A 115,343-nucleotide genomic window follows, 5' to 3' on the forward strand; every position below is an offset into this window, starting at 1 on the left:
TTTTAGCTAAAAGCCCAAAGCCGATTGCAATTAAAAAGGCTACAACAATGTTAGGTAACAGCGTGATTGCTTGTTCTAACCAGCTTTCAAGTTTGTCGCTAAGTAAGGTGTACACGTCATCAATGTTTGGAAATTCCATACTTTCACTTTGTTGATTCACAATATTGTATTCACCATCAAAAAGTATTCCGCGATTGCGTGAACTGTAAATATCTGAATTAATTGATTTTATTTTGGTTTCGGTTTTACTCTCAAATCAAGAGTAAGAAATATCTACCTGAGTATCGAAAAATTTACTGGGTAGGATTTATTCACACCGATGCGTCTAAGCTTTGGCGCATTCCCTTGGGAACCGCCCAAGATGCTGATTAGACTTTAGTCTATGTGGTCAGACCATGTGTAAAATTAATGTAAACATATTATTCACAATAAATTTACAAAATGAGTTGGCAGGCATACCATTCATCAGGTAGGTCAAATTTTATTCATGGCCTTACACCATAACAATGAGAAATCGATCAGCTTGTTGCTAACGGAATGTGTGGGTTAAGCCGCTAGTAATGCGCTCAGATTTGGAATCACACTATGAATTTAAAAACGCGTAAAACTGCGGTAGCTGCACTTGTTAGCGCTGCATTGCTGTGCTCACCTTTAAGCGCTTTAGCGCAAGAGTCACAGGACAGCGAAAAAAAAGAAGCAAAAGACGTTGAACTTATTTTAGTGACAGGGAGTTTTGTTCGTCGCAGTGAGAACTTTGAATCACCCTCTCCATTGGCCGTTGTCGACAGTGTAGCGATTGATGCAATTGGTGCAAAAAACATTGCCGATATTACTCAAACCTTAACCATTAATACCGGAGCAGAGAATAACCCTGATGCGTTTACGCAAAATGCAACGGCGGGCACCTCAAATATTAACCTACGGGGCTTAGGCGTAGCGTCTACCCTCATATTACTCAATAACAAGCGTCAGGTAGTTAATGCTCAACCAACGAACGAAGGGTTAAACTTTGTTGATACCAGCTCGCTGGTCCCCATGATTGCTATTGATAGAATGGAAGTCGTAAAAGACGGTGCTTCTGCGCTATACGGTTCCGATGCGGTCGCCGGCGTTGTTAACTTCATAACCAAGCGAAATTATGACGGCGTTATGGTGAGTGCGGACTATCAAGATGGTGCGCATGGCAACAATAAAGAATATATACTTCAAGGGCTGTGGGGGGCATCTGGCGACAATGGTAATGTGATGGCCGCCATTAGTTACACTAATCGTTCACCGCTATTTCTTAGCGATAGACGCTTGAGTCGCCCAGAAGATGATACTAGTTCACTAGGTAATCCCGCGTCTTATTTTCTCAATATTCCTGGCATGGGTGCGCTACCCATCATTGATCCCTATGGCTGTGAAGAGTACGGCGGTTCACCTAATTTGTTGGCACCTAGCGGCACAATACCGGGTCTTGATATTGGATTCTGTGGCTTTGACTTTGGTAAGTTCTATTCCTATGTGGCAGATGAAAGTCGCGTAAATACTTATGTTAGTGCCAATTATGAATTTGAAAATGACATTACGTGGACAGCAGAATTCGGTATGGCAAGAAATCGGGCTCAACGGGGCGGTGCGCCAAGTTTCCCTATTTTAACCTCGCCAATTGTGCCTGATTATCACCCGCAAAATCCCTTTGGACAGCCTGTCGCGTTTTTTGGTCGCGCGGAAGGTAATGGTTTTGAAGGTGACCCAGCCAACACAGAATCAGATACGTTTAGATTTAGTACCAACCTACAGGGGGTGACAGACAGTGGGTTTTGGGAAATAAGCTATACCCGAGCGGTAAATGACTTTGTTTTCAGTGTGCCAGATGTGCTTAATACTGAATTCCAATTGGCACTATACGGTTTAGGCGGCTCGAACTGTGATCCCGTGGCAGGAACGCCAGGGGAAGGAAATTGTGAGTTTTATAATCCGTTTGCCACTTCTTATACGTCTTCGCCTAACTCCGACTATGTGGTTGATTCATTCACCGGCAAGCAAGTCATCGACTCTAAGGCTGATCTTGAGGTCATAGAGGCCTTCACATCATTTGATGTATTTGAAGTTGGTGGTGGTTATGCAGCCCTAGCATTAGGGGTGCAATATCGAGAGAATCAACTATCGCAGGATTACGATGAGCTATCGAATCAAGACAGTTTTACCTTCGTCATTGGTAACCCAGATATCGACGGTAGTCAGGACGTGTGGGCCGCATTCGGTGAATTAGCGCTGCCGCTAACTGATGATTTAGATGTACAAGTGGCGTTAAGGTATGAGGATTACGGCGGTAATATAGGTAGCACGGTAGATCCAAAACTTGCAGTTTCATACCGCGCCAATGACACCTTGTCGTTTAGAGGCTCCATTTCTACCTCGTTCAGAGCGCCTACGGTGTTTTTAGCACAAGGTGGAGCAACGTCTTTGCAGCAGATACTCGACCCCGTGCAAGGTGCCGTGGCTTTTGTTGCCGTGCGAACCTCGGGTAACGAAGAGCTGAAACCAGAAGAGTCGACAGCGTACAACCTTGGGGTTTCGTTTGAACCATTTAGAGATTTATCACTGGAATTGGATTATTGGAACTTCGCATTTGAAGACCTAATTATTCAGGAAAACGCACAGGCGGTATTAAATGCCGATCCTACTGACCCTGACCGAATTGTCCGCGCTGGCGACCCACTCACCGGGCCATTGCTTCAAATTAACAACACCTATGTTAATGCAAGCGAGCTAGAAACGTCTGGTCTGGACTTTGTTGCCAGCTATAAACTGGAAACGGAGGCGGGGAGTTTTACGCCCTCACTGAACGCTACCTATATTACTAAGTACGACCTAAAGGATCCCCAAGCCGGTAATATTGATGGCGCGGGTAGACGTAACTTCAACAATATAGGTGTTTCTTCTCCAGAGTTGCGTATGAACCTAGGTTTAGCATGGCAGCATGACATTCATGCCGCGAACCTATTTGTACGCTATATCTCGTCTTACGATGATGACCAAAATTGTTCAGATGGCACCGCTAACTTAACGGGGTGTGCCGACGGCTTTTATGAAATTGACAGTCATGTCACGGTAGACGCGCAGTACAATATAGACTTAGGGGCGTTATTTGAAACCTCGCAAAGTTACGTGTTGTCGCTAGGTGGAATCAACCTGTTTGACGAAGATCCTCCACAATTGTTTACCAACAGTGGTTTCGACTCCAAAGTTCATGATCCTAGAGGTCGTCAAATATATGCGCGCCTTGCAATAGAGTTTTAATCATAACAAGCAAGATACCTAACACAGAAAGTATAGATACCGGCACCCTGTGCCGGTATTTTTTTTGTAAACAATTCGCCCCAAGCAAGGAAGTCGAATCTTTTTCTCGTCTACTGAATTTTACCTAAGGCTGGTTTACAGTGTTTATTGGCTTAAAACGGAGATTGAAGGAATCACCCATGGCGAACAAATTAACCTCATCAGAAGTTCAACACGCGTTATCGACATTAAATAACACGTTGGAGGAAGGTCAAACTTGGCAACTTGAAAACAATGCCATTGTAAAAACCTTTACCTTTAAAAGTTTTATTCGTGCATTTGGTTGGATGTCTCAAATTGCTATTTGGGCAGAAAAGCTTAATCACCACCCCGAATGGTTTAACGTTTATAACCGTGTAGAGGTTAAATTATCAACACACGACCTTAATGGGCTTAGCGATTTAGACTTTAAACTTGCAGATAAAATGGAAAAGTTATGTGATTAATGTCGGGGATGGCGAACAAAACCGCGCTGAATCGTACGTTCACTGCACATAATGCTGATTAATTGCGCATACAGTCAGAAAAATGAAATATTTCCTCTTGTGGCTCTTGTGTTAGTAAAGTCCCTATGTATAATACGCACCACGTTGAAGGGAGGCAGCAAGAAACGCTGACACCAACAACGAATTTTCTGGCGCGGGATGGAGCAGTCTGGTAGCTCGTCGGGCTCATAACCCGAAGGTCGTAGGTTCAAATCCTGCTCCCGCAACCACAGAAAATGAACGATATATCTACTTAGTTGCCTAATAGATAATAGCAGGTCAAGTAAGTAAAAGTACAGACGCGGGATGGAGCAGTCTGGTAGCTCGTCGGGCTCATAACCCGAAGGTCGTAGGTTCAAATCCTGCTCCCGCAACCACATTTAAGCCCTGGCATTTGCCGGGGCTTTTTTGTCTCTCTTTCTTTTTATTTTATGACTTTTTTGCTGCATGTTATCTCTACGTGACAGCTTGTCTTCAGTGGCTTTCATGCCAGTATCTCGTTATAAAGTAAGTCCTATTTTTATCAAATGATGCGTACCGAGTTTGACTCGTTGTCTATACTTTTTTCTTCTCGCACTTTGAATAATCATTTATTACATGGTAAAAGTCTGTTTTATTATACTAAAGAATAATGCGGTGCCTGCTATTTGCTTCGTCAACAAACCACTTAGTGGAAGCAAAATTCAGAGTTAACAGCGTGTCCCTAAAAAAGAAGTAACAAAAATAATTGCTATGATATTTAACTATTTTGATGTTGGGCCTGAAGTTACACTCTTAAGCGGGCATTACGATTACGCCTTAGTAGGGCTGTCCTTGTTCGTTGCTATTTTTGCTGCTTTCATGGCGTTTAATGTCGCCACCCAAGCCTCTGAAACCACAGATCGCATTCGACGATATTCGCTGTTGTGCGCTGGGAGTATTGCTTTAGGCGGCGGCATTTGGGCCATGCACTTTCTTGGCATGCTGGCGTTCGAGCTTTGTACGCCGGTGAACTACGATGTCACCATTACCTCTCTCTCTGCGATCCCTGCTATTGCTGCAGCATGGGTGGCGCTGCGCTTATTAACTCAATCGCATATTACCTTTTTACAAATTCTTTATGGTGGCGTATTGGTCGGTGCTGGTATCGGTACCATGCATTACAGTGGCATGGCGGCGATGGAACTTGCACCTTTATTAAGGTACGACCTTGGTTTATTTGCCCTGTCCATTGTGGTTGCTGTTATTTTGGCAATGATCTCTTTAGCCATAAAGTTCGGAGTAAGTAAAAACAAGAACAATAGCCGCAATTTTTCAGGTGTATTGTTAGCCTCTGTGGTAATGGGGTTAGCCATTGCAGGTATGCACTATACTGGTATGGCAGCCGCGCGGTTTGTTCTACCTCCGGGGATGGAGCTAAGCACGCAGAGCGCGAGTATATCGGTTTATTTGGCTCTCTCTGTAGCCATGGTGACTGTTACCTTAATCGCGATTGTGCTTGGTTTAACGTTATTGTTTAAATATAAAGATGTCACTTTACGGGCCATTGCAAGTGAGAGAGTGCAGCGAGCAATAACAGATACCGCAGTTGATGCCATTCTTACCCTGAATGACAAAGGCCTCGTGCAAACTGCTAATCCAGCGGTTGAGAGTTTATTAGGTTACACACCGGAAGAACTCATAGGTCGCCCCGCCGAACTGCTTATTCCTGAAGATCGCAAGCATATTTATAATGACGACTTTTTTGCACAAAGAAGTGTGCCAATGCAGCAAATTATTGGCACCAGTAGAGAAGCAAAAGTGGTTCATAAAAGCGGTGAACACATTCCGGTTCAAATAGGGATTGGTTACACGAAAATTGATAATAAAGCGATTTTTGTTGGCTTCCTGTCAGATTTGCGCAAACGCAAAGAAATAGAAAATGCCTTACGAGAAAGTGAGACAAAGTTTCGCAGTTTTATTTCGAATATTCCGGGTATTGCCTATCGGTGCTTAAATGAAAACGGTTGGCCCATGCTATTTATTAGCGATGCTGTTGCCGATATAACCGGATACAGCGCACAGGATTTCTTGTTGCCCTCACCAATGATGTCTTTTAACGAGCTCTATCATCCTGATGATCTTGATAAGGTTGCTGGTGGCAACGAAGAAGACGGCGAGTTCAGCTTAGAATACCGAATTATTACTAAACAGGGTGATGTAAGGTGGGTCATTGAGCATGGCGTTCACGTGAAAGATGAGCAGGGTAAGGTTCTGCATATAGACGGTTTTATCTCAGATATTACGGCCCGAAAAGAAATGGAAGAAGAACTTCGGGTAGCCAAAGAAAATGCAGAACAAGCGGCCGCGGCCCGCACCACCTTCTTAGCGAATATGAGCCATGAAATTCGTACTCCCATGAATGCTATCATTGGCTTTAGCGATTTAATGTTAGCGGAGGATATGCCGGTGGAGCAGCACGGGCATTTAACGACCATTAATCGCTCTGCACGCTCCCTGTTGCATCTACTCAACGACATTTTAGACAGCGCCAAGCTAGACAAAGGTAAGCTTGAACTTGAATACCGTGATTTTGTGCTAAGGGAAGAAGTGGATACGGTGGTGTCTACATTCTGGCTTGAGGCAAAGCGTAAAAACATCTCATTACAAGTGACGGTAGATGATGACGTCAGCGAAGCTTACTCGGGCGTGCCAGAGCGATTACGCCAGGTATTGAACAACCTTATCGGAAACGCAGTGAAGTTTACGGCTAAAGGGGCGGTGGAATTAAACGTTAAGACGGATACGGAGTTTGTCTATTTTAGTGTTAAGGACTCAGGAATTGGCATGTCCAAGGAGCAAGTCCAACGTGTGTTTGAAGCCTTCTCACAGGCCGATGCTTCCATGAGTAGAAAGTATGGCGGCACCGGCTTAGGTACCACTATTTCAAAGCAATTGGTTGAACTGATGGGCGGCACTATTTGCGCTGAGAGTGAATTAGGTGAGGGCAGTAAATTCACCTTTAGATTGCCGTTAACTCCCGCCACTGCGCCGAAAGCAGAAGTAGAAGGGAAACCACTACCGTTGCCCGCTATGCATATGCTTATTGTGGACGATATTGCACAAAATATTGATTTACTGTCTCTGCTCTTAACCCGATCAGGCCACCAGGTAACTATAGCCAGAGATGGGCAAGAAGCCTTGTCTAAAATGCAAGACGACAGCATTGATATTGTACTAATGGATTTACAAATGCCCATTCTCGACGGGTTAGAGGCGGCCAAACGTAGACGGGAGTACGAAAGGGATAATAAGCTTTCTCCCTTACCTATTGTCGCCCTTACTGCCAGCGTATTGGTGCAAGACCGCCATGCTGCTACAGAGGCGGGAATGGAAGGTTTTGCAAATAAGCCTATTGATTATCCTGTGCTTACCAGAGAAATTGCGCGGGTTATGGGGCTAAAAGAAAATGAGTTGGCTGCTAGCCCTATTGAAGCCCCCGCTCAGAAGCCAAAGAAAACCTCACGCTCCACCGTGAAGGTCGTCGACATGGATAAAGCGCTACAATTGTGGACAGATAAAGATATTTATCTGCGAGAGGTAAATCGGTTTATAACCTCAAGCGAAGAGAAAATAAAAGCCATTATCACCGCCATCATAGAAGGAAACGTGGATGATACCTCTATGCTAGCCCATGGCATGAAAGGGGTGGCCGGTAACTTAAGCATGACCACCTTGTTTTCCATATGCCGAGATATTGAGCAAAGCGCGAAATCAAAAGAACTCGATATCGGCTTAGTGGAACCCTTACGTCATGCTTTCGCGGATTTAAAAGCCTGGGTGGTCACTCAAGAAGCTGACAAAACACAAGATACGAATGCACAGATTAATACCAATGAGTTGGTCAGTCATCTTAAACAACTAAGTGACAGTGTTAAGCAAAATATGCTTGATGAGGAAGAACTTAGTACACTTGCAGCTATGACTGTTGGTTCGTATAAAGAAGAAGTGTCCGCTATATTATTAGATATAGATGAGTTCGAATTTGAAAACGCAGAAGTAAGAATTCAAGCGTTGATTAATTTAATAGACAAGAGTTAGCCCCGCCCTATGTTACGACAATTATCGGAACCCACGCTTTTATTAGTCGATGATGAGCCAGTAAACCTTCGTGTGCTAAAGCAACTGTTAGCTTCAGATTATCAACTTATTTTCGCTAAAAATGGCGAGGAAGCTATTCGCTTAGCGGCTGCACGACAGCCGAACCTAATTCTTCTTGATATTATGATGCCTGGTATCACGGGCTATGAAGTGTGTAAAACCCTAAAAGCGAACAAAGAAACTCAGCATATCCCAATTATTTTTGTCACCGCGCTAAACGATGAACACGATGAGGCTGAAGGCTTTGAGGTAGGAGCGGTAGATTACATAACGAAGCCAATCTCACCGTCTGTGGTTAAAGCTCGTGTGAAAACCCATTTGTCGTTAGTCCAGTCTGAAGAGCTTATGCGCACTAGGCTACAAGTTGTGCAACGGTTAGGGCGCGCCGCAGAATACAAAGACAATGAAACCGGTATGCACGTGATGCGAATGAGTCATTATTCAAAAATTCTAGCCACGGCTTATGGTTTCAATGAAGAGAAAGCCGAAATATTGCTTCATGCTGCGCCCATGCATGACATCGGTAAAATTGGTATCGCCGACAGCATTATGCTTAAACCCGGTAAACTGACTGATGAAGAATTTGCCGAAATGAAAAAGCACCCAGAGATAGGCGCGGAAATACTCGGCGAATGCGATTCAGACTTACTTAAAGTGGCAAAGTCCGTGTCTTTAACTCACCATGAAAAGTGGGATGGGACAGGTTACCCCAATGGTCTTAAAGGTGAAGATATTCCTATTGAGGGGCGTATTTGTGCGGTGGCGGATGTGTTTGATGCGCTGACAAGTAAACGCCCTTATAAGGAGGCATGGAGTGTAGAGAAAACCTTAGACTTTATGGACAGTCAGAAAGGCAAGCACTTCGATCCTGCGTTGATAACCTTGCTGCACCAAAACTTAGACGCCATCCTCGAGATTAAAAATAAGTGGGTTGATGAAGACTAATCCGATGTGCGTGTTGCTTAATGTACTTACGATCAGTATAATGCCCCCATTACGCGATGGTAGCGGGCTCCCTCAGTGTTAAGGAAAGTAACGCTTCCATTCTTAGCAAACTATCGCCTAACGGTGTTTTTACCCATAAGTTTGCAACTGCCAGCGCGGCAGGTATGGGTTCAGTATTTTAATAAAAGCCCCGCTAGTCCGGGGCTTTTTGTTGTATTAAAACCTGGAGTCAGCCTCGCTGAACTGGGTGATGACAGGTGGGCGTAAGCCCTTTTTTTGTTTTTGGAGGTTTGCATTGGCGAAACTTGAAGAAAAACTAACCGAAATGCTAGAGCCGGGTGTTGAAGCACTGGGTTTTGAGTTGGTTGGCATCGAGTTTGTACGAGCGGGGAAACATTCGATTCTTCGTGTTTTTATTGATCATGAAAACGGTATTACCGTAGATGATTGTGCAGATGTTAGTCATCAAGTAAGCGCAATTTTGGATGTTGAAGATCCAATTAGCACCGAATACAACTTAGAAGTGTCTTCACCTGGTATGGACAGACCGCTTTTTAAAGAAAAGCATTATGTTGATTCAATTGGTGAAATCGTTCAGGTTCGATTATCAATGCCGATGGATGATAGACGTAATTTTAAGGGCAAAGTGCTGGCATGCGAAAATGGCATAGTCAGTATCGAAGTGGATGGCCAGCAGTTCCAGTTAGCTGTGGCTAATATCGAAAAAGGTAACGTTGTTCCCACTTTCGATTAATGGAACAGCAATGCTTTCATCGACGAAAGCTTTAGTGAGGCGAAAATGAATAAAGAAATTTTGTTAGTGGCAGAAGCCGTTTCAAATGAAAAACAAGTGCCTAGAGAAAAGATTTTTGAAGCGCTGGAATTTGCTATTGCCAGTGCGACCAAAAAGAAAAACGAAGGCGAAATTGAAGTTCGTGTAAGTATCGACAGAACATCAGGTGATTTTGACACCTTCCGTCGTTGGATGGTTATTCCTGACGACCAAGAACAAGAGAATCCGTTTGCAGAAATTACAATATCTGCAGCACAAATTGATGAGCCTGATATTCAATTAGGCGATTATGTGGAAGAACAGATTGAATCTATTAAATTCGACCGCATAACTACGCAGACTGCGAAGCAAGTTATCGTGCAAAAAGTACGTGAAGCTGAGCGTGCGCAAATGATTGCTGAGTACGAAGATAAAGTTGGTGAACTTGTAACTGGTACGGTTAAGAAAGTTAACCGCGACAACATCATCATCGACCTAGGTAACAATGCTGAAGGCGTTATTTATCGCGACGACATGTTACCCCGTGAAACATTCCGTCCAGGCGATCGCGTACGCGGTTTACTGTACGTAATTCGTCCAGAAGCGCGTGGTGCACAACTTTTTGTTAGCCGTACGCATCCAGACATGCTAGTGGAACTATTCCGCCTAGAAGTCCCAGAGATTGCAGAAGAAACGCTTGAAATTAAATCTGCGGCTCGTGATCCAGGTTCAAGAGCGAAAATTGCCGTTAAAACTAACGACAAACGCTTAGACCCTGTGGGTGCATGCGTAGGTATGCGTGGTTCACGTGTGCAAGCGGTATCCGGTGAACTTGGCGGTGAGCGTGTTGATATCGTGCTTTGGGACGAAAACGCAGCTCAGTTTGTGATTAACGCCATGGCGCCGGCAGAAGTTGCCTCTATCGTGGTTGATGAAGACAGTCACACCATGGACGTTGCTGTGGAAGCCGATAATTTAGCACAAGCTATTGGCCGTAGTGGTCAAAACGTGCGTTTAGCAAGTCAGCTTACCGGCTGGGAGCTAAACGTAATGACAGTGGACGACTTAAACAAAAAACACGAAGAAGAAAATGCCAAAGTGCTTAACCTATTTACCACTGGGTTAGACATTGATGAAGATTTTGCCTCTGTGTTGGTTGATGAAGGTTTTACCACGTTAGAAGAAGTGGCTTACGTGCCAGCAAGCGAACTTCTTGCTGTTGACGGTTTAGATGAAGATACCGTTGAAGAATTGCGTAACCGTGCACGTGCTTTCCTAACAACCCGTGCATTAGCAACAGAAGAATCGCTAGAAGGCGCAGAGCCTACCGAAGCCTTACTAGGCCTTGAAGGAATGAGTAAACACGTGGCCTATGTGTTGGCCAGCCGCGGCATTACCGACCTTGAAGAACTGGCCGAGCAAGGCACAGATGAGATAAGTGATATTGATGAACTCGACGAAGAAAAAGCGGGCAAGCTAATTATGGCGGCACGTAATATCGTTTGGTTCAATGAAGAATAAGGTCAACAGGGGGAAAAATACGTAATGGCAGATGTATCTATTGAAAAGCTCGCCAGCGACATTGGTACGACCGTTGACCGATTGGTTGGCCAGTTTAAAGACGCGGGTATTACAAAGAATGCCGGCGATCAGGTAAATGAAGATGAGAAAAAGAAACTGTTGGATCATTTAAGTAAGCAACACGGTAGCGCGTCCGAACCAAAGCGCATGACACTTCAACGTAAGACAACCAGCACGTTAAGTGTAGGTAAGTCGAAAGAAGTGAAAGTAGAAGTACGTAAAAAGCGTACTTATGTGAAGCGTACTGATGTTGAAGAACAACAGCGTCTAGCGGAAGAAGAAGCAAAACGCGCTGAAGAAGAGCGTTTACAGCGTGAAGCCGAAGAAAAAGCGGCTGCTGAAGCGAAGAAAGCCGCTGAAGAAAAAGCACGTCAAGCAGAAGCAGCGAAAAAAGCAGCGGATGAAGAACGTGCTCGCCGAGCAGAACAAGCAAAGAAAGAAGCTGAAGCCCGTAAACAAGACGAGCCTGAACTCACTGAAGCAGAAAAAGCGGAAGCAGAGGCAGCACGTCAGGAAGAAGAGCGTCTTCGCAAAGCGCAAGAAGAAGAAGCGCAGAAGAAACTAGAAGAAGAAGCGAAAAAGGCTGCTGACGAAGCGCGCAAACTTGCTGAAGAAAACGAACGTCGCTGGAAAGAAGAAGAAGAGCGTCGTAAGAAAGCTGAAGCCGAAGAAGTGCACTTGCACTCTAACCGTTATGCGCAAGAAGCAGAAGACGAGCAAGACATGCAAGTGGAGCGTTCTTCACGTCGCCGTCGTAAATCTAAAAAGCATGCGGGTGAGCATCTTAAACAAGGCTTTAACAAGCCTGCACAGCCTGTAGAGCGTGTGGTTAAGTTAGGCGAAACCATTACTGTTGGCGAACTGGCCAGCAAGTTGGCAATTAAGTCTAACGAAGTTATCAAGACCATGATGAAAATGGGCGAAATGGCCACTATCAATCAGGTTCTTGACCAAGATACCGCGGTACTTGTTGTTGAAGAAATGGGCCATAAATTTGAACTGGTCAATGACAACGCGCTAGAAGATGAATTATTAGCGGAAGGGTCTGGTGGTGAAAAAGCAGGTCGCGCACCTGTGGTGACTATCATGGGTCACGTCGACCACGGTAAAACGTCACTTCTTGACTACATTCGTCGCGCTAAAGTTGCCGATGGTGAAGCCGGTGGTATTACCCAGCATATCGGTGCTTATAAAGTTGAAACTGATAATGGTGAAATTACCTTCTTAGACACACCTGGACACGCTGCATTTACAGCAATGCGTGCTCGTGGCGCAACGGCAACAGATATTGTTATCTTGGTCGTCGCTGCAGACGACGGTGTGATGCCGCAAACAAAAGAAGCGGTACAACATGCTCGTGCAGCTGGCGTACCTCTTATTGTTGCGGTTAACAAGATGGATAAAGAAACTGCTGACCCAGACCGCGTTAAAACAGAACTATCTCAGTTAGAGGTTATTTCTGAAGAGTGGGGCGGTGAGCATCAATTCTGTAACGTATCTGCAAAAACAGGTATGGGTGTCGATGAGCTTCTTGAAGCCATTGTACTTCAAGCAGAACTACTTGATTTACAAGCTGTTGCTGATGGTCCAGGCCGCGGCATCGTGATTGAATCTCGCCTTGATAAAGGCCGTGGTCCAGTGGCGTCTGTGCTTGTTCAAGAAGGTCAACTACGTTCTGGCGACATTCTATTGTGTGGCGAAGAATATGGCCGCGTACGTGCTATGCGCGATGAAAACGGCAAAGAAATGAAAGTCGCGGGTCCTTCTACACCTGTAGAAGTATTAGGCCTTTCAGGTGTTCCTGTTGCCGGTGAAGATGCGGCCGTTGTTAAAGACGAACGCAAAGCCCGTGAAGTTGCGGCTAAACGCCACCAGAAGAAGCGTGAATTGAAACTGGCGCGTCAGCAAAAAGCGAAGCTTGAAAACATGTTTGCTAACATGGAATCAGGTGACGTGAGCGAATTGAACATTGTACTTAAAGCTGATGTACAAGGTTCCGTTGAAGCTATTGCCGAGTCGTTAGTCAAACTTTCTACTGATGAAGTGAAAGTGAACATCGTAGGTAGTGGTGTAGGCGGTATCACTGAAACAGATGCCACCCTTGCAGCGGCTTCTGGCGCCATCGTGCTTGGCTTCAACGTTCGTGCTGATGCTTCTGCCCGTCGAGTACTAGAAGCTGAAGAAATTGACTTACGCTACTACAGTGTTATCTACAGCCTGATAGACGAAGTAAAAGCGGCGATGAGTGGTATGCTTGCGCCAGAATTTAAGCAAGAAATCATAGGTCTTGCAGAAGTTCGTGACGTATTTAAGTCACCTAAACTGGGCGCTATCGCCGGTTGTATGGTCACTGAAGGCGTGGTTAAGCGCAGCAACCCAATCCGTGTACTGCGTGAAAACGTGGTTATCTACGAAGGTGAGCTAGAATCACTACGTCGCTTTAAAGACGACGTTCAAGATGTCCGTAATGGCATGGAATGTGGTATCGGCGTTAAGAACTATAACGACGTAAAAGTAGGAGACCAAATTGAGGTCTTCGAAGTCGTCGAAGTCAAAAGAGAAATCTAATTTGCCAAACATATCGGCATAGTAAAGCGGGGGCCGATGCCCCCGTTTTTGTCTGCGTAACTTGCAGATTAGCATGCCGGTGTAGGAAAGGAGTGTATTATGGCCCGTGAATTTTCACGTACCGATAGGGTAGCGCAACAGGTTCATAAAGAAGTTGCCAGCATCCTACAAAATGAATATAAGCACCGTGTTGGTGAAATGCCACTGATTACTGTGTCTGATGTAGATGTATCGAGAGATTTAGCGCACGCTAAAATTTTCGTCACCATTTACAACAGTACAGAAGAAGAGGGTAAAGCGCAGATTAAACAACTTGCCGAATATAAGAAATTTATTCGCAGTATTTTAGCCAAGCGTATCCGTATGCGCTCAGTGCCCGATCTTCATTTCTTTGAAGACAAATCTATTATAGAGGGTATGCGTATTTCTAACCTTGTGTCTCAGACTATCGCTAAAGATGAGTCTAAACGCGATACAGACGAGTCAGAAGAGCAGGAGTAAATGGCGAGAAGACGCAAAGGCCGCAGTATTAATGGCATTGTACTTTTAGATAAGCCACTCGGTGGTTCATCAAATCAACTATTGCAGAAAGTACGATGGTTGTATAAAGCGCAAAAGGCTGGGCATACCGGGGCACTAGATCCATTGGCAAGCGGTATGCTTCCGCTTTGTTTAGGTGAAGCTACGAAATTTTCTCAGTTTTTGTTAGATGCTGAAAAAACCTATGAAGTCACTGCTAAGTTAGGGGTAAGAACCACCACCTCTGACGCAGACGGTGAGGTGGTTGAAGAAAAGCCCGTTGAGGTGAATGAGGCGCAAGTCAACGCGGCGTGTTTGGCCTTTCTCGGTAAGAGTAAGCAAATCCCGTCTATGTTTTCTGCGCTAAAGCATCAGGGGAAGCCGCTGTATTTCTATGCACGTCAAGGTATTGTTATCGAGCGTGAACCCAGAGATATAGAAGTGTATGAGTTAGAGGTCACGCGCCTTGCCTTGCCTTATGTCGATATGCGTATTAAGTGTAGTAAAGGGACTTATATCCGTTCCATCGTTGACGACTTAGGGCAGAACTTAGGCTGTGGCGCCTATGTCACCCGATTACATCGTACAGAAGTGGCCGATTATCCTACGGATAAAATGGTGTCATTAGACACACTGATAGAGACGCAAGAAGCGTTATCTGAGGGAGAGTTTGAAGCCCTTGATGCCTATCTAATTCCCATGGATACGGCCGTGAGTCGGTTGCCATATATCCTCATTAACGATGCTGAACGCGCTCGATTCGATAACGGCCAAAGTGTCATAGGAACTTCCGTTACCCCTCTTGTTCAAGGGAAGTCTTACCGTGTTTATCACGGTGAAGATACACAAGGGCTTTTTTTGGGCGTGGGGGAGGCGGTATTAGACCCTAAAGACCAAGGCGTGGCGAAAAACGCGCTGTACGTCAACCCTAAACGACGCGTGGTTTATGGCGACGAAGGTTAGCCTTCACTGTTTTCTTTAGGTCACAAATTGTATTGATGACGTAACGACGGCAAATTCGTTAAGAAATAACGGCCTTGCACTTGCTAAGTAGGTAAAGGTCATTATAATACGCGCTTCATTCCGTTCTGCTGAATTAGTGATCGGCGGGACTTAACTTAGGAGAATGACATGTCACTAACTAAAGAAGAAACCGCAAAAATTATTGCTGACTACGGCGTAAAAGAAGGCGACACAGGCTCACCTGAAGTTCAAGTTGCTTTGCTAACTCACAACATCAACAAGCTTCAAGGTCACTTTGCTGATCATAAGAAAGATCACCACTCACGTCGTGGTCTTCTACGCATGGTTAGCCAGCGTCGTAAGCTTCTAGATTACCTTAAAGGCAAGAACGCTGAGCGTTATCTTGACCTTATCAAGCGTCTAGGCCTACGTCGATAAGACGAGGTTTCATGAAAAAAGCGCCTTTAAGGCGCTTTTTTTATATCTTTTTTTTAATGTGACGTATTCGGCAATAGCCCTACACTGTCGTTGCGTTATAGCTTGGCTATGCGAAACAACACACGGGCAGTAAAAGCAGGCTAATGCTTAAGAGAGGGACGGCTGGTGTTGCTTAAATTCAGCGAAGCAAGTTTGATTTCTACCTGCATCTTTTGCGCGATAAAGGGCGTTGTCGGCGTGCTTGATTAAGGTGTCTTTCTGCTCAAGCAAGGCTTGGTTCTCTTCCCTTATTTGCATTACGCCAATACTCACAGTCAGTGTTTGATTATCGTTATGCTCAAGGGCGTGGATACTCTCATGAAGACGCTGGCAGTAATCCGAAGTACTTTGAAAATCAGAGTTATACAGTACGATAAGAAATTCTTCTCCCCCCCATCTAGCGACAATATCGGAACAGCGAGTCGCGTTTTTCAATATAGATGCTAGCGCTACGAGAATGTCATCCCCCGCGTCATGGCCATAGGTGTCGTTGATATGTTTAAAATGGTCTATATCAATCAGTAAGAAGGCTACGGGGCAAAACTGCCTTTGTAACCGAGTAACCAGAATTTGTATGTCGTTATTGGCGGCACGTCGGTTTAGCAAGTTGGTTAGAGGATCTACCCTCGCTAAAAGAGAAAGCTGTTCTGCTTGTCGCTCTAAATTGTCCCGGGCTTCGATTAATTCTTGGTACAGCTTATCCCGCTTATCAGCAAAATGTATGCTCCAGTAAAGCATGCCCTCATTTACCGCGATATTGGCGACACAAGGGATACGGCGATTATCATGGGTTTTCAATGTGATTAAGGCTTCTTCGAAAAAGGGCGTACTCACTAATATTGGCCGCATATAGCTTTCAAAGAATACCTCTGTGGCGTGGGTAACAATGGATGATAACTTACTCCCCACAATAGCATTTAATGGCCGACCAATCTTTTCCACCGTATAGTTATTGCAAAAGACTATCTCACTGCTGTCTTGTCTCGTGACAAACAATAACGAGGGAAACCGCTCTAAATCAGCGTCTTTCATATAAACAGAGCGGTAATTTTTGCGGCAACCTCGCGAGGGTTGGTCATATGTAAACAGTGACCGTGGGAATCAATGACGTGAAGCGTGGCATTGGGAATTTCGCTTTGCATATACTCGCCAATAGACACAGCGGCTAAAGCATCTTGCTGACTTTGCAGAATGAGCACGGGTTTATCGATACGAGGAAGCAACTGGCGGTAATCTGAAAAGAATGTTGCCTTAGCAAAGGGTTTGGCAAATTTCGGGTCTGTAGAGCAGAAGCTTTCTTCTAATTCAATTTTGAAGTTTGTGTCATGGCCATCACCCATCACAAGTGGTGCAAGATAACTTGCCCAGCCTAAGTAATTTTTGTCCATCAAATTGATTAATTCTTCCAAATCCGCTTTGTCGAACCCCCCATAATAGTCAGGAGGAAGATTGAGAAAGCAGGGTGAAGGGCATACCATAACCAGTTGTTTAAAATACTCGGGTTGCTGAAGTGATGCAATCATTCCGATAACACTGCTTACCGAATGCCCTACAAAGGTAATATCGCTAAGAGACAGTGCATCACAGATATCCAAAACATCTTGCGCATAGCCGTCTAGTGTCTCATATCGACTTTTTTGATAACCATTAACATCGGACTGACCAGAGCCCACATAATCGAATAAAACAAAGGTAAAGCGTGTTTCTGCACTGCTTTCTAGGTAGGGAATCAGGTATTGCCACATGGTTTGGTCGCAACCAAACCCGTGGGCTAGCATAAGAACTTGAGGGCCACTACCAATAACTTTGACGTTATTACGGGTAAGAACAGGATGTTGCTCGCCACTATTTGTATGGGCGCTAGCGTGATTAAACATGACAATATTCCCCTTATTATTAGCGGTTTACATCCGTCAGTATCGCACTAGATGTACGGGTAAGAGTATTCAACTTTTGGCGAAGTTTATTCAGTTAAAATAAAAGGGCTTTTCATCGCCCCTTTATTTTCATGTTGTCGCACTCACGTTGCGATTAGGGCGTAACTGAGGACGATGAAGAGGAGGGCGTACTCGCGCTGCGGCCACTTGAAACCACCTTTGTAGCGATTTCTCTGATTTCACTCTCTAAGCCTGTTATGCGACCTGATAGTGTATTGTTTCGCTTTTCAAGCACGGAGATTTTATCGTTAAGGTTTTTAATGGTTCGTTCATTGGCCTGTTTGTCACTTGATGCCTGCTCAAGTTGAACATTTAAGGCGAGTAATTCGTCTGCTAGCGAAGCGAGTTGATTTTTTAATGCGCCAAGCTGGCTGGCTTGAGATTTAACATCCGCGTCAACACTGCTAATGTCTTCATTAATGCCTTTCTGCACATTTGAGACTCTATCCCCAAGGTCAGCGATTTCTTTTTGATTACGACGCCATGCGGAGGCCCATAACTTATCCATTTGCTCCCACAGTTCTGCAGATTTGTTTGAAAGCTCGGTCACTTTAACTTGCAGCGCCACAGTAGACTCACCAATTTCTTCACCCGTGGCGGATAGCTTGTTTTCTAATTGCGCAATCCGTTCTTCGGCTTTTTCAGCCTGTACTTTTTGCATTTCCACCAAGGTATACAAATAGTAGCAGCCGCCAATACCGGCAAGGGCAACAAGCGCTACCAGAAAGATCCACAAACCGTTTCCACCTGAAGATGGCGCTTTGGGCGCTGAGGGCGGCTTTGGTTGATTTGAAGAAGACGTCGGTCTTTGCTTTACAGGTTGACGCTTTTGCTGGTAATCACGACGATCTTCATCATCCAAACGAATGGTGGGAAAATCATCACTTTTCGAATTATCTGCCATAGTAACTCAGTTTCTCTTTTATCAATTATGAAGCGTTGAAGCTTGCTTAATACTCACGTGCGCACAGCATGATGTTATCTTGATTTTCATCACAATACCAATACTGTGCGGCGCTACAGTGGGTTAATCGTCGCCAATCCATTCAACACGATAGAGATCACGACGGCGGTCTAAGTAGTTTCTTACCGAGCCCTCATTTTGGAGTTTGGTAAGCTTATCAAGATCCAAGTCCACAATCAGTGTCATTTCGGTGTTCGGTGTGGTCTCAGATACAATAGCATCGTGAGGAAACGCGAAGTCACTTGGCGAAAATACCGCTGTTTGGCCATATTGAATATCCACGTTATCCACTTTAGGTAGGTTGCCCACACTTCCTGCGATGGCCACGTAGCATTCATTTTCAATGGCGCGGGCTTGCGCACAGCGGCGTACTCGTAGGTAGCCATTCTTTGTATCTGTCCAAAACGGCACAAACAAAATTTGCATTTCCTGTTCAGATAAAATACGCGCCAATTCTGGAAACTCAACATCGTAGCAAATGAGTACCCCAATTTTACCGAAATCGGTATCAAACACTTTTAAACTATTTCCACCCTTCATGATCCAATCTTTTTTCTCATGCGGCGTCGGATGCAACTTGTATTGGCTTTCTATTGTGCCATCGCGTTTACAAATGTAACTCACGTTGTACAGTTCTTCCTCTTCAACCACCGGCATAGACCCAGCAATGATGGTAATGTTGTACGACACCGCCAAATGCGACATCGCAGTCAGCAATTCATCAGTATATGTGGCGAGGTGCCAAATGGCATCTATAGAGGAATCAGAAGGGCTTAATCCCATTAAGGGGGCATTAAAAAACTCGGGAAACAAGGCTACGTCACAAGAATAGTCTGACAGGGCATCAACAAAGTACTCTACCTGTTGCAGTAACTCTTCAACATTGTTGAAGTAGCGCATTTGCCATTGAATACAGCCTATCCGAGCATTAGATTTTCGACTGGCAATGAGAGAAGGGTTCCCTGGCTCATAATAGATGTTGTGCCACTGCAATAAGGTGGCGTAGCCCTTAGAGGCTTCGTCTTCAGGCAAATAAGCACTCATCACCTGCTTAACTTCAAAGCCGTTTGACAACTGAAACGTTAAGATAGGGTCGTAAATATCCTTCGATTTTACCTGCTCAATGTATTCATATGGCGACAACTCTTTTGCATGGTTTTTATAATTTGGAATTCGCCCGCCAGCCATGATTGACTTAAGGTTTAAATTACGGCAAAGCTCTTTACGCGCTTCATATAGACGACGACCTAACCGTAATCCTCGGTATTCAGGGCATACAATGACTTCTACGCCGTAGAGTACGTCGCCGTTAGGATCGTGAGTGGTTAAATACGCATCGCCTGTAATTTCATCGTAGCTGTGTTTATCACCGAACTGGTCGTAGTCCACGATAACTGAAATGGCAAAAGCAACGACTTTGCCTTTGTCCTCAATACAAATTTGCCCTTCGGGGAAGGTAGTCACTTGCGCTTTATAGTTGGTGTAAGGCCAAGCTCCCCCCACGTTGGCGTACACGGTATCCATTAATGCTTTAATGTCATTGTAATCATCTAAGCGTAAGTTTCTTAGGGCTAAATGGTGTTCTGTTTCTTCAATAACAGTTTGATCTTGACTCATTACAATATCATCCAATGGTTGTGATGAAAGGCAATACGTATATAACCATGGTTTTAGTGCTTTTTATACCAAAAAAATCAGTGGGTTCTATAGGTTTTGCTTAGATACAGGCTGCCAAAGTAGGGCGAATTAGTCGCAGCGGTTAGGGATTGCGAACACCATGAGGAAAGGTCATGATTTAGGCCTTCTGACCTATCCCTTGCTTAACGATTCCTTATCAAAATAAATGCACTATAAGTGCCAATGGCGAAGATACTTTAGTGCTTACAAAATTCGCTTTCACAAACTATTGCCAAGGCCAGAAAACAGGCGTATAACGCGCTACCTTAGTTAACTTTAGTGTTACGTAGACATCAGTAGCATGGATAATTTTTCTTTAAATAATGGCGGTATAGGCCATATTTTTGACCAATCCCTTTTCGACAACATTGTTGATGACCTCGTAGAGCATGGCATTAGCGTAAGAGAAAATGGTGTCCCGGATTTTGTTGTAAATGCGCTATGCCAGGGCGTGAAGGCATTACCTGCTAGACAATTTAAAAAAGCAGGAATTGGGCGAGCACAAGACTACCAAACGAAACACGCCATTCGTGGTGATAGCATCTGTTGGATTGAAGGTACCAGTGAAGAAGGGGCGACATGGCTCGCGTGGTGTGAAGCCTTGCGGGTTCACATTAACCGTACTTTGTTCATGGGGCTTTTTTCTTTTGAAAGCCACTATGCCACGTATCCTCCGGGCACGTTTTACAAGCGCCATCTAGATGCGTTTAAAGGGCAAAGCAACCGTAAACTATCCATTATTGTGTATCTCAATGATGACTGGTGTTCAGATGATGGGGGAGAGTTAGTGATCTATTCACCGAATCAACGCTTGCCACTTTCCCGTGTTGCCCCTAAGCGGGGCACAATAGTCACTTTTTTAAGTGATGTTTTCCCCCACGAGGTGTTAACCGCAAAGAAAACGCGCCACTCAGTGGCGGGCTGGTTCAGCGTGAATACGTCTATAAATGACAATATTGACCCACCCGAATGAGGATTCATTGGTATTTTCGTATCGACTAATGCTAATATCGGAAAGTTAGGTCGAAAGTATAATAGAAAACACAATTAATAAAATGTAAACCAATAACCGGTCACGTGTCGGCTTATACCATTATTGATGTTATCCGTTCCCCCCAATTTTTTTATGGATTGTCAGTGATGTGTTCTAGGGATTAGCTGTTATAAGTGGTACAAAAATGCTGGAAAAGATTCCACCACCTCCTTCCGTTGAAGAACTTCGCTTTTTGGTGATTGATAACCAAGGGTTAGTTCATGATGTTGTTTCTTCAACGTTGCACGACATGGGCATTAAGCATGTTCACAGTGCGTTTAATGCCTACCATGCTAAACGCATGTGCGAGAAAACGCAGTTCGATTTTGTGTTGCTTGCGTTTAATGTCAGTCACGACAAAGATGGCTTTCATTTATTCGAAGAATTTAAACACCTTAACTATATTACTGAAACCACAACCGTGGTCTTTTTAAGTGCTGAGACGTCACCGGAATTGGTTAACTGTATTGTAGAATTGCAACCCGACGATTTCTGGGTGAAGCCACTACAACGTCAACGTATAGATAGCCGGCTTAATTACTTACTCCAAGTACGTTACAAGCTTCACAAAATGCAATATTGCATGCAGAAAGGTGAGTACGCAACTGCCATGTACTATGCTGAGCGCCAATTAAGCGATAGCGCTTTAGTGGAATATCATCCACGGATAAAGCGTTTAATTGGCCAGTGTCTTATGCAGTTACGTGATTATGAAACCGCTGAAAATTACTACAGAGAATTGCTGCAAAGCATGGATCATGCGTGGGTGCACATTGGGCTTACTCGTGCACTACTTCGTCAAGACGAGTTAGAAGAAGCACAGCTTATTATTGATGATTTGCTCAAGCGTGCGGATACGCGCTTTCTTACCTACGACCTGCTGGCGCAGTATTTTATCGAAAAAGAGCAATTTGACGTTGCTTACGAGCAGATGAAAGAAGCCAGTAAACTAGCGCCAAGAAATATAGAGCGGAATAAGAAATTATGGGATTTAGCGCGGCTAAATCATGATAAAGCGGGGCAATTATCGGCAGTGCAGAAAATGGCAAAGTTTGCTAAGAACTCTATCCATGATTCGCCACAGCTTTCATTCAATGTGATTCGTGCCACCATAGATTTAGCAACCAGCCTAGGTGACATCGAAGCCGATAAACACCTGGCAAAAGCGGAAATAGAACTGGAAGAACTCAAAAAGCAAAAAGGGGTTCAAGCACAGATGGACGTGCCCATCGACGTTCTAAACACCAGGTTGCTGTGCTTAAAAGGGAATAAAAAAGAAGCTGAGAAAGTCATAAATTCACTGCCTTCCATGCCTGATAACCTTTCTATGGAAGACAATCTAGATATGATGAAAGCGTATCATGAACTAGGTATGAAAGAGCAGTGCGTGAATATACTCGATAAGTTACGTAAACAAATTGAAGGCGATACGTTTTCTTCGCAGGTGGTAGATGAGTATCTTAAGCAGGAGTCTATTGAGCGTGCAGAAATTAAGTTTACGACTAAGGAACTTAAGAGTATGGCGACGGCTAACTACAAAGAAAACCGCTTAGTTCCAGCCTATAATAATTTACGCCAAGCGTTAGTCATATCACCAAAAGATAAACAAATTGCATTGAGCCTGCTGAAAGTAATTGTACAGTTGCAGTTACAAAACAACTTAAGCAACGACCAACTTAAAAACGCTAAAGGTGCCGCTAAGGTGCTGTTGACCACTACATTATCGCCAACGCAATGCCAAAAGCGAGACCAGTACATTAAGCAGTTGGGGCTAGACCCTGACTCGCTAGAAGAACAAACCATGGCTGGTGTTATTAAAAAACTCGCGTAGCGCCCTGCTTTTTGAGGTTGCAGGGATAACCGTGTCTCACTAACATTTTGGCAGTAAAAAAGGCCTGTAGCGTTAAGCGACAGGCCTTTTTGTTATTAACGTCTCACGTACTTACTTAGCAGTAGTACGGCGACGAAAGCCAAGCATTGCTGCCATAAACGCTAATATCACGCCCATAGAGCCGCCAGAATCATTGTCATCATCTTCTTCTTCAACTTCTTCCACGTCTGCTTCAAGGCTAAATGTAGCAATGAATGGGTCATGGTCAGAGCTTTTGTATGGCCCTACATCAGTAAACGCATAACCATCTTCATCAGGGTAGTAAGTTAACGCTTGATCGTAGGTTAACTGATACACTTCTGGAGAGTTGATATTCCAGTGAGCACCGTCAACGGCGTCAGCTAAGAATGCTTCTGATGCAAGAACATGATCTAAACTACCTACTTGTTCAGTCCCGTAGTACCAGTATGAGTAGCCGTCAGCGTCAAATTCTTCAGCAAGGTTGTGGTAACCATAGCTTGTTTCTACTTCAACAGACTCACCTTCATCCATATCCGTATTAATGGCTGTCTTAATGGTGTAGCCACGATCTTCAGGTGTGTAATCGGTTAATAGCGCAACCGGATCTTCTGCACTATACGCGTTGAGGTCACCTAAGATAAGCACGCGCTCAGGCATGCTTTCATCAGCAAGAGCTTCAGCGAGTGTTATAGCAGCAGACACGCGTAGCGCATTACAGCTACCTTGAATAACGTCTGTATCTGAAACGTCTTCCGCTAAGTCTTCAGCACACTCTGAACCTTTAGATTTAAAGTGGTTAACCGCTACAGCAAACGTTTTTTCACTTTCAACATGGGTAAAGGTTTGTACAAGCGCCGCACGCATTTGCGCAACACTGTCTTCGTCAATTTGTTGAATAGGCATATCAACAATTTGTGCGTCGCCGGCAGGCACGACGACAGAGGCACGGTAAAGCAAACCAACGGTAATTGCATCAGTACCAATTATTGAACTATCAGCTGTACTAACGAACGTATATTGTTCTTCTTCTGCAAGCTCAGCGTTAATGGCGGTTACCAAGGCTTGAATAGCACTATCGTCACCGAAACCATCGTTCTCGATTTCCATAAGGCCAACTACATCAGCATTTAGGCCTACGATGGCTTCAACGATACGACCTTCTTGTAATGCAAATTCAGTTTCATCTTCTGCACCGCGGTTAGCGTCGTAATCAAAGGTCACTTCACCACTGTCCGTGACTTCGCCATTGAAATAGTTTAGTACGTTGAAAGTCGCAATAGACAAGTTGCCTTCGGTAACTACCGGGTTAGCTTCACGGCCTGAAGTCACCGTAATCACGTCAGTTGGGTTAATACGGTAAGTGCCGAAGCTATAGTTTAGTGGACCAGCAGCCGTTACCGTATCACCTACGCGAATTGCGTTTGCGTAGCTAAAGGTTGGGAAGTAACTGATATCGTCTGGGTATGAGTTGCTGTTGTCATCTTCAATCGTCAGTAGGCTGGCTTCAGCAGCTTCCACAGCGTCTTCATACGCTTCGCTTAACGGTGCTGCTACATCACTTGGCTGACGCTTTATGCTATCACTAACGACAAGCTCGCCGTAACGCCATAAATTGTTCTGGCTCGTCACGGTTGCATCGGTAACCGATACAAGCATGCCTTCCAATGTTTCAAGGTCTACGTCATAAGGCATAGCCAATTCAGTGGTTAATACGTCGTCTGAAGCACCACAGTCAGCCGGTGTGACATCAGCATCCATTGTTAAGGTTGTTAGCCCGTAGTTTTCACCCACTTCACCGTAAAGACGAATAACATGACCAGCTTCAATGTCAGTACTACCATCTACAAATAGGCCTTCTGATGTCGTTGCATCATCATCGCTTTGTACAGTTTCTTCCTGAATAAAGAAGCCGTCTGCACGGAAACCTGTAATCACCGCTTCTACAATATGGCTATTGCCTACTTCAGCAGAAGCATCATCGCTTCCCTGAATAGCGCTAATTAGCGTTGCATCAGTGCTACATTCACCGAGTTCCACTGTAGGTACTTCAGGCTCAACCACCACTTCACCACCACCTTCAGTGCTAAAGGTGCCAGCTGGGAACGCGGTGGTGGCAGCTGTATTGGTGCCTTCACCATCTAATGCGTCTGTGCCGCTGAACGTCCAGTTAGCCGCATCAAATGTTCCACTGTTTGCGGTTTCACCATCTTTACGATATGCCCAGCCGTCGGTGTACTCCCAGGTTTCACCAGAACCGTCTACATCGATAGCACCAAAGGTGTCTACAACAGCATCATTTTGGAACAGTTCAATGGCATCGTCACCATTAATGCCCATTGCACTTGAATCATAATCTGGGGCGCTACCAAAAAAAGTGGTAAAACCGTCGATTTCCGAAGCGACATAGATATAGCTACCCGCTGAAGCGCTATCGGCCGGGAAGGTAAATTCTACGCCGTCGGTGCCGCCGCCATTGTTGGCGGTACCAATTCCGTATACAGATAAATCGGCGATATCGTTAACAACATACAGCTCCACAGCTTTTGGTATACCGCCAGTCAATGGGCCATCGATAACGCCGCTGATCACAAGGTCAGATGCGTTCGCTGAAAACGCAGACAGTATGCCTGCAGTTAGTAGTGACAATGATGTCTTCATTGTTGTTTCCCTTTAATCGTCTTATTGTTTTGAGCCTGTTTTAACAAGCTATGTTTTATTGCTACGAACTAGCCTATAAGAGTAGGGATGGCGGAGGAATGATTTGATAACATTCAAGCTGATTTTAAGAATGCGTAATAAATTCAGGTGGTTACTTTGTATGAGTAAATTTACTCATGACTTTATGTTGTCATAAATTGATATTTAATTGCTTTAAATAACACTATGTTTAATTTCGTGGGTGAATGAGTGAATGCTAGCGCCGTTAATATTTACTTAACGGCGGTTGAAGAATTCGTGTTTCTCAGGTCGCCGACAAACGCTCGATGATCGTCGATGACTTGCAGGGCATATTGATTTGCGCTTTCTATTAACGCATTAGAAACGGTATTAAAATGTGTCGCCGCTTGGCTAGCGAAGCGTGTGCTTCTTCTGTCTCCCCGACAATGTGCCAACGCCAATGTATAACCACACAGTGCACCAAAATCCGCAAACCCGCCTTCAGTGGCTTTTTTTCCCATAGCAATATCTTCTGGGTTTAATCCTACCTTCGCGTGATGACGAGAACGAACCAGCCAGTGGCTGTTATCCCAGTGCACCTCATCTAAAAGAAGGTCTGGTCGCCGTTGCATGCGTCGCTGACTGCGCGCTGTTAAATGCGCGGGGTTAAGTCTGTTTACAGGGCACAGATCAGTAAAGTAGTGCAAAGGCGCCGCTGTACGTTGCTGTTTGACTTCAACAATATGGCAGTAAGAGAAACTTTGTTCATTGTGGGGTTTCTCGGGGCCTACTAAAAAATAATAGCGACGCAGATTAACCGATCCGGTACCTGCGTTGTGTCGCGAGGTAATATCTACAACATTGTCATCCATATAAGGAGAAAATGCCTGATGAAGGTTTTTATAGTCTTCTTTAGAGACAGGCGTGAATTTATCAGGAATGTGTTTAAAGGCCAGCCCGTCATCATGCATCTTTACGGCTTTAGCTAATGCACTTTTCGACGTAAAGTCGTCCCCTGTGGATGAGCGCTTTAATGCCTTTAGATACAGCTTACTTAATTTACCACCGGGGTTTGTGTCCATGGCTTCGTTTAGCACCTTGTTATCTTCAATGACCCGTTGGCATGTTTCAACATAGCGCTTTAGGCAAGCCGATTGGGCGTCGATGACATCATTTAAATCAACTATCGGCTTTTGAGGGTCTATATCTAACAGTTGATAGTCACCTGATTGGCCACCTTCTACGTGTCGCTGCATTAAATGGAAGGAGGTGAGTAAGCGAAGGATGTCCCAATGCGCATATCCCACACAGGCATCGTCAAAGTCATTCGGTGCAAAAATGACCGTATCGCCATGAGAGCCTTCCTCGGTTAAAAAACCGAAATTGGCGCTGTGACAATCTCCCATAACGCTGGTTAAGGGCACGCTAAAGCACTGCTCTGGCACCGCAATGGTGTGACTTTGTAAATCAGCATAAAAAAGTTGCGCACTGCCTCGATAAAAAACAAAAGGACTTTGTGCCATTTTCAAGTGTTTCGACAATAAGGGGGTAGGGCGCTTCCCATCTACTCGGGCGATTTCTCGTTGTATATACTGGTATCTATTCATGAATGACATGTGCTTGTAACAATAATAGCCGTAACATTAACGAGATTGACGAAGGAATGCGAGGCTTGTAGTGAACGACGAATTATGCGATATTTCGCCTCGTTCAGAAAAGCGGCTAAATTGGTTGGTTTTAATTGATAAAACTGATTTAACCATTCAGATTTACCAATTGGTGTTTCTGAACTTCTCGCGCTATTCTTGTCAACAGTTAAGCGCAAGGGTGTTGGCGCAAGTAAGTGAACATCTTAGCATTAAATTACGTAATCTTGTTTTAGCGCACATGTTGCAGCTTTAAACAAAAACTCAATAAATGGAGAATTAAACATGGCATTGATCAATACTGCTATTAAGCCTTTCAAAGCAACGGCATTTAAAGACGGTGAATTCATCGACGTAAGCAGCGAAGACATCAAAGGTAAGTGGGCAGTATTCGTATTTTACCCAGCAGATTTCACGTTTGTATGTCCAACTGAGCTTGGCGACATTGCTGACAAATACGAAGAGCTTCAATCTCGTGGCGTAGAAGTGTTCTCTGTATCTACAGACACTCACTTTACACACAAAGCGTGGCACGATTCTTCAGACACTATCAACAAGATCAAGTTTGCTATGATTGGCGACCCTACGGGCGAAATCACACGTAACTTCGATTGTATGCGTGAAACGATGGGTCTTGCTGACCGTGCTACATTCGTTGTAGACCCAGAAGGTATTGTGCAAGCAATGGAAATCACGTCTGAAGGCATTGGCCGTGACGCTGACGACCTAGTTCGTAAAATCAAAGCTGCTCAGTACGTTGCAAACAACCCAGGTGAAGTTTGCCCAGCAAAATGGAAAGAAGGCGAAGCAACCCTTGCTCCATCTCTTGACCTAGTAGGCAAAATCTAAGCAACGGCTTAGCACCTAGCTATATAAGGGAGTGATTCTCCACTCCCTTTCTTTATAAACCCTAATTTCGCTATTCAGTTAGCCATCAAAATGGTTGACAGGGATCGGCGTGTCGAAAATAAGGCAGAACAACCGTGTTAACTAAAGAAATTTTGCAAGCATTGAAAGGCTACACCGAGTCAATGCAAAAAAACGTAACCTTTGTCGTACAGACTGGTGAACACAGCAAGCGTGCTGAGCTTGTGTCGTTTCTGTCCGACATTGCAGGTGTAAGCGATAAATTAAATGTTGAAGAACGTGATACGCAAGGTCAATTGCGTAGCGCAATCAGTTTCCTACTTGAAGCCGATGGCCAAGATACGGGGATTCGCTTCTCAGGCATTCCAGGCGGGCATGAGTTCAACTCACTGATCCTTGCTATTCTTCACGCCTCAGGAACTGAACTGAAAGTAGACGACAGCGTTAAATCTATAGTTAAAGCTGTAAAAGACGAACTTAACTTTGAAGTGTTCATCAGCCTTAGCTGTCACAACTGCCCAGAAGTTGTGCAGGCGCTTAATCAATTCGCGCTATTGAACGACAATATTACGTCTGAAATGATTGACGGTGGATTATATCAAAACCTGATCAGTGAGCGAGACATTCAAGGCGTTCCAAGCGTTTACCTAAACGGCGAGTTATTTGCCAACGGTAAAGTTGACGCAGCCTCACTTATCGACAAGCTTATTGAGCGCGATCCGTCGTTAAAAGAAGCGAATACAGGCGTACAATTACCACTTCAAGATGTCACCGTAATTGGTGGTGGTCCTGCAGGCGTAGCGTCTGCTATATACAGTGCTCGTAAAGGCCTGAAAGTTACCGTCGTGGCTGAAAGCTTTGGTGGCCAAGTAAAAGATACTATGGGTATTGAGAATCTTATCTCTGTACCAAAAACCACAGGCCCAGAGCTTGTTGGTAATTTGATGGAACACGTTAACGATTACGACATTACGCTTAAAGAGCATGTGCGTGTTGAGAATATCGAAAAAGGTAATGTGAAGACCATCACACTGTCTTCGGGTGAACAAATTCGTACCCGTTCACTGGTGGTTGCCACTGGTGCTCGCTGGAGAGAGTTGGGCGTGCCCGGTGAGAGAGAGAATGTTGGTAATGGTGTTGCGTATTGTCCGCACTGTGATGGTCCATTCTTTAAAGGTAAAGATGTGGCTGTTATTGGCGGCGGTAACTCAGGTATTGAAGCTGCACTAGATTTGGCAGGCATTGTAAAATCGGTAACCGTATTTGAATTTATGCCTACGCTTAAGGCCGATCAGGTACTGATTGACCAAGCTGAAAAGCGTGACAATATTACGATTATTAAGAATGCCGCTACCCGTCAGATTTTGGCTGAAAACGGTAAAGTCAATGCCATTGAATATCAAGATAGAAGTACTAATGAAGTGCATACTCTTGACTTAGCAGGTGTATTCGTCCAAATCGGGTTGGTTCCTAATAGCCAATTCATGAAAGATGTGGTGGAAATGACACCGTATGGCGAGATTGTTGTAGATACTAAGTGTCAAACTTCTGAAGCAGGCATTTTTGCTGCGGGTGACGTGACAACTGTACCCTACAAGCAAATCGTTATTTCAATGGGCGAGGGCGCAAAAGCTTCTCTTGCAGCATTTGAATACTTACTCAGTCACGAAGTTATTGAGTCTGAAGACGAAAGTGCTGCTGCATAACAACAAAATACGCCTTCATTGAACAGGCAACACTAAAAAGCAGACGCGTTATCGCGTCTGCTTTTTTTATACCTATTTTTTCATCGTGTCGAGCCTACCTTGTTTAGCGAGTCATTGGGATAAAACTCGCTACTACAAATGATAAGTCTTATCATTTGCAGTTTGGTTTGTTAGTATTGTTCTAGACGTCATGTACAGTGCCTAAATGGGCTGCAAATAATCATAACTAACACACAGATAACAACCCTAAAACTATGAAAACACATAGCATCACACTCACCGCCCTATCCATCGCAATATCGTCAAGTATCGCATTGAATGTTAATGCTCAATCGACTACAGACGCCAATCAAGAAACAGATGAAGCCATTGAAAAGGTAGCCGTTGTTGGAACACGAAGCGCCTTCGGGGCCACAAAGACCAATACGCCTATTATGGAATTGTCTCGAACAATTTCTATCGAAACCGCGTTGGATCTCAAGCAAAAGGGGGCACTTAACTTGTCCCAAACTGCAACCTATATGGCGGGCGTCACGGGAGAGACGTATGGCTATGCTACCCGTGTAGATTCGGTTTCTTCTCGAGGTTTAAGTATTCCCCGCTATCGAGATTCTATTCAAGAGCTGTTTGGAAGCTATAACTCTACTCGCGCAGAAGTGTATACCATGGAGCAAGTCGAGTTACTAAAAGGCCCCGCGTCAGTGCTTTACGGTCAAGGCTCACCGGGGGGAATTGTTAACTATGTTTCCAAAACGCCCACGCTAGGCAAGGACAGTGAAGTGACTCTGTCTTATGGCTCATTTTCTCGCGCTCAACTCGGCGTAGACATTAACGAAAGCTTGTCCGATGACGATAAATGGGTAGGCCGCTTTGTTGGTCTGTATCGCGACTCAGAGTCGCAAGTTGACTATGTTACTGACGATACTCAAGTGCTCATGCCTTCTGTGTCATATATGCCATCCGATAATACAACACTCACGGTCATTGGGATGTTCCAAGACACCAACAGTGATACCGCCGCGCAGTTTATTCCTGTTGAAGGTACCTTATTACCGTTGGCTGATGGCACGTATTTACCGGATCAGGATGTCTATGTTGGCGAACCTGATTTTAATAAATTTGATACGAAATCCAGTCAGGTTACTTTGCTTGGTGAGCATATATTTAACGACACTACGTCGGTTTCATTTACTGCACTATGGCGAGACGGTGAAGCGGATTACCATCAAGCGTGGGCGACCTTCACGGGCGGCACACGTTATCTTAATGCCTTTGTTGGCGCGCCGGTTGCGCCTACTGATACTTACGTCCCCCGCACCTTCTATCAAGCTGACAACACGTTTAACCAACATGCGTTGGATGTCCGCGTGACAAAGCGTTTTGCTACAGGTTATTTAGAACATGAATTACTGGCGGGCGTGCAATACCAGAACGTTGAGACCGATACGAATTCTGCATACTACGCCGGTGGCGGCGCATTAGCAGGCGATTTTAGCTACATTTTAGATTTAGCTAATCCCGTTTATACTGGCGCACCAGAACAAGCTATCTTCGATGCCATATATTATGACGCTCCTGAGCAAACCGTGTCTGATTCTGGCCTTTATTTATCTGATCAAATTTCGTTAGATAGCTGGCGATTTACCTTAGGGCTTCGCCACGATAAAGTCGACAACGATAATGGCACAACGGACCAAGAAGATAGCCAAACCTCCTACTCGGCGGGGGTGCTATACCAATTTGATAACGGTCTATCACCTTATATTAGTTATGCTGAATCTTTCGAAACCGTGGTGGGGCTTGATGTTAATGGCAATCAATTAAAGCCTGAAGAGGGACGTCAGTACGAAGCGGGTATCAAGTATGAAATGTCGGCGATACCAGGTTATATCACCCTCGCTTATTATGATATTGAAGTGTCAAACTTACCTAATCCTAACAGCTTGCCTGTGGAAGCTGCACAGCAACAAGGTGTGACAAAAATCAGCGGCGTTGAAATTGAAGGGCGCTTAAATTTCGGTGACGTGTCGGCGCAGTTCGCAGGCTCGGTGATGGATGGTGAAGATCCAAATGGTTACGCGCTTTCCGCCCAACCTGAGAATAACGCATCATTGTGGTTGAACTATGCACCCGAAGCATTAGCGGGGGTGAGCATGGGCGCGGGCGTTCGCTACGTAGGCGAAAGTGTTTCGGAAAATGGCGCTATTCGTTATGAAACACCAAGCTACACACTGGCAGACCTCATGTTAGCGTATTCAGTAACGGATAACCTAGATTTACAGTTGAATGTCAGAAACCTGACTGATAAGAAATACCTCACTTCATGTCTTTATAGAGGTGACTGCTTCCCTGGTGTTAGGCGTACTATTAACGCATCGCTTACCTATTCATTTTAAGGAGAAATCATGCTTACCGTTGCCGCAAGTGGTTTAACCCTTGCTGCTGTAGCAACAGTTTACAAAAGTTGGCGGTCTCAGACCCCAGCTTTTCTGTATATAGGATTGTTGGTATGGCTTATTTCAACTATTTGTTGGTCATATGCGCAGGGTTGGGAGTTTGGTTTACTCTACGCGTTATGTATTCCTGCCATTTTGGTGTGGCCGTTTATCGCGCTAAATCAAACCGTACTTCCAGAACCGAAAAACAGGCCGTCGGCCCGACCATTGGATTTTTCAAGAAAACAGGTATTAAACAATATAGGCAATTACCTGGTTACGTTGGTGGTATTGCTGGTTGTCAGTGTTCTTATTACCTTAGCCCTGTGTGCGCTTATGCCGTTTAGCATTGCAGGAAAGCTGGCGACCGGGGTTGTATTGCTACCCCTACTTTGGGGACTATTTGTTTATCACTATTTAGCCACGGCTAGCAAATTGAAAGTCCTTGGCGGTTATATACTGCTGGCTGCGGTCAGTGTGCCTGTTCTCCTGCTATTACCCATTTAGGCAAATGACAATGGATAAAACGACAAAACAAAACGCATTAAACGCACACAATTGGGTGGGCGTATTTTTAAGCGTGCTCTTATTTCTGGTGTGCTTATCGGGCACGGTAGCGGTTTTTCACTTGGAATTTGAACGTTGGGAACAACCTCATATTCAAGAAATGGACAATGTGTCCCCCCAGGTCATTGAAAAAGCGATGGATACCTTTTTGGCCCAAAACCCAGAGGAATCTCACCATTTATATGTGGTGTTTCCTACCTCAGACATTCCGCGCTTGGTCGTAGAGAACGACCACAAAGCGTATTTTGCTGACCAAGAAGGTAACTTACTAGAAGAGGAGAGTGTGTCATTTACCCAAATGCTGGTGGATTTGCACCTCTATTTAAACTTGCCACAGAGTTGGGGCATGATCTTAGTCAGTGCGCTTGGTGCAATTATTTGTACCTTGGTGATAACAGGCATCATCGCCCATAAGCGAATGAGCAAAGATGCGTTTAAACTTCGCCGTGGAGGTAATGGGCAGCAAGCGCAAATTGATCTTCACAATCGTTTTGGCCTGTGGGCTGCCCCTTTTCATTTAATGATCGGTATCACAGGAGCCTATTTTGGCATGGCTGGCATTATTTTAGTCACCGTTGCGACGTTAAACTACAACGGGGATAGAGATGCAGTTGTGAACCAAATTTTCACCCCTGACCCTGTCTTAGCACCTCAGGAAGGTAAGCCTGCAATAGGAAAAGCGTTTGCGCAAATGGAAACACTCGCACCTGAAAAATCGCCAATATTTTTAACGGTACATGAAGTGGGTGAGCCTGAGCAGTTTATTGAAATTTACGCTAAAGCGCCGAATCGTATGATTTACGCGGAAGGGTACCGCTTTGATACGGCTGGGAATTTCGTTGGTGTTGCCGGGTACGAATTTGGTGAATGGGGCAAGCAACTGGTATGGGCAATGTATCGACTGCACTTCGGTGATTTTGCTGGCATGACGAGCAAATGGCTGTATTTTGTTTTAGGTGTCATGCTCACCATGCTTTGTGTATCAGGTATGGAAGTTTGGTTATCTAAAAAAGCACACCCTCCGCTAGCTAGTAGACTCTGGTACAGTGTGGTATGGGGCAGTGTGAGTGCTTTAGCGCTTACTGCAATAGCTGATATGTTTATTTCTGGCTCATTGATTGCCGTGTTTTGGTGTGTGATGGCAGTGAATACAGTGTTAACAGTGGTATTCAAGCGCATGACTAAACCCGTTTGGCTGCTGATATCTGGCTTTAGTGTGTTATTGCTTCTTACCTTGTATGTCGTGGTACATGGCGAAGCTAGCCTCAATGTTGCTTCACTTCAGCTTAATATTCCAATGCTGGCGTATGTTGTGTGGAGTGTATTGCGCGCAAATACGCTACTTAAACGAGAAGGTATGCAAAATGACATCAATTTGCAGCCTTCTTCACCCGCGAGGGAAACCACAGCATAACGTCTTCCTTTTCTAATGATAATTTAAGCCCCACATCGTGGGGCTTTTTTGTTTTACGCACACTGAGATAAATACGTCTTTCCCCATCGCAAGCGCGAACCTTCCTTAACCCATAACGGTTTTCCATATTGTATTTAACATGTACTTGACATAACGTATCAGGAAAGCGCTTTCTCATTGGCGCATTTGTGACACGTAATCACTTTTAAGGAAGCTTGAATATGAAGATTTCAGAAACTATAAAACACACAGTAGTGACGACCTTCGTTGCGTTAACCGCCATCGCCACTGCGGCCACTTTTGCTTATGCAAGGGCCGAAAACACCCCAAGCTTCGTGCTTCCTCAAGACAAAGCGGTGGTGGACAAAGGCGATGGTTGGGTTTTTTATCAATATTTTAATGATGAAACCGTGGGAACGTCGCCGTCTTTAGTGGGAATGGCAGTGATACAGGCAGATAAGGAAATACATCCCCCCCATAAGCATTCAGATGAGGAGTTTTTGTTGGTTACGCAAGGAACGGGGGAGTGGAATGTAAAAGGTAAGGTCTTTAAGGCTAAAGCGGGAGATCTTCTCTATGCTGCCCCCTGGGACGGTCATGGTGTAAAAAATACCGGCGAGGAAGATTTGGTTTTTGTGGTGTTTAAGTGGCAGAGCAAAGGCGTTCCTGTTGTGAGTAAACCAGAAGGGGAAAAGGCAAACTAAAATATTGTTACAAATATTTTCGAGCATGGATGTTCGTGAATAAGTATGGCAGTATGATTTTGCAACAATAATTAAGAATAAAGCAAAACAGCTTTAAGATATGCAAAAGGAGAGGTTGTGAAATTATCTAAAGTATCCACATTATCGAGGGCGATTGCCGTCATATTAGCAGCGGGTATTATCAGCGGCTGTGGCGGAAGTGGCTCTAGCAATAATAATACTGTTACACCTACGACACCTACGACACCAACAACGCCCACCACGCCAGACGAGCCTACGTGGGAAGCGGGTGTTTACGAGGATGCTTCAAACTTTATCGCGCGATGTGAAACACCGCGTACAGGAATAGATCCTTTTACGGGAGAAGACTATCCTGATACGGAAGGCTCAGCCTTAGAAGAAAAACTTTGGCTGCGTTCTTGGACGAACAACACGTACCTCTGGTATGACGAAGTTGACGACAATCCGCCTGAAAATTTCACCGTTGAGGCCTATTTTGCTCAGCTTAAAACCAATGGGGTTACGCCCACCGGTTCTGCGAAAGATAATTTTCACTTCTCTCAACCTACTGATGAATATAATACCTTAGCGCAAACCGGAGTAACGTCCTCTTACGGGTTTTCATGGGAATTTGTTAGTAGTACTCCACCACGTCAATTGGTGGTGAGATACACAGAACCTGGGTCGCCAGCCGCCCTCGCGGTTATTCCTCGGGGCGCGTCGCTTTTGCGTGTGAATGGAATCGACTTTGTTAACGACAATACACAAGCGGGGGTGGATGCACTCAACGACGCGCTTTTCCCTGCCGAAAGCGGCCAGTCTTCAACCTTCGACTTTGAATTGGCGGATGGCAGTGTGCTAACGGAAACCCTAACGTCGGAAGATATTGTGGTGTCGCCTGTGCAAAATACGAAGGTACTAGATACTGAAAGCGGGAAAGTCGGGTATTTTCAATTCAATACGTTTAACCGTACTGCGCAAGACGACTTAATTGCGTCTTTTGAAACCTTTATCGACGAGAACATTACTGAGCTTGTGATTGATTTACGCTACAACGGTGGAGGGCTACTTGCGTTAGCGTCCCAACTGTCTTATATGATTGCCGGCCCTAATCAAACGAATGGCATGACCTTCGAAACCCTGCAGTTTAATGATAAGCACCCAGATTACGATCCCATTTCGGGTAACGAGATACAGCCCACGCCCTTTTACCAATACGAAATTGATTACAACGCCGGTGTTTTCATCAATACCCTGCTGCCTAGCGTCAGTCTAAGTAAGATATATGTGATTACGACTGATTCGACGTGTTCCGCCAGTGAGGCGGTGATTAACGCACTGCGTGGTATTGACGTAGAGGTTGTGCAGATTGGCTCTGCAACCTGTGGTAAACCCTACGGCTTCTATCCTACGGATAACTGCGGTACCACCTATTTTACTATTCAGTTCCAAGGCGTAAATGCAAAAGGGTTCGGCGATTATGCGGATGGTTTTATTCCATCGTCATCACCAAACTTCGACTTTGAGCTTCCTGGCTGTACGGTTTCTGATGACTTTAGTGCCGCGTTAGGGGACCCTGAAGAAGCAATGCTAAGTACGGCATTAGCGCATTCCGCTACGGGCTCGTGTCCGGCAGTCACGGTTTCTTCAACATCTCTGTTGCAGAACAACAGTTTAGGTCGGGATGATGGTCTATCGATTAAGCGTCCAAATGAACTTAAATCGTCCATTTTTCTTCACAATAAAATATCTACGCCAATACGACAGCCGGAGTAGCGGCGAATGAAGCGAGGAATATTGATTATGAAGACATTTATCAGTGTGGTAGTGGCCACAATTGGGGCCGCGGGGTGCACAACCATGGCAATGGAAAGCGAACGCTACTATGCTAACCGCGTCTCTACGGATAAAGCGCAGAAACAGGCTATTGTCGATGCCGTTAGCGAATTTATGGGAGGCAAAAGCATCACCTTGGCTGATGATGTCTTTATCAATGAACACTCGATGACCGTTGAGCGTCAATCTGCGGTAGATAGTCGTGGTCTTATCATAGACGGTAGACATAACAATCCAGCCAGAAGTTTTACTCTATTAAAGTTGGCCGACATGTGCCTAATACGAGATGACACTTCTCAGGTTGAATTGGAATTACCCACCGTGGCGTGTGTGGCGCAAAGTAAAGCCAAGTAAACCGTCGTAACAAAACGAAAATCGCCGCGTAAAGGTTTGTCCGTACGCGGCGATTTTTATTGTGCTCGGTTATCTTTTACTGCCTGCATTTGTTGGCTTTGTATTTTGTCTTCTATTTGACTGGCCATTATTGTTAGCCGAAGACTTGCCATTCGATTTACCTTTACGCTGAAATGAAGGCGGTAACCCTGTGTGCTTAGTTAATGCGCGTTCACCTTTTCGTCCTTTACTCGCCTTTTGACGCTTTTCATTGGCGGTTTCAGGGGGCACTAAATGCTGTGGTCCTCGCCCAATTAAATCTTCACGTCCCATTTTTGTCAGGGCATCACGAATTTGCGCAAAGTTTTTCGGATCATGATATCGCAACATGGCTTTGTGCAATCTACGGTGAATTTCACCTTTTGCAGAAGGGACATCTTCGCTGTCCTTGGTCACTTTACGCAAGGCGTTCACTTCTGTGTGGTACATAGTGGTTGCAGTGGCCATGGGCGAAGGGTAGAAATTTTGTACCTGATCAAGTTTAAATTTATTTTCCTTAAGCCAAATCGCGAGGCTCAACATATCTTCGTCGGTGGTACCCGGATGCGATGCAATAAAGTAGGGGATAAGATACTGCTTCTTACCTGCTTCTTGAGAGTATTTGTCGAACAACTCTTTGAAACGATAATAGCTGCCCATTCCTGGTTTCATCATTTTAGAAAGCGGCCCTTCTTCGGTATGTTCAGGGGCTATTTTTAAATAGCCGCCAACGTGGTGAAGGGCAAGTTCTTTGACATACTCAGGGTCTTCTACTGCTAAGTCGTAACGCACACCTGAGGCGATCAAAATCTTTTTGATACCAGGCAAATTACGTGCACGGCGATACAGGTCGATGGTGGGTTTATGGTCTGTATCCATGTGCGCACAAATGCTTGGATACACGCAAGAAGGACGACGACAAGTTGCCTCTGCCTTCGGACTTTTACAGCGCAGACGATACATGTTGGCCGTTGGGCCACCAAGATCAGAGATCACCCCAGTGAAACCTGGCACTGTATCTCGAATTTGTTCTATTTCACGAACAATAGAATCTTCAGAACGGCTTTGAATAATACGGCCTTCATGCTCTGTAATAGAACAAAAAGTACAACCGCCGTAACAGCCACGCATAATATTGATACTAAAACGTATCATGTCGTACGCCGGAATTTTGGCATCGCCGTAGACAGGATGAGGCACCCGTTGATAGGGTAAATCAAACACGGCGTCCATCTCTTCAGTTTCAAGAGGCATAGCCGGTGGGTTTATCCAAATATGTCTATCAGCATGACGCTGCATCAACGCCCGTGCACATCCGGGATTGGTTTCCTGATGGAGAATACGTGACGTATGAGCATACAGGGTTTTATTGTCTTTTACCGTTTCGTAAGCAGGCAGTTTCACATACACCTTTTCCCAAGGCTTACGTTTCTCTTTTTCCTTTTGTGGAGGCTGAATCACAATAGGGGCGGCTTCTGGCGCTTCGCTATTACTGGCATTCTTATCCTGCGAGTCGCATTCAGGCTCCATCTGATAAGGGCTAGGAATGGGTTCGATTTTACCCGGTTTGTCCAACGAGGTTGAATCCACACCTTGCCATTCAGGTAGCGCTTCTTTAACAATAATGGCGGTACCGCGAATGTCTCTAAGATCGGCAATATCTTCACCAGCAGCAAGGCGGTGTGTCACTTCTACAAGGGGGCGTTCAGCATTACCGAAAAAGAGCATATCTGCTTTGGAATCGAACAATACAGAGCGACGAACTTTCTCACTCCAGTAATCATAATGTGCAATTCGGCGCAAACTGGCTTCAATACCACCCACAATAACAGGCACGCCTTTAAAGGCTTCACGACACCGCTGAGAATAAACGGTAACTGCACGATCGGGGCGTTTCCCGCCCACATTGCCTGGCGTGTAAGCATCATCGTGACGCAGCTTTTTATCTGCGGTATAGCGGTTTATCATGGAATCCATGTTTCCCGCCGTGACGCCAAAATATAAGTTAGGTTTACCTAACTTCATGAAGTCGTCTTTACTTTTCCAATCGGGCTGCGAAATGATACCTACGCGAAAGCCATGGGCTTCAAGTACACGACCTATAACAGCCATGCCGAAGCTAGGGTGATCTACATACGCGTCGCCAGTGACCAATATGACGTCGCAACTGTCCCAACCCAGTGCGTCCATCTCGTCTTTTGACATGGGAAGAAAGGGCGCAGTGCCTAGGCAGTGTGGCCAATATTTAGGGTACGAAAATAGGCCGCGATCGGCTTTAATGGTGGCTTGCATAACATTCACACATAGAAAAAGAAATGGGGTCTGTGCGTAGGCTAGCGGTTCTACTTAGCAAGCGTTGGCACCAAGACATGTGAGGCGATTATAACAGTTAGCGCTTCGCTACGGTATCCCGCTATCATTAAATAACCCCAGTTTGTATACTTATGCCTCACAAATTAACCATGAGTGAGAGAGATTAATGGGTTTTTGGCTATTTAAAACAGAACCTGATGCTTTCAGTATTGATGATTTAGCGGCGTGACCTCAGCAAACTGAACCGTGGGATGGCGTAAGAAATTACCAAGCGCGAAATTTTTTGCGAGACAAGGTGCAACTGGGCGACAAGGTATTTATTTATCATTCCAGTTGCAAACAGGTAGGTATTGCCGGTGTTGCTGAAGTGGTAAAAGCGGGTTATCCCGACACTGAACAATTTAACCCCGAGTCAAAATATTATGACCCAAAAGCATCAGCAGATGCGCCGAGGTGGTACCGGGTAGATGTGAAGTTTGTTGAAAAGTTTAACACCGTATTGCCGTTAAAAATCATAAAGTCCTTACCGGAGGTGACGGAGGTGGGGTTAGTGAAAAAGGGGCACAGGCTGTCGATAATGCCCGTGGAAGAAAATGAATGGCATGCACTTTATCGCGCTGCCACTCAATAACGAGGTTTTTAATGACTCATGGCGAATTTAGTGTCTGCATCTCTTAGTAAATAAAGGGCGAAGCACGCTGCCCACATTGGCCATGCTGCAAAAAAGAGTAAGTGATTGAAGGCGTCAAAGTATTGTTGGAATGATGACAAGGTTGAGGCACCGTGGAGAAGGAAGACTAATCCGTAGGTGTAACGCTTTGCAAAGCCAGCCACGAATGCTAATACCAAAGCAAGTTGAAAGGCGCCTAATACATATACCGCTGTTTCTGGCACACCGCCAATCGAATAAAACTTTTCGAAAATTTTCATGCTGTGGGCTGGGTTGACAAATTTATCTAGTGTCCAAACAAACATCACAATAAATACGGCTACGCGCAGAGAGAGTAAGGCCCAACTAAGGCGGGAGGTTAAAGAGAGGGGATCTTGCTGAGGGTTTTGCATGAGTACTCCAATTTCGTTTCTATACTTTAGTCTAATGATATAGAACGACCGTTCAAGTTTAAACTTTCATTTATATTCATTTTCTGAAAATAAAAAGTGTTCTGAAATTTTTTAAAATGCGTATCGGTCTAGTCAAATAAGAATTAAAAACGGAAAATTACATGAAAAACGTCGTTGGCCTTGCCTTAAGTGCGCTCGCCCTTGCAGTTAGTCAGGGCATCTCTGCTCAACAACTCACAGAAAATGAAATAGAAATAGTAGAAGTTAAGGGCAACGCGTCGTCGTTATTGAATATGAACCCCGCTGATAACTCACTTCGTGGGCTATTTGGCGAAAGCTTAAGTGCGGCAAACACGCCTCGTTCCGTTACCTCATTGTCGAAAGAAGCAATGGTGGCGTTAAATATTAATGATCTTCACGATATCGTTAAAGCTGCGCCTAATGCTTATGCGTCTAGTGGCTTTGGTACGCCTAGCTTGCCAAGTATTCGTGGTCAGTTGGGTGAACTTTTTCAAGACGGTATCCGCCGGCAAGCCGGTAATAATGGCTTTGGGCTTCCGTTGTCGTTTAACAGTGTGGAACAGTTAGACGTCGTAAAAGGGCCATCGCCCATTTTGTTTGGAAGCACTCAGCGTAACGGCGGGTTTGTTAACCTACAAACCAAGGTTGCACCCACCTTGGGGCGCGCAGGTAAAGCGACTTTTCGTGCAGCCCGATGGGATCAATACTCAGCACAAGTAGACTACGGGCAAAGTATTAAAGAAGGGGAAAGCGGTTTTCGTCTCAGCACCGAATATGTCAATGAAGGCAGCTTTTACGATTTTGTAGAAACAGAAAGTACTAACCTTTTTATAGCCTACCGTTATACCCCCAGCGAAGCGCTAACGTGGGATATCAGTGGGGAGTATTACGACACGGATTACCCTGATAATGCGGGTATCAATCGCCCGACGCAAGACCTGATAGATAATGGCGTATATATTACAGGGCAGGGCGTGCAGGCCAATGGGAGTGAGGTACCAGGAGCGGGAGCCATAGTGTCTCCTACCGGCGAAGTGAAAATTCCACGCCATCGTGTGTTTACTCACCCGGATGATGTAAATGGTGCAAATACCACCGTATTACGCAGTCATCTTACCTATCAATATTCTCCGAAAATAAAACTGAGAAACCTTAGTTATTATCAATATTTAGAACGGGAAGAAATTGCCCAAAATAGCTTCGTTGAAATTATTGATGGCGCGCACACTTTTGAAAATCGAAGCGAATTAGATTACACCTGGTCCACGTCACAAACCACTACGGTGGGGCTAGCGCTGCGCTTAAACGACGTTCTGGGCTACAGTCAATTTACCACGGAAGCAGACAACCCCATTGATTTAACGGGGCCTTTATCTAACCGCGTTATTCCTCTTACTGACGCGCAAAAAGCACGTCTTGTTGAAATTCGCCCCAACGTCTTTGTGTCCCCTGGTGCACAATATGATGTAGACGGTGACGGTAATGGCGATTTCAACCTATCCGATACAACGGATTCACGGGCGTGGCAATCCGGTTTGATGCTTCAACAGCAGTCAAAGTGGAGCGAACGGTTAACGACAGTGGCGGGGATTAGGCTAGATTACTATGATGTAGCGGCGCAAGACCCATTAGCGCCGGAAGGTGTGGAGGCTGCTTCTGATAATTATAGTGATACGCTAACCAGTTATCAGCTCAGTGCGGTATACGGGTTAACTGAGAAAATAAACCTTTACGCTGTATTCTCAGAAAATGATGCTACCTCTAACAGTATGGCTGGTGGAACGGTACTAGGTGCTGATAATCAAATAAACCCGCTTAACTTTGCTACGGAAAATACCTTATACGAAGTGGGCGTTAAATTGACACCCAATGATCGCTGGTATGCAGAAGCGTCGTTATTCGACCAAACCCGCAGTTTGCGAAATCGTGATGGCAGCAACAGTGGTATTGCCACGCAAGGTGCAGAGCTACAAGTATTTTACCAAAACGAACAGGTTTGGGTGAATGGGGCTTACAGCTATCTTGATGCGAGGTTTGATGACTCTGCGGCCTTTCAGGAAACCGCGCAAGTGCTTGACGTATTTGACAGTAGCCGCCCGGATATCATCGAAGGTACAGGCGTAGGATCGCCTTCTTTTGCGGCATTCGCACCGTCAAATACACGGGTGCAAGGGATCCCTTCTCAGATAGCCTCACTGAATGCAGGTTGGCAAGTGAATGGAAAGTTTGCGGTGGGCGCTAGCTTTCTTTACACCAAATCATTTCCACTCGATTTTTTGCAAACCGTGTATATTCGTGACCAAATAGCGTTAGATATCAATGCCGATTATCGTGTGAACGAGCAACTAAGGCTTCGCGCTGATATTATCAACGTGACCGATGAAGAAAATTGGCAGCCTGTGTTTGAAGGCGGATACTTTGGCGCTACACTCGTGATGCCGAATGTGCCAAGACACTTACAACTCACGATGCAGTATGCGTTTTAAGCGCAATTAAGGACCAATGATGTTTAAAAAATTAGTGCTAGTTGCGGTTATTGCCGCTGCCATATTCGGTTTCTTTTATTTTGATTTAAATACCTATTTGACCTTAGAAGGAATGAAAGGGTCGCTAGATACTTTTCAGTCTCAAATTGCACAAAACCCGGTATTAAGTATTGCCACATTCTTCGCAATTTATGTGGCCGTCACTGCATTATCTTTGCCCGGCGCCGCCATACTGACCCTCGCCGCGGGTGCGTTATTTGGCTTGATGCAGGGGCTTATTATTGTTTCGTTTGCCTCAAGCATAGGGGCGACATTGGCGTTTTTAGTAGCGCGTTTTATCTTGAGAGACACGGTTCGGAATAAGTTTAAGGATAAGTTGAACAAGATTGATGAAGGGGTGGAAAAACAAGGGGCATTTTACCTTTTTACGCTTCGATTAGTGCCTGTTTTCCCCTTTTTCTTAATTAACCTGTTAATGGGGTTAACTGCCCTTAAAGTGCGTACGTTTTACTGGGTAAGTCAACTTGGCATGTTAGCGGGCACTGCGGTTTATGTGAATGCGGGAACCCAGTTAGCGCAAATACAGAGCCTGTCAGGTATTGTTTCCCCCTCACTTATCTTTTCATTCGTTCTTTTAGGTCTATTCCCTTGGATTGCCAAGGCCATTGTCGCAATAGTGAATCGTCGACGGGTATACAAGGGTTACACTAAACCTAAAAAGTTTGACCGTAATTTGGTGGTAATTGGGGCAGGCGCGGGAGGCTTGGTAACCAGTTATATTGCAGCTGCGGTAAAAGCCAAAGTTACCTTGGTAGAAGCGGGCGAAATGGGAGGAGACTGTTTGAACTACGGTTGTGTACCCAGTAAAGCCATTATTAAAACTGCCAAAGTAGCCAACCAAATGCGAAACGCCGACAATTATGGCCTTAACGCTATAGAGCCCAGCATGTCGTTTAAGAGGGTCATGGCGCGAGTGCATGAGGTTATCGCGGCTATAGCGCCTAACGACAGTGTAGAAAGGTACACCAACCTAGGTGTTGATGTTGTTAAAGGGTACGCAAAAATTCGAGACCCTTGGACCGTTGATATCCGTAAAAGCGATGGTAGTACGCAAACATTAACCACGAAAAATATTGTAGTTGCTACGGGCGCTAGCCCTTTTGTACCCGATTTACCCGGTATAGAGGACAGTGGCTATGTAACCTCTGATACCTTATGGCAGAAATTTGCGCAATTAGACACTGCACCTAAACGTTTAATCGTGCTAGGTGGCGGCCCTATTGGTTGTGAGCTTGCACAAGCATTTGCTCGCCTAGGTAGCGAGGTAACGCAAATAGAACGCGCACCACGTTTAATGGGGCGTGAAGACGTTGATGTGGCGGAATACGCCGATTCTGTTTTGCGAGAAAGTGGCGTTAAGGTACTCACTCGCCACGATGCGCTTCGCTTTGAATTGCAAAACGGAGAAAAAGTGTTAGTCGTGGCTAAAGAGGGGCGGGAACACACGGTTGCCTACGACGAAGTCATAGTTGCAGTTGGACGAAAAGCCAGATTGAAAGGTTTTGGATTAGAAGAAATAGGCATCACCTTCGATAAAACCATTGATACCGATGAATATTTACAAACAATAATGCCCAATATCTTTGCTGCAGGAGACGTGGTTGGGCCCTATCAGTTTACTCACGTAGCTTCCCATCAGGCGTGGTACGCAGCCGTTAATGCCTTATTTGGCAGCTTTAAGAAGTTTAAAGTGGATTACCGTGTGATTCCATGGACCACTTTTATCGACCCCGAAGTGGCCCGGGTAGGTCTTAATGAAACCGAAGCGCAGGAAAAGGGCATAGAGGTTGAGGTGACACGCTACGAATTTGCAGAATTGGATAGAGCGGTAGCCGAAAGCGCGCGAAAAGGCTTTATTAAAGTGTTGACGCCACCTGGGAAAGATAAAATTCTAGGTGTCACTATTGTGTCAGAGCATGCCGGTGACTTACTGGCAGAATTTGTTATCGCCATGAAGCACGGGTTAGGGTTAAACAAAATCTTAGGCACTATTCATACGTACCCCACTTGGGCAGAAGGTGCTAAATATGCTGCGGGAAACTGGAAGCGTGCCAATGCGCCAGAAAAGCTACTTACCTACGTTGAAAAATTTCATACTTGGCGTAGAGGATAAGGTGATGAATGCTATACACAATGGGCTAGCCATACGGTGTCTGTTATTTACTTTGTGTTTCGTGGCTACGCCACCCTTTGCCCAAATTAACTTGCATGCGCCTTTTGACCAGTTATTACAAAAGCACGTTGTCGCCATTAATGATGGTAAAAGTACCCAGGTAGATTACGCCGCATTAGCAAAGGATAAATCAGAATTAGATGGGTATTTATCTGCCTTAGCCGCTATCGATACTGCCACGTTTGCGGGTTGGAATAAAGACAGACAACTGGCCTTTTTAATTAACGCCTATAATGCTTACACTCTGGCGTTGATCATTGAACATTACCCCGATATTGAGTCTATTCGAGATATTGGTGGCTTTTTTTCTTCACCATGGAAGCAGGCGTTTGCGCCTCTTCTAGGAAAAACGCGCACCTTGGATAATATCGAGCATGGGTTAATTCGCGGTGGCAACAAATATCAAGAACCCCGCATTCACTTCGCGGTTAATTGTGCCAGTATAGGCTGCCCCGCCTTACGCGAGGAAGCCTATACAGAAGCCAAATTATCGCAGCAACTCGAATCGCAAACGCAACGTTTTCTGTCTGATAATTCAAGGCATTATATTGAGGGTAATACCTTAAAGGTTTCAAAAATATTTGATTGGTATCGCGATGATTTTGAAGCGCCTTGGCGAGGGGCTACCTCATTAAATGGCTTTTTATTGTTATATGTAAGCGCATTTGATTTAACTGAGGCGCAGCAAAGAGCATTAAGAGCGGGTACCTTAAACATTGAATTTTCCGATTACGACTGGGCATTGAATGATCGGGAGAAATAAGCGCAAATTCCAAGGAGTTGCGGTATTGCGCCTAAGACTACTTGGGTTTGCCTGTGTAGTGTTAAGTTTGCTATGTGCTAACGCGAACGGCGATACCGTTCAATTTCATGCATGGGGCGGCAGTGCGCAAGTTAATAGCTATTTGCAATGGGTGAAGCAAGAGGTTAAGCGGCTACATAATATCGATTTAAATCATGTAAAGCTGGCGGATACCAGTGACGCGGTGTCTCGGGTGTTGGCTGAAAAGGCGGCAGGCAATCTTGATAATGGCAGCGTGGATCTCATTTGGATTAATGGCGAAAACTTTGCTGCCATGCATCGCCATGGTTTATTGAAATCAAACTGGGTGGCCACGCTTACTCATTTTTCACTCACCAACGCCACGGAAAATCCCGCCATGGTAACCGACTTTGGCTTACCTACAGAAGGGCAAGAAGCGCCATGGGGTAAAGCTGCAATGGTTTTTTATCACAATAGTGTATTGTTGCCTCATCCTCCTAAAACCCTGCCGGCATTGTTGCAGTTTTCTAAGGCAAATCCAGGGCGTTTCACTTATCCATTGCCCAGTGATTACCTAGGCATTAGTTTTTTAAAATACGCGCTTATTGCTTTAAACAATCAACACCGCGATAGGTTATATGAGCCGGTAACGCCGGAGGCATTCAAGCAATTATCTGAACCCTTATGGACCTTTTTAGATGCACTGCACCCAACAATGTGGCAACAAGGGAAATACCGCGTGCGTCAGGCCTCTGAGTTACAACGTTTAATGGATAGCGAGTCATTATGGCTTGCTTTTTCGTTTACTGCCGCAGAAATTCCTAGCGCGGTTAACCGTTACGATTTGCCGCCTAGTGTTCGCACTTACGCCATGAATGACGGTAGCCTTGCCAATGTGCATTTTATTGGTATTCCGTTTAACGCGGCGCATTTCGAAGAGGCTAAAGTCGTGGTGGATTTTTTGTTATCGCCTCGGGCACAAGCGAAGAAAATGCAGTTACAAACATGGGGGGATGACACAGTGTTGGATATGGCCATGCTGAATGAGGCGCAACGAGCACTGTTTAAACAACACAATAAACACCCCTCTGCTTTACCTTCTGACGCGTCTGTGCCGCTTTTTGCAGAACCTCACGCAAGTTGGACAGAAGCACTAAAAGAGGCTTGGTTCGCGCGCTATCAAGGTTACTTTTAATGACGGTCTTTGAGCGCTATACCCAGGGCGCGAGCCTACTTTTTATGGCCGTGTTATTTGTGCCCATTACCGCCGGGGTGGTGGGGGTTATTCTACCTGCTTTTGGTTATTTCCCTGCATTAGGCAGTGAACAGTTCAATGTGCAGGCATTTCACGCATTTTTTGCCCAGCCCTCTAACCTTAAGATGATTCAGCTTTCTTTTACCACGGGGGTGATGGCGACAGTCATTGCCGTAACGGGCGCCTTTGTCATTCTGGCCTTTCTGTATAACACTACGCTGTTATCACGTGTTCAGCGGCTAATAAGCCCTTTGTTGGTGCTGCCACATGCCGGCATTGCTATTGCACTGCTGTTTGTTCTCTCTCCAGCGGGGTTGTTTAGCAAGCTGTTAAATCAATTTGGGGTAGGGGAATATGGATGGGTGCCGGTTAACTGGGTTTTTCCTTATGATGAACACGGTGTGGCCATTGTCTTTGCGTTAGCGTTAAAAGAACTGCCGTTTATCCTGCTAATGGCGTTGGGGGTGATGGCACAGCCCCAGGTGGTTAAAACCGTGCAAGGGTATAGTAAAGCGGCGATCATGATGGGGAATTCACCTGAGTCTGCTTTTTTTAAAGTGGTGTTGCCTGTTATTTATCCGCAAATTCGACTGCCTATATTAGCCGTATTGGCATTTTCGACGGCAAATGTGGAAATACCTTTGTTGTTAGGTCCAAATAACCCTGCAACCCTTGGCGTGGCAGTTGTTCAGTGGTTTAATCATGTGGATCTTAGTCTGCGTTTTCAGGCGAGTGCTGCCGCCATGATTCAAGTGGGTGTCACGTTAAGTGCTCTACTGGTGTGGTGCTTGATAGAAAAGGGAATAGGGCTTTTTTCAAAAACCTATTTTTTGAGTAAAGAAAGTGGCCTGTTTAAACACATGGTGAGATTTTTTGCCACGGGTATTTTAACCCTTTACGCCATCGTCAGTGCGTTGGTGTTATTCAGTGTGATCATGTGGTCATTCTCCACATATTGGACATTTTCGTCGTTGCTTCCTGATGGCCTTACTCTACTGCATTGGCAAACAGCATTGGGTAGTCTGGGGCCAGTGGTATTAAATACAGTCGTGTTAGGAGGAAGCGTCAGCGTGGTTGCGGTGGTGCTTACGTTGTTGACGCTAGAGTTTGAAAGTGCTCATGGCAAAGACAACGCCATAGGTTATTCCCCTAAAATATTCGCTGTCTTACTGTTTCTTCCGTTATTGGTACCCGGTGTGGCCTTTTTGTACGGGTTAGTATGGTTTCAGCAACGCTTTTTGCCTGACACTATTTTTCTATCACTGTTTATTGCGCATTTGGTTTACGTGCTGCCTTATGTGTTTATCTCACTGGCAGTGGCGTATCGCAAGTTAGACTCGCGCTACGAACAAGTTGCGTCGAGTTTAGGAAAAACACCTTGGCAGGTATTTACGCAAATAAAACTGCCGCTTTTAATTAGCCCGTTATTGATTGCCCTTGCGTTAGGTATAGCAATAAGTGTTGCGCAATATTTGCCTACGTTGTTAGTAGCTGCCGGGCAGTATACGACGATTACCACAGAAGCTGTGGCATTGGCGTCTGGAAGCAGTCGCCGTTTAACTGCGGTATATGTGGTTATTCAAGCGCTATTACCTTGGTTGTTTTTTAGCTTAGCGTGGTGGTTTTCTCCGCGTCTTTTCTCGCCTAGTGAGCGTTTGAATTTTTTTAAGAGGGCAAGGGGCGTATGACGTTAAAGTTGGATAGTCTTACGATTTATAATCAACAACTGGATACAAGCAAACCGCTATTAACGTTAAATAGTGAAATTAAATCGGGGGAAATCGTGTCTGTTATGGGGGCGAGCGGTTCGGGAAAGTCAACATTGTTGGCGGCAATTGCAGGGCATTTAATGCCGCCTTTTTCGAAAACAGGGCGTATTTACCTCAACGGCAACTGCATTGATGAACTCGCACCCTATGAGCGTAAAATAGGGCTGATGTTTCAAGATCCTTTTTTATTTGAACATATGAGTGTGGCTGAAAATATTGGCTTTGCGCTTGCTCAAAATCTGCAATATGCCACGCGTTCTAAACATGAAAAACGACGCCATATTGTTCAAATGCTCGCCTCAGTTGGCTTAGATGAAATGGCAAATAGACCGGTGCAATCTTTATCCGGCGGACAGCAGTCTCGCGTAGCGCTACTGCGTACGCTAGCTGCGGCTCCCAAAGCAATATTGCTTGATGAGCCATTTAGTAAGCTTGACCCTGAGACTCGCTCGCACATGAGAGCCTGGGTGTTTAATAAATTAAAAGAAGGTGGCATTCCTACCTTAATGGTGACACACGATAGCGATGATGCCGTTGCTGCTGGTGGCCGAATTATTGAGATTTCTTCATGTTAGATGCAAAAGTAACGCCTTACATTAAGCCAATGCTTAGGCCTTTGGTGAGTTGGCTTGATAAACAAAATGTGACGCCAAATCAAATTACCGTGGCGGGTTTTTGTCTAGGTCTGCTTGCAATGCCGTTTATTATTTTGGGTGTATGGAGCGGGGCGTTTGCGTGTATCTGCTTAAATAGAGTTTGTGACGGTATTGATGGAGAGCTAGCTAGGTATCAAAGCAGTAGCAGTAGTGCAGGGGGCTTTTTAGATATTTGTCTGGATTTTTTGTTTTACGCCTCCGTACCCTTGGCTTTTGGTATGGCCAACCCTCAAGAATGGGGCGTTCCAGCGTTGGTATTAATCGCCAGCTTTATCGGTACAGGCAGTAGTTTTCTTGCCTTTGCCATTGCGGCTGAAAAATTTAATATCGATAGGCCGCAGTTTTCAAATAAAAGCTTTTACTACATGCAGGGTTTAACTGAGGGCACAGAAACTATAGCCGTGTTTCTCGCGTTTTGTCTGTGGCCCAGTTATTTTGCGCCATTGGCGTACCTTTTTGCTGGTGCGTGCGCTATAACTGTGGTTACCCGCATTGTATTTGGTTTTACCACGCTAAAAGCACTTGAGAAATAGCTGTGTTTATAACGCAATGCGGGTTGATATCTTCAGGGGGCATCATGATGTTCACGGCGACAAAGGAAGTAGGTTAGCCACCTATGGAAAATGAATCTTTGATAAGAGTCGGCGCGTTTGTGTGTATTTTTACGGTGATGGCAATGTGGGAAGCAACACGGCCTGCACGTAAAGCGCAGCTCTCTGCTTGGGTAAGATGGCGGGGGAATTTTGCGATGGTATTGGCCGGCGCACTCATCACGCGTCTTTTATTGCCGGGCGCATTAGTAGGTGTGGCGCTTTGGGCAAATAACGCCAATTGGGGGGTGTTTAATCGTCTATCTTTGCCTGCTTGGATTGAAATAAGTGTGTGTATGCTTTTGTTAGATTTGGTGATCTATTGGCAACACCGCCTGTTTCATACCGTGCCGTTATTATGGCGTTTTCACCAAATGCATCATGCAGATAGCCATGTGGACACCACAACAGGCCTACGGTTTCACCCTATCGAAATTGCCTTGAGTTTACTGATTAAAGCCGCCGTGGTCATTTTTCTTGGCGTACCCGCATTAGCAGTAGTCATTTTTGAGGTGGCATTGAACGGTTTTGCTATGTTTAATCATGCCAATATTAAACTGCCCTCAGCGGTAGATAATGCCATCAGCAAACTGTTTATTACGCAACGTGTGCATCGTATTCACCATAGTCAACGTATTGAAGACTCAAACAGCAACTTTGGTTTCAGTGTGTCGTGGTGGGATAAACTTTTTAATAGCTACCAACATGAAGCTTCGCTTAGCGACGACGATATCAAAATAGGGCAAGCAGAGATTCCAGCGTCAAAGCAAAACGCCAGTGTCATTGGCTTACTGTTAATGCCTTTTCGCCGTCATCGCCGGTGAGCAATTCGGTAGAGGGCCGCTGGACTACATCACACCTATTGTGGTCAAAACCAGGTACAGTGTCCCCAACTGAAGGACAGAACCCACACCTATAAACACACCATCTCGATTGGTCATCCCTAACGCTGTAATACATAACGCGAACGCAGGTAAAGCTACCGCAAAAGGCAGCGCTTCAAGAGGGATCATGCATAGCGCGGCAATGGCACAATAGCCCGCGATAACGTTTTTCATGGGAGTTTGAGAGAGCTGCGTCATTCGTGGCCGTAATAACTTTTCTACGCGCTGAACCTTGGGTTTGGCTTTTTCCACGGCGCTTTCAAGTTTATCGGTTTCAATTTGTTGCTGGGTCAGTTTATTGGGTAGCCATGGGCTCTCTCGGCCCATGGCAGCTTGCACACAAATTAAGAAAAGCGTAATGCCACAAAAGGTAGGCACGCCAGGAATAGCGCCAGTAGGCAGTAGCGCAATTAACGACGGTATTAAAAGCAAAGGTCCAAAACCTCTGTCTTCAAAGCGAGCAATAATTTTCCCCGCAGAAACCTTATCTCCATCTTGCTCCTTAACTAGCTTGTTAAGCAGCTTACTCATTGACGTGTCCATAGCTTTCCCTGTGCAATAGCAATAAATTACCTTTCACTATACGTATGCAATGGAAATGGGTTTAGTTCTACACAGAGGAAGGAGTGTGAAAATTACCCTACATCAGACAGTTGTTACTCGACTGAGAGCACCAACTTGCCGATATGGTTTTTTCGTTCAAAATCTTGCTGGGCGCGGGTAATGTCCTCTAAGGGATAAACCTTGCTTACCAGTGGCTTTATTTGATTGGCCTCTATACGTTGAATTAAGCTGGCAAACACTCCCTCGGACAGAATGGTGCAACCCAGTAACTGCAAATCTTTCAAGTAGAGTGTGCGTAAATCGAGCGGTACGGTATGACCCGCAATGGCACCGGCAGTGGCATAGCGACCGAAAGGCTTAAGTATGTCGAGCAGTTCTGGCCAGCGAGGGCCAGCGACTAAATCAATCACTACGTCGAAGGGCTGAGCTTTGGCGTAAGTGTTAAAATCAGCGTTTCTGTCAAGGGTCGCGTCTGCCCCTAAACGTAATATGGCGTCGCGTTTATTTTCGCTGGTCACCGCCACTACTTTCGAGCCACGGGCCTTTGCTAATTGAATCGCGGCCGAACCCACACCGCCGGATGCGCCCGTGATTAACACGCTATCTTTTTCAGTGACCTGAGCTCTGCATAGCATATTTTCTGCGGTGGAATAGGAACAGGGAAAAGAGGCTAACTCGATGTCGCTCAATGAAGAGTGAATGGCGTGAGCGTGCTGACTGGCTACCTTTGTATACTGAGCAAAGCCGCCGTCACATTCCGAACCAAAGTACCAGGGTGAAGACAATGCTTCGCTATTAGCCTCAAATAAACAAGGCTCAATTAACACCCTTTCCCCAATACGCGCGTTACTCACATTGTCACCTACCGCCACAATGTAACCACATACATCCGCACCTTGAATAAGGGGTAAATTCAGTGCAGTGCCGCCCCAGCCAGCGTCATCTGCATCATTGTCACCTTTTGAATACCAACCAATACGTGTGTTTAAATCGGTGTTGTTAACCCCTGCGGCCTTTACTTTAATAAGCACATCGTTAGGGGTGAGTGAAGGTACAGGGATTGAAGGGTTTATCGTGAGGGAGTCTAACCCTCCATGCTGAGTTAATTGAACGCCTTTCATGGTGGCAGGTACGAATGTCATTACGTTTCCTTTTCGCTAACTTTCAATATCAGATTCATACTTTTGAGGGGCTTACTAGCAGTGCAGTTACGTTGGCCTTTGCCGCGTCAAGGGCGAGGTAGCCCAGTGTAGGCCAAGCACTAGACATACCTTCGTGAATGAGAAATACGCGCTCTGCAAGGCTTTTATCCCCAAGTCGAGATTCAAACCAACCTTTGACTTCCTGTTTGTGTGAATTCACCGCCTTCGCTATTTGTTCATTATTTGGATAGCTTGCTAATGCTTGAAGCGACAGACATCCTCGCGGGGCATAGTGTTCTAGCCAATGGGCTAAACGCTGAAGAATATGATCTAACGCAGCGTCTATGTGAGGAGGGCAGCCCTGTTCCAGAAAACTGATGTATCGGTTGTGCCTGTTATTTAGTGCGGCCACTATCATATCTTCCTTTGACGGAAAGTACTTATACAGTGTTTTTAGTGTGGTTTGCGTATGTGATTTCAACGTGGCTACGTTTGGCTCTGCAAAGCCATGAAGAGAGAAGGCGTCTTCAAGGCGTGACGCGAGTTCCACTTTTTTATCCATAGTAGGCAACAATGTCTTTCACCTTAGGGTAAACCGTTTGGGTAGAATAAATGTTCTACTTAAAGGGTAGAGCATTCATTCTACCGGGTCAAGCACCCTTTTTTTGCAGGGTTCGCGATAAGTTCAGTTTTTTGTAAATTAAGTTGAATTAAGTAATGAGACTAATTATCATTCGCACGCCTTTTGCTTTCTAGATTAAAGGTGACTTTACATACACTTCATAGACGGACACTCGATGCACATTAATATTGCCAAATCGAAAACGCTCAGCGCTACTACAGCGCTATTTTCTTTACTTTATGTTTCAACGCCGTTTGCCCAACAGCAAGCGAATGTTGAAAAGGAAGAGGTTGAACAAACAGATATCGCTGAAGTAAGCGATGAAAATCTTGACGTTATTACAGTTTACGGCCGCCATAATCGACTGATTTTAGAGTCAGGTACTGCTACCAAATCAAATATGAGTTTGATGGAAACGCCAGCGGCCATTGTCGTCGTAGATGGCACCTTGCTTAACGAACAAGGGGTTAGCACACTACAAGAAAGTATCAGAAATATTAGTGGCCTGAGTCAAGATGGAAACAACTATGGCGTGGGAGACAACCTAGCTATCCGTGGCCTTGGTGTGAATTATACCTTTGATGGTATTTACGCGGGCGCTGACCTGGGAAATAGCTACAACCCCACTCGTTCAATGACCAACGTTGAAAGTATAGAAGTATTGAAAGGGCCGGCAACAGGCTTGTATGGCATGGGTGAGGCTGGGGGTATTATTAACCTGATTGAGAAAAAACCCCAGTTTGAAGATCAGTATCAAATTCGCGCGTCCGTCGGTAGCTGGGACAGCTATTCAATAATGCTAGATGCCACCGGCGCTATTAATAAAGATCTTGCTTACCGCGTGGTGGCAAACCGCGAACAATCTGACGGCTATCGAGGTTTGAGTGACGAACGCAGTGAGTTATACACGTCACTAAAATTCATTGCATCACCAGACAATCAGTTTTTAGTCTCTGCGGCCTATATTGACGATGCGGTACAAGTTGACTCAGTGGGTCATCCAGTGAGATTAATCGATTTAACCATGTTTGATACAGACGCAGGGAGTTTAACCGGTGATGATTTGGTTAATGACACTGCAGAGTCAGGTGGTTTACAGTTAACTGATGAACAACGAGACGAATTAGCCGCATCACTCACGTCAACAGACGGTGTGCAGCCTTATGATTTAGGTGACACCAGTCTTATTTCGCCTATTTCACGCCCTAATGAAGGGGAAGAGTTCCGCATTAAAGTACGCCAAGATATTGAATTGGGTGATAACTGGTCACTAACTCAGCAACTTCAATATCGCTCGTACGAATCTGAATACATTCGTCAAACCAGTGCTTTCAATTACGTGTACGTTGATCGTAATGGCACCACTAATTTAGAGCCTCGTGCGCCGCTTGTTATTGATGGTGTGCTATACCCGTTTGCGGCACGCAGACAAGAGTATCGTAAGGTAATGGCTGATGAGAAAGTGTGGCAGTATTTCCTTGATGTCACCAAAACATGGTCTTTTGGCGATGTTCGAGGTGAACATTTAGCCAGCGTGAACTATGAAGACCACGACATTAGCTACGCACAGTGGTCTATTTGGGACGCAGACGATACACGAAGCGATGCTGTACCGTATATTTTAGATATACGCGACCCTAATTGGCCTACTGGCACATTTGAAGATTACAACCCTTCCTTACGCAGCAAATACAACAAAGATGTGAGTAGCTGGGGCGTGAGTTTCCAAGAAGTGGTTTACTTTAATGAGCACTTTACTGGCCGTTTTGGTGGCGCCTACGGTGGGGTAAAACAAACTTACCTAAACCAATATAGCGACAGTAATCCAGAGTACGATACCAGTGACAACGGATTTACCTATAACCTAGGTTTAACCTACTTATTCAGTGATAGCTTGAGTACGTTCATTAACCATTCTAAGGGAAGAACCGCGTACGGTATTTTAGATGCGCTAGCAGAAGAAGATAATCAGCCTGATTCAGAATCGGAATCGTGGGATTTTGGTGTGCGTTTCACGGCGCTTGAAGAGCAGGTTATTGGTTCAATTGTATTTTTTGATACTGCTAGAACCAACCTTCAATACAGCAACCCCTTATATGAAGACAATATTGACGACCCTTCGTATAACGTTGATGTGCCGGAATACTACTACGATGAACAAGATCGCACCACAGGTGTAGAAGTAGACATTAACTTTGATATCAACGAACAATGGTCACTTAATGCGAATGGCACATATCAAGATCCTGTCACCGAGCCTGGTGCGCATGCCTCAAGCACTGATGAAGAGCAAACTAAAGGGATTGCAGAAAAGTTCGCCAGCACATGGCTAACTTACAGTCATACCTTCGATGCGCTGCCAGCGCCTGTGAAGTTTAGTGTGGGCGTAACCTACGAAGACGAACGCACTATTTCTGCGTCAGCCTTTGGTATCGATTACGCATTCGTTGACTCATATACAGTATGGGACGCGGCCGTGAGCTATGTGTCTGATGATTGGAACGTACAATTAAACGTTCGAAACTTAGACAATACTGACTACTACAGCAGCGCAATGTACTTGGGTGGCCTCCCAGGCGAAGAGCGTAACGTTAAGCTAACCGCTTCGTATAGCTTTTAACGTAGGTTGCATCATTGAAAAAATACGTAGAAATATGGCTACGTAGCATAGCCGCCATAGTGGGCGGCTATGCTGTATCTGCACTGAGTACTTTTTATCTCACCTATTGCTTTGTGACGGGCTTCTCACTGAGTAAAGGCGTGGCGGTACTGAGTGCATGTATGCTTAGCTACTTTTTATTCTTCGCCATTTTTATTATCAGCTTTGCTGTAGCAAACATTCGGGCGTGGAGCCTCATGCTTTTTTTCAGTATTGTGCTGTGTTTTCTTGGCTTGCCCTACGTATCAACCCTTTAGCGACATCATAATGAAAGCAACATTCAGAAAAAGCATGATTTGGTTGCATACCTATTTGGGTGTGTTCTGCGGCTGGTTACTTTTTGCCATTTTTGTCACAGGTACACTAAGCTATTTTACGCCTGAAATGACCCGCTATTTAATGCCTGAGCGACATGTAATTAGCCTTCCTCAAGATACCCTTATTGATCATTCTTTTGCTTTTTTAAAAGAGAATGCCAGTGATGCTGACGAGTGGCGCGTACATTTGCCTACAGATAGAAACGCGCACTGGTACGTGCAATGGCGTAAAGATAAAAGCCGGAAAAAGGTCACATTTAATGCTGATACGGCCGCGCTAGAAAAAGAAATGGAAACCAAAGGTGGCTTATTCTTTCGAAACTTCCACTATACCCTGCAATTACGCGGCTACGGAGGGCGCTACATAGTGGGCATTGCTGCTATGGCCATGTTGTTAGCTATTTTTACCGGTATTTTTACCCATCGCCGTTTTTTTAGAGATTTTTTCACCTTACGGCCCCACAAACTGAAAAAATGGCTTACCGATTTTCATGCGTTGGCTGGCATTTTAACCTTGCCATTTTGTATCATGATTTGTGTCAGTGGTATTTTCATCTACGCCATTATGTACATGCCCTATGCAGCAAATAGCCACTTTGAGAGGGGCGAAAAAGGGGTGAACAAGCAAATTATTCCCTCTTTGGCTCAACTGCCGCCCGCGCAAAAAGTGCAGGAGCAGACGCAAATACAAATAAGCCGAATAACCTCAACACTAGCTAAAACATGGCAAGAGCCTAACCCTATTGCCAAAATTACCGTGGAAAAACCCCAGTTCAGTAACAGTCGCACGATTGTTGAACGTAGTAAGGCCACCACTGTATCTAACCGGGCAGAGCGCGCTGTCTTTCACAGTTATACAGGAGACGTTCTACCCGGCTATGAAAATGAAACTGTGCCTGCCCAAATAAGACGGGTGCTGTATGGGTTGCATCAGGCTAACTATGCTCCTATAGGTATGCGCTGGTTATTATTTGCATTAGGTGTGGCAGGGTGCGCACTTATCGCTACTGGCAATATCATTTGGGTAAACCAACGTAAGAAATCGAACAAACAAAGCCGTTTAACCCTGGCATTAATGGAAAAAGGAAATGTGGCTGCAATAATGGGGTTAGTGCTTGCGTGTATAAGCTTCTTTCTTGCCAATAAGCTTTTGCCTGAAACCATGGCGATGCGCAGTGAATGGGAAATAAATAGTTTTTTTATTGTATGGTTGGCGAGCTTTCATCATGCTTTATACTCTGGGAGCGCTCGTCGAGCTTGGTACCAACAAACATTATTGGCGAGTCTTTTTTGTTTTTCGCTCGTAATGATTGAGCTAAGTATGTATTTTAGCCGCATTCAGCATGGGGTCATTACCGGTGACATGACTTATTTAAGCTTTATTCCTGCTTTTTTAGTGTTTGGTGGATTATTGCTAATACTGGCTAGAAAATTTAGGCGTCACGGAGCAGGGCAGTGACTACTATTGTTGCACTTATCCAACTTTTCGCCTTTTCATGTTTGGCGTTTTCTATGCAAAAGCATCATAAGGTGCTCAAAAATAACTACCCAAGCATTGCCGTAAAACCGCGAGGCCTTGTTATTTTAGGGTGGCTGGGTTTGGTATTGTCGTTGTGGGTGAGTATGGTGACGAGTGAAGTACTGAGCATTGCTTTGGTGTGGTGGTTTTGCACTTTGAGCTTGGCAGTCTTTGCCGTTGCCCTGTATCTAAGCCACTTAATTCAATTCAGCAAAGAGTAGCCAGGCTACTCTTTGCAGTTGTAAGTTTTTCGCGTTTGATGGCGCCGCTATTGGCTTACTTGGAAAGGCTTATCGGCACGAATATAAACAAGTACCTCGCCATCACTCGTGTTGTTAACCTTGTGTTGGCTTTCGCCGGTTGATTCTAGGAAACTTCCCGCGCCAAGGGCGATAGTTTTGTTCCCTTCATCGCTATCTGTTGAGCCCATTGCGGTGTGTTGAGTTACCTGCGCATCTGAATACGTATAGTTCACCGCACCTTTTATGACGACAGCTTTAAATGATTGCCCATAGGCCGTAATCGTGCCGTTAAATCCTGCCGGTAAAGAAAGCATTGAACCAAATACATCTTGGGTGTCTCCCCATAAATAGGTTGCCTTAACGCCATCAGCAGATAGGGTTACTAAATCAGAGTCGTGAAGCCAAACCATATTGTTGATGTGCAGATTCACGGGGCGTTCACCATTGTCAAAATGTGCGTTTGATGGTTTAACCAGATACGGGCCTTCGTCAATCTCTAAGTAGATGAGGTTAGTTGTATCGTTAGCTGCGGTAGTATGATCTTCCCCGGCGGGTTGAGTCCAAAACGAGCCTGTGGGCATCCACATTTTGGCTGCGCTAGGATCATCGTTGTGCATTTGCCCTTCTATGACAATTCCACGATACGTAATATTATGAATGTGGGGCGGCGACTCAAACCCTTTGTTAAAGCGCACCAACATACCCGTTGCAGTATCTTGTGTTCTATCTCCCCACAAATCAGCGGCGCCTGGGCTTTTATCCCCACGAAGCGGATTTAAATATCCCCATTCTACCTCCTTTGCGGGCACCACTTTCGTGTCGGCGTAGGACATGAAAGGCATGCCAAGCATTATAGATAGTACAAAAAGTCGATGAGGTTGTAGCGCGTTGCGTGTAGGGCTTATACGTGAAAGTTTCTGTTTGAAAAATGAAGTCATGCTATTACCTGTTTGCCGATGTGGTTAGCGCCTAGTGTAGGTATAACACTAGGCTGGATAAACAGGCTTTGCCTTGAATCACTTTCCTTAAATTTTAGATAATAGCGCAAATATGACTGTTGCAGGGGGCGCCCATAGGAAAGAATAAGCTGGTGTGAATGTTGGTTTATACGATATTAATAAACAAGGCGAGTACTTGCGGTGACTCACCCTAAGAGAAGACAACATAAAACTACCCTGTATTTTAACGAGTTAACGACAATCCGTTTCGAAAGATATGTATTGAAAGCGTCAATTTTGCAAAGGAACGATATGTATGGAAGGTAGCTAACGGGGGCAAAGATTGTTAAATCGATAAAGGTAATTAAAGCAAAAGAAAAACTCAATTAGACATACTTAGCGGGAGAAAAGTGGGTTAATGCAAGCCGTCATCAGCATGATGAGAACAAGCCACGCACAATAGTGACTTGTTTAGATATGATTGATGTAGGTATTGATGCAAGGACTCGTTTAAAAACGGTAAGCGGCGGAAATTCTAAAACGACGGAGCGCCCCAGGTTCTACCCACACTTCAGCAAACGAGTTGGTGTAGTGCTCTCTATCAAATACGTTGTCGACTTCTGCCCGCACCAGCAAATTTTCAGCCGGTTCGATTTGCGCGAATGCGCGTACCGTGGTGTAACTAGGCAGATAAAAATCGGTACCCGTTTGACCCAGGCGTTCATCCACATAGAGCAACCCAGAGCCTAGTCGTACCGGCATGTCTGAGATTGACAGGCTTTTACTCAGCTGAATGCTCAATTGATTTTCAGGCACATTGATGAGCGGGTCTCCAGCTTCAATCGCGGCTACGAAGTTAGCATCTTCGGCATGGTTTGTACTTTCAGCATCAATAAAAGCGTAAGACATCCAAAGCGAAACACCGTTTTTAAACTCAGCATTGATATCAAGTTCAACCCCACGACTGCGCGCCTTGCCAGCCGGGGTTAAGAAAAAGCCGTCTGAGGCTTCTTCACTGCTATCAAACACTAAGATGTTGCTTTGCTCAATGTTAAAGGCAGAAAGCGTAACGTCACCTCGTAGGTTGTCGAACATTGATGTGAGGTCTGCTTTTACGCCCACTTCTACAGACTCAGACTGGTTCGGCTCAAATGGGTTGCCAGCGTAGTCGGAACCCGTAAGTTGCCTGAAGCCTTCGCCGTACGTGGCGTAAAAACTCAGGCTGTCATCCAGCAGGTATACAGCACCAAGCTGCGGGGAAAAACGAGTGTCATCTTGAGACGTGGTGGTAACGGGGTCGTTTAAACGATTATCAATTTGCTGCTCAAACTTATCAACGCGGCCACCAAAACGCACTTGAAGCTTGTCGGTAATGTCTATCTGATCTTGAATATAGAACCCCCAAGCTTCTTGTGTTTCCAAGCGGTCTAGGTTGTCAGATAATTCAACATCCGCTACGGGTGAGTAGTCAGGGTTGAGAATATCGATCACCAGGTATTGGCTCAAATCCAAATCACTAATATCAGTATCGCTGGAAAAATACGCGGGGCGATAGCGCAATATCACTTGGTCATTTTCAAACTTATCGTAATCGCCGCCAATAATAATGCGGTGGCTAATTGAGCCCGTTTCAAATTCACCTGCTAATTCACCGCGTAACACCAAATAATCAGTTTCAAAGTCGCGATAACGTTTAAAGCGAGAAAGTAACGTTTGGTCTGGGTCAATAAACACGGTTTGCCGACCTTCAAAGTTAGTTTCTAATGCATTACCTTCAAATGTGGTATCGCGTAAACCGGCACCTAGTAGGAGGTTCCAGTCATCGTTAAGTTTGTGGGAAATTTCCAGTTGGTGACCTACCACGTCTGTGTTTATCCTGTCTCCCGAAGGGTCACCAACAAAGGTTTCAATAGGTTGAATGCCCAGTTTTCCATCTATGGCTATCACGCCGCGATCAAAAGGGATTTTTTGTTCTGTATATTCAAGTTCGTAAGTAATACGGGTGTCTTCTGAAAACTCCCAAGAGAGCGACGGGTAAAAGCCGACTTTTTCTGTTTCTACGGTATCCCTAAAACTCTCTGCATCTTCATAAAATCCAACAAGCCTTAGGCCTACGTCTTCTTTGCTGCCTAAAACGGTTTGCACATCGGCTTCCAGCCTAACTTGTTCCCAACTGCCATAGGTAGCTTTTACCTCACCACCGCTAAGAAACTGTGGGCGTTTAGTCACTAAGTTAACCGCGCCACCCGGTTCGCCTCTACCAAACAAAGCGGCCTTGGGGCCTTTTAATACTTCAACATGATCAATGCCCGCTAAATCACGCGGGCCACCAAAACCACGCCCAGCATTAAACCCATTCACCAAAAAACCACTGGGTAGGTTTTCGTCCCCGGAAAAACCACGAATAGCAAAGCTATTCCAAAGGCCGCCGAAATTGTTTTGGCGTGCAACAGAGGCCGAAAGATCTAAAGCATCATTGAGGTTGATTGCACCAGCATCGCCAATTAGCCCTAAATCAATATCCTGTGCAGCGGCAGGAACTTCCTTATATTCAAACGCTCCCTGATACGCGCGATGCAAGCCGTGTACGGTAATTTTTTCAACATCAGCTTCAACTTGGTTACTTTCGCTTTGTGCTAAAGCAGATGTACTGAGTAATGCCGATATACTGGCCGCAAGTGATGATTTCACCCAACTAGTTTTCATTCTTCTTTTCCTGTGAGGTTTTTATGCTTGGTGTAAATTGTGGCAGCGCTTCAAAGCTTTCTTGAGAAAATTCAGGCGCTTTGAAAAGGTGGTAGTAATAGAATTTACGCAGTGCCTGATGAAAAGCGCGCACGTCATTTTCATAACCCACCATTGCTTTTACGTCAGTGTTAGCTGCATTTGATAACAAACGTTGAGAGAGCAAAGACGGGGAAAGCAGCGCTACGTAGCTTGCAATGGTGTCTTTTTGAAGCGTTGCAGCCTGATAGCCTTGCGACAATTCGCTAGCGGCTTGGTCGCCCACTTGCTGAAACGCGTAATACCACTTCCAGTTAAATGAACTGTCTCTTTCAGGGTTGAATGTTGTGTAATCGGCCCACTGCGGGTGAGTGGCAATGAAGGCGCGCCACGTATCTTCAACGGGCTTATCCCACGCGCTGTTTACCGCTTCGCGCTGGGTAAGCACAATGTCGCCACCTTCAGGTGTTTCTACCACAGCATTAATTAACGTGTGTGCGGTCACCGGCACGACAACTGTGGTAACAATCCAAACGCCTAGCATGATAGAGGCGAGGTGTGTTGCACTGAAATTAGTAAATCGCTTTGCCGCGCCAATTGAAAGAACAATACCACTCCATAGTGCAATGTTACCTATCACTATCGCGCAAACGGTTAATATAGACGGTAACGAGGCGCCGTTAACTAACCCGAAAAAAACAAACGGAATAAGTGTAACAAGCGCCAAGGGAACTAAGGTGACTAGTGCTCGTGCTGACCAAATAGCATGGGCATTACGCGCGGTTACATTAAGTAACTCGAAGCGGCGGGCTTCACGTTCTTTCGCTTTTAAGTCGTAAAGTAGCAATATGATAAATAATGGCAGCAATACACTGGTAACAAAGGCAAAATCAAACCGACCTAAAAATGCCAGCTCTGGGTTATCTGTATCGCTTTCATAAATTTGCCCTTCTAACGCCAACATACGTATGCGATGCTTCCAAGGAAATACATCCCGTTCACCTACGGCAGCAAACGCAAGGGGGGAAGGGGGCGCGTAGGTTAGGTGAAACGCGTAATACGCCACCATGCCGTAGTTAGACTGGTGGGTGATAACGGCTTCACGCTCTATTTGGTCTTTTTCTAATAAGCGTTCAATCGTGGCTTGTTGTTCCTGCATTTCCACATGTCCCGACCACAACGACGCCGCACTTAAAAGAAACACCACGAGTAAGGTAAGCTTTATTTGTCGGTGACCGAACACAAAACCGGCTTCACGTTTAATATCAGTAAAACGCATCATGGGTTTAACCTCCTAACAGCCGCTTTTAAAAGCAAGGCGGTAATGCATACCCAAACAAACAGTTGTAAAAAGTAAATAAGCGCGTTTGAAATGCGTGTGTTTGCGGCCTCTGGTTTGAAATTAAACTCTGATAGCAACGCCCAATTGTCTGCAGCTACAACCGCTTTATCCGCCGCTTCTTCGCTAGCGTTACGGTTCATGTCGAGTTTGTAGTCCAACTTCTCAACATGCACTTTATTCAGCCCTTGAACAAACGCTAAGCGCAAGGCTTCTGCTTCTTTTAGAAAACGATGATGGGTTTCAAGGCTAGTACCTGCCAATATTGTTGAGATAGCGCGCACCGCGACGGTAGGCGATAACCATCCAAACTGACGTGCAATTTCAGCTTGTTCTAACTCTTCGTTCATTCTGTTCTCAGCGAACTCATTAAGCACTTTTGCTTGCCTGCCTTCTGAATACTGAGCAACAACACCACGGAAGTTAACGGGGAGCTCGTCAACAGAATCAACATTGTATTTCGCTAATAAATCTTCTTTTAGCTTTTTGAATGCAGGGTCGTTAACGTCGTGACCATCTCCCAAACTGCGAAGCTTTTCTTCTACTTTGAAATCGGCTTCTAGTTTGCCTATTGAGGGGGCAGCATTTGTCGCTACGCTGCTTCCCAAGCGAGGAAATAACACGCACACAGCCATCCAAATAACAATAAGCACGGTGAAGCTAACGCTACTTTTCTCAAATAACGCTGAACACGCAGTGACAACGGTAGCCCATAGCAAGAAGTAAACGGCGTAACTTAGGCAAAACAGCAGCACAATCAGTGTACTTTCGCTTGAGAATGCAACATACAGGCACGCCAAAAGCAAAGGCAGCAAAAACAAGCTACTTGCTGTAACCAGTGCTAATAACTTCCCTAACATGAGTGGCCAGCGAGTAGTACCTTGAGACAATAACAGGGTAAGAGTACCCGCTTCACGCTCTCGTGACACACTGCCGTAGCCAATAAGAATAATAAATAATGGCGCAAGCACCAGCGCAAGAAAGCTTGGGGTTAAGCTACTAAAACGGGTAAGCCCAGCTGATTGTCGCTGCTGGGCAAACATGGCGCTATTTTGGCGATGGCCTTCTAAGAAAATAGCGTTACCTGTGTAGGTATCTACCCCAGGTTCTATCACACTTAATGGTGTAGGTGCCCGAAATACGTAGTGACCATAATGCACCATGCGGTGAGGGTGCTTATCAGGCTGTGCTTTAAAACGTTCTTCCGCTTCAGTTTGAAGGTGCTCTCTTGCGTGTGCAGCTTCCTCAATGTGAAACGCATTTACAACAAGTGCCGCAAGGGTAAGGATTGCCCCTAGCATGAGTACCGTAGCGGCGACTTTTGTGCGCAGCCAATAGCGCCACTGATCTGCACAAATGGTTTTTGCTACATTTATTATCATGCTTTACGCCCTGCAAATGCGGCGTGTACCGCTTCTGTGTCGATAGGCGTGTCGCCAACACGTTCAAACGAACCGGTCAATTTACCGTTACTTAAAAGCACAATGCGGTGAGCCACTTGGCAAGCGCCGTAAACGTCGTGGGTTACCATAAAAATGGTAGCGCCGTTGGCCGCTAGTTCAGACACCAACGCATTAAATTCATCGATAGCGGCAGGGTCTAACCCTGAAGTGGGTTCATCTAAAAACAACACAGGCGCATTGCGCAATAAGGCGAGCGCAATTGCGGTTTTCTGGCGCATGCCTTTTGAATAGTTTGATAGCGCCTTGGTCCATGCACCTTTCTGAAGAGCCACTTTGCGTAGCGCAGCAAACACGGCGTCATCTGATTTATCGACCCCAGCCACTGACAAAAAATAACGTATGTTTTCTAAGCCAGAAAGGTGGCCATATAAGGTTACGGATTCAGGTAAGTAGGCCACTGACTTTTGTACTTCATTGGTATGTTCTGCTACCGATAAACCCATCACAGAGGCACTCCCCGTGCTTGGCTTCATTAACCCAAGAAACGTTTTAAGGGTGGTGGATTTCCCCGCTCCATTACCGCCTAAAAGCGCAAATACTTCGCCTTTCCCTACTTCAAAATTGAGGTTATCTAGAATCGTTCGTTGATCTATGTGAACCGATAACGCGTTAGCGCTAATTACTGAATTTGTTGTCATTGTTTAAAGTATACGTCTATTAATTTTGTGTTATGTTATATTATAACTATTATTGTTTGCAATGCAGAGTAGGTTTTTTATTTGCAAAACGTAAGCAGTGGGGCAGTATAGGGACTAGCAAGGTGATAACCGTGAGTAGCTAGGTGTTTACCACGGGGATATGCAGGCAAGTGAGTGGAGGTTTACAGCAATTATATGGTGTTTAAACGAATTCAGCAGCATAACCATCAAGTAGGTGGCAATCTGATAAGCGTGCGTTACCAACCCTTAACCACAAAGCTCACCCTTCACAGCAACAATAACCAAGTGCTACAGAAACATTTGTGTTTTCGGCCATTTCACAAGGTGGATGTTTGTATTGATGGTATCTTTTACACGGTCAAAATAACGTGGGTAATTTTGTGGCAATCGCGCTTGTACAGCAAGCAAACGCTCATTATAAAAGAATTGTTGCCTCAACGGCGTAGACGTTCCATCACGATGATAAGTTATGGCATGTGTATTTTGCTGATTCGTTTATTTATGGTGCTTTTAGAACCTTAACAAAGTAAAGCACGAATAAGGTTCTTTTATCATCTTTTCGTACTATTCGGTTGATGTTCTCGCTAAATACGAGCCCGTTTTTTAACCACATCAACGGCGTACAAATTGTTTTTTGTGTTGTAAATAGCATTAACAATTATAATCAATGTGCGGTCGGATTCAGTAAAGGTTGTTACTGTGGTTTGCAAGCTCGCGCCATCCACTAAAGGAATGGAAGTGTTTTGAGAGGTTCTGGTTATTGCTTTCAAATTTTTGTCTGATAGGGTTCCGCGACCTGATTCCTGCGTTGTCTCGCCGTCAATTGAAACGGTTTCCATGTAAATTTCGACACCCTCGGCGTTATAACCGGTAACGACAGCGAAATTCCCCCTTTGTTCTACAGAAACACAATTTGTAGAACAAGCAGGCTCAGCAGAAGTGGGCGCAGCATAAGCAGGGAGCAACGCCGTAAGTACTAATAAACAACAAAATAAACGCATCATAATGATATCCCTTCACGCTATGAGGAACCTTCATGTTAAAGCGAGTGATGAAATTTTGTACTGAATTTGCTATAAATTTACATAGCCGGAAAAGCAAAAAGCCCCTAAGAAGGGGCTTAATACAAATTGGTGGAGCTGGCGGGATTTGAACCCGCGTCCAGAAAATGTCTACCTTTGGTACTACATGCTTAGTTTGTCATTTATTTAACTGCTTGGAACTCCGACAAACAGGATTTCCTTGCAGCTGGCCTGATACTGTTTCGCGGTTCACCCTCAGACAAGGTTCCCTCGCTATCCTACTTGGATGACCTTCCGAATCCCCGCTAGCAGGAAAAGACTAGGGTGGAAGGGCCTATACCGGTTATTAAGCGGCTAGTGCGTAAGTTTCGTCGTTTGCGACTATTTAAATGCGGCTTTTTTAAGAGGCCAGCCGCACCTCTGCATGCACCTCCGGCGTCCTAGATCCTGTCGAATCCTAATCAGCCCCGAATGTGGATGCGAAGTATAACATATCTAAAATGCTGTTAAACGTTTCTTTTATAAAATGACTTTCAAAAGATGCATTTATCATCAATAACCTTTAAAGTAGGGCGGCTTAAAATCACGTTTGAAGTGCCAATGTGTTCTAATTCTAAAATATATACACCCTATACCTTGCCTTGTGGCGTTACTGTGCGTAATCGGCTAGTAAAAGCGGCAATGGAAGAAAATATGTCTAGCCAAGGTAATTTGCCCGGTAGTGCGCTTTATACGCTTTATCGGTATTGGGCTCATGGCAATTTAGGCATGGTCATTACTGGTAATGTCATGGTAGATAAACAGGCCATGACAGGGCCCGGCGGTGTGGCGCTTGAAAAGCATACACCGTTAGCGTCGTTCGAACGTTGGGCTAAAATTATTAAGTCAAACGGTGCTTTAGCGGTGATGCAAATAAATCACCCTGGTCGGCAAGTGTTCAAGAATATGCAGGGCAAAGCGATTGCACCTTCTGCCGTTCCCCTCGATATGGGTAAGCATTCAAAATTGTTTGCCCAGCCTAGAGAAATGACCTGCGAAGATATTCACGATGTGTGTCGCCGTTTTGTTGAAACTGCGAAACAGGCAGAAAAAGCAGGCTTCGACGGTATTGAAATTCACGCGGCACATGGTTATCTGCTTACCCAATTTTTATCGCCGCTGACGAATCAGCGTCAAGACGAGTGGGGCGGTTCTATTATAAATCGCGCCAGGTTGTTGATTAATATTGTCAGCCAAATTAGGGCGGTTTGCGCGAAAGGCTTTATTGTCATGGTGAAGCTGAATTCTGCTGATTTCCAGAAAAACGGGTTTAGTTTTGATGATGCCTGCGATGTAGTAAACCGCTTAGAAGCCTTGGGTGTGGATGTTATTGAGTTGTCCGGTGGTAGCTACGAAGCGCCTGCTATGCAGGGGCAAACCCGTGACGACACTACGCTTGCCAGAGAAGCCTATTTTCTGGAATTTGCCCATACACTAGAAAATAAAACCGATATCCCTTTAATGACCACCGGCGGTATAAAACGTGCCGCAGTTGCTGAAAGGGTTATTGAGCAAGGCTGTGAGTTGGTGGGGTTAGCCAGTGCACTCGCCATAACGCCAGATTTAGCTAAAAAGTGGCAACAAGAATGGAGCTATTCTGGCATTATTCCTCATTGTGGCTGGCGAGATAAATCGTTAGCCAGCTTAGCAAATATGGCAATGGTACGGCGTCAGCTGCGTCGTTTAGGTAATAATCTCACGACATTGCGAAACCCTTCGCCCTTGTGGAGCTTGTTGTTAGATTTAATGCACAGAAAATCGATGACCAAGCGTGACGTAGCGGCCAGTCAAGCTGAGCCAGCGGCTCACGATGAGTGAATTTAAAAGGTGCTGAAGGCGTTTATTTAGGGAAAGGGTAAAGCACAGCTACACGCTGTGCTTCATCATACGTTCTTTCTGGCGTTGCCAGTCTTTGTCTTTCAATGTATCTCGTTTATCGTGGGCGTGCTTACCTTTAGCTAAGTGAATTTCTAATTTTACCCAGCATTTTTTCCAGTACATAGACGTTGCTACAATAGAGTAACCTTGGCGGTCTCTAGCGCCCATTAAACGGTCTATTTCACGCTTATTCAGCAGTAGCTTTCTTGCCCGCTCTGGAGCGGCTACCACATGGGTAGATGCTTGGCTCAACGGGCTTATTCTACAACCCACCAAATAGGCTTCAGCGTTCTGAATAATAATGTAGGCGTCGGTAATGTTAACTTTACCCGATCGGATACTTTTAATTTCCCAGCCTTGAAGCTCTAAACCAGCTTCAAATTTGTCTTCGAGAAAATAATCGTGACGCGCCTTTTTATTTTGCGCGATATTTCCGGTGGTGTTTTTGTTGGCTTTATTCTTTTTCATAGGCGCTATTATACTGATTGTGTAAAAGAATGTCTGTACACCCAACGCAATATTTAATACTTCGTGGGAATGTTTTGTGTTCAAGCCTATATGGGGGCGTTAGCAGAAAAGCGAAGGTGAGTAAGGCGAAAATATTGTGCTACAATGCCGCTTTTGAAAATTGAAGTAGTGGAATAAATGCCAAGTATTCAACGCAGTGCTTTGGTAGCACATAGCGCAGAGGCAATGTTCAATTTGGTGAACGATGTTGCCGCCTATCCACAATTTTTACCCGGTTGTAGCGATAGCAAAATTCTTGAAGCCTCCCACGATGTGATGAAGGCATCATTGTTAGTGGCAAAAGCGGGAATTAAACAATGGTTTACCACCCATAATGTGCTGGAGCCTGGTAAGCGTATTGATATGCAATTGGTTGATGGGCCGTTTCGTTCATTAAACGGAGGATGGACGTTCTCTGCATTGTCAGAAGATGCCTGTAAAATTGAGCTTAATCTAGAATTTGAATTTTCCAATAAATTGGCGGAAATGGCCTTCGGTAAGATTTTTAATAGTTTAGCGTCTAATATGGTTCAAGCTTTTACAGAGCGTGCCAGGAGCGTATACGCGTGAGTGATTTAATTAATTGTGAAGTTGCTTATGCCTTACCTACTCAACAAGCGATTGTGAGTGTGGCGGTAAAGCCCGATGCCACCGTTGAAGAGGTAATTACGGCGTCGACTATTTTACAGCAGTTTCCAGACATTGATTTATCTAAAACCAAGGTGGGTATATGGAGTCGTGTGGTGAAGCTGCGCGATTCCGTGAGTGATGGCGATCGCATAGAAATATACCGCCCGCTTATTGCAGACCCCAAAGAAATTAGAAAGCGCCGAGCTGAAAAAGCGAAAGAAGAAGGGCGGGCCGACAAAGTCACGGGTGGCCGCGTTAACCCATTAAAAGCAAAAGAATCACAAGGCGAGAAATGAAAATAGCCAGTTATTACACTGGCTATTTTTAATGAAAAATCACGAGCAACACTACATGTTCTTTTCGGTAATGCTGCCTAGTTCCAAGAAAGGTGATGCGTCAATATCTTCTGCATCCATCATGCTAGCAATACGTTGAACCGTGGCTACCATTTGACTTTGTTCCCATTCTTTAAGCTGCGAAAAACGCTCGACAAAGTGCTCTTGAAGTGGGCGAGGTGCATCAACTACAGCCGCCTTACCTCGTTCTGTTAAAAACACGCCCACTTTACGTTTGTCTTGGGTGCTCCTAATGCGCGTGGCAAGATCCCGCGCTTCTAATCTATCGAGAATATTGGTTATGGTCGCCGGGCTCAAATTAATGGAGTCGGCAATTTCACGCACCATTATGCCAGGGCGCTCTTGAATATTTTGCATAACCAGAAGTTGTGGGCCGGTTAAGCCCACATGCTTACTTAGCTGTTTGCTTCGTAGGTCTACGGCGCGAATAACGCGCCGTAACGCTACCAACAGTTCTTCTTCTTTTCGCATTCTTAATCCAATAAAGAGGTAACCACGCTAGGGTTACTTAAGCAAATGAATAAAGTGTTGATGCTTGTGGAACTGATCAATAACATCGTTAATCACTGAGATTTTTGACCACCCCATGATGTCATAGTTCTGTCCACCCTCACTTAAGTGTACTTCTGCGCGATAGTACGTGGGCTTTTCGCTTTCGTCTACCTCTGGCATATCAGTTGGGCCAAATTCAGGCTGTTCAGTGGCCGTCATGTACACAGCGTAAACAAATTCAGGGTCGTTACCCATGGTTACCGTTAGCATTAAGGCTTCATCGGTTTCCTCTATGGCAACATCAAACTGCTGAACTTTAAATTCTTCGCCAACTTCTGCCATGGCCGTACGGACTGTTTTATTCACAAAACGACGCACAGCGTTTTCGTCTGGAAAAGATACAATATTCTCTAATCGGTCTTTCCAGTTTTTGTCTGTGTCACTGTGAAGGGGCGTGCCTGCCAGCACTTGTAAACTTTCCCGTTTATAGGCTTCTATACGCAGCGCCTTCAATAACCCCATAATGGCAATAAGTAGCACTATGGCGAAAGGCAGGGCAGCGGCAATGGTCATGGTTTGCAATGCGCCTAGCCCTCCAGCGTAAAGCAATACCGCGCTTACAACACCTACGCCTACCGCCCAGTAGATGCGTTGCCACAGCGGTGTGTCGTTTTTACCGTGTGAACACAGCATATCTACGACCATGGCCCCGGAATCACAAGATGTCACAAAGAAAACCACAACCATCAGTACAGCAATTAAACTTAATACCGAGGAAAAGGGGAACTGCTCTAAAAACACGAACAACGCCACTGAGGTATCTTCATTCACCATGTTTGCCAGTACATCTTTACCTTGCACTAACACTTGGTCGATTGCACCATTACCAAATACTGTCATCCAGAAAAGGGTAAAGGCAGAAGGAATAAGTAGCACGCCCATCACAAACTCTCGGATAGTGCGGCCATACGAAATTCGGGCAATAAACAGTCCAACAAACGGTGCCCACGCTAGCCACCATCCCCAATAGAAGATAGTCCAACCACCTATCCAGTCGGTTTTTTCATAGGCGAACAAGTTGAAGGTATTTCTAACTAAATCTGAAAGGTAAGCCCCCGTATTTTGCATATAGGCTTGTAGTAAGAACACCGTAGGACCAAGTATTAAAACAATAAGCAGTAGCAGAATGGCAAGCACCATGTTGGTTTCAGATAAAATACGAATACCTTTATCTAAACCCGTGGCCACTGAAATAACCGCTAAACCGACTACGCCCGCCATAATCATTATTTGAACCGTGGTGGTAGAAGGTAAGCCGAATAGGTAATTGAAGCCAGCATTGACTTGAGACGCCCCAAAGCCTAATGACGTAGACACCCCAAATACGGTGGAGGTAACGGCAAATATGTCTACCACATGCCCGGGCCAACCATATATACGATCGCCAATTAACGGGTAAAGGGCTGAACGTAGGGTTAAGGGTAAATTCTGGCGATAAGCAAAGTAACCTAGAATTAGCGCCACTACTGCGTATATTGCCCACGCGTGCACACCCCAGTGGAAAAAGGTGGTTTTCATGGCCTCGCGAACAGCATCGATACTGCCTGCTTCAGCGGTAGGGGGGGATAAAAAGTGCATGAGCGGTTCGGCAACACCAAAAAACATTAAACCAATACCCATGCCGGCTGCAAATAACATAGACAGCCATGTTTTAAAACTGAATTCGGGCGTGGCGTGATCGGGGCCTAGTTTAATCTCGCCGTAGCGTGACATTCCAAGGTACACCACAAAAAGTAACACAATGGCTACCGTTAAAACGTAGAACCAACTACCGTTGGTTACAATAACGCTTTGAATAGCTTTAAAGAGTGAATCTGCTGTTTCAGGTGCACTAGCAGCAAAAATAAGCAGAGCCACTATCAGTATTGAAGACGTGTAAAACACGGGTTTGTTAAGTGGAGAATGTGCTTGAGTGTCGTTCACGCGCTAAAAATCCTTTGTCTTATCTATCGTATTGTTATTAATACGGTGAAATATACCGCAAGGTGCAATTTTATTACACTTTAGTTTAAATGATTAGAGTACGTCTATTATTGTATTTTATAAAACGGTAAGTGGCCGTTTGGCCGTCGATTATAACAGATGTGTAGGTGTTTTACATTTTTTAGAAATACTTAGAGTAGAAATTAATTTCTGTTTGTGGGTTAATGTAAAGGATCTTTTTGATATGTGTTTCAAGTAAACACAGTCCAAAGAATTAAAACTACACAAAGGGAAAACACACACCATGCGAAAAACTCAGCTTAGCTGTGCGATTGTCGCTGCACTGGCATCAACCACGCTTGCCGCGCAAGAATCTGAAGCCCCGGCCAAACTCGAAACCATTGAAGTTACTGCTACAAAGCGTAGCGAATCTATTCAAGATGTGCCGGTTGCGGTTTCTGCACTCGACGGAAAAGCCCTTGAAAATTTAGGTATTGATAACTTTCAAGACTATGTCGAATTCTTACCGAACGTTGTATTCCAAGGTACTGGGCCTGGCCAAAACGAAATTTATATTCGTGGCGCTGCAACAACCCAGTCCAGTATTACCTTATCTTCAGTTCAAGCGTTACAACCCTCGGTGGCGTTTTATCTTGATGAAATGCCTGTGTCGATGGCAGGAAGAAACCTTGATGTTTATGCCACCGACGTACAGCGCGTTGAAGTACTTCCGGGGCCACAAGGCACCTTGTTTGGTGCTAGCTCACAAGCAGGTACAGTACGTTTAATTACGAATAAGCCCGATCATTCAGGTTTTGCCGCAGGTTTTGATACCAGTATCTCTACCACCAAAGGTGGCGATATGAGCAATTCTGTTGAGGCGTACTTCAATATTACGCCTACTGATAACCTAGCCTTTAGAATTGCAGCCTACAATGAGAGCCAAGGTGGCTGGATTGATAATGTTGAGAATGATCCAGAGAACGGCGGTTACATTGGCAGTGCTGTGGTTATCGACCGTATTTCAGCGGAAGCCCTTCAAGCCCAAGGTATCGACCCCGTTGCGATGGATGCTCGCCGCGAGATTAACGGCTATTCAAGCAGTGAAGCGTCAGTTGTTAGCCCGCGTAATAGTGAACACGTAGAAGATAACTTTAACGACGCCATGTACTCTGGTGCACGTTTTGGCTTGTCTTATATTATTAATGACAGTTGGGACGTCTTGGTTCAACACACGGCGCAGACGTTAGATACAGAGGGTGTGTTTGCCTACGATCCTACCCTTGAGGGTGAATCTTCTGCTATTCGTTTTCAAGCTGATGAAAACTCTGATGAGTTTGGCCTAACCAGTTGGACGTTAAATGGACGATTAGAAAAGCTTGACGTCGTCTACACAGGCGGGTACTTAGACCGTGAAATAGACACGCTTACCGATTACACGGGTTATACTAATGGCGGTTTATACTCGGCATTCTACGTGTGTAGCTACACTGATCTCGACAGTCCAGATGATGCACGCTGCTTAGACCCTACTAAATACTACAAAGAAGACACCACCAGCACCCGTTTAACGCATGAACTTCGCTTCAGTACCACCATGGATACACCATGGCAAGTTACCGCAGGTGTGTTTTACGATGAACAAGAAGTTGGCTCGGTAGGGCAGTTTAAAATTGCAAGCCCTGAACTTTTTGAAAACTTAGACAGTTCATGGAATGCACTAGCAGGTGACAAAGGCATTAATAGCGACGGTGGCCCGTTTTCTCCTGAAATAAGTTTTGTTAATGATGTGACGCACACCATTGAACAAATTGCTGTATTCGGGCAACTGGGTTATGAAATCACCGATTCACTTACCGCAACCTTTGGTGCCCGTTGGTATCAAATTGACGATATATACCGTGGTGCAACCTCTACTCGCGACGTCACTAGTCGTTTAGAGGCGTACGGTTCTGGCGTTTTAGACCCTGCAGTCTACGACGACTTGGGGCTAGATGGCGATGATCTTGTTACCGCTATTCAAGACGGTTCATTGGACGTTAGCTTACTGGATGATGATGGCGTACTCACCGTAGACGACACCATTTTTAAATTTGGTATTGATTGGAAAGTTAACGAAGACGTATTGCTATTCGCCAACTATTCAGAAGGGTTTAGACCGCCGGTAACGAATCGTTTAGGTGGCGACAAAGCCGCTAATCAAGATGGCGCGTTTAATGGCTTCCGTGTACCGGTTTATTCCACCACAGATACCCTAGATAATTATGAAATTGGCTTAAAAGGCGATTTCTTAGATGGCATTTTGCGTGTTAACGCAACAGGTTACTATTCAGAAATTAAAGATCTGCAAACCTCTCGTTATGACCCCACAAACATTAGTTTCTTAGTGTTTACTGATAATGTGGGCGACGCAGAAGTAAAAGGGATAGACGCTGATATTACCTGGTTGGCTACCGACAACTTAGTTATTAATGCGGCGTTCAGTCTTCTGGATACCGAACTTGTGCGTATTAACCCTGAATTAGAGGGTATTGCCGCTGGAGTCGGCAGTAAGCTGCCTTACTCGGCTGACTTCTCTGGCAATATTAACGCACGATACTTCTTTGAACTGGAAGGGGGCAAAGAGGGCTATGTTAACGCCTCACTTACCTACACAGGGGATCGCCTTGCAGGAATGGTAATGAATGCCTATGCCATGGAAGACGCTACGCAGCTAATTTATGGCACAGGATCTGGCCTTAAAATTGAAGATGAAGCCGACACGTTTGAAGGGGCAACCTATCTTGGCTCAGACGGTGAAGTGTTGCGAGGCGGACGATATATCCAAGAAAGCTATGTTATTGGAAACGTATCTGTAGGTATGACCTATGAAAGCTGGAAAGTTGAAGCATTTGTTGACAACGTATTCGACAAATCAGCCATCTTAAATATTGATACTCAACAATATACGCCTAAGGTGGTGACAAATCGCCCTCGTACTGTGGGCGTGCGTTTCTCCTACGATTATTATTAATCGCGTGTGGCGTTAACGCATTGTTTAGCGCGATAGGAAAATAAAAACGGTAGGCGGAAGTCTGCCGTTTTTTTCCATTCCAAATTGGGCAATACGCTGTACTATTACCTTCACCATACTGTAAAGCGCTTTCCTATAGGTTCTTTTTCACATTGTAATGTAGGCTATGACATCACAAGATATTCAACAACATATTCAATCCGTTAAGCTCGCACTGCAGCGTTCGCAGTTAACGCAAGCAAACGCCAGCATTCAGCAGTTATTGTCACAGCAACTCACCCAAGCACAACAGGTAGACGTTCTTTACTTAGCGGCTGTTGCCAGCCGGTTAACTGGTCAACATCAAGAAGCGCGTTCTCACATAGATACGTTATTGTCTTTGAGACCAGACCATGGCCGAGCTTATCAAGAGTTAGCCTATAACTATGAAGCACTGAACCAATCTCAAGACGCGGCCACTGCATTTTTTAATGCTACCCACTTTAACCCTGCTTTGGTGAGTAGCTGGAAAAAACTACTGGTTATTTACCAACACCACAATGACAAAGCGGCACAGCAACTAGCCGAAAGCCAACTTGCATACTTACACAGTCTTCCTAGCCCAATTTTAGGGGCATACGACTTAATGTATGAAAAGCAACTCAGCGCGGCAGAGCAGGTTTGTAGGCGGTTTTTATCCCAGCACAAACATCACCCAGAGGCCATGATGCTGCTTGCAGAAATTGGCGTTCAGCTGAAGGTTTATAGTGATGCGGAGTTTCTATTAGAAAGTTGCTGTGAACTTTACCCCGAAAACGAAAGGGCGGGAGCGGCCTACCAAGGATTATTATCTAAATTGGGGAAATTTCCTAAAGCGGTAGAAGTGGCACGCAGGCGACTCGCCAATGCCCCTAACAATAATGCCGTTAAAGGAAGCCTGGCCCATGCGTTAGTTGGCGTAGGTCAATTAGATGAAGCAATAGATATTTACCATAGCGTGTTAGAAGAAAACCCTGATCGCCCATCAATGTGGGTTTCCCTTGGTCACGCATTAAAAGCGAAAGGCGACACTAACGACGCCATTGTGGCTTATGAAACGGCGGCCAAACACAACAAGAGCTTTGGTGATGCCTATTGGAGCCTAGCTAACACGAAAACCTATACCTTTAGTGATGAAATGCTGGCGCAAATGGAGTTGCAGTTGCAAGCATCAAACACCCAGTTAGAGGATGCTATTCATCTTTGTTTTGCTTTGGGTAAAGGGTTTGAAGATAGGGCACAAGCAAGTAAGTCATTTGAGTATTACTGTCGAGGAAACAGCCTTAAAAAACGCACGTTACCTTTTGACATAGCACGCACCGAAGCGGCGCTAGAGGCGCAAGCAGAGGCCTGCGATGAAGCATTAATGAATGAATTTTCTGGCTGCGATGCTCCCGACCCCATATTTATTGTGGGCTTGCCTCGTGCGGGTTCTACCTTGTTAGAGCAGATATTGGCCTCACACTCTATGGTAGATGGCACCATGGAACTACATGATATTTTAAGTATTGCGTCGAGTTTAAGTAATAAAAAGAAGGCCTATCCATACAACCTTGCAGATTTAACAGACGAAGAATGTATCGCATTAGGCGAGCAATACTTGTCGCAAACCCAAGCTTATCGACAAAATGCGCCATTTTTCATTGATAAAATGCCAAATAACTTTGTGCATATAGGGCTTATAAAACGCATTCTTCCTAATGCGAAAATTATTGATGCTAGGCGAAACCCTATGGATTGCTGTTTCAGTGGCTTCAAGCAACTATTTGGTGAAGGTCAGGAATTTAGTTATTCGCTTACCGACATAGGGCGCTATTATCGTGCGTATGAAAAGCTAATGGATCATTGGCACGCAGTGCTGCCAGATTTCATTCTTACCGTACAGCATGAAGATGTGCTGCACGATTTAGAAGGGCAGGTACGTCACATTCTGGCGTTCTGCGGCTTACCGTTTGAACCCGAATGTTTGTCGTTCTATCAGACGAAAAGGGTCATTAAAACCCCAAGCTCTGAACAGGTGCGTCAGCCTATTTATAAAACCGGCATGCAACAATGGAAACCCTTTGAAGCTTACCTGGAGGATTTGAAAGCCATTGTAGGTGAATAACGCAATACGAAGGCTATTCACTTTCGAATAGCCTTCACTGCCTGTTTAGTATTTTCTACGTTTTAACCCTGTTTCTGCGAGAATTTTTGCAGAAATTTCCTCTATGGAGTATTTGGTACTATTGAGAAACGGGATTTTTTCCTTTCGATATAAGTTCTCTACCTCTCGAAGTTCCATTCTACATTGTTGAATGGATGCATACTTGCTGTTAGCGCGGCGCTCAGAACGTATCTGGTGCAGCCTCTCTGCGGCAATGGTTAAACCAAAGAGTTTATGTTTGTAACGGCGAAGGGCTGGGGGGAGTTTTAGCATGTCTCCCATATCATCTTCAGTAAACGGGTAATTTGCGGCTTTGATGCCAAACTGCAGGGCCAAATACAAGCTAGTGGGGGTTTTACCCGACCTAGATACCCCGGTAAGAATAATATCGGCCTCATCATAATCTTTTAAATTACTGCCATCGTCATTAGCAAGAGCGTAATTTACTGCTTCAATTCGAATATCGTAAGTGGTTTCATGAATGCTATGGGTGCGATGTTTCTCTGGTTTTGAGGGCACACCTAGCACTTTTTCCAGTGGAGCAACGAATTGATCGAGGAAATTATAATTAATCCCTACAGACTTAGCGATTATTTTGCGCACATCTACATTCACAATTGTATAAAAAACGAGCGGGCGTTCTCCGGTATCTTGAAAACTTTCAGATATTTTCTCTAACACCTTTTGTGCGTGTTCCTCAGTTTCAACAAATGGAATGGTGTTGTGATTGAATTCTACAGGGAAGAGGGAAAGCAGGGCGTGGCCAAACACCTCGGCGGTGATGGCAGTACCATCAGAAATATAAAAAGCTGTGCGCACAACAATTCCTTAACAATGTCGTAATTTAATTACAAAAGTAATAAAAGTTTTACTTTATGATTTTTCTCATTCTAAGATGATTTTGTCGAAAAGCTACTGCGTTGTTATTTCTGTCGTAGGTAACCACATGGTTTTGGGCAGTTTACGCAGGCGAGTTCGGTAATATTTACGGTTGGTAAATACGAAAAAATTAATCTATTTCAGGCAATAAAACAGACAAGGTCTGAAATTAACCTCATACCCTACACAAAAAAGCTGGAGGCTTGGGCTGTGCAAGAATACGTACTTTGGTATCAAGAACTGGGAATGCATGATGTAGGTCGCGTGGGCGGCAAAAATGCATCATTAGGCGAGATGATTTCGAACCTAGCGAACGCAGGTGTGCAGGTGCCAGGTGGCTTTGCAACGACCGCCGAGGCATTTAATGAGTTTTTAGAGCAAAGTGGGCTAGAAGCTAAAATCCACGACGTACTCGATTCTCTTGACGTTGATGACATAAACGCACTGACTGAGGCGGGTAATAATATTCGCCAGTGGATTATCGACACACCTTTTCAACCTCAACTAGAAGACGCTATAAAAGACGCCTTTGTTACCCTACAAGGCGATGCTGGCGACGAAGCGTCATTTGCTGTTCGTTCATCAGCCACCGCGGAAGATATGCCTGATGCTTCATTTGCAGGGCAGCAAGAAACCTTTCTAAACGTAAAAGGTTACGAAGCGGTATTAGTGGCCATTAAGCATGTATTTGCGTCTTTGTTTAACGACCGCGCTATTTCGTACCGTGTCCACCAAGGCTACGACCATAAAGGGGTGGCGTTGTCTGCGGGCATTCAACGTATGGTGCGCAGTGACATTGCCTCATCAGGGGTTATGTTCACCATCGACACTGAGTCGGGCTTTGAAGATGTTGTGTTCATCACCAGCTCTTATGGGTTAGGCGAAATGGTGGTACAGGGGGCGGTCAACCCGGATGAGTTTTATGTACACAAACCTACCCTTGATAAAGGGTTACCTGCCATTGTACGCCGCAACTTAGGCAGCAAGTTGGTGAAAATGGTGTACTCCGACGACCAAGCTCACGGCAAGCAAGTGTCTATTGTTGATATTGATGCCGCCGAAGGCAAAACCTTCTCGTTAACCGACGATGAAGTTATGGAGCTAGCGAAGCAGGCTCAAATTATTGAAAAGCACTATGCACGCCCCATGGACATTGAATGGGCGAAAGATGGTGTCGACGGTAAGCTTTACATTGTTCAGGCGCGTCCAGAAACCGTACGCAGCCGTGAAGACTCGCAAAGCATTGAACGCTTTCAGTTAAAAGGCCAAAGCAACGTTGTAGTAGAAGGTCGAGCCATTGGTCACAAAATTGGGGCTGGTGTCGCCAAGGTGCTAGATTCCATTGAAGAAATGGACAAAATTCAGGTTGGCGATGTGCTGGTTACCGACATGACCGACCCTGATTGGGAGCCCATTATGAAAAAGGCTTCTGCCATCGTAACAAACCGTGGTGGTCGTACTTGCCACGCGGCTATTATTGCCCGGGAACTTGGTATCCCTGCTGTTGTGGGTTGCGGTAACGCCACCGACAATATTAAAACTGGCGATAAAATTACCGTGTCATGCGCTGAAGGCGATACAGGGTACATCTACGGCGATGAGTTAGAGTTTGACGTTGTTACCTCGCGTATCGATGCCATGCCAGACTTACCTCTTAAAGTGATGATGAACGTAGGTAACCCCGATCGTGCATTCGATTTTGCACGCTTGCCTAGTGCTGGCGTGGGCTTAGCGCGTCTAGAGTTCATTATCAACCGAATGATAGGTGTGCACCCCAAAGCCTTGTTAAATTTCGACAGCCAGCCCGAAGAGCTGAAAGATGAAATTAACGACATGATTGCAGGGTATGCGTCGCCAACGGAATACTACATTGAAAAACTGGTTGAAGGTATTTCAACCATAGGCGCAGCTTTCGCCCCCGAAAAAGTCATTGTTCGTATGTCTGATTTTAAGTCTAACGAATATTTCAATTTGGTGGGCGGTTATCAGTATGAGCCTGATGAAGAAAACCCAATGCTGGGTTTCCGTGGTGCTAGCCGCTATATTTCGGAAGACTTCCGAGACTGCTTCGCTTTAGAATGTGAAGCTATTAAGCGGGTGCGAAACAACATGGGTCTAACCAATGTTGAGATAATGATCCCCTTCGTGAGAACGCTGGAAGAAGGGCGAAAAGTTATTGAGTTGCTAGAAGAGCAAGGGCTTAAGAAAGGGGACAAAGGGCTTCGTATCATCATGATGTGTGAGCTGCCGTCAAATGCGCTGTTAGCCGACCAATTCTTAGATATCTTCGATGGATTCTCTATTGGCTCTAACGACTTAACGCAATTAACGCTGGGTTTAGACCGTGACAGTGGACTAATAGCACATTTGTTTGATGAACGTGATGAAGCCGTTAAAGCCTTACTTTCAATGGCCATCCGAGCGGCAAAGAAACGCGGTAAATACGTAGGTATTTGTGGTCAAGGCCCATCGGATCACGAAGACTTTGCAGCCTGGTTAGTGGAAGAAGGTATCGACTCTGTGTCATTAAACCCCGATACGGTAGTAGAAACCTGGTTATATCTTGCTGAAAAGCATAATTAATTAACCTTAATGTCTAAAAAAAACCGCGCTCGATACTCCATCGAACGCGGTTTTTTATTGTTCGGGTTAAAGGGCTAGGCCTTTAATTGATCGCCAATGGGCAACTGCCTAATACGCTTGCCACAAGCCGCAAATATGGCGTTACACAAAGCAGGCGCGAACACTGGCGTAGCAGGCTCGCCTACACCGGCAGGAGGCGCATCACTGTCAATCACTTCTACGTCTACCTCTAGCGGGGCGTCACTCATACGTGGCACTCGGTAGTTGTGGAAGTTACTTTGTTGTGCTCGACCATTGTCAAAGGTAATGCCGTCACTCAACGCCGCGGTTAAGCCAAATATTGACCCCCCTTGAACCTGATTTTTCACTGTGTCAGTGTTGACCACTGTGCCTGCATCAATGGCTGACCACGCCTTTATAATGTTAAGGTCGCCCTGTTCAGAAACTTCAACTTCCACCACGGTGGCAACATACGTTAAGAAGCTGCGGTGAGCAGCAATACCCAAACCTCGCCCTTTCGGTAGCGTACGTCCCCATTTAGCCATCGCGGACACTTTTTCAATAACATGGCGTAAACGGCCAATATCTAGGGGATAATCCGCCTTGTCGGCGCCGTAGTTATCGTATTCTGCGCCTTGTTCCGTCACATCCACAATACGGTCTGGTCCAATCGTTTTCAGCAAATAGTCTTTTTGATCCTCACCCGCCTTGTGAGCGGCCTCAGCAATAAAAGACTGTATGGCAAACGCATGGAAAATATTAGATACCGAGCGCATCCAGCCAACCCGCACTTTGGCCTCTGCATTGCCCACTTCCAATTTTAAGTTTGGCGTATTAATGGGGTTGTCGGTAAAGCCAAGACGCAGTTCAAGGCTCATTGGCGCGTTAGCACCTGGTTGAAATAAACCGGCAATAGGTGAAAATGCCGTGCGATGTAGATAAGCATCAATGGCGCCATTTTCGTCTAATGTGGCTTCAACATGCTGCGCAGATACGGCGTGATAAAACCCATGTTGAATGTCATCTTCCCGTGTCCATTGCACACGAATGGCCTGGCCTGTTTTCATTGACAGATAAGCAGCTTCCGCAGAAAAGTCAGGCTTTGATTTACGCCCAAACCCGCCGCCTAACAAGGTGACGTTAACGGTGACCTTATCTTGCTCAATACCCAGCATGGCTGCCACTGTGGCCATGTCTGCCTGTGGGTTTTGTGTGGCAGCCCATATCTCAACGGCACCGTTGCTAAAAAGAGCAGTGGCGCAGGGCGGCTCCATCGGCGCCTGAGCTAAATGGGGGACATAATAATCGGCCATCAGTTTATCATCGGCGTTGTTCAGCCGAGCTAATGCATCCCCTTTTTCTCTAACATGAGATTGTGGACTATTGACCGTGTCTAACAGTTGTTGTTTGAACGCGTCAGAATTGTAGCTGCCATTTGCACCATCATTCCATTCTACTTTGAGTGCTTTACGGCCTTGCCAAGCCGCCCAGGTGTTGTTGGCTATAACCGCTACACCGCCTTTGGGTTGAAATTGTAGCGCGCCCTTAGGCGCGGGAATTTCAACCACATCAACCACGCCTTTAATGGCTTTTGCCGCGGCACTGTCTACATTTTTAATGGTGCCGCCAACCACTGGTGGGCGTAAAATCACTGCCACCAGAGCACTAGGTGTACGTACATCGGCGGCAAAGGTTGCTTTACCCGTTACAATATCGTGCAAATCAATATGGGCCATACCCGTATTAATATAACGCCATTCACTTTTGTCCTTCAGAGGGATTTCTTCTGAGACTGGAGGCGTGAAGGTAAGTGCATCGGCAACAAGTTCTTTGTAACTCAGGGTTTTACCCGAGGTATGGGTAACCTTATGTTGCACTGCGGAACAAGTATCAGGCGCAACGCCCCATCTTGCTGCTGCCGCATGCTGCATCATATAGCGGACACTTGCGCCCATTTCTCTTAAGCGCTGCATGTTGTAGCGGATACTACGTGAGCCGTCAGTGTTTTGATCGCCGTACTTAGGGTCGCCCTTGCCTTGGATAACCTTTACCATGTTCCAATCGGCTTCCATCTCATCTGCCACAATTTGCGCAATGGCGGTACGAATTTGCTGGCCCATTTCAGAACGGTGGCACGTTACTTCAACCACACCATCAGGGCGCAGTGCAACAAAAAGGTTGGCTTGTCTGGCGTCATTGGCAGGCTGTGCCAATACGCCGGCTAATACCCGCGGCGCGGCGCCCATAAAGTAGGTGCCCATTACCAGTGCGCCAGCGGCGGCTGAGGTTTTCAAGAAGCGACGTCGATTCATGTCGAAATACTGGCTCATGCTTCTTCTCCCAGGGTGTCAGGCGTGAAGTAATTCACCCCTGATTTACCCGATGTGCTCACTGTCATCGACTTTGCCGCCGATTTAATGGCTTTATGTATACGGGGGTAGGTACCACAACGGCAAATATTGCCCGACATATTTTGAACAATTTCTTCGTCACTGGGATTTGGGTTGCTGGATAATAAACTGGCTGCTTGCATCATCTGGCCACATTGACAGAAGCCGCACTGGGGCACTTTGTGTTCAACCCAAGCTTGCTGAACGGGATGATCGCCATCGGCACTTAGGCCTTCAATGGTGGTAATGGCTTTTCCTGCCACCGCAGAAAGAGGTAATACACAAGAACGCTGTGCCATGCCATCAATATGAACGGTACACGCACCGCATTGTGCCATGCCGCAGCCAAATTTAGGGCCAGTTAAATTAAGTTCGTCGCGTAAGTACCAAAGGACGGGCGTAGTGGGGTCGCCAGCAAATTCACGTGTTTCACCGTTAACGGTAAACGTTACCATGGTTGAGTCTCCATTTTTTGCCATTTTGCCGGACTAAGCCCGGGCTAAATGACGTATTTGCCTGTTCGAAATAAAGCGCCAGCCATGTTTTTTATTTTATGCAGCTGTAGCATTAGCCTAAAAGTTAGCATGAATTAGGGTAATGAACATGAAGTTAAGATTAATCTAGCGGCGCGTGCGATAAAGAGTGCACTATAAAAGGTGGAAAGTTGAGTCGTTTGCAGGAATAGGCAATAGATAAGCAGGATAAGACAACAGGATGAGTCACACGTTGTGACTGGCAGCACGCATCAACGGGGAAACGGCTGCCCATTAAGAAGGGTTAAACCCTAACACTTTTTTCGACTAAGCTTACGCAATAAGAAGAAGCGGTCGAGCTTTTTCGCGCCAACCGACATGGTGCTTTGACTATACTTGAGCCAGCCTCGCGCTCGCGGCCAATCGTAACTTAGCAGCATTAACCCACTAATAACGAGTAAAATAGAACCGGGCAGTAGAGTGAGTACGATGCCAGCAATAAAAAGTAACCCACCTAGAGTAAGCCGAACAATCTTCATGCTTGTATCCCTTTCAATGATATCTGCAAATGCAGCATGTTATTAACATAAAGTGTGTAGTAAAAACCGGAAAAAGCCAATGAATAAAGTGTAAAAGAATGTATGGATTTGTCAGGCGCAGGTATCTCAAAGCGTCACTGCCAAATAGGTTGGTTGTTGGAAAGTGCTAAATAGGACTAGCTTATAGCAATAAACCCCATGAAAATTGTTTAATTGTATAGAGGGAAAATCACGGCTTGGTTATACTAAGCCATCTACGCATTTCCCAGAGGTTGTATTGCATTGAGTTTGCCACGAGTCGCGCCCCAGCAAAGTCTTTTAGAACACTATCAAGCGTACATAAACGCACTTTCCGCATCTTCGTTTAAAGGCGATATTGAATACAGTTACGCCAGTCGGCTGGCGGTCGCTACAGACAACTCGGTTTACCAGAAGCTTCCCCAGGCGGTAGTTTTTCCTACCTGTGTTGAAGATCTAAAGCTTATTGGCGAGTTGGTGAAAGCACATCCTCTGGTGCGTTTTTCTGCCCGCGGTGGCGGTACCGGCACAAACGGACAAAGTCTTACCGACGGTATTGTGGTAGATGTGTCTCGCCATATGAATAAAGTGCTAGAAATTAATGTTGAAGAACAATGGGTGAGGGTGCAAGCCGGGGTGGTCAAAGATGCCCTAAACGATGCATTACGCCCCCACGGCTTTTTCTTTTCTCCAGATTTATCTACGAGTAATCGCGCTACCGTTGGCGGAATGATAAATACTGACGCCTCTGGTCAAGGCTCTTTGGTGTACGGAAAAACCAGCGATCACGTGTTAGGGCTAACCTCGGTACTCGCCAATGGTGAAGTGCTCCACACGTCGCCAATGTCGGTCGATGAAGCCAAAGCCCGCGCCGAAAATACCGATGGTTATGGCCGTATTCTTTCTCAAGTGCTTGAAACTTGCGTGGGTAAGCGCCAAGCCATTGTGGAAAAATTCCCACGATTAAATCGCTTTTTAACGGGTTACGATTTAGAACACGCTTATGATGAGGCTAATGTGAGTATCGATGTTAGCCGTTTAATTGCGGGCTCGGAAGGCTCTTTAGCGATGGTGGCAGAGGCAAAGCTTTCCCTGACGCCAATTGCGACGCACAAAGCCTTAGTGAACATTAAATATGACTCTTTTGAATCGGCATTACGTCATGCGCCTGCGATGGTGGCGGCCAACGCGACATCAGTAGAAACGGTAGATTCCAAGGTACTTAACCTAGCAAAGACAGACATTATTTGGCATTCCATTGCAGATCTCATCACTGATATTCCTAACAAAGACATGTTAGGCCTCAACATGGTGGAATATAACAGTAATGATGAAGGGGAGATAAAAGCCCGAATTGCAGAGTTGGAAGCCAGGCTAACCAAAGCCGCTGAAACAGGTGAAGGCGGCGTCATTGGTTATCAGGTGACGTTTAACAAAGCCGATATAGGTCGGATTTATGCTATGCGTAAAAAGGCAGTAGGGCTGTTAGGGAAAACCAAAGGTGCACAAAAGCCCATAGCCTTTGCCGAAGACACAGCGGTTCCCCCTGAAAACCTTGCCGACTTTATAATGGCATTTAGAGCGCTTCTTGATAGCCATGGCCTTCAATATGGGATGTTTGGCCATGTTGACGCGGGCGTATTGCATGTTCGCCCGGCACTCGATTTATGCGACGTTGAACAAGAAAAACTCATGCATCAAATTTCTGATGAAGTGGTAGCGTTAGTCGCGAAATACGGTGGCCTCATGTGGGGCGAGCACGGTAAAGGTTACCGAAGCGAATACGGACCCGCTTTTTTCGGAGAGTCTTTGTTCACAGAACTGCGTAAAATAAAGACCGCGTTCGATCCGCTCAATAAAATGAACCCCGGTAAAATTTGTACGCCTTTAAATAGTCAGGATGAGCTGGTTAAAGTCAGTGACACCAAACGTGCTACGTTTGATAGAACTATTCCTGTGGCTTTTAAGCAGGCGTTCGCGCCGGCCATGGAGTGCAATGGTAACGGCCTGTGCTTCAATTACGACACCACATCACCCATGTGCCCGTCTAGCAAGGTAACTCGTGACCGACGTCATAGCCCTAAGGGACGGGCTGGGTTAATTAGAGAGTGGATCCGCTTATTGGGGAAAGAAGGTGTAGACACCCATGCCTTAAGTGCTGAGCAATTTGATACCTCGTTTTGGCAGCGATTCCAAAACAGCCGTAACAAACAGAATCAAGATGACTTTTCCCATGAAGTGCTAGATGCAATGAACGGTTGCTTGGCGTGTAAGTCGTGCTCCAGCCAATGCCCTGTGAAAGTAGATGTGCCTGAATTTAGGGCCACATTTTTGTCTATTTATTATCAGAGATATATGCGCCCAGCCAAGGATTATCTTGTTGCCAATATAGAGCGTATGGCACCGATTATGGCGAAAGTGCCCGGCCTGGTAAATGTGTTTTTGAAAGCACCTTGGATGCAGCGCGCCATCGAGAAAACGGTGGGTTACGTTGATACACCCATATTGTCTCAACCGCCGTTAACCCAGCGGGTGGAAGCTAAGGTAACACAATATAACTATGATGCTTTACGTGGCTTAAGCGAAACGCAAAAGGCAAACACAGTATTGATAGTGCAAGACCCTTTTACCAGTTTTTATGACGCCAGCGTGGTGGAAGACTACGTGTCATTAGTAAGTGCGCTAGGTTTTACCCCAGTGTTGCTACCCTTTAAGCCCAATGGTAAACCTGAACACGTCAAAGGCTTTTTGTCGCGCTTTGCAAAAACAGCAAAAAACACCGCTGAATTTCTAAACGAAGTGGCATCACTTAACATTCCCATGGTGGGCGTCGATGCCTCTTTAGTGCTGTGCTACCGTGATGAATATGTGAAAACCTTGGGAGAGGCCCGTGGCGATTTTCATGTGCTTACCGTGAATGAATGGCTAGCCATGGTGCCAGACTCAACATTTGCTAATGTAAGCAAGGGCGCACAGAAGCCATTGGCTCTGCTAAGTCACTGTACTGAAAAAACGGCAATGCCAGCCTCAGAAAAAGACTGGCAGGCTATTTTTGCTAAAGTAGGCCAGCCTGTTGATATTGTGGCGGTAGGGTGTTGTGGTATGGCTGGTACATACGGCCATGAAGCCGAGCAAAAAGAAAAGTCTTTAGCGATTTATGGTTTAAGTTGGGAACAAGCGCTTAAACAGTATCCGCAAGACGCCATTATGGCCACGGGCTATTCTTGTCGTAGTCAGGTTGCCAGAATAGAGCAGTTTAAGCCTCGTCATCCGCTACAGTGTTTACTTGCGGTATTACAACAATAAGCACACATCAGGGATGGCAAAAGCCAGCGTTTGGCGATTAGCATTGAAACCCCTCACGCTGACATGCAGTTAATGCATTTGGGATACATCAGGCAAAGGAAAACGTTCAGCAGGGCAGCACATACGCTGCCTTGGTATACCGCCGTCCATAAATACCTTACCGTCGGGCTTAAACCCTAGTTGACTGTGATAAGACACACTATCTAAAGAAAGGTTAACGCGAAGGGTGGCGAGGCGCTGCTTTTTTGCGATATCAATGAGTGCCGCGAAAAGTGCGCGGTACACACTCAAGTGGCGGTGATTGCGCTTAACCGCAATGCGGCCAATTTCGCCGCATTGGGTTAATCTGCCGGTGGCGATGGGCGTATTGTTTTCCGCTACCACCAGCACATGGAACGCGTTTTTATCGCGCTCGTCAAATTCGCTATCTGGTGACAATTGCCACTCTAATACGAAGACATGTTCCCTTAGTGCCTTAAGTCGACTTTGATTCCGTTCCCAATCAACGTTTTCGATGGTAAACGACATAGTGAATATTTATGCTTCCAACCATTCCCAGTAGCCCTTATTAATGAGTGTAGTTAAGGTTTCTAAAAAAGCAAAACTGGGTGGTTTTTCATGCATGTTCACGTCAATTATGTGGGAGTTTAGCAAAAGTTCCACCCATGCCTTGTCGTCGGGCTGAAAATCAAACCTTTCACCGTTAACGTAAAAATAGTCAGCGTGTGGCAAATCTGTCATCATTCCTCTCACGCCAGGGGCACTTGCCAGCGGCGCACCGGTTAGGAAGGCTTGTTCAATATCGTCACGGGTATACAATTCTTCGGGGGGATATTCTGGCAACCCTTGTTCACTTAAACTCGCCAGCATGGCATGGGTGAAATGGTCACTTTCAATACAGGCGATGAGTTGCTGCTTTAATTGCGTTATCTCTTTTTGCGTAAGCGTAGCCGGTAACACTGAGGGGGCACGATTAGGATCAGTGTACATGTCATTGCCTTCACCGGTTTCCAACATAAACGACAGACTATCTGCCAGTTGATGGCTATCAGGCGCTCTAAAACCAACCGAATAAGTCAGGCAGTCTTCAAGGGCGACACCATCGTGGGGCCACCCAGGGGGAATATAAAGCACATCACCGGGTTGCAATACTTCATCTATCACTGGCTCAAACCCCGGTATTTGCTTTAATTTAGGGTGGGGGAATATATCCTCATAATGGCCAGGGGCACCTACACGCCAGCGCCTGCTCCCTTTACCTTGCACTAAAAACACATCGTATTGATCGATATGTGCACCTACACCCGCGCCTTCAGTGGCAAAACTTACCATTAAGTCATCTAAGCGCCAGTGTGGCAAAAAGCGAAAAGGTTCAAATACGGGCGCTACATCATGTATGTATCTGTCTACCCCTTGAACAAGCAGAGTCCAACTGCCTACACACGCGCGAGTGAAATCACTAATAGGCCCTTGTTCAACATCCCATTGACCGTCGAGGTAACGGATAATTCGGCTATCAACCTCTTCTTCTTGTGCCAACCCAGCAAGGTCGTGCTCATCAATAGGATCGTTAAAGGAAGAAAATAAGCCGCGGATCACCACTGGCTTCTGTTGCCAAAAATGAGAAAGAAAGTGTTGAATATCGAACGTGTGCATAGCAAAACCTATAGTAAACAAGGTGGGTATTATGAGCCATAGAAAGCGGGCTTGCCACCATAGACTTAAGCTTGGGGTATGAAACGGCGGTACGCATTCAGTACACCTATCTTCGATGCTACCTGAGTGTGCTCGAAGCAAGGCTTAAGATGGCGAGGTAATAACGAATAACTGCTAGGGCAAAGTAGCACAGTATTGCCTTCGCTAGCCTGTTCTAACATGGCGGCCAAGTTTACCGTTTTACCCCACACATCGAATGTGCCATGTTGGCGATTTGGCATACCTGCTGTTACTGCGCCAGTGGCAATGCCTAACCGCAAGTAACAAGGCCATTGTTGTTGGTGACATATCACTTGAAACCGTTTCTGCGCGTAAACGGCGAAGTTTTGCATATTCGCGATATGTTGGGACTGGCGCGTTGCAGCGGTGTTTAGTTCGTCTGTTTCGTTAACCTTACCGGCGATACCACATATTGCCATGTACTCGTCGCCATTGGTTTTGAGCGGAAACACGTCATACGTTGGCGATACACTGTCTAATGCTGCGTAAAATCGGTCTAAGGTATCGATGACCTTTAATTCGCCATGGCGTGCAACCAGTTGTTGATAGTCCTTTACGTCGGCAAAAAGCACGCAGCAGAAATTGAAATGTTGCCGGTTCTGGTCACCTGTGGGCGAATGAAATAAAACCTGAATGGCCGGAGTAGACTGAATTAACAATGACTTGGCGTGCTGGTATTGGGTTTTAAGTTGCCACCACTGTTTAGCATTGTGTCGATAGGTTGCGATGGACACGGCAACGCAGGTTAGGGTGAGGGTAATACTGTTACCCCTACGTACCGCCAATAGCCAGCCTTCAAGTGCGTGGCTCAAATATAAGTCTAACGTACAAAAACTAACGGCATATAGCAGTGCCCATAGCATGCGTTCTCGCTGTTCAAACGAATGGAAAAAATACGCGCAGCACAAACAGCCCACTAACAAAAAATGCTGAATATAAACGTCTTGCGACCACAGTAATGTGGCAAACACGAGGTAAGAATAGTATCCAAAAAGTAAGCATGTTCTTGCCATTGGTATTTGTTTGTTAAGGCTAAATAGGACAGCCAACAAAGCGATAAGCAAATGCGCCAGTAAATTAAGCCAAACTAGAGGGTGAGGGGCATAGCGGATAAGTAGGGGAAGTTGCAAGCATAGCCCCATACAAAATAGCAAACTGGTGGTGGTTAATAAGGGCTTAAGTTTTATTGTGTGGATGTGAGTGGCCATGCTTGTCTCATAAAAAAAGCGCGGTTGAGTCCGCGCTTTTTATAGTAAGACAGTTAGCCGAGGCTTATAACTGATCTACAAGCCTGATTGCATCACCAATGTAGTTTGCTGGGCTGAGTGCTTTTAACTCGGCTTTCGCGGTGTCTGGCATATCAAGGTTGTCAATGAATTGTGCAATGACTTGTGCATTGACTTTTTTGCCACGGGTAAGCTCTTTAAGCTTCTCGTAAGGCTTTTCAATGCCGTAGCGACGCATAACGGTTTGAATAGGCTCTGCAAGTAGCTCCCAGTTATTGTCTAATTCATCAAGCAAGCTTTTTTCGTTAACTTCTAACTTGCTAATGCCTTTTAACGTGGCTTGATACGCTATAACCGCATAACCAACGCCAACGCCTAAGTTACGTAGCACAGTAGAATCTGTTAGGTCACGTTGCCAGCGAGAAATAGGGAGTTTCGCCGCTAAGTGATCGAAAATCGCGTTAGCGAGCCCCAAGTTTCCTTCCGAATTCTCGAAATCGATAGGGTTAACTTTGTGTGGCATGGTAGAAGAACCAATTTCACCGGCAATGGTTTTTTGCTTGAAATGACCAAGCGCTATATAACCCCATACATCTCTATCGAAATCGATAAGAATGGTGTTAAAGCGCGCGACGGCGTCGAACAACTCGGCAATATAGTCGTGAGGTTCAATCTGGGTGGTAAACGGGTTCCAGGTAAGGCCTAAAGAAGTGACAAACTTCTCCGACACGCTATGCCAATCTACGTCGGCATAGGCTGAAAGGTGCGCGTTGTAGTTTCCTACTGCCCCGTTAATTTTACCCAATAGCTCAACGTTAGCGATTTGAGCACGTTGACGCTTCAAACGCATAGCCACGTTAGCCATTTCTTTACCCATGGTGGTAGGCGAAGCAGGCTGACCGTGTGTACGTGCCATCATAGGGATGTCGCGGTAGGCTTTCGCAAGCGCTGTTAGGGCATCAATTAGCTTGTCACAGTAGGGTAGGATAACTGTGTCACGGGCTTCGGTAAGCATAAGACCGTGAGAAAGGTTGTTAATGTCTTCAGAGGTACACGCGAAATGAATGAACTCATTTACCGCCGACAGTTCACTGTTATTTGCCACCTTCTCTTTTAAAAAGTACTCAACCGCTTTTACATCGTGGTTGGTGGTACGTTCAATCTCTTTGATGCGCATAGCGTCATCCACACTGAAATTTGCCACAATGGCATCTAGCAATGCGTTTGAGCTGTCTGAAAACCCAGGAACTTCTTCAATTTGCGGATTTGACGACAGCATTTGTAGCCAACGTACTTCTACTTCAACACGGTATTTCAGTAAGCCGTACTCGCTAAAAATGCTGCGTAATTCAACGCTTTTACCGGCATATCGACCATCAACAGGGGAAATTGCAGTTAACTGACTCAGTTCCACCTTAAGCTCCTTAACTAGTTTATCAACCTAAGCGCCTTAACAGCACTATTTAAAATTTGTTTCCGACGAAACAGAATATTCCTTCGTTTGCCGCCCATTTGACGCCACATTACCGCCGCTCTTACACCGGCTAGCAATAACGCTCTAACTTTGTGTTGGGTGGCGGGTTGTCCAAGATGATCTGGGTTGCCTGCTACCTGAATACGTGGAGCAAGAGGGCTAACAATGTCGCTATAAATACTGGCCAATGAGGCGACAATTTGCGGGCTTTGAAAATCGACATGGGCAAGTTGTCGCTGAACATGAGAAATGCGTTCGCCTAACTCTTTCATCGCGCCAGGTTTACGCGCTAACTTTCGCTCTAGCCCTAAAATGCTGGCAATATAACGGGTCAGTTCAGTATCTTTCGAGGCTTGCTTATCTGAAAGTTGAGCAAACAGGGTTTTGTATCCCACCTCTAAGTTACTTAATTTTCCGAAAACCTGCTGTGGTGTTTCGGGGTCGGTAACTAATATACTCGACAGACTCGCTTCTATTGCTTCGTCACTGGCTGTGCCTCGGCGCGCTAAGCTTTGCACCAAGGCAGCCGCTTGGCATACACCGGCCAGCGCTAAATTATTTTCTACATCTTTTTCTAGCATCAACGGATATAACTCTCAATGATTCCACCACCCAAGCACACCTCGTCGAGATAGAAAACCGCAGACTGACCCGGCGTAACCGCTTTTTGCGGTTCGTCAAAGATAACGCTTATCTGGTCATCCGCTGTGGGGGTGATAGTGCAGGGAATATCAGCTTGGCGATAGCGGGTTTTTACCACCGCGCGGAAAGGTTCGGTTACCGTTTTCCTGTCTACCCAATGCAATTGCTTAGCAATGAGGCCTTTGGAATACAAACGGGGATGGTTTGCACCTTGGCCTACAATTAACACATTGCGTTCAACATCTTTATCAACCACATACCAAGGGTCGTCACCGAATTTCGCAAGGCCACCAATGTGAAGCCCTTTACGCTGACCAAGCGTGTGATACATCAAACCTTCATGCGTGCCTATTTCTTCTCCCTCGGCGGTTTCTATAATACCAGGCTGAGCGGGTAGGTAGCGTGACAGGAAGTCTTTGAACTTGCGTTCACCAATAAAACAGATCCCTGTAGAGTCTTTTTTATCGTGTGTAATTAGGCCTTGTTCCTCGGCTATTTGGCGAACCAATGGCTTTTCGATATCCCCAACAGGGAACAGCGTTTTGGCAACGTGCTCTTCACCTAGGGTGTAAAGGAAGTAACTTTGGTCTTTGTTATTGTCTAACCCCCGAAGCATTTGCCACTTGCCATCTTGCTCGCGACGGCGCACGTAATGACCTGTGGCGATATAATCGGCGCCTAAGTCTTCAGCAGCAAATTCTAAGAACGCTTTAAACTTAATTTCTTTGTTGCACATAATATCGGGGTTTGGGGTTCGCCCTGCCTTGTATTCCTCAAGGAAGTACTCGAACACATTGTCCCAATATTCTGCGGCAAAATTGATAGTGTGAAGCTCGATACCCAACTTGTCGGCTACCGCTTGTGCGTCTTTTAAATCTTCTGCGGCTAAGCAATATTCGTCATTGTCATCTTCTTCCCAATTTTTCATGAAAAGACCCTCTACTTGATACCCTTGCTGTTGCAGAAGGTAGGCAGAAACAGAAGAGTCGACGCCGCCGGACATGCCGACGATAACTTTTTTGCTAGCGTTTGATTCAATATCAGTCACAACGTGATTCACACTCATTTATAGGCCGGTTTTAAAGGTGGCGGATTTTACCAGAATAATCCTGCCAATTCACATATTTCAGGGCGGGGAGTAAAAACAAAAGGTTTCCGTTCCTCGCCCCGTCTCAAATAAGAGTAAAAATTGCACTTTCAAGTGCGCAGAGCGAAAAACACATGCGACAAAATCGCTATATATAATAATTAATCGCACTAGTTAAAATTCAGGGGGGAAGTGCGTGTAATGAATCTGTTTTCCCTGTTAAAAACTGATATATTTTCCGTTGTCGATGCCATCGATTGTCCAGCTACCCACACGATACCGAATTAGACGAAGCGTAGGGAAACCTATGTGCGCGGTCATTCGTCTTACTTGACGATTCCTGCCTTCTGAAATGGTTATCGACAGCCAACTGGTGGGGATAGCTTGACGAAACCGAACCGGAGGATTTCTGTCCCAAACTTGCGGCGCTTCTATTGCCTTTACCTTTGCTGGTTTGGTCATGCCGTCTTTAAGCTCAACCCCATTGCGCAACGCGTCAAGGGCGGTTTCGTTAGGGGTGCCTTCAACTTGAACCCAATAGGTCTTACTTGTTTTTGCATTTGGGTGCGCCAGTTTGTGCTGCAACTTACCGTCATTGGTGAGTACTAAAAGTCCTTCAGAATCGCGGTCTAGTCTGCCCGCAGCATACACATCAGGAATATCGATATAGTCTTTTAGCGTCTCACGGCCATCGGCATCCGTAAATTGAGATAGCACCTGAAATGGCTTATTAAAAAGGACGATTTTTGTATCACTGGCTTTCATGAAGAGATCTTTGCGCATTAAGGTGAAATCAGGCGAGTAAGGGTAACATGCTTGGTTAACCTTCATCTAAAAAAAGCGCGGGTTTAAGGGGAAAATTCACTGAATTTCGTTGATCTCTAAGGATAAGACAATGGTATGACTTGTAACTCATACTTTCGACCCTATACTATTGGACGCGGCCGATAATAAGAGGCCGTGCTTTGTGTTAGCGGTTGAAGGGTTTGTTTTACTAACACATTGACGAAAACAACAAGTGGCACTGATTTCTAATTTACCAATTTAGAAGCGGTGTTCAAAACATCAATTACATATCGCATTGATTATGGCCAGTTTGGTCACGATTCTAATGAGTGCGACATAACGGACTAAAACGGTATCCTACTACCGACAACATTGAGGTATATAATGACCAAGTCTACGATCATCTATACGAAGACGGATGAAGCGCCAATGTTGGCAACTTATTCGTTGCTTCCCATTATTAAGAAGTTTGCAGCAGCTGCAGACATCGATGTTGAGTTGAGCGACATCTCTTTAGCTGCTCGCGTTCTGGCAAATTTCCCAGAGTATCTCTCTGACGAACAAAAAGTACCAGACGCATTAGCCGAACTTGGCGAGATGACACAAGACCCTAATGTAAACATCATCAAACTCCCTAATATCAGCGCCTCAATTCCTCAGCTTCGTGCAACGATTAAAGAACTTAATGATAAAGGCTTTAACGTTCCAGCATTTCCTGATTCGCCAAAAACTGACGAAGAGAAAGACATTCGTGAGCGTTATGGAAAGGTTCTTGGTAGTGCAGTGAACCCTGTTCTACGTGAAGGCAACTCTGACCGCCGTGCGCCTACTGCGGTTAAAAACTATGCGCGCAAGCACCCGCATTCAATGGGAGAGTGGTCACAAGCATCTCGCTCTCACGTTGCACATATGCGTGGTGGCGACTTCTACTCAGCTGAAAAATCAGTCACGGTAGAAAAAGACGGTTATGTGAGCATTGAATTCACGGGTAAAGATGGCAGCAAAAAAACGCTTAAACCTCGTGTTGACTTGCTAGCGGGTGAAGTTATTGATGGTATGTTCATGAGCAAGAAAGCACTTTGTGCCTTCTTTGAAGAACAAATTGAAGATGCCAAGAACACAGGTGTGCTTTTCTCACTTCACGTTAAAGCCACAATGATGAAGGTTTCTCACCCCATTGTATTTGGTCACTGCGTAAAAGTATTTTATAAAGACCTATTTAACAAATGGGGCGACCTGTTTGAAGAGCTTGGCGTTAACCCTAACAATGGTTTAGGCAGCGTATACGATAAAATAGCTACGCTTCCTGAAAGCCAGCGTTCAGAAATTGAAAAAGACATCAACGCTTGTTACGCCGATCGCCCACCCATGGCCATGGTAAATTCTGATAAGGGTATATCTAATCTGCACGTACCGAGTGACGTTATTGTTGATGCTTCTATGCCTGCAATGATCCGTAACTCTGGTCAAATGTGGGGGCCAGATGGTAAGGCTCACGATACTAAAGCGGTTATTCCAGAAAGTACTTACGCCACTATTTATCAAGAAGTGATTAACTTCTGTAAAACCCACGGTGCATTTGACCCAACAACCATGGGTACGGTACCTAACGTAGGTTTGATGGCGCAAAAAGCGGAAGAGTACGGCTCACACGATAAAACATTTGAGCTAGAAGCCGATGGTACTGTCTCTATTGTGGATCAAGACGGTAACGTTCTTATTTCTCATGAAGTTGAAGAAGGTGATATCTGGCGTATGTGTCAGGTGAAAGATGCACCTATTCAAGATTGGGTTAAGTTGGCCGTAACCCGTGCCCGTCAATCAGGCATGCCAGCGGTATTCTGGCTTGACGATGAGCGTGCTCACGATGCACAGCTTATTACGAAGGTTGAAACCTACCTTAAAGATCACGACACCAGTGGTTTGAATATTCAAATTATGTCGCCAGTTCGTGCTATACGCTACAGCATGGAGCGCGCTATTCGTGGCCTAGACACTATTTCTGTCACCGGTAACGTTCTACGTGATTACCTGACCGATTTGTTCCCAATTTTAGAACTGGGTACCAGTGCTAAAATGCTATCCATTGTGCCACTAATGGCCGGTGGTGGTCTGTACGAAACAGGGGCGGGCGGTTCTGCACCTAAGCACGTACAGCAGTTTGTTGAAGAGGGTCATTTACGTTGGGACTCACTCGGTGAGTTCTTGGCGTTAGCAGTGTCACTTGAAGATGTGGCGATTAAACACAAAAATGCGAAAGCGAAAATTATTGCGAGTGCATTAGACAAAGCGACTGAAAAACTGCTTAACAACGGTAAATCTCCATTGCGTAAAGCAGGCCAGTTAGATAACCGTGGTAGCCATGTTTACCTAGGCTTGTACTGGGCAGAAGAAGTGGCGAATCAAACTGAAGATGCAGATTTAGCGGCGCAGTTTAAGCCGGTCTACGAAGAATTATCGGCTAAAATTGATGACATCATTGCTGAAATTGATGCAACGCAAGGTAAAGCGCAAGAAATTGGTGGTTACTATTACCCTGATGAAGACAAGTTGTTTGCAACTATGTCACCTAGCGCTACCCTGAAATCAATTCTTGACGCGTAAACGCCGTTAAAGAAAGTGATAAAAAGTCTTATTAAAGCCTCTGCCATTTGGTAGGGGCTTTTTTTTGGACAAGGAAAACCCGTAGATAATTGAACGGCGTTTCTGTTAGCCCATGAATATTGATAGTAATGAAGGGGTGATGACAAATAGGGATGAATGCAAAGTTAGGTTAATACGAAAAGAAGCTAATCGAAAAAGCCGAAGGTGAATGGTTTCTAAGAAGGATAGGGTTAAGGTGAATAATATTTAATAGGCAAGAAAAAACCCACCTCCGTCAACCACCAGGTAATTAACGGAAACAGGCCTTTATTGAATTAGTTTATTATTTTAACGCTCTGGCTCTTCTAAGAACCCAATGTTCTCAGCGTGAAGGCCTTTAGGGCCCTGCTGCACATCATAGGTCACCTCTTGACCGGCTTTTAGTGAGCGATATCCTTCCATTTGGATTGTAGAATAGTGCGCGAAGATGTCTTCTCCGCCATCCTCGGGAACAATAAATCCAAACCCTTTTGCGTTGTTAAACCACTTAACTTTTCCAACCGCCATACTTCGACTTCCTCTTAATCCTTGAACTCACACGTTTATGCCCCCACAATAGAAATTGGTGGCATTGCGATATTGCCTTTGGCAAAACAACATCACTATCAAAATGTAGATTTTTTAACCATATTATGTCAAGAGCAAATGCGAATTAATTTTATACAAAAGTTATACGACATCTGCTGGCAAAGCACTATTATTAAGTTATGAGTAAAGACAACACAATTGACATCGAAAAGGAAAAGCAAAAAGACGCGCAGCGAAAAACACCGCAGCCGCCGCCTATGTATAAGGTGTTGTTGAACAATGACGACTACACCCCCATGGACTTTGTCATTGAAGTGCTCATGCATTTTTTCAATATGGATGCTGAGAAAGCCAATCAACTTATGCTTACGGTTCATTATCAAGGAAAAGCCGTTTGTGGCATATTCACTGCAGAGATTGCAGAGACAAAGGTAATGCAAGTCAACCAATATGCACGAAAGCAAGGTCATCCACTGATGTGTACTATGGAGCCGGCGTAAGTCAATTTGTAGAGGGCGAGCGATATGTTAAATAAAGAATTAGAGCAGACGTTAAACAATGCGTTTGTATTTGCTAGAGAGCACCGTCACGAGTTTATGACGGTAGAGCACCTGTTGCTGGCACTGTTAGATAACTCTGCTGCTCGCGAAGCGTTGCATGCTTGTGGTGCAGACATTGAAGCAATAAAGAGCGAATTAATCGCTTTCGTGAAAGATACTACCCCGTTGATTCTTGATGATCAGCTTAACGAAAGAGAAACTCAACCGACTTTAGGATTTCAACGTGTCCTGCAGCGGGCAGTCTTTCACGTGCAATCATCGGGCAAAGATGAAGTTACCGGTGCCAATGTGCTTGTGGCTATTTTTAGCGAACAAGAATCTCAGGCTGTATTCATCCTCAAGAAATCTGATGTGACTCGCTTAGATGTTGTGAACTTTATCAGCCATGGTGTGAGTAAGTCTGATGACGAAGCACCGGTAAATTCAGACTCGTTGGAAGAAGGCGAGTCTACAGATGACAGCGGTTCTGCGCTCAGCAAGTACTCAACAGACTTAAACAAGCACGCGAAAGAAGGGAAAATCGACCCGCTTATCGGTCGAGACCTGGAAGTTGAGCGTACGATTCAGATTTTATGTCGCCGACGCAAGAACAACCCATTATTGGTGGGGGAAGCTGGCGTGGGTAAAACAGCGATTGCTGAAGGTTTAGCTTATCGTATTGTGAATAACGATGTGCCAGACGTCATTGCTGAAAGTACAGTTTACTCTTTGGACTTAGGCGGATTATTGGCGGGTACCAAATACCGTGGTGATTTTGAGAAGCGTCTAAAAGCGATTCTGAAAGAGCTGTCGAAAGACGAGCACGCCATATTATTCATTGATGAGATTCATACCATCATTGGAGCTGGGGCAGCGTCAGGCGGGGTGATGGACGCGTCTAACTTGCTTAAGCCTAAATTATCCAGTGGTGAGTTACGCTGCATTGGCTCAACCACCTATCAGGAATACCAAGGTATCTTTGAGAAAGATCGCGCGCTGGCACGCCGCTTCCAAAAAGTGGATGTGACTGAGCCGAGTGTGAGTGATACAACTAAGATATTACTTGGTCTGAAAAGCCGTTATGAAGAGCACCATAATGTGCGCTTTACGCAAAAAGCGATTCAAGCGGCGGCAGAGCTTTCGGCTAAATACATTAACGAACGCCATTTACCTGATAAAGCCATTGATGTGATGGATGAGGCAGGGGCTAGTCAACGGTTGTTGCCACAGTCTAAGCGTAAGAAAACCATTAACGTGGCAGATATCGAACAGATTATTGCCAAAATGGCGCGTATCCCTGAGAAGTCGGTATCAGCGTCTGACAAAGAAGTTCTTAAAAACCTAGGGCGTAACCTTAAGATGGTCGTGTTTGGCCAAGACAAAGCCATAGAGACGCTAAACGACGCTATTCTATTGTCTCGTTCTGGTCTAGGCGCTGAAGAAAAGCCCATTGGTAGCTTTTTGTTTGCAGGCCCAACCGGGGTAGGTAAGACGGAAGTGACCCAACAATTGGCCAAAATAATGGGTGTGGAGCTTGTACGCTTCGACATGTCGGAGTACATGGAGCGCCATGCTGTTAGCCGCTTGATAGGTGCACCTCCAGGTTATGTGGGGTTCGATCAAGGCGGTTTACTAACCGATGCTGTCATTAAAAATCCGTATTCGGTGGTGCTGCTTGATGAAATTGAAAAAGCCCACAGTGATATTTACAACATTCTATTGCAAGTGATGGATCACGGTACGTTAACCGACAATAACGGCCGTAAGGTCGATTTTAGAAATGTGGTATTGGTGATGACAACCAACGCGGGTGTTCAGGAAACTGTGCGTAAATCCATTGGCTTTAAGCAACAGGATCATAGTCACGATGCACTTTCTGAAATTAATAAAGTGTTTACCCCTGAATTTAGAAACCGTTTAGATGGCATTATTTGGTTTAATCATCTTGATTCTGAAATCATCTTACAGGTGGTTGATAAGTTTATTATTGAGTTACAGGCTCAGTTAGACGTAAAAGGTGTATCACTGGAAGTGTCTTCTGAAGCACGGGCTTATCTTGCGGAGAAAGGTTACGACAAGTCTATGGGGGCTAGACCCATGTCTAGGCTAATTAAAGAAGAGCTTAAGAAAGAGTTGGCTAACGAACTTCTGTTTGGTGAATTAACCAAAGGCGGTAACGTTAAAGTTGATTTAGACAACGATAAGCTGCGTTTTGATTATTCTGGCGTCGATGCGGTAAAAGAAGAAGCAGAGCCGAGTTAATGCTTGGCTAAGCGCTTCTGCGTTTACCCCATCTTCTAGTCATATGCTGAAAACACCATTAAAAAAGCCCGATGAATTCATCGGGCTTTTTTCTTATGCGTTACCGCTTAATGGCTCGTTATCTGGCGCGATAAATAATACGACCTTTAGTTAAGTCGTATGGAGTCATCTCAACAGTGACCTTATCGCCAGTAAGAATTCGGATATAGTTCTTGCGCATTTTTCCAGAAATGTGTGCTGTCACAACGTGACCGTTTTCTAGTTCTACGCGGAACATAGTATTAGGTAGGGTATCAAGCACCGTACCTTCCATTTCAATACAATCTTCTTTTGCCATGTAAAGCAGTTACCTCAGTAATTCAAATTTTTTGCCGCGCAGACCTTAACCAATCTTGCCTTGCGTGTAAAGTAATTACGCAGGATTTTTATCAAAACGGGTCCAATTGTTGCCAAGAAACTGCTCATAGGGATAAAACTGGTGTTTGTATGACATTTTTTGGCAATTTTTTACGTAATAACCAAGGTACAGAAATTCGTAGCCGTCCTGTTGCGCCTGGGCTATTTGGCTTAAAATCATCCAGGTACCCAGGGAATCTGACGTATAGTCGGGGTCATAAAATGTGTACAAGGCAGAAAGTGCTCTGTGCTGAGCACCATTTTCAACCACATCGGTCACCGCCACGGCGACTAACTTGTCACCATCGTAGGCTTCAATAAAGAGGGGCTTTTTCCAATCACATAATATAAAGCTTTCAAATTGGGTTTTTGATGGCGGATACATACTGCCATCGGTGTGCCTCTCATTAATGTACTTTTCGTACAATGGATAGTATTGATGATTTTGCGTGTACGCACATTTAATAGAAAGGTGAGCATTACGCTTTTTAACCCGTTTTTGGCTGCGTGAGGGTGTAAATGCATCAACGGGAATTCGCACCGATTGACAGGCATTACAATCTGGGCAGTGAGGGCGATATATTTGCTCACCACTACGTCTAAAGCCAACCTGTATAAGTTGACCATAGCGCAAGGCTAATTGCTCGGTGCTGTCTGCATACACCAATAGTTGTTCACGTTCGTCTGGCAGGTAACTACACCCAAATATTTGGGTAATACCAAATTTCACGGTGTGATCTCCTGTTTACGCCACTGCGCTTGATATGTAGGGCTTAAGCGGCCTTCTTCCGTGAGTGTATCGTTATGTTGGTTGAGTTTGTTGATAAAGGTTTCCCGAGTGATGGCCTTAGCGCCTAAGGACGTTAAATGCTCGGTAGGTAACTGGCAGTCAATAAACGCCATGCCGTTGGCTTTCATATGTTCCACTAGCGCGAGCATGGCCAGCTTAGAGGTATTACTTTTCCTGTGAAACATAGACTCACCACAATACACCTGACCAATACCAACGCCATACAAGCCACCTACTAGTGCTTCACCTTCCCACACTTCTACTGAGTGGGCTAGCCCTAACTCATGTAAATGACAATACGCCTCTTGCATATCTTTGGTTATCCAGGTTTCATCACTGAGTGTGTCTAAGCTAGGGTGATGCCTTGGAATGGTCGCACAGGCGTGAATGACGCGCTCAAAGCTATGATTTAGCGTGACTTTATATCGCTGCTTTCTGGCTAACTTACGGAGGCTTTTAGCGCATACAAAATCATCTAGTTCGATAATCGCACGCGGGGTGGGAGACCACCACAACAAGGGTTCATTGTCACTAAACCAAGGGAAAATGCCCTGGGAATAGGCTGAAAATAAGCGCTGAGGGCTTAAGTCTGCGCCAAACGCTAGTAAGCCGTTAGGCTCTTCAAGTGCATGATGAACAGAAGGAAACGGTGTATCTACATCTAGTTGAGGAAGCGCAATCATAGTATTGAGACGTACATGGTATTGAGAAGTACAATAGCTAAAATAAAAAACCCTGCTGAAATTTTAGCAGGGTTCTTATTAGGCGTCTTCTTTAACCTTGTTCTGGCATTGTGCCATCAAGGAATTTTTCGGCATCAAGGGCGGCCATACAGCCTGTACCGGCGGAGGTAATAGCTTGGCGATAAATATGGTCACTGACATCACCGGCGGCAAACACCCCCGGAACGCTGGTTTGTGTTGCGTTGCCGTTAGTGCCACTGTTAACCACAATATAGCCATCTTTCATTTCTAACTGGCCTTCAAAGATATCCGTATTAGGTTTATGACCAATGGCGATGAATAGGCCCATGACATCGAGGGTTTCCGTGGCGTCGCCTTGGCTGTCTTTAATACGAATTTGGGTAACGCCCATTTCATCACCTAGCACTTCGTCTAATTGACGGTTAAGGTGCAGTACCACATTGCCGTTCTCGGCTTTATCTCGGAGACGTTGTTCTAGAATTTTTTCACTTCTAAACGTATCGCGGCGGTGAATAACGTGCACTTCTGAAGCGATATTCGATAAATAAAGTGCTTCTTCCACTGCGGTGTTGCCACCACCTACTACCGCTACTTTTTGGTTGCGGTAAAAAAAGCCGTCGCAGGTTGCGCATGCAGACACACCCTTACCCATGAAAGCTTGCTCAGACTCCATACCTAAGTACTTGGCAGACGCCCCTGTGGCAATGATAAGAGCATCACAGGTGTAAGTGCCATTGTCGCCATATAAGGTATAAGGGCGTGTGGTTAAATCGGTTTTGTTGATATGGTCAAAAATGATCTCGGTATCAAATTTTTCTGCATGTTTTTGCATGCGCACCATTAAATCGGGGCCAGTAAGACCTTCAGGATCACCCGGCCAGTTTTCAACTTCGGTCGTGGTGGTCAATTGTCCGCCTTGTTGGATACCCGTAAGAAGAACTGGTTCTAGATTAGCGCGCGCTGCATATACCGCAGCGGAATAGCCAGCCGGGCCTGAACCTAAAATAAGAAGACGAACGTGTCTACTTTCTGCCATTTTTATCTCCAACTTATGCTCTTTTTGTGTGAGCGAATACTGTCATACTGTGCTAGGTGAGGCCGCTGAAGGCTTTTTTCAACCACCTTTTGAATGTTAACGAGGTTTCTTTGAAATCTCGATGTATCTATGATGCCTTGACGGGTGAAAAATGTCACTGTTATGTCAGGGGTGATAAATGAAAAAATCGGTATTGGGGTAAAATTATTTCACCTTCGCTGAATTTACATGATCTACAGACGAACTTACCTTGTATTAGACAAAAAGCGTATTACAATTCGTTTAAAAGCGCGCTTAAATATACGTGTTTGTATTTTTGTGCTCGCAATGCGTTTTTCCGGTTTATGGGGTGATTTATGTCACAGTCAATAATAACTCTGCTAAAAGATGGTCAGCAGTACCTAGAAACGTGGCCGGTTCGCCGTGAGTTGTTCGCCCATTTCCCAGAGTGTAGGGTGGTCGCTGCAACAAAGTTTGCGGTAAAAACCATGCCGCCAGCAGCTATTTTGGCTTGCGCGTTGTTGCTACAAAACATGGGGATGCAGTATTTACCTCAAACCATTGCTATTGGTGCGTTTTTCTTAAGCTTACCTTTGCAAGGTATGTTGTGGCTTGGGCACCGTTCAAATCAATATTTACCGCCGCAACTCAATCACTGGTATCAAGATATACACCGTAAAATGCGCGCGGAAGGTTGCCATTTAGCATCGCTAAAATCTAAACCCAAATATAAAGAACTTGCTCAGTTGCTGAAGACAGCGTTTGACGATTTAGACCGTGTGTTCACCCAGCAGTGGTTCCGATAACCCCTGAGCGCTTCTCTCCAATTTAAATCGCAGTGAGTGTTTCACCGCAACGTTTGCATCGATATTGTGCGCCGCGCTCAATTTTTTTGTGGCGGCGTACAGACAACGCATGCTCACTACACTGACACCGGTATGAGAACGTCTCACCCACGACGTCGCTGACATTAAATTGATGGGTTGTATTCGGCGGCACATTAAACACCTTTACCATAATGGTTTGCCATTGAATGCCGTGCGGCGCCACCTTCCCAAATAGTTGCCAAACCAACAGGTGACTAATCTCATGTGCAATAACATCAGTAAGAAAGGCGGCCTGATTTTCTTTGTACAGTATAGGGTTTAGGTTAATTCTATTTTGCTGTAAAAACGCGGTGCCTGCGTTTCTTCCTGAACGTCTAAAAGAAAGCGTAGGGCGGGGGAATGTGCGGGCAAAATAGGCTTCTGCCCGCTGATACAAGTCAGCGACACATTGTTCTATAGCATGAATGTGTGCCGCTGTTAGATCTTTACTTGCTATGGGTGCACCTGTAACCGTTAGTTTATGTTACAGGGAAGGCACAATACATAGGTGCCCATTGGGTCATTAAGTTGTGCAAAGGAATCAAATTCTTTGATAACTCGTTTAACTTCGCCAATTAGTGCTGAGTTAGATTGCGCGAATTGCCACTTTCCTACCACCGCGAAAGCTTGACCGAAGAACTCTTTCCAAAACAGTTCTTGGGGAGATAAATCGCGGGTAACGTAAAAGGTGTCGTAGTTTTCTAACTCTGCAATCTCTGCCGCGGAGGCAATGGCATCATCTAATGAACCTAATTCGTCAACTAAGCCTAATTCTAGTGCATCGGTACCAATCCAAACGCGACCTTGGGCAATTTCATCAACAGCGTCAATATTTAAATCTCTGCCGTTAGACACGATGTTCAAAAACTTAGAATAGGTGTTTTCTACACTGTATTGAATAATTTGCCCAAACTGATCTGGAAGAGGGCGTAGCGCAGAAAAACCTGCCATTTCAGTGGTACCCACACCATCTGTATGCACACCAAGGTGGCTAAGGGATTTTTCGTACGTCATAAACATACCAAATACGCCAATAGAGCCTGTAATCGTACTAGGGCTAGCAAATATTCGGTCGGCGCCAGCGGCAATCCAATAGCCACCTGATGCAGCATACGTGCTCATTGACACAACCACAGGCTTACCTGCTTTTTGCAATTCAAGCACTTCTTGACGAATAACTTCCGACGCTGATGCACTGCCTCCTGGAGAGTCTATTTGGAATACCACTGCTTTTACATCGTCGTTAAGCCGAGCTTTACGGAGTAATCGTGCTGTACTGTCACCACCAATGGTACCTGCTTGCTGTGTGCCATCAATAATGCTGCCTTTTGCAACCACGACGGCAATTTTGTCAAGGTCGTTAGGTATGGAAGGGACGGGTGCATTTATTACGCTAAGGTAGGTGTCGAAAGACGTAATGTTAACGCCCATAGGGTTGTCGTCTTCTCCAACAAGCTCAACAAGCTCCTGACGCACATCTTCACGGGTTTTGAGGGCGTCTACCCATTTGTTTTCAACAGCATACTGCGCAAAATCGCCGTCTACCTGTTCAAACTTGGCGACTAAGGCCTCTAGGGTTTCGTCAAAATTGTCCATAGAAATGCCGCGAGCGTTAGCCACATCTTCTTTATACTGAAGCCAATAAGCCTCCAGCCATTTCTTCTCAGCTTCTTTAGATGCCTCTGACATGTCGTTACGCATCACGGGTTCTACGGCTGATTTGTATGTGCCTACGCGGAAAATGTGGGTGGTAACTTTGAGTTTCTCTAACAACTCTTTAATGTATACCCCATAGCGGCCGTATCCATCTAACAATACGCTTCCCATTGGGTTTAAATAAATGTGGTCGGCATGAGATGCGAGATAGTATTGGTTTTGGGTGTAGTAATTGCCAATGGCATAAACCGGCTTTTCCGACGTTTTAAAGTCGTCTATGGCTTTTGCTACGGTGCGTAACTTATCTAACCCGCCACCGTTAAGTTGATGCAAATCAAGCACAAGCGCCTTTATACGACGGTCCTGTTTGGCATTTTCAATAACTTTGACCACGTCTCTTACTAAAATCTCTGGGTCTTCTGGCTCCGAGCCTAGTGCTTCTTGAAGAAATTGTTCAAACGGATCAACGCTAACTTTTTCAATGACTAAGTTCCCTTTGAGGGTAAGCATGAGCGCGCTGTCATTGTTTACGGTGAGTTGCTCATTATCTTGTGATGAAATTGCAACGATAATACCGATGAAAAACACTAAGAAAATAAGGTTAAAGAAGAGTTTTCTAGAGAAGTTAAGTACCGTCCAAATCCCGGTAAATAACGATTTCGTCCAGTTTCCTTTGCCTGCCATATGAAATAGTACCTTTTATTTATTTATCCCTATTATGTTAGCGATGGCCAACAATATCCCTAACTTATTTGTAATTAATTGTAATAAATTACAACGAGCACCTAACCCCTTGAATTATCGGATTCGTTTAGCCAGTGTGCAATTAATTTTGCGATGTGTTTATGCTCATGGTCGCTAAACAGCATCATGAGTTCGCCGTTGGCTTTTTTATAATCAACTTTTTTATGCCCGCGAACGAAAATGCGATGCAGTGTGTTGTTAGGTGCCTTTACTGTACTTCTGCGTGTTGGAGACGATTTACCCACTTTTCGAAGGCCCCATTTAAAAACAGTGTGTGTCAGGCAAAGTGCCAACGCCAATATTATAGCGATTTATAGCACGAAAGCCGTTATAGATGAAAAAAAGGCTATTCTACGCAAAATGCGCCTTTGTGTTTCAGTACCTTACTCTAAGTCTTTTGACTTTCCTATTGGTGTTCTAAAAGTGTCTATAGGGGCCGGTTACGCTAGTGCGCCTGGAAGACCAGTGAGGTTATCAATGAATAACATAAATAAGCGCTGCCATATCTGGTCTTTTTAATCTTGGCGGCGTAGGATCTACATATCATTTTCATGTGTTACACGTGTTAAGGAAATTACATGGATGCTTTGTCACTCTTATTAAATAGAAGTTCGCAGCCGCGACTCGGCTCACCAGCGCCCAGTGGAGCAGCGTTGGAAAACATTATGCAGGCGGCCCTTCGTGCGCCAGACCATGCGTGTTTAACGCCTTGGCGGTTTATTGTATGCCAAAACAAGGGGCTAGAAAAACTGGGTAGTTTGTTTGAACAGTCAGCCATAGCGAATGATAAATCGCAAAAAGAAATTGAACGGTCTGTTCAGCTTCCTCATCGTGCTCCCATGATCATTGTGGCTATTGCAAAATATATAGAGCATGAAAAAGTGCCAAAAGTTGAGCAAATTGCGTCTGCATCATGTGCAGTAATGGCGATGCAAATGGCCGCAGTGGCACAGGGGTTTAATGGCATGTGGCGCAGTGGTAGTTACGCCCACTGTGAGTTAGTTCGCGAGGGGCTTGGTCTAGCAGAAGACGATGAATTGGTGGGCTTTTTGTACCTTGGAACGCCATTATTTGAGCCAGCGCCCAAGCCACAGCGCAACTCTGACGATTTTTTCGAGTACTGGAATTAAGAACTGGCGCGTTTAAAGCGCCAATTCCACCTGATAACCTGCGTACTTGCGAATGTTGATTACTCGGTCCTCATCTAATAACCAGTATTGTCCTTTTACCCCTTTTAAAACCCCTTCAAATGCGGGTGTTTTATCTAGGTTAATGGATTTTATTTTCACAGGGTATTCTTCTACAGGGTAGTGAATATCGAAGATGGGGCCTTCTACTTCGCTCACCGCTTGGAGGCCTTTTTCTTGTTTTTCCGCGTTTAAATCATCACTGATTTTAGCCAGTAATTCTTGTTTTACTGCATTTAAATCTACCGATTCTGGTGCGCCTTTGAGCATGGTACGCCAATTAGTTTTATCGGCGATATACGATTTGCAAAAGGTTTCAACCACACCACTGGTTAAGCGATCTGGTACGCGTAGCATTACAGTAGCCTGGGTGGCGCCTTGGTCCATCCACCGAGAAGATACGGCGTCAGTGACGTGACGGGTAATACCTACTTTCACTGTGCCTGTATTCGCAAGGTAAACAAAGTGGTCACTAAAGCAATGTTCTTCCCCCCACTCAGGCTCTCTACATGTGCCCTCGTGATAATGGCATTTCTCAGGCTTAATAATACAGCTATCGCATTGTGCCAATGAAATAAGGCAAGGGTAGCAGTACCCTTGATTAAAACTTTTCTTTGTTTTTCGAGCGCAATGAACGCAATGTATTTCACCGGTAAAAGTTAACGACACTTTTTGCCCAATAAGAGGGTTAATATCGAGGGTGTGTTCGCCAATAGGGAGTTGGTACACGACATTATTATTGGTGTCAGCTTTTGTGCGCATTTTTCGTAGCGCGCCAGAATAAACGGTAGCCATAGTATGCTGATGTCCTGTTGTGAATTATTCGCTGAGTTCGCCACGCAGGTTGTGCGTCAGTTGAGATTTTAGTTGCGAAAAACTAAGCGATTTACTGAGAAGATAATGGAGTTTGGCTAATGCGGCTTCCGGTGTCATGTCACTGCCAGAAAGCACGCCAGCTTGTTGTAGGCCATGACCGGTGGCGTAGCCGCCCATATTGACTCGCCCGCGTATACATTGCGTGCAATTTAAAACCGGTATTTCCCTGTCTTTAGCGTAGTTCAATTGCGCTATAAGTGACGGTGATTGTGGTGCATTACCCACACCATAACTAAGTAAAATAAGCGCGTTAACAGGCTGTTGAAGGGTGTTTTTTAACACCTCTGAAGCTATGCCAGGGTACAAGCTGACCATGCCTATAGGTTGAGCCTTAACCGGTGAAACCCTAAGCGGTTTATCGCTTGGCGTTGCCAGTTCTCCCGCTTTTAGTCTGATATTAATACCCGCTTCAAGTAATGGGGGAAAGTTGGGTGAATCGAAAGCATTAAACCCGTCGGCATCAACTTTTCTACTCCGATTGCCCCTTAGTAAGCGATTGTTAAAAAACAAGCTTACTTCAGCAATAGGGTAGTTAGCGGCTACGTACAGCGCGTTTAATAGATTCACTTGTCCATCTGAACGAAGTTCGGCAAGGGGAATTTGAGACCCCGTAACAATCACCGGCTTGGATAAATTTTCAAGCATAAAGCTAAGGGCCGAGGACGTATAGGCCATGGTGTCTGTGCCATGCAGAATAATAAACCCATCGTATTTATCATAGTTGGCGGCAATATCGTCAGCAATACGTTGCCAGTCGGACGGATTCATGTCGGAAGAATCGATAAGGTTGTCGTACTCATGAAGTGTAAACAAGGGCATCTCTGGACGATGAAACTCGGGCATTTGTGCCAATGTTTCACTTAAGAAGCCTTCTGCTGGAATATAGCCTTGGTCGGAGGGCTTCATGCCAATAGTACCGCCAGTATAGGCAATGTAGATGTGTTTACGCATAAATAGACCTTACATAACGCATGGTATTAATTTTGAAGCCGCATTCTAGCAGCCCATAAAGTAATGTCATCCGGTGATTGAAGTTTATCGAAGAGATTATGCATTTTGTTCTGTGTTTAATGCAAAAAAGGGCGTTATCTTCATTAAATTGAAAATAATCAACGTTATATTTTTTTCCTTATGTATACATGGTTCGTTATAATGTTCTTAGATGAGTATTTAAAATAATTACAATGACGAAAATTTTCTCTTCTTGGGCGCGGCTTATTGCATTTCTTTTCGCGCTACCACCCTTCTCTACGGTATGTGCCCAAGACGCTGCGCTACTTGACATTGAGCGCATTCATTTTGATGATCATCAGCAAGCCTTAGTGCTACTGAACAACCTTGATTTGCAATCGTTGTCACCAGAAGACAAAGAATATCATCGCTTTTTGAAGGCGCTGCTCTCTGCTTACGAAGGGAACCTTGAAAACGCGTTTCATTCGTTAACTGCGGTATACACAGACGTGCAATCTACCCGAGTGAAAAGTCGCACCCTGGTTTCACTGACGGCCATGGCTTCGTTTTTAGGTAAATGGGAACAGGGCTTCATGTATGCCAATGCATTACAACGTGCGTTGGCTAATGAAAAAGATGAAACGCTGATGCTAAAAGGGCTGCAAGGCCTGCTCATTTTCTATTTGAATGCTGAGCAATACGACATTGCAAAAATGCTAGCGCAGCGTATTGAAAAGCATAGCCCTGCTGATTCCCCATATCGATGTCTTGGCGAAGTGGCAATGATGGATATTGCTGCCAAAGAGCAGGTGAGCGAAAGCAAAGAGGCAAGATACCAAACAGCGAAAGCAAACTGTGCGGCAAGCGGAAGTCGCTACTACATTTCTTTGTTAGACAATGCGTATTTAACCTTGCTTATAAAGCAAAATAAACCGCAGCAAGCCTATAGGCTTTCGAAAATCATGAAAAAGCGGGTAGAGGATATTGATGTCCTGTTTCTTGATTTAGCATTTAATGCATCGTTGGCGCAGCTCTATTATTTACTTGGTGATGTTGAAAAAGCAAAAACGTCAGCAACCTTTGTGCTTGACCAGCTGGATAAACGGGAATTTTTGCAAAGCCGAATAGATGCCTTGTTGGTGATGGTGAAAATAGCTAAAGCGCAACAGGATTTTGCCCAAGCATTACAGTATGCTGAAGCGCTGTCTAAAGCCGAAAGCTTACTTCGCGAAGACAATGTGGTGAAACAAGTGGCTTATCAGCAAGCAAACTTTAATCTGGCCATAAAAGAAAATGAAATAGCGCTTTTAGATAAGAAAAATAAGCTGTTAGAACAGCAAACTCAACTGACCAACGAAAAAATTAATGTGGTGACTTTGGCACTCGTCGTGATTGCGATATGTTTGGCAGCACTCGTTTTCTGGTCTTATCGTAGCCGAAAACTACATTTAAAGTTTAAACAGTTGGCAGAAAAAGACGGGCTAACCGGCGCGTTTAATCGTAGTTTTTTTATTGAGTCAGCGCAAAAAGTTTTACCCGTTCAAAAAGATCTTCAATCAGATTGCTGCTTAATCCTGTTCGATTTAGATCATTTTAAGCAAATTAACGATACGCAAGGGCATCAAGTTGGCGACAAGCTGTTGTCTGCAACGGTAGCGGCGATTTATGAAGTGGTTAACGCAGATACCTTAGTGGCGCGAATGGGCGGTGAAGAATTCGCCATTTTAATGCCGCGGTGTGATGTTATTCATGGTGCTTGTGTGGCAGAGCAATGTCGTAAAGCCATAGAAGGGGTTCGCGTGACGCATGTAAAATCAAACCTCACGGTGAGTGCGAGCTTTGGTGTGAGTGACACATCACAAGTCGGTTACAACATTGACAATCTGCTAGCCGCTGCCGATTTAGCCTTATACAAGTCTAAACAGAATGGGCGAAACCAAGTTAACCGTTACTTCGTAGAGTGAGGCGCCCTAGATAACGTAACGAATTTACTTATAGTTCGACCTTGACCAGTGATAAACGCCTAAAATAAAAAAGCCCGAGCATAGGCTCAGGCTTTTTACGACAGCGTTATTGAAATCAATTCAGTTTATACAAACTCTATTTAACTTCTTTACCTGCCGCTTGCTGATCCGCATGGTAGCTTGAGCGAACCATAGGGCCACTGGCTGCATGCGTAAAGCCAATAGATTTTGCGTAATCACCGAGTGCATCAAACTCTTTCGGGTGCACGTAACGTTTAACAGGGTAGTGGTGTTTGCTGGGCTGCAAATACTGACCCAAGGTAAGCATATCCACATCGTGGGCACGTAAATCGCGAAGCACACCTTCTATCTCTTCGTTTTCTTCACCCATTCCCATCATTAAACCAGATTTAGTGAGAACGTCAGGGTGTTGCGCCTTAAACTTTTTCAGTAAGTCGAGAGACCATTGGTAGTTTGCACCCGGTCGACATTCACGATAAAGACGTGGAATGGTTTCTAAGTTGTGGTTGAAGACATCTGGCACACCGGCTTTGAAAATGTCGAGAGCGCGATCCATACGGCCACGAAAATCCGGTACCAGTACTTCAATGGTGGTTTCAGGACTGTGCTTACGAATGGCATTAATACAGTCTACAAAGTGCTGTGCACCGCCATCTCTTAAATCGTCGCGATCTACCGACGTAATAACCACATAGCGAAGTTTCATTTCGGCAATGGTGGTGGCTAGTTTTTCAGGTTCTTCAGCGCTAGGCGGTAATGGTTTTCCGTGCGCAACATCACAAAACGGGCAACGTCGGGTACAGATATCGCCTAATATCATGAAGGTGGCTGTGCCGTGATTAAAGCATTCTGCTAGGTTAGGGCAGCTTGCTTCTTCGCAAACTGAATGCAATTTGTTTTTGCGCAGTGTCTTCTTGATATGATCAATTTTGTCAGTGGTTCGTGGTAACTTAATTTTAATCCACTCAGGCTTACGCAGCATTTCTTCCTTTTCAGTAGGAATAATGGTGACGGGGATATGTTTTACTTTTTCGTCGTCGCGGAGTTTTACTCCCGCTTTAGGTCGTGCGTTACTCATCAAAACCTTCTTTATATTCTGTGTCCGTTATCGAAAGCGCGTCTAATAGCAATTCGGTTAAAGCGACGCCCGCTTCAACTAAGGATTGCGGGCCATTTAACGTTGCAGTATCAATCATTTCCATGCCTGCATAGCCACAGGGGTTAATTCGTTGAAACGGCGATAAGTCCATATTAACATTTAATGCAAGACCATGAAACGAACAACCATTACGAATACGTAAGCCTAGCGAGCAAACCTTTTTTTCATCCACATAAACACCAGGGGCATCTGGCTTTGGATAGGCCGTTATTTCGTAATTCGCAAGCAAGCCTACTACGGCATTTTCCATTGCTGTAACGAGATGACGAACGCCCAGCTTTCGGCGCTTTATATTCAATAATAAATAAATAACTTGTTGGCCGGGCCCATGATAAGTGACCTGTCCCCCCCTATCTACTTGCACCACAGGAATATCACCAGGCATAAGAATATGCTCGGCTTTACCAGCTTGGCCTTGGGTAAACACAGGGGGATGTTCAACCAACCATATTTCATCTTGGGTGTTTTGGTCTCGTTCGTCAGTAAAGCGCTGCATGGCTTGCCATACCGGCTCATAGTGTTTAGTGCCTAACTGACGAATGATAACCGTAGAGGTTTGTTCACTCACTTACAGTACTACTCTAACTAATTCTAGTTTAGCTAATTCTGTGTATATCAGTTCCATGTGCTCTTTACTGGTGACGCGTACGCTAACGGAAACAGAATGGTAATTTCCTTTACTGCTTGGCTTAACGGTGGGCGCATAGTCACCCGGAGCATGCGTCTGCAAACACGAAATAACATGGTGGGGAAGTTTATCATCAGCCACACCCATAACTTTAAACGTTTGGTGCGTGGGGAAATCTAGAAGTTCATCAAAACGGGTATCCATGCGATATCCTTGGTACTGTCGTTAAATACAAAAACGGCCAGATTGTAACAAATCTGGCCGCCTTTGAACTAGCTTTCAACGAGTTTTATTTAGTCTTCACCAAAACCCAGTTGCAACATGACGTAGTCTTTTATGCGGTTAAAGAAGCTACCCTCTTTAACTTCTTGCAACGTGACCAGTGGGTAACTGGCTACATCTTGGCCGTCTAATTGCAGATAAAGCGTTCCAACAACTTGCCCTTTAGCAAGCGGAGCTTCAAGTTTTTTGTCTAGTTCAAAGTTGGCTTCAAGGTTAGCAGCCTGTCCGCGCGGAATAGTAATGGGGGTAGATTGATTAATTCCAAGGTCTACTGTTTCCCGGTCGCCCATATAAATTCGGTGAGCAACAAAGCTGTGGCCCGCATTATAAGGCGTAAGGGTTTCAAAGAACCTAAAGCCGTATTTAAGTAGCTTTTTATTTTCTACTTTACGTGCACGCTCGCTGTCGGTACCCATCACAACAGAGATTAGGCGCATTCCGCCTTGTTCCGCTGAGGTGATAAGGCTATACCCGGCATCTGATGTGTGGCCAGTTTTAATACCGTCAACGTTTAAGCTCTTGTCCCATAACAGGCTGTTACGGTTGTATTGCTTAATGCCGTTGAAGGTAAATTCTTTTTCGCTATAAATTTTGTACATTTGCGGCGTTTCGGCAATCAGCGCTCGAGAAAGCGTGGCCATGTCTCTTGGCGTAGTATAGTGGTCAGGGTCGTGCAAGCCGTGAGCATTTACAAAATGGGACGCTGTCATGCCTAATGCTTGTGCGTGTGCATTCATCATGCTGGCAAATGCGGCTTCTGAACCGGCAACGTGTTCAGCCATAGCCACACAAGCGTCGTTTCCTGATTGCACTACAATACCGCGAAGCAAATCGCTAACAGACACTTGCGTTCCTACTTCAATAAACATTTTTGAAGAATCTGGGAATTTCTTCGCCCATGCATTCTCCGAGATAGTCACTTCATCTTCTAGGCTAATATTGCCAGCTTGCAACTCTTTACCAATCACGTAAATAGTCATGATTTTAGTTAGGCTAGCAGGGGCCAATTGCATATCTGCGTTTTTTGACGCGATAACATGCCCAGTTTCATAATCGGTTAAAAGAAATCCTTCAGCGGCAACTGACGGTGCGGGTGGCGTTACCACTGCACCATTCGCTGTAGTTGCTGTTAGCGCCAAGGCACTAAAAAGTAAAAAAGCGAAAGAAAGAAAAGACGGTTTAGCGCGTTGAATTGTTCTGAGCATGATGTTGTTTTCTTTGACCGTTTATTATCCGTGTATGGCTAACTGCAAATGTAGTGCGG

91 protein-coding genes, 2 tRNA genes, 1 other RNA gene and 1 pseudogene (1 of these 95 running past the window's edge) are annotated in these 115,343 nt (G+C 45.1%); 49 read left to right on the top strand and 46 right to left on the bottom strand.

Translation table 11 applies throughout. The features are described from left to right. A protein-coding gene (locus EP13_RS08425) for a mechanosensitive ion channel family protein (protein ID WP_044056903.1) crosses the window boundary here: on the bottom strand, positions 1 to 139 show its beginning. Its footprint begins 839 nt before the window's first position; the window shows 139 of its 978 coding nt (coding positions 1–139); the start codon lies at positions 137 to 139; its stop codon lies beyond the left edge, outside the window. Between the two features lie 446 nt (positions 140 to 585). Between EP13_RS08425 and EP13_RS08430 the strand changes: the two genes are divergently transcribed. The 12 genes from EP13_RS08430 (at position 586) to rpsO (ending at position 15,717) form a co-directional block, all read left to right on the top strand. Then, positions 586 to 3,288 carry a TonB-dependent receptor gene (locus tag EP13_RS08430; RefSeq protein ID WP_044056904.1) on the top strand — a complete coding sequence of 901 codons (2,703 nt, stop codon included), beginning with the start codon at positions 586 to 588 and terminating at the stop codon, positions 3,286 to 3,288. A gap of 179 nt (positions 3,289 to 3,467) precedes the next feature. Next, positions 3,468 to 3,773, top strand: a complete 306-nt coding sequence (locus tag EP13_RS08435; protein ID WP_044056905.1) for a 4a-hydroxytetrahydrobiopterin dehydratase — start codon at positions 3,468 to 3,470, stop codon at positions 3,771 to 3,773. A gap of 192 nt (positions 3,774 to 3,965) precedes the next feature. Beyond that, positions 3,966 to 4,042: transfer RNA gene (locus tag EP13_RS08440), tRNA-Met, on the top strand. Between the two features lie 70 nt (positions 4,043 to 4,112). After that, a tRNA-Met gene (locus EP13_RS08445) sits at positions 4,113 to 4,189 on the top strand. A gap of 355 nt (positions 4,190 to 4,544) precedes the next feature. Then, complete coding sequence (locus EP13_RS08450; RefSeq protein ID WP_044056906.1) at positions 4,545 to 7,871, top strand: MHYT domain-containing protein; 3,327 nt, start codon at positions 4,545 to 4,547, stop codon at positions 7,869 to 7,871. Between the two features lie 9 nt (positions 7,872 to 7,880). Further along, on the top strand, positions 7,881 to 8,876 hold the full coding sequence (locus EP13_RS08455; protein WP_044056907.1) for a response regulator: 996 nt from the start codon (positions 7,881 to 7,883) through the stop codon (positions 8,874 to 8,876). Positions 8,877 to 9,171: 295 nt separating this feature from the next. Then, a complete protein-coding gene (gene rimP / locus EP13_RS08460) occupies positions 9,172 to 9,630 on the top strand; it encodes a ribosome maturation factor RimP (protein WP_044058850.1) in 459 nt (152 codons plus the stop codon). A 45-nt stretch (positions 9,631 to 9,675) separates the two neighbouring features. After that, entirely contained in the window at positions 9,676 to 11,169 is a 1,494-nt protein-coding gene (gene nusA, locus EP13_RS08465) for a transcription termination factor NusA (protein ID WP_044056908.1), read from the top strand. 24 nt (positions 11,170 to 11,193) lie between these two features. Next, positions 11,194 to 13,797, top strand: coding sequence for a translation initiation factor IF-2 (gene infB / locus EP13_RS08470; protein ID WP_044056909.1), 2,604 nt, complete (start codon positions 11,194 to 11,196; stop codon positions 13,795 to 13,797). A gap of 99 nt (positions 13,798 to 13,896) precedes the next feature. After that, the gene (gene rbfA / locus EP13_RS08475; RefSeq protein ID WP_044056910.1) at positions 13,897 to 14,298 is read left to right on the top strand and encodes a 30S ribosome-binding factor RbfA; all 402 of its coding nucleotides are present in this window, start codon (positions 13,897 to 13,899) and stop codon (positions 14,296 to 14,298) included. Continuing rightward, positions 14,299 to 15,279: a tRNA pseudouridine(55) synthase TruB gene (gene truB, locus EP13_RS08480; protein ID WP_044056911.1), complete on the top strand. Its 981-nt coding sequence runs from the start codon at positions 14,299 to 14,301 to the stop codon at positions 15,277 to 15,279. A 168-nt stretch (positions 15,280 to 15,447) separates the two neighbouring features. After that, entirely contained in the window at positions 15,448 to 15,717 is a 270-nt protein-coding gene (rpsO, locus tag EP13_RS08485) for a 30S ribosomal protein S15 (RefSeq protein ID WP_044056912.1), read from the top strand. Positions 15,718 to 15,864: 147 nt separating this feature from the next. Here the strand turns inward: rpsO and EP13_RS08490 are convergent, their stop codons facing one another. The 4 genes from EP13_RS08490 to EP13_RS08505 form a co-directional block, all read right to left on the bottom strand. Next, positions 15,865 to 16,788 carry a GGDEF domain-containing protein gene (locus tag EP13_RS08490; protein WP_052364335.1) on the bottom strand — a complete coding sequence of 308 codons (924 nt, stop codon included), beginning with the start codon at positions 16,786 to 16,788 and terminating at the stop codon, positions 15,865 to 15,867. Continuing rightward, positions 16,785 to 17,633 (bottom strand): alpha/beta fold hydrolase, encoded by an 849-nt coding sequence (locus tag EP13_RS08495; protein ID WP_044447141.1) that lies wholly within the window; start codon positions 17,631 to 17,633, stop codon positions 16,785 to 16,787. Before EP13_RS08495 ends, EP13_RS08490 begins: the two co-directional genes overlap by 4 nt. 154 nt (positions 17,634 to 17,787) lie before the next feature. After that, complete coding sequence (locus EP13_RS08500; protein ID WP_044056913.1) at positions 17,788 to 18,597, bottom strand: coiled-coil domain-containing protein; 810 nt, start codon at positions 18,595 to 18,597, stop codon at positions 17,788 to 17,790. Between the two features lie 123 nt (positions 18,598 to 18,720). Then, a complete protein-coding gene (locus EP13_RS08505; RefSeq protein ID WP_044056914.1) occupies positions 18,721 to 20,274 on the bottom strand; it encodes a carbon-nitrogen hydrolase family protein in 1,554 nt (517 codons plus the stop codon). 361 nt (positions 20,275 to 20,635) lie between these two features. Here EP13_RS08505 and EP13_RS08510 point away from each other — a divergent pair, with 361 nt between their 5' ends. Beyond that, positions 20,636 to 21,307, top strand: coding sequence for a 2OG-Fe(II) oxygenase (locus EP13_RS08510; RefSeq protein WP_044056915.1), 672 nt, complete (start codon positions 20,636 to 20,638; stop codon positions 21,305 to 21,307). Positions 21,308 to 21,512: 205 nt separating this feature from the next. Next, positions 21,513 to 23,198 carry a response regulator gene (locus EP13_RS08515; protein WP_044056916.1) on the top strand — a complete coding sequence of 562 codons (1,686 nt, stop codon included), beginning with the start codon at positions 21,513 to 21,515 and terminating at the stop codon, positions 23,196 to 23,198. Positions 23,199 to 23,309: 111 nt separating this feature from the next. Here EP13_RS08515 and EP13_RS08520 read toward each other — a convergent pair whose 3' ends face one another. Both EP13_RS08520 and EP13_RS08525 read right to left on the bottom strand, forming a co-directional pair. Then, complete coding sequence (locus EP13_RS08520; protein WP_044056917.1) at positions 23,310 to 25,877, bottom strand: ExeM/NucH family extracellular endonuclease; 2,568 nt, start codon at positions 25,875 to 25,877, stop codon at positions 23,310 to 23,312. A 272-nt stretch (positions 25,878 to 26,149) separates the two neighbouring features. Beyond that, positions 26,150 to 27,484: a DUF2252 family protein gene (locus tag EP13_RS08525; protein WP_044056918.1), complete on the bottom strand. Its 1,335-nt coding sequence runs from the start codon at positions 27,482 to 27,484 to the stop codon at positions 26,150 to 26,152. A 70-nt stretch (positions 27,485 to 27,554) separates the two neighbouring features. On the opposite strand from EP13_RS08525, the gene EP13_RS08530 reads away from it, so the two are divergent. The 9 genes from EP13_RS08530 to EP13_RS08570 all read left to right on the top strand — a co-directional run bounded on the left by EP13_RS08530 (position 27,555) and on the right by EP13_RS08570 (position 37,406). After that, entirely contained in the window at positions 27,555 to 27,779 is a 225-nt protein-coding gene (locus tag EP13_RS08530; RefSeq protein ID WP_044056919.1) for a hypothetical protein, read from the top strand. A 35-nt stretch (positions 27,780 to 27,814) separates the two neighbouring features. Next, entirely contained in the window at positions 27,815 to 28,372 is a 558-nt protein-coding gene (gene ahpC, locus EP13_RS08535; protein WP_425592650.1) for an alkyl hydroperoxide reductase subunit C, read from the top strand. Between the two features lie 134 nt (positions 28,373 to 28,506). Beyond that, positions 28,507 to 30,096, top strand: coding sequence for an alkyl hydroperoxide reductase subunit F (ahpF, locus tag EP13_RS08540; protein ID WP_044056921.1), 1,590 nt, complete (start codon positions 28,507 to 28,509; stop codon positions 30,094 to 30,096). Between the two features lie 254 nt (positions 30,097 to 30,350). Next, positions 30,351 to 32,492 (top strand): TonB-dependent siderophore receptor, encoded by a 2,142-nt coding sequence (locus tag EP13_RS08545; RefSeq protein WP_044056922.1) that lies wholly within the window; start codon positions 30,351 to 30,353, stop codon positions 32,490 to 32,492. Positions 32,493 to 32,501: 9 nt separating this feature from the next. Continuing rightward, a complete protein-coding gene (locus EP13_RS08550; protein ID WP_044056923.1) occupies positions 32,502 to 33,038 on the top strand; it encodes a hypothetical protein in 537 nt (178 codons plus the stop codon). 10 nt (positions 33,039 to 33,048) lie between these two features. Continuing rightward, a complete protein-coding gene (locus tag EP13_RS08555; RefSeq protein WP_044056924.1) occupies positions 33,049 to 34,512 on the top strand; it encodes a PepSY-associated TM helix domain-containing protein in 1,464 nt (487 codons plus the stop codon). Between the two features lie 221 nt (positions 34,513 to 34,733). Beyond that, on the top strand, positions 34,734 to 35,216 hold the full coding sequence (locus EP13_RS08560; protein ID WP_081869477.1) for a cupin domain-containing protein: 483 nt from the start codon (positions 34,734 to 34,736) through the stop codon (positions 35,214 to 35,216). A gap of 117 nt (positions 35,217 to 35,333) precedes the next feature. Continuing rightward, a complete protein-coding gene (locus EP13_RS08565) occupies positions 35,334 to 36,992 on the top strand; it encodes a S41 family peptidase (protein WP_044056925.1) in 1,659 nt (552 codons plus the stop codon). A 27-nt stretch (positions 36,993 to 37,019) separates the two neighbouring features. After that, the gene (locus EP13_RS08570; protein ID WP_052364336.1) at positions 37,020 to 37,406 is read left to right on the top strand and encodes a hypothetical protein; all 387 of its coding nucleotides are present in this window, start codon (positions 37,020 to 37,022) and stop codon (positions 37,404 to 37,406) included. A 69-nt stretch (positions 37,407 to 37,475) separates the two neighbouring features. On the opposite strand, the gene EP13_RS08575 is transcribed toward EP13_RS08570, so the two are convergent. Beyond that, positions 37,476 to 39,716, bottom strand: coding sequence for a YgiQ family radical SAM protein (locus EP13_RS08575; RefSeq protein WP_052364337.1), 2,241 nt, complete (start codon positions 39,714 to 39,716; stop codon positions 37,476 to 37,478). Positions 39,717 to 39,903: 187 nt separating this feature from the next. Between EP13_RS08575 and EP13_RS08580 the strand changes: the two are divergent. Further along, positions 39,904 to 40,368, top strand: a pseudogene (locus tag EP13_RS08580) (EVE domain-containing protein). A gap of 8 nt (positions 40,369 to 40,376) precedes the next feature. On the opposite strand, the gene EP13_RS08585 reads toward EP13_RS08580, so the two are convergent. Next, positions 40,377 to 40,799 (bottom strand): DoxX family membrane protein, encoded by a 423-nt coding sequence (locus EP13_RS08585; RefSeq protein WP_044056926.1) that lies wholly within the window; start codon positions 40,797 to 40,799, stop codon positions 40,377 to 40,379. A 161-nt stretch (positions 40,800 to 40,960) separates the two neighbouring features. Between EP13_RS08585 and EP13_RS08590 the strand changes: the two genes are divergently transcribed. The 8 genes from EP13_RS08590 to EP13_RS08625 all read left to right on the top strand — a co-directional run bounded on the left by EP13_RS08590 (position 40,961) and on the right by EP13_RS08625 (position 51,396). Beyond that, the gene (locus EP13_RS08590) at positions 40,961 to 43,306 is read left to right on the top strand and encodes a TonB-dependent receptor (RefSeq protein WP_044056927.1); all 2,346 of its coding nucleotides are present in this window, start codon (positions 40,961 to 40,963) and stop codon (positions 43,304 to 43,306) included. Positions 43,307 to 43,325: 19 nt separating this feature from the next. Then, the gene (locus EP13_RS08595; protein WP_044056928.1) at positions 43,326 to 45,479 is read left to right on the top strand and encodes an FAD-dependent oxidoreductase; all 2,154 of its coding nucleotides are present in this window, start codon (positions 43,326 to 43,328) and stop codon (positions 45,477 to 45,479) included. 4 nt (positions 45,480 to 45,483) lie between these two features. Beyond that, positions 45,484 to 46,302 (top strand): DUF547 domain-containing protein, encoded by an 819-nt coding sequence (locus tag EP13_RS08600; RefSeq protein WP_044056929.1) that lies wholly within the window; start codon positions 45,484 to 45,486, stop codon positions 46,300 to 46,302. A gap of 25 nt (positions 46,303 to 46,327) precedes the next feature. After that, positions 46,328 to 47,497 (top strand): ABC transporter substrate-binding protein, encoded by a 1,170-nt coding sequence (locus EP13_RS08605; RefSeq protein ID WP_044056930.1) that lies wholly within the window; start codon positions 46,328 to 46,330, stop codon positions 47,495 to 47,497. Beyond that, positions 47,497 to 49,245 carry an ABC transporter permease gene (locus EP13_RS08610; protein ID WP_052364338.1) on the top strand — a complete coding sequence of 583 codons (1,749 nt, stop codon included), beginning with the start codon at positions 47,497 to 47,499 and terminating at the stop codon, positions 49,243 to 49,245. The genes EP13_RS08605 and EP13_RS08610 overlap by 1 nt, the downstream gene beginning before the upstream one ends. Then, complete coding sequence (locus EP13_RS08615) at positions 49,242 to 49,901, top strand: ATP-binding cassette domain-containing protein (RefSeq protein WP_044056932.1); 660 nt, start codon at positions 49,242 to 49,244, stop codon at positions 49,899 to 49,901. The genes EP13_RS08610 and EP13_RS08615 overlap by 4 nt, the downstream gene beginning before the upstream one ends. After that, positions 49,895 to 50,515: a CDP-alcohol phosphatidyltransferase family protein gene (locus EP13_RS08620; protein ID WP_044056933.1), complete on the top strand. Its 621-nt coding sequence runs from the start codon at positions 49,895 to 49,897 to the stop codon at positions 50,513 to 50,515. The genes EP13_RS08615 and EP13_RS08620 overlap by 7 nt, the downstream gene beginning before the upstream one ends. An 83-nt stretch (positions 50,516 to 50,598) precedes the next feature. Beyond that, positions 50,599 to 51,396 carry a sterol desaturase family protein gene (locus tag EP13_RS08625; RefSeq protein ID WP_044056934.1) on the top strand — a complete coding sequence of 266 codons (798 nt, stop codon included), beginning with the start codon at positions 50,599 to 50,601 and terminating at the stop codon, positions 51,394 to 51,396. 24 nt (positions 51,397 to 51,420) lie between these two features. On the opposite strand, the gene EP13_RS08630 is transcribed toward EP13_RS08625, so the two are convergent. The 3 genes from EP13_RS08630 to EP13_RS08640 form a co-directional block, all read right to left on the bottom strand. Then, positions 51,421 to 51,987, bottom strand: coding sequence for an exopolysaccharide biosynthesis protein (locus EP13_RS08630; RefSeq protein ID WP_231497937.1), 567 nt, complete (start codon positions 51,985 to 51,987; stop codon positions 51,421 to 51,423). A 125-nt stretch (positions 51,988 to 52,112) separates the two neighbouring features. Further along, positions 52,113 to 53,162, bottom strand: coding sequence for an alcohol dehydrogenase family protein (locus EP13_RS08635; RefSeq protein ID WP_044056936.1), 1,050 nt, complete (start codon positions 53,160 to 53,162; stop codon positions 52,113 to 52,115). A gap of 34 nt (positions 53,163 to 53,196) precedes the next feature. Continuing rightward, complete coding sequence (locus EP13_RS08640) at positions 53,197 to 53,724, bottom strand: TetR/AcrR family transcriptional regulator (protein WP_044056937.1); 528 nt, start codon at positions 53,722 to 53,724, stop codon at positions 53,197 to 53,199. Positions 53,725 to 53,959: 235 nt separating this feature from the next. Here EP13_RS08640 and EP13_RS08645 point away from each other — a divergent pair, with 235 nt between their 5' ends. From EP13_RS08645 to EP13_RS08660, 4 genes are read left to right on the top strand one after another with little or no spacing between them, the layout of a single operon-like run. Then, complete coding sequence (locus tag EP13_RS08645; protein ID WP_052364339.1) at positions 53,960 to 56,404, top strand: TonB-dependent receptor; 2,445 nt, start codon at positions 53,960 to 53,962, stop codon at positions 56,402 to 56,404. A 14-nt stretch (positions 56,405 to 56,418) separates the two neighbouring features. Further along, positions 56,419 to 56,700: a hypothetical protein gene (locus EP13_RS08650; protein ID WP_044056938.1), complete on the top strand. Its 282-nt coding sequence runs from the start codon at positions 56,419 to 56,421 to the stop codon at positions 56,698 to 56,700. A 10-nt stretch (positions 56,701 to 56,710) separates the two neighbouring features. Next, positions 56,711 to 58,219 (top strand): PepSY-associated TM helix domain-containing protein, encoded by a 1,509-nt coding sequence (locus EP13_RS08655; RefSeq protein ID WP_052364340.1) that lies wholly within the window; start codon positions 56,711 to 56,713, stop codon positions 58,217 to 58,219. Beyond that, the gene (locus EP13_RS08660) at positions 58,216 to 58,500 is read left to right on the top strand and encodes a DUF3325 domain-containing protein (protein WP_044056939.1); all 285 of its coding nucleotides are present in this window, start codon (positions 58,216 to 58,218) and stop codon (positions 58,498 to 58,500) included. Before EP13_RS08655 ends, EP13_RS08660 begins: the two co-directional genes overlap by 4 nt. Before the next feature lie 47 nt (positions 58,501 to 58,547). On the opposite strand, the gene EP13_RS08665 is transcribed toward EP13_RS08660, so the two are convergent. From EP13_RS08665 to ssrA, 7 genes are all read right to left on the bottom strand, one after another. After that, positions 58,548 to 59,372, bottom strand: a complete 825-nt coding sequence (locus tag EP13_RS08665; RefSeq protein ID WP_052364527.1) for a DUF4437 domain-containing protein — start codon at positions 59,370 to 59,372, stop codon at positions 58,548 to 58,550. Between the two features lie 597 nt (positions 59,373 to 59,969). Next, positions 59,970 to 62,165, bottom strand: coding sequence for a TonB-dependent siderophore receptor (locus EP13_RS08670; RefSeq protein ID WP_044056940.1), 2,196 nt, complete (start codon positions 62,163 to 62,165; stop codon positions 59,970 to 59,972). Beyond that, the gene (locus EP13_RS08675; protein WP_044056941.1) at positions 62,155 to 63,465 is read right to left on the bottom strand and encodes a DUF3526 domain-containing protein; all 1,311 of its coding nucleotides are present in this window, start codon (positions 63,463 to 63,465) and stop codon (positions 62,155 to 62,157) included. The genes EP13_RS08670 and EP13_RS08675 overlap by 11 nt, the downstream gene beginning before the upstream one ends. Further along, entirely contained in the window at positions 63,462 to 64,904 is a 1,443-nt protein-coding gene (locus EP13_RS08680) for an ABC transporter permease (RefSeq protein ID WP_044056942.1), read from the bottom strand. Before EP13_RS08680 ends, EP13_RS08675 begins: the two co-directional genes overlap by 4 nt. Further along, the gene (locus EP13_RS08685; protein WP_044056943.1) at positions 64,901 to 65,623 is read right to left on the bottom strand and encodes an ABC transporter ATP-binding protein; all 723 of its coding nucleotides are present in this window, start codon (positions 65,621 to 65,623) and stop codon (positions 64,901 to 64,903) included. The genes EP13_RS08680 and EP13_RS08685 overlap by 4 nt, the downstream gene beginning before the upstream one ends. Positions 65,624 to 66,228: 605 nt before the next feature. After that, entirely contained in the window at positions 66,229 to 66,648 is a 420-nt protein-coding gene (locus EP13_RS08695; RefSeq protein ID WP_044056945.1) for a hypothetical protein, read from the bottom strand. A 127-nt stretch (positions 66,649 to 66,775) separates the two neighbouring features. Further along, positions 66,776 to 67,135: a transfer-messenger RNA gene (ssrA, locus tag EP13_RS19080) on the bottom strand. A 131-nt stretch (positions 67,136 to 67,266) separates the two neighbouring features. Between ssrA and EP13_RS08700 the strand changes: the two genes are divergently transcribed. Then, positions 67,267 to 68,523 (top strand): NADH:flavin oxidoreductase/NADH oxidase family protein, encoded by a 1,257-nt coding sequence (locus tag EP13_RS08700; RefSeq protein WP_044449464.1) that lies wholly within the window; start codon positions 67,267 to 67,269, stop codon positions 68,521 to 68,523. A gap of 48 nt (positions 68,524 to 68,571) precedes the next feature. Here EP13_RS08700 and smpB read toward each other — a convergent pair whose 3' ends face one another. Continuing rightward, entirely contained in the window at positions 68,572 to 69,051 is a 480-nt protein-coding gene (gene smpB, locus EP13_RS08705; protein ID WP_044056946.1) for an SsrA-binding protein SmpB, read from the bottom strand. A gap of 177 nt (positions 69,052 to 69,228) precedes the next feature. Here smpB and EP13_RS08710 point away from each other — a divergent pair, with 177 nt between their 5' ends. Together EP13_RS08710 and EP13_RS08715 are read left to right on the top strand one after the other, a co-directional pair. Then, positions 69,229 to 69,660, top strand: coding sequence for a type II toxin-antitoxin system RatA family toxin (locus EP13_RS08710; RefSeq protein WP_044056947.1), 432 nt, complete (start codon positions 69,229 to 69,231; stop codon positions 69,658 to 69,660). Further along, positions 69,657 to 70,016: an RnfH family protein gene (locus tag EP13_RS08715; protein WP_044056948.1), complete on the top strand. Its 360-nt coding sequence runs from the start codon at positions 69,657 to 69,659 to the stop codon at positions 70,014 to 70,016. The genes EP13_RS08710 and EP13_RS08715 overlap by 4 nt, the downstream gene beginning before the upstream one ends. Positions 70,017 to 70,067: 51 nt before the next feature. Here the strand turns inward: EP13_RS08715 and EP13_RS08720 are convergent, their stop codons facing one another. Continuing rightward, complete coding sequence (locus tag EP13_RS08720; protein WP_044056949.1) at positions 70,068 to 70,547, bottom strand: MarR family winged helix-turn-helix transcriptional regulator; 480 nt, start codon at positions 70,545 to 70,547, stop codon at positions 70,068 to 70,070. A 33-nt stretch (positions 70,548 to 70,580) separates the two neighbouring features. After that, a complete protein-coding gene (locus EP13_RS08725) occupies positions 70,581 to 72,551 on the bottom strand; it encodes a BCCT family transporter (RefSeq protein ID WP_044056950.1) in 1,971 nt (656 codons plus the stop codon). A gap of 304 nt (positions 72,552 to 72,855) precedes the next feature. Between EP13_RS08725 and EP13_RS08730 the strand changes: the two genes are divergently transcribed. Together EP13_RS08730 and EP13_RS08735 are read left to right on the top strand one after the other, a co-directional pair. Then, complete coding sequence (locus EP13_RS08730) at positions 72,856 to 75,564, top strand: TonB-dependent receptor (RefSeq protein WP_044056951.1); 2,709 nt, start codon at positions 72,856 to 72,858, stop codon at positions 75,562 to 75,564. A 166-nt stretch (positions 75,565 to 75,730) separates the two neighbouring features. Continuing rightward, entirely contained in the window at positions 75,731 to 77,689 is a 1,959-nt protein-coding gene (locus EP13_RS08735; protein ID WP_044056952.1) for a tetratricopeptide repeat-containing sulfotransferase family protein, read from the top strand. A gap of 45 nt (positions 77,690 to 77,734) precedes the next feature. Here EP13_RS08735 and ppsR read toward each other — a convergent pair whose 3' ends face one another. Further along, on the bottom strand, positions 77,735 to 78,547 hold the full coding sequence (gene ppsR / locus EP13_RS08740; protein ID WP_044056953.1) for a posphoenolpyruvate synthetase regulatory kinase/phosphorylase PpsR: 813 nt from the start codon (positions 78,545 to 78,547) through the stop codon (positions 77,735 to 77,737). Positions 78,548 to 78,817: 270 nt separating this feature from the next. Here ppsR and ppsA point away from each other — a divergent pair, with 270 nt between their 5' ends. Next, positions 78,818 to 81,190 carry a phosphoenolpyruvate synthase gene (ppsA, locus tag EP13_RS08745; protein WP_044056954.1) on the top strand — a complete coding sequence of 791 codons (2,373 nt, stop codon included), beginning with the start codon at positions 78,818 to 78,820 and terminating at the stop codon, positions 81,188 to 81,190. Positions 81,191 to 81,264: 74 nt separating this feature from the next. On the opposite strand, the gene EP13_RS08750 is transcribed toward ppsA, so the two are convergent. The 3 genes from EP13_RS08750 to EP13_RS08760 form a co-directional block, all read right to left on the bottom strand. After that, positions 81,265 to 83,520: a xanthine dehydrogenase family protein molybdopterin-binding subunit gene (locus EP13_RS08750; protein ID WP_044056955.1), complete on the bottom strand. Its 2,256-nt coding sequence runs from the start codon at positions 83,518 to 83,520 to the stop codon at positions 81,265 to 81,267. Continuing rightward, complete coding sequence (locus EP13_RS08755) at positions 83,517 to 84,035, bottom strand: (2Fe-2S)-binding protein (protein ID WP_044056956.1); 519 nt, start codon at positions 84,033 to 84,035, stop codon at positions 83,517 to 83,519. The genes EP13_RS08750 and EP13_RS08755 overlap by 4 nt, the downstream gene beginning before the upstream one ends. A gap of 329 nt (positions 84,036 to 84,364) precedes the next feature. Further along, on the bottom strand, positions 84,365 to 84,592 hold the full coding sequence (locus tag EP13_RS08760; RefSeq protein WP_044056957.1) for a PGPGW domain-containing protein: 228 nt from the start codon (positions 84,590 to 84,592) through the stop codon (positions 84,365 to 84,367). Between the two features lie 282 nt (positions 84,593 to 84,874). Between EP13_RS08760 and ydiJ the strand changes: the two genes are divergently transcribed. Further along, complete coding sequence (ydiJ, locus tag EP13_RS08765; RefSeq protein ID WP_081869480.1) at positions 84,875 to 87,916, top strand: D-2-hydroxyglutarate dehydrogenase YdiJ; 3,042 nt, start codon at positions 84,875 to 84,877, stop codon at positions 87,914 to 87,916. A gap of 69 nt (positions 87,917 to 87,985) precedes the next feature. On the opposite strand, the gene EP13_RS08770 is transcribed toward ydiJ, so the two are convergent. The 7 genes from EP13_RS08770 to EP13_RS08800 form a co-directional block, all read right to left on the bottom strand. Further along, on the bottom strand, positions 87,986 to 88,444 hold the full coding sequence (locus EP13_RS08770; RefSeq protein ID WP_044056959.1) for a GNAT family N-acetyltransferase: 459 nt from the start codon (positions 88,442 to 88,444) through the stop codon (positions 87,986 to 87,988). Between the two features lie 9 nt (positions 88,445 to 88,453). Then, complete coding sequence (locus tag EP13_RS08775) at positions 88,454 to 89,572, bottom strand: JmjC domain-containing protein (RefSeq protein WP_044056960.1); 1,119 nt, start codon at positions 89,570 to 89,572, stop codon at positions 88,454 to 88,456. A gap of 65 nt (positions 89,573 to 89,637) precedes the next feature. Continuing rightward, complete coding sequence (locus EP13_RS08780; RefSeq protein WP_044056961.1) at positions 89,638 to 90,840, bottom strand: adenylate/guanylate cyclase domain-containing protein; 1,203 nt, start codon at positions 90,838 to 90,840, stop codon at positions 89,638 to 89,640. A gap of 64 nt (positions 90,841 to 90,904) precedes the next feature. Beyond that, positions 90,905 to 92,272: an adenylosuccinate lyase gene (purB, locus tag EP13_RS08785; RefSeq protein ID WP_044056962.1), complete on the bottom strand. Its 1,368-nt coding sequence runs from the start codon at positions 92,270 to 92,272 to the stop codon at positions 90,905 to 90,907. Between the two features lie 14 nt (positions 92,273 to 92,286). After that, positions 92,287 to 92,913 carry a high frequency lysogenization protein HflD gene (hflD, locus tag EP13_RS08790; protein WP_044056963.1) on the bottom strand — a complete coding sequence of 209 codons (627 nt, stop codon included), beginning with the start codon at positions 92,911 to 92,913 and terminating at the stop codon, positions 92,287 to 92,289. Next, positions 92,913 to 94,040, bottom strand: coding sequence for a tRNA 2-thiouridine(34) synthase MnmA (gene mnmA / locus EP13_RS08795; RefSeq protein WP_156026744.1), 1,128 nt, complete (start codon positions 94,038 to 94,040; stop codon positions 92,913 to 92,915). Before mnmA ends, hflD begins: the two co-directional genes overlap by 1 nt. Positions 94,041 to 94,280: 240 nt before the next feature. Beyond that, positions 94,281 to 94,826 (bottom strand): rRNA large subunit pseudouridine synthase E, encoded by a 546-nt coding sequence (locus tag EP13_RS08800; protein WP_231497938.1) that lies wholly within the window; start codon positions 94,824 to 94,826, stop codon positions 94,281 to 94,283. Positions 94,827 to 95,231: 405 nt separating this feature from the next. Between EP13_RS08800 and EP13_RS08805 the strand changes: the two genes are divergently transcribed. Next, on the top strand, positions 95,232 to 97,451 hold the full coding sequence (locus EP13_RS08805) for an NADP-dependent isocitrate dehydrogenase (protein WP_044056964.1): 2,220 nt from the start codon (positions 95,232 to 95,234) through the stop codon (positions 97,449 to 97,451). Between the two features lie 327 nt (positions 97,452 to 97,778). Here the strand turns inward: EP13_RS08805 and cspD are convergent, their stop codons facing one another. Then, on the bottom strand, positions 97,779 to 97,997 hold the full coding sequence (gene cspD, locus EP13_RS08810) for a cold shock domain-containing protein CspD (protein ID WP_044056965.1): 219 nt from the start codon (positions 97,995 to 97,997) through the stop codon (positions 97,779 to 97,781). 200 nt (positions 97,998 to 98,197) lie between these two features. Here cspD and clpS point away from each other — a divergent pair, with 200 nt between their 5' ends. Both clpS and clpA read left to right on the top strand, forming a co-directional pair. Continuing rightward, complete coding sequence (gene clpS, locus EP13_RS08815; protein WP_044056966.1) at positions 98,198 to 98,518, top strand: ATP-dependent Clp protease adapter ClpS; 321 nt, start codon at positions 98,198 to 98,200, stop codon at positions 98,516 to 98,518. 24 nt (positions 98,519 to 98,542) lie between these two features. Beyond that, a complete protein-coding gene (gene clpA / locus EP13_RS08820; protein WP_044056967.1) occupies positions 98,543 to 100,819 on the top strand; it encodes an ATP-dependent Clp protease ATP-binding subunit ClpA in 2,277 nt (758 codons plus the stop codon). Positions 100,820 to 100,937: 118 nt separating this feature from the next. On the opposite strand, the gene infA is transcribed toward clpA, so the two are convergent. From infA to trxB, 4 genes are all read right to left on the bottom strand, one after another. Next, complete coding sequence (infA, locus tag EP13_RS08825; protein ID WP_008844395.1) at positions 100,938 to 101,156, bottom strand: translation initiation factor IF-1; 219 nt, start codon at positions 101,154 to 101,156, stop codon at positions 100,938 to 100,940. 75 nt (positions 101,157 to 101,231) lie between these two features. Continuing rightward, positions 101,232 to 101,945, bottom strand: a complete 714-nt coding sequence (locus EP13_RS08830) for an arginyltransferase (protein ID WP_044056968.1) — start codon at positions 101,943 to 101,945, stop codon at positions 101,232 to 101,234. Further along, positions 101,942 to 102,688, bottom strand: a complete 747-nt coding sequence (gene aat, locus EP13_RS08835; RefSeq protein ID WP_044056969.1) for a leucyl/phenylalanyl-tRNA--protein transferase — start codon at positions 102,686 to 102,688, stop codon at positions 101,942 to 101,944. The genes EP13_RS08830 and aat overlap by 4 nt, the downstream gene beginning before the upstream one ends. Before the next feature lie 91 nt (positions 102,689 to 102,779). Beyond that, the gene (trxB, locus tag EP13_RS08840; protein WP_044056970.1) at positions 102,780 to 103,745 is read right to left on the bottom strand and encodes a thioredoxin-disulfide reductase; all 966 of its coding nucleotides are present in this window, start codon (positions 103,743 to 103,745) and stop codon (positions 102,780 to 102,782) included. 356 nt (positions 103,746 to 104,101) lie between these two features. On the opposite strand from trxB, the gene yfbV reads away from it, so the two are divergent. Next, positions 104,102 to 104,551 (top strand): terminus macrodomain insulation protein YfbV, encoded by a 450-nt coding sequence (yfbV, locus tag EP13_RS08845; protein ID WP_044056971.1) that lies wholly within the window; start codon positions 104,102 to 104,104, stop codon positions 104,549 to 104,551. Between the two features lie 22 nt (positions 104,552 to 104,573). Here yfbV and EP13_RS08850 read toward each other — a convergent pair whose 3' ends face one another. Both EP13_RS08850 and sppA read right to left on the bottom strand, forming a co-directional pair. Beyond that, positions 104,574 to 105,068, bottom strand: coding sequence for a SprT family zinc-dependent metalloprotease (locus EP13_RS08850; RefSeq protein WP_332309695.1), 495 nt, complete (start codon positions 105,066 to 105,068; stop codon positions 104,574 to 104,576). A gap of 17 nt (positions 105,069 to 105,085) precedes the next feature. Next, on the bottom strand, positions 105,086 to 106,951 hold the full coding sequence (sppA, locus tag EP13_RS08855; protein WP_044056973.1) for a signal peptide peptidase SppA: 1,866 nt from the start codon (positions 106,949 to 106,951) through the stop codon (positions 105,086 to 105,088). Positions 106,952 to 107,589: 638 nt separating this feature from the next. On the opposite strand from sppA, the gene EP13_RS08865 reads away from it, so the two are divergent. Then, positions 107,590 to 108,141 (top strand): NAD(P)H nitroreductase, encoded by a 552-nt coding sequence (locus EP13_RS08865; protein WP_044056975.1) that lies wholly within the window; start codon positions 107,590 to 107,592, stop codon positions 108,139 to 108,141. Between the two features lie 12 nt (positions 108,142 to 108,153). Here the strand turns inward: EP13_RS08865 and EP13_RS08870 are convergent, their stop codons facing one another. After that, the gene (locus tag EP13_RS08870) at positions 108,154 to 108,993 is read right to left on the bottom strand and encodes a DUF2797 domain-containing protein (protein ID WP_044056976.1); all 840 of its coding nucleotides are present in this window, start codon (positions 108,991 to 108,993) and stop codon (positions 108,154 to 108,156) included. A gap of 24 nt (positions 108,994 to 109,017) precedes the next feature. Then, positions 109,018 to 110,025 carry an asparaginase gene (ansA, locus tag EP13_RS08875; protein ID WP_044056977.1) on the bottom strand — a complete coding sequence of 336 codons (1,008 nt, stop codon included), beginning with the start codon at positions 110,023 to 110,025 and terminating at the stop codon, positions 109,018 to 109,020. Between the two features lie 233 nt (positions 110,026 to 110,258). Between ansA and EP13_RS08880 the strand changes: the two genes are divergently transcribed. Further along, positions 110,259 to 111,989, top strand: coding sequence for a tetratricopeptide repeat-containing diguanylate cyclase (locus tag EP13_RS08880; RefSeq protein ID WP_044056978.1), 1,731 nt, complete (start codon positions 110,259 to 110,261; stop codon positions 111,987 to 111,989). Positions 111,990 to 112,125: 136 nt separating this feature from the next. Here EP13_RS08880 and lipA read toward each other — a convergent pair whose 3' ends face one another. From lipA to EP13_RS08900, 4 genes are all read right to left on the bottom strand, one after another. Then, positions 112,126 to 113,088 (bottom strand): lipoyl synthase, encoded by a 963-nt coding sequence (gene lipA / locus EP13_RS08885; RefSeq protein ID WP_044056979.1) that lies wholly within the window; start codon positions 113,086 to 113,088, stop codon positions 112,126 to 112,128. Then, the gene (gene lipB, locus EP13_RS08890) at positions 113,081 to 113,737 is read right to left on the bottom strand and encodes a lipoyl(octanoyl) transferase LipB (protein ID WP_044056980.1); all 657 of its coding nucleotides are present in this window, start codon (positions 113,735 to 113,737) and stop codon (positions 113,081 to 113,083) included. Before lipB ends, lipA begins: the two co-directional genes overlap by 8 nt. Beyond that, a complete protein-coding gene (ybeD, locus tag EP13_RS08895) occupies positions 113,738 to 114,001 on the bottom strand; it encodes a DUF493 family protein YbeD (RefSeq protein ID WP_044056981.1) in 264 nt (87 codons plus the stop codon). 89 nt (positions 114,002 to 114,090) lie between these two features. Further along, a complete protein-coding gene (locus EP13_RS08900; protein ID WP_044447211.1) occupies positions 114,091 to 115,284 on the bottom strand; it encodes a D-alanyl-D-alanine carboxypeptidase family protein in 1,194 nt (397 codons plus the stop codon). Positions 115,285 to 115,343: the final 59 nt, after the last annotated feature.

Source organism: Alteromonas australica, assembly GCF_000730385.1.
GTDB classification, from domain to species: domain Bacteria; phylum Pseudomonadota; class Gammaproteobacteria; order Enterobacterales; family Alteromonadaceae; genus Alteromonas; species Alteromonas australica.

Coding starts and splice junctions, on each gene's coding strand:
- EP13_RS08430 (WP_044056904.1), top strand. CDS start 586: ATGAATTTAAAAACGCGTAAAACTGCGGTAGCTGCACTTGTTAGCGCT.
- EP13_RS08435 (WP_044056905.1), top strand. CDS start 3,468: ATGGCGAACAAATTAACCTCATCAGAAGTTCAACACGCGTTATCGACA.
- EP13_RS08450 (WP_044056906.1), top strand. CDS start 4,545: ATGATATTTAACTATTTTGATGTTGGGCCTGAAGTTACACTCTTAAGC.
- EP13_RS08455 (WP_044056907.1), top strand. CDS start 7,881: ATGTTACGACAATTATCGGAACCCACGCTTTTATTAGTCGATGATGAG.
- nusA (WP_044056908.1), top strand. CDS start 9,676: ATGAATAAAGAAATTTTGTTAGTGGCAGAAGCCGTTTCAAATGAAAAA.
- infB (WP_044056909.1), top strand. CDS start 11,194: ATGGCAGATGTATCTATTGAAAAGCTCGCCAGCGACATTGGTACGACC.
- rbfA (WP_044056910.1), top strand. CDS start 13,897: ATGGCCCGTGAATTTTCACGTACCGATAGGGTAGCGCAACAGGTTCAT.
- truB (WP_044056911.1), top strand. CDS start 14,299: ATGGCGAGAAGACGCAAAGGCCGCAGTATTAATGGCATTGTACTTTTA.
- rpsO (WP_044056912.1), top strand. CDS start 15,448: ATGTCACTAACTAAAGAAGAAACCGCAAAAATTATTGCTGACTACGGC.
- EP13_RS08490 (WP_052364335.1), bottom strand. CDS start 16,788: ATGAAAGACGCTGATTTAGAGCGGTTTCCCTCGTTATTGTTTGTCACG.
- EP13_RS08495 (WP_044447141.1), bottom strand. CDS start 17,633: ATGTTTAATCACGCTAGCGCCCATACAAATAGTGGCGAGCAACATCCT.
- EP13_RS08500 (WP_044056913.1), bottom strand. CDS start 18,597: ATGGCAGATAATTCGAAAAGTGATGATTTTCCCACCATTCGTTTGGAT.
- EP13_RS08505 (WP_044056914.1), bottom strand. CDS start 20,274: ATGAGTCAAGATCAAACTGTTATTGAAGAAACAGAACACCATTTAGCC.
- EP13_RS08510 (WP_044056915.1), top strand. CDS start 20,636: ATGGATAATTTTTCTTTAAATAATGGCGGTATAGGCCATATTTTTGAC.
- EP13_RS08515 (WP_044056916.1), top strand. CDS start 21,513: ATGCTGGAAAAGATTCCACCACCTCCTTCCGTTGAAGAACTTCGCTTT.
- EP13_RS08520 (WP_044056917.1), bottom strand. CDS start 25,877: ATGAAGACATCATTGTCACTACTAACTGCAGGCATACTGTCTGCGTTT.
- EP13_RS08525 (WP_044056918.1), bottom strand. CDS start 27,484: ATGAATAGATACCAGTATATACAACGAGAAATCGCCCGAGTAGATGGG.
- EP13_RS08545 (WP_044056922.1), top strand. CDS start 30,351: ATGAAAACACATAGCATCACACTCACCGCCCTATCCATCGCAATATCG.
- EP13_RS08550 (WP_044056923.1), top strand. CDS start 32,502: ATGCTTACCGTTGCCGCAAGTGGTTTAACCCTTGCTGCTGTAGCAACA.
- EP13_RS08555 (WP_044056924.1), top strand. CDS start 33,049: ATGGATAAAACGACAAAACAAAACGCATTAAACGCACACAATTGGGTG.
- EP13_RS08560 (WP_081869477.1), top strand. CDS start 34,734: ATGAAGATTTCAGAAACTATAAAACACACAGTAGTGACGACCTTCGTT.
- EP13_RS08570 (WP_052364336.1), top strand. CDS start 37,020: ATGAAGACATTTATCAGTGTGGTAGTGGCCACAATTGGGGCCGCGGGG.
- EP13_RS08575 (WP_052364337.1), bottom strand. CDS start 39,716: ATGCAAGCCACCATTAAAGCCGATCGCGGCCTATTTTCGTACCCTAAA.
- EP13_RS08585 (WP_044056926.1), bottom strand. CDS start 40,799: ATGCAAAACCCTCAGCAAGATCCCCTCTCTTTAACCTCCCGCCTTAGT.
- EP13_RS08590 (WP_044056927.1), top strand. CDS start 40,961: ATGAAAAACGTCGTTGGCCTTGCCTTAAGTGCGCTCGCCCTTGCAGTT.
- EP13_RS08595 (WP_044056928.1), top strand. CDS start 43,326: ATGTTTAAAAAATTAGTGCTAGTTGCGGTTATTGCCGCTGCCATATTC.
- EP13_RS08600 (WP_044056929.1), top strand. CDS start 45,484: ATGAATGCTATACACAATGGGCTAGCCATACGGTGTCTGTTATTTACT.
- EP13_RS08610 (WP_052364338.1), top strand. CDS start 47,497: ATGACGGTCTTTGAGCGCTATACCCAGGGCGCGAGCCTACTTTTTATG.
- EP13_RS08615 (WP_044056932.1), top strand. CDS start 49,242: ATGACGTTAAAGTTGGATAGTCTTACGATTTATAATCAACAACTGGAT.
- EP13_RS08620 (WP_044056933.1), top strand. CDS start 49,895: ATGTTAGATGCAAAAGTAACGCCTTACATTAAGCCAATGCTTAGGCCT.
- EP13_RS08625 (WP_044056934.1), top strand. CDS start 50,599: ATGGAAAATGAATCTTTGATAAGAGTCGGCGCGTTTGTGTGTATTTTT.
- EP13_RS08630 (WP_231497937.1), bottom strand. CDS start 51,987: ATGAGTAAGCTGCTTAACAAGCTAGTTAAGGAGCAAGATGGAGATAAG.
- EP13_RS08635 (WP_044056936.1), bottom strand. CDS start 53,162: ATGACATTCGTACCTGCCACCATGAAAGGCGTTCAATTAACTCAGCAT.
- EP13_RS08640 (WP_044056937.1), bottom strand. CDS start 53,724: ATGGATAAAAAAGTGGAACTCGCGTCACGCCTTGAAGACGCCTTCTCT.
- EP13_RS08645 (WP_052364339.1), top strand. CDS start 53,960: ATGCACATTAATATTGCCAAATCGAAAACGCTCAGCGCTACTACAGCG.
- EP13_RS08655 (WP_052364340.1), top strand. CDS start 56,711: ATGAAAGCAACATTCAGAAAAAGCATGATTTGGTTGCATACCTATTTG.
- EP13_RS08665 (WP_052364527.1), bottom strand. CDS start 59,372: ATGCTTGGCATGCCTTTCATGTCCTACGCCGACACGAAAGTGGTGCCC.
- EP13_RS08670 (WP_044056940.1), bottom strand. CDS start 62,165: ATGAAAACTAGTTGGGTGAAATCATCACTTGCGGCCAGTATATCGGCA.
- EP13_RS08675 (WP_044056941.1), bottom strand. CDS start 63,465: ATGATGCGTTTTACTGATATTAAACGTGAAGCCGGTTTTGTGTTCGGT.
- EP13_RS08680 (WP_044056942.1), bottom strand. CDS start 64,904: ATGATAATAAATGTAGCAAAAACCATTTGTGCAGATCAGTGGCGCTAT.
- EP13_RS08685 (WP_044056943.1), bottom strand. CDS start 65,623: ATGACAACAAATTCAGTAATTAGCGCTAACGCGTTATCGGTTCACATA.
- EP13_RS08695 (WP_044056945.1), bottom strand. CDS start 66,648: ATGATGCGTTTATTTTGTTGTTTATTAGTACTTACGGCGTTGCTCCCT.
- EP13_RS08700 (WP_044449464.1), top strand. CDS start 67,267: ATGTGTTCTAATTCTAAAATATATACACCCTATACCTTGCCTTGTGGC.
- smpB (WP_044056946.1), bottom strand. CDS start 69,051: ATGAAAAAGAATAAAGCCAACAAAAACACCACCGGAAATATCGCGCAA.
- EP13_RS08710 (WP_044056947.1), top strand. CDS start 69,229: ATGCCAAGTATTCAACGCAGTGCTTTGGTAGCACATAGCGCAGAGGCA.
- EP13_RS08720 (WP_044056949.1), bottom strand. CDS start 70,547: ATGCGAAAAGAAGAAGAACTGTTGGTAGCGTTACGGCGCGTTATTCGC.
- EP13_RS08730 (WP_044056951.1), top strand. CDS start 72,856: ATGCGAAAAACTCAGCTTAGCTGTGCGATTGTCGCTGCACTGGCATCA.
- EP13_RS08735 (WP_044056952.1), top strand. CDS start 75,731: ATGACATCACAAGATATTCAACAACATATTCAATCCGTTAAGCTCGCA.
- EP13_RS08750 (WP_044056955.1), bottom strand. CDS start 83,520: ATGAGCCAGTATTTCGACATGAATCGACGTCGCTTCTTGAAAACCTCA.
- EP13_RS08755 (WP_044056956.1), bottom strand. CDS start 84,035: ATGGTAACGTTTACCGTTAACGGTGAAACACGTGAATTTGCTGGCGAC.
- EP13_RS08760 (WP_044056957.1), bottom strand. CDS start 84,592: ATGAAGATTGTTCGGCTTACTCTAGGTGGGTTACTTTTTATTGCTGGC.
- EP13_RS08770 (WP_044056959.1), bottom strand. CDS start 88,444: ATGTCGTTTACCATCGAAAACGTTGATTGGGAACGGAATCAAAGTCGA.
- EP13_RS08775 (WP_044056960.1), bottom strand. CDS start 89,572: ATGCACACGTTCGATATTCAACACTTTCTTTCTCATTTTTGGCAACAG.
- EP13_RS08780 (WP_044056961.1), bottom strand. CDS start 90,840: ATGGCCACTCACATCCACACAATAAAACTTAAGCCCTTATTAACCACC.
- hflD (WP_044056963.1), bottom strand. CDS start 92,913: ATGCTAGAAAAAGATGTAGAAAATAATTTAGCGCTGGCCGGTGTATGC.
- mnmA (WP_156026744.1), bottom strand. CDS start 94,040: ATGAGTGTGAATCACGTTGTGACTGATATTGAATCAAACGCTAGCAAA.
- EP13_RS08800 (WP_231497938.1), bottom strand. CDS start 94,826: ATGAAAGCCAGTGATACAAAAATCGTCCTTTTTAATAAGCCATTTCAG.
- EP13_RS08805 (WP_044056964.1), top strand. CDS start 95,232: ATGACCAAGTCTACGATCATCTATACGAAGACGGATGAAGCGCCAATG.
- cspD (WP_044056965.1), bottom strand. CDS start 97,997: ATGGCGGTTGGAAAAGTTAAGTGGTTTAACAACGCAAAAGGGTTTGGA.
- clpS (WP_044056966.1), top strand. CDS start 98,198: ATGAGTAAAGACAACACAATTGACATCGAAAAGGAAAAGCAAAAAGAC.
- clpA (WP_044056967.1), top strand. CDS start 98,543: ATGTTAAATAAAGAATTAGAGCAGACGTTAAACAATGCGTTTGTATTT.
- infA (WP_008844395.1), bottom strand. CDS start 101,156: ATGGCAAAAGAAGATTGTATTGAAATGGAAGGTACGGTGCTTGATACC.
- aat (WP_044056969.1), bottom strand. CDS start 102,688: ATGATTGCGCTTCCTCAACTAGATGTAGATACACCGTTTCCTTCTGTT.
- trxB (WP_044056970.1), bottom strand. CDS start 103,745: ATGGCAGAAAGTAGACACGTTCGTCTTCTTATTTTAGGTTCAGGCCCG.
- yfbV (WP_044056971.1), top strand. CDS start 104,102: ATGTCACAGTCAATAATAACTCTGCTAAAAGATGGTCAGCAGTACCTA.
- sppA (WP_044056973.1), bottom strand. CDS start 106,951: ATGGCAGGCAAAGGAAACTGGACGAAATCGTTATTTACCGGGATTTGG.
- EP13_RS08865 (WP_044056975.1), top strand. CDS start 107,590: ATGGATGCTTTGTCACTCTTATTAAATAGAAGTTCGCAGCCGCGACTC.
- EP13_RS08870 (WP_044056976.1), bottom strand. CDS start 108,993: ATGGCTACCGTTTATTCTGGCGCGCTACGAAAAATGCGCACAAAAGCT.
- ansA (WP_044056977.1), bottom strand. CDS start 110,025: ATGCGTAAACACATCTACATTGCCTATACTGGCGGTACTATTGGCATG.
- EP13_RS08880 (WP_044056978.1), top strand. CDS start 110,259: ATGACGAAAATTTTCTCTTCTTGGGCGCGGCTTATTGCATTTCTTTTC.
- lipA (WP_044056979.1), bottom strand. CDS start 113,088: ATGAGTAACGCACGACCTAAAGCGGGAGTAAAACTCCGCGACGACGAA.
- ybeD (WP_044056981.1), bottom strand. CDS start 114,001: ATGGATACCCGTTTTGATGAACTTCTAGATTTCCCCACGCACCAAACG.
- EP13_RS08900 (WP_044447211.1), bottom strand. CDS start 115,284: ATGCTCAGAACAATTCAACGCGCTAAACCGTCTTTTCTTTCTTTCGCT.